Source organism: Gemmata sp. SH-PL17 (assembly GCF_001610855.1).
In the GTDB taxonomy this organism is placed as follows: domain Bacteria; phylum Planctomycetota; class Planctomycetia; order Gemmatales; family Gemmataceae; genus Gemmata; species Gemmata massiliana.
This window is the reverse complement of record NZ_CP011271.1, coordinates 5,411,523-5,526,865: the sequence shown is the minus strand read 5'-3', so window position 1 is coordinate 5,526,865 and position 115,343 is coordinate 5,411,523. Positions and strand designations below refer to the sequence as shown.

90 protein-coding genes, 2 tRNA genes, 1 rRNA gene and 1 pseudogene (2 of these 94 cut by a window edge) are annotated in these 115,343 nt (G+C 65.0%); 60 read left to right on the top strand and 34 right to left on the bottom strand.

From position 1 onward, the window contains the following. Together VT84_RS22665 and VT84_RS22660 are read right to left on the bottom strand one after the other, a co-directional pair. A protein-coding gene (locus VT84_RS22665; protein ID WP_082841080.1) for a tyrosine-type recombinase/integrase crosses the window boundary here: on the bottom strand, nucleotides 1-1,178 show its 5' portion. It extends 16 nt beyond the left edge of the window; 1,178 of the gene's 1,194 nt are visible here — the first part of the coding sequence; it begins with the start codon at nucleotides 1,176-1,178; its stop codon lies beyond the left edge, outside the window. Between the two features lie 118 nt (nucleotides 1,179-1,296). Then, nucleotides 1,297-1,369, bottom strand: a tRNA-Lys gene (locus VT84_RS22660). Between the two features lie 204 nt (nucleotides 1,370-1,573). On the opposite strand from VT84_RS22660, the gene pheT reads away from it, so the two are divergent. From pheT to VT84_RS22605, 11 genes are all read left to right on the top strand, one after another. Next, nucleotides 1,574-4,201, top strand: a complete 2,628-nt coding sequence (gene pheT / locus VT84_RS22655) for a phenylalanine--tRNA ligase subunit beta (RefSeq protein ID WP_157469724.1) — start codon at nucleotides 1,574-1,576, stop codon at nucleotides 4,199-4,201. A 362-nt stretch (nucleotides 4,202-4,563) separates the two neighbouring features. Continuing rightward, on the top strand, nucleotides 4,564-5,721 hold the full coding sequence (locus VT84_RS22650; protein WP_082841078.1) for a hypothetical protein: 1,158 nt from the start codon (nucleotides 4,564-4,566) through the stop codon (nucleotides 5,719-5,721). Nucleotides 5,722-6,118: 397 nt separating this feature from the next. Further along, entirely contained in the window at nucleotides 6,119-6,403 is a 285-nt protein-coding gene (locus VT84_RS22645; RefSeq protein ID WP_082843377.1) for a hypothetical protein, read from the top strand. Continuing rightward, nucleotides 6,400-6,627, top strand: a complete 228-nt coding sequence (locus VT84_RS22640; protein WP_052552385.1) for a hypothetical protein — start codon at nucleotides 6,400-6,402, stop codon at nucleotides 6,625-6,627. Before VT84_RS22645 ends, VT84_RS22640 begins: the two co-directional genes overlap by 4 nt. A gap of 43 nt (nucleotides 6,628-6,670) precedes the next feature. Further along, a complete protein-coding gene (gene mgtA, locus VT84_RS22635; protein ID WP_204249625.1) occupies nucleotides 6,671-9,307 on the top strand; it encodes a magnesium-translocating P-type ATPase in 2,637 nt (878 codons plus the stop codon). 911 nt (nucleotides 9,308-10,218) lie between these two features. Continuing rightward, on the top strand, nucleotides 10,219-10,344 hold the full coding sequence (locus VT84_RS42375) for a helix-turn-helix domain-containing protein (protein ID WP_082843375.1): 126 nt from the start codon (nucleotides 10,219-10,221) through the stop codon (nucleotides 10,342-10,344). A gap of 121 nt (nucleotides 10,345-10,465) precedes the next feature. After that, nucleotides 10,466-10,906, top strand: a complete 441-nt coding sequence (locus VT84_RS22625; protein WP_052552381.1) for a PQQ-binding-like beta-propeller repeat protein — start codon at nucleotides 10,466-10,468, stop codon at nucleotides 10,904-10,906. Then, nucleotides 10,907-11,116, top strand: a complete 210-nt coding sequence (locus VT84_RS22620) for a hypothetical protein (protein WP_052552380.1) — start codon at nucleotides 10,907-10,909, stop codon at nucleotides 11,114-11,116. A gap of 677 nt (nucleotides 11,117-11,793) precedes the next feature. Next, on the top strand, nucleotides 11,794-13,191 hold the full coding sequence (locus tag VT84_RS22615; RefSeq protein WP_082841077.1) for a neutral/alkaline non-lysosomal ceramidase N-terminal domain-containing protein: 1,398 nt from the start codon (nucleotides 11,794-11,796) through the stop codon (nucleotides 13,189-13,191). 224 nt (nucleotides 13,192-13,415) lie between these two features. Then, complete coding sequence (locus VT84_RS22610) at nucleotides 13,416-14,135, top strand: hypothetical protein (RefSeq protein ID WP_082841076.1); 720 nt, start codon at nucleotides 13,416-13,418, stop codon at nucleotides 14,133-14,135. 80 nt (nucleotides 14,136-14,215) lie between these two features. Next, complete coding sequence (locus VT84_RS22605) at nucleotides 14,216-14,398, top strand: hypothetical protein (protein WP_082841075.1); 183 nt, start codon at nucleotides 14,216-14,218, stop codon at nucleotides 14,396-14,398. A gap of 36 nt (nucleotides 14,399-14,434) precedes the next feature. Here the strand turns inward: VT84_RS22605 and VT84_RS38780 are convergent, their stop codons facing one another. The 4 genes from VT84_RS38780 to VT84_RS22590 all read right to left on the bottom strand — a co-directional run bounded on the left by VT84_RS38780 (nucleotide 14,435) and on the right by VT84_RS22590 (nucleotide 18,555). After that, nucleotides 14,435-14,599 (bottom strand): hypothetical protein, encoded by a 165-nt coding sequence (locus VT84_RS38780; protein ID WP_157469720.1) that lies wholly within the window; start codon nucleotides 14,597-14,599, stop codon nucleotides 14,435-14,437. A 95-nt stretch (nucleotides 14,600-14,694) separates the two neighbouring features. Continuing rightward, nucleotides 14,695-15,462: a WD40 repeat domain-containing protein gene (locus VT84_RS41730; RefSeq protein ID WP_255359575.1), complete on the bottom strand. Its 768-nt coding sequence runs from the start codon at nucleotides 15,460-15,462 to the stop codon at nucleotides 14,695-14,697. A gap of 382 nt (nucleotides 15,463-15,844) precedes the next feature. Beyond that, nucleotides 15,845-17,998: a WD40 repeat domain-containing serine/threonine protein kinase gene (locus VT84_RS22595; protein WP_082841073.1), complete on the bottom strand. Its 2,154-nt coding sequence runs from the start codon at nucleotides 17,996-17,998 to the stop codon at nucleotides 15,845-15,847. Beyond that, nucleotides 17,995-18,555 carry an RNA polymerase sigma factor gene (locus VT84_RS22590; protein ID WP_082841072.1) on the bottom strand — a complete coding sequence of 187 codons (561 nt, stop codon included), beginning with the start codon at nucleotides 18,553-18,555 and terminating at the stop codon, nucleotides 17,995-17,997. Before VT84_RS22590 ends, VT84_RS22595 begins: the two co-directional genes overlap by 4 nt. Nucleotides 18,556-18,788: 233 nt before the next feature. Here VT84_RS22590 and VT84_RS22585 point away from each other — a divergent pair, with 233 nt between their 5' ends. The 4 genes from VT84_RS22585 (at nucleotide 18,789) to VT84_RS22570 (ending at nucleotide 23,487) form a co-directional block, all read left to right on the top strand. Further along, nucleotides 18,789-20,321, top strand: a complete 1,533-nt coding sequence (locus VT84_RS22585; protein ID WP_082841071.1) for a hypothetical protein — start codon at nucleotides 18,789-18,791, stop codon at nucleotides 20,319-20,321. After that, nucleotides 20,227-21,837, top strand: coding sequence for a DUF1501 domain-containing protein (locus VT84_RS22580; protein WP_239465444.1), 1,611 nt, complete (start codon nucleotides 20,227-20,229; stop codon nucleotides 21,835-21,837). Before VT84_RS22585 ends, VT84_RS22580 begins: the two co-directional genes overlap by 95 nt. A 105-nt stretch (nucleotides 21,838-21,942) precedes the next feature. After that, nucleotides 21,943-22,572, top strand: coding sequence for a hypothetical protein (locus tag VT84_RS41075; protein ID WP_052552365.1), 630 nt, complete (start codon nucleotides 21,943-21,945; stop codon nucleotides 22,570-22,572). Nucleotides 22,573-22,632: 60 nt separating this feature from the next. Next, the gene (locus tag VT84_RS22570; protein WP_082841069.1) at nucleotides 22,633-23,487 is read left to right on the top strand and encodes a fumarylacetoacetate hydrolase family protein; all 855 of its coding nucleotides are present in this window, start codon (nucleotides 22,633-22,635) and stop codon (nucleotides 23,485-23,487) included. 9 nt (nucleotides 23,488-23,496) lie between these two features. Here VT84_RS22570 and VT84_RS22565 read toward each other — a convergent pair whose 3' ends face one another. Together VT84_RS22565 and VT84_RS22560 are read right to left on the bottom strand one after the other, a co-directional pair. Next, nucleotides 23,497-24,978 carry a glycerol-3-phosphate dehydrogenase/oxidase gene (locus VT84_RS22565; RefSeq protein ID WP_082841068.1) on the bottom strand — a complete coding sequence of 494 codons (1,482 nt, stop codon included), beginning with the start codon at nucleotides 24,976-24,978 and terminating at the stop codon, nucleotides 23,497-23,499. Between the two features lie 145 nt (nucleotides 24,979-25,123). Then, complete coding sequence (locus tag VT84_RS22560; RefSeq protein ID WP_052552359.1) at nucleotides 25,124-25,543, bottom strand: hypothetical protein; 420 nt, start codon at nucleotides 25,541-25,543, stop codon at nucleotides 25,124-25,126. 501 nt (nucleotides 25,544-26,044) lie between these two features. On the opposite strand from VT84_RS22560, the gene VT84_RS22555 reads away from it, so the two are divergent. Further along, a complete protein-coding gene (locus VT84_RS22555) occupies nucleotides 26,045-26,593 on the top strand; it encodes a DUF255 domain-containing protein (protein WP_052552356.1) in 549 nt (182 codons plus the stop codon). 87 nt (nucleotides 26,594-26,680) lie between these two features. Here the strand turns inward: VT84_RS22555 and ftsH are convergent, their stop codons facing one another. From ftsH to VT84_RS22520, 7 genes are all read right to left on the bottom strand, one after another. Next, nucleotides 26,681-28,741, bottom strand: a complete 2,061-nt coding sequence (gene ftsH, locus VT84_RS22550; protein ID WP_082841067.1) for an ATP-dependent zinc metalloprotease FtsH — start codon at nucleotides 28,739-28,741, stop codon at nucleotides 26,681-26,683. A gap of 263 nt (nucleotides 28,742-29,004) precedes the next feature. Beyond that, a complete protein-coding gene (locus VT84_RS22545) occupies nucleotides 29,005-32,283 on the bottom strand; it encodes a Tex-like N-terminal domain-containing protein (RefSeq protein ID WP_082841066.1) in 3,279 nt (1,092 codons plus the stop codon). A 215-nt stretch (nucleotides 32,284-32,498) separates the two neighbouring features. After that, nucleotides 32,499-33,251 (bottom strand): PIG-L deacetylase family protein, encoded by a 753-nt coding sequence (locus VT84_RS22540; protein ID WP_052552347.1) that lies wholly within the window; start codon nucleotides 33,249-33,251, stop codon nucleotides 32,499-32,501. Between the two features lie 140 nt (nucleotides 33,252-33,391). Then, the gene (locus VT84_RS22535; protein WP_082841065.1) at nucleotides 33,392-35,599 is read right to left on the bottom strand and encodes a hypothetical protein; all 2,208 of its coding nucleotides are present in this window, start codon (nucleotides 35,597-35,599) and stop codon (nucleotides 33,392-33,394) included. Between the two features lie 81 nt (nucleotides 35,600-35,680). After that, nucleotides 35,681-37,960 carry an ABC transporter permease gene (locus VT84_RS22530; protein WP_082841064.1) on the bottom strand — a complete coding sequence of 760 codons (2,280 nt, stop codon included), beginning with the start codon at nucleotides 37,958-37,960 and terminating at the stop codon, nucleotides 35,681-35,683. 157 nt (nucleotides 37,961-38,117) lie between these two features. Continuing rightward, nucleotides 38,118-39,137, bottom strand: coding sequence for an ABC transporter ATP-binding protein (locus VT84_RS22525; protein WP_239465443.1), 1,020 nt, complete (start codon nucleotides 39,135-39,137; stop codon nucleotides 38,118-38,120). Between the two features lie 265 nt (nucleotides 39,138-39,402). Continuing rightward, nucleotides 39,403-40,023 carry a TIGR02996 domain-containing protein gene (locus VT84_RS22520; RefSeq protein ID WP_162271810.1) on the bottom strand — a complete coding sequence of 207 codons (621 nt, stop codon included), beginning with the start codon at nucleotides 40,021-40,023 and terminating at the stop codon, nucleotides 39,403-39,405. Here VT84_RS22520 and VT84_RS22515 point away from each other — a divergent pair. The 7 genes from VT84_RS22515 to VT84_RS22485 all read left to right on the top strand — a co-directional run bounded on the left by VT84_RS22515 (nucleotide 40,022) and on the right by VT84_RS22485 (nucleotide 49,443). Then, a complete protein-coding gene (locus tag VT84_RS22515) occupies nucleotides 40,022-41,401 on the top strand; it encodes a hypothetical protein (RefSeq protein WP_082841062.1) in 1,380 nt (459 codons plus the stop codon). The genes VT84_RS22520 and VT84_RS22515 overlap by 2 nt on opposite strands. Before the next feature lie 55 nt (nucleotides 41,402-41,456). Then, nucleotides 41,457-42,572, top strand: a complete 1,116-nt coding sequence (locus VT84_RS22510; protein ID WP_082841061.1) for a mandelate racemase/muconate lactonizing enzyme family protein — start codon at nucleotides 41,457-41,459, stop codon at nucleotides 42,570-42,572. Between the two features lie 136 nt (nucleotides 42,573-42,708). Continuing rightward, nucleotides 42,709-44,130 (top strand): pyridoxal phosphate-dependent decarboxylase family protein, encoded by a 1,422-nt coding sequence (locus VT84_RS22505; protein ID WP_082841060.1) that lies wholly within the window; start codon nucleotides 42,709-42,711, stop codon nucleotides 44,128-44,130. A gap of 71 nt (nucleotides 44,131-44,201) precedes the next feature. Further along, on the top strand, nucleotides 44,202-44,918 hold the full coding sequence (locus VT84_RS22500) for an MIP/aquaporin family protein (RefSeq protein ID WP_082841059.1): 717 nt from the start codon (nucleotides 44,202-44,204) through the stop codon (nucleotides 44,916-44,918). Between the two features lie 84 nt (nucleotides 44,919-45,002). Next, nucleotides 45,003-46,373, top strand: coding sequence for a DUF1501 domain-containing protein (locus tag VT84_RS22495; protein WP_082841058.1), 1,371 nt, complete (start codon nucleotides 45,003-45,005; stop codon nucleotides 46,371-46,373). 113 nt (nucleotides 46,374-46,486) lie between these two features. Further along, nucleotides 46,487-48,094 carry a sialate O-acetylesterase gene (locus VT84_RS22490; protein ID WP_082841057.1) on the top strand — a complete coding sequence of 536 codons (1,608 nt, stop codon included), beginning with the start codon at nucleotides 46,487-46,489 and terminating at the stop codon, nucleotides 48,092-48,094. Between the two features lie 107 nt (nucleotides 48,095-48,201). Continuing rightward, entirely contained in the window at nucleotides 48,202-49,443 is a 1,242-nt protein-coding gene (locus VT84_RS22485; RefSeq protein ID WP_082841056.1) for an NAD(P)/FAD-dependent oxidoreductase, read from the top strand. 192 nt (nucleotides 49,444-49,635) lie between these two features. Here the strand turns inward: VT84_RS22485 and VT84_RS22480 are convergent, their stop codons facing one another. Together VT84_RS22480 and VT84_RS22475 are read right to left on the bottom strand one after the other, a co-directional pair. Next, nucleotides 49,636-51,885, bottom strand: a complete 2,250-nt coding sequence (locus VT84_RS22480; protein ID WP_082841055.1) for a glycoside hydrolase family 2 protein — start codon at nucleotides 51,883-51,885, stop codon at nucleotides 49,636-49,638. 43 nt (nucleotides 51,886-51,928) lie between these two features. Further along, nucleotides 51,929-52,804, bottom strand: coding sequence for a carbon-nitrogen hydrolase (locus tag VT84_RS22475; protein ID WP_157469716.1), 876 nt, complete (start codon nucleotides 52,802-52,804; stop codon nucleotides 51,929-51,931). Between the two features lie 121 nt (nucleotides 52,805-52,925). Between VT84_RS22475 and acs the strand changes: the two genes are divergently transcribed. From acs to tsaD, 6 genes are all read left to right on the top strand, one after another. Then, the gene (acs, locus tag VT84_RS22470; RefSeq protein WP_052552316.1) at nucleotides 52,926-54,875 is read left to right on the top strand and encodes an acetate--CoA ligase; all 1,950 of its coding nucleotides are present in this window, start codon (nucleotides 52,926-52,928) and stop codon (nucleotides 54,873-54,875) included. Nucleotides 54,876-55,168: 293 nt separating this feature from the next. Then, nucleotides 55,169-55,804, top strand: a complete 636-nt coding sequence (locus VT84_RS22465) for an ECF-type sigma factor (protein ID WP_315850287.1) — start codon at nucleotides 55,169-55,171, stop codon at nucleotides 55,802-55,804. Between the two features lie 37 nt (nucleotides 55,805-55,841). Then, nucleotides 55,842-58,004 (top strand): bifunctional serine/threonine-protein kinase/formylglycine-generating enzyme family protein, encoded by a 2,163-nt coding sequence (locus VT84_RS40220; RefSeq protein WP_204249623.1) that lies wholly within the window; start codon nucleotides 55,842-55,844, stop codon nucleotides 58,002-58,004. Between the two features lie 96 nt (nucleotides 58,005-58,100). Continuing rightward, the gene (locus tag VT84_RS22450; RefSeq protein WP_082841054.1) at nucleotides 58,101-58,607 is read left to right on the top strand and encodes a hypothetical protein; all 507 of its coding nucleotides are present in this window, start codon (nucleotides 58,101-58,103) and stop codon (nucleotides 58,605-58,607) included. Nucleotides 58,608-59,015: 408 nt separating this feature from the next. Beyond that, on the top strand, nucleotides 59,016-60,773 hold the full coding sequence (locus VT84_RS22445; protein WP_082841053.1) for a serine/threonine-protein kinase: 1,758 nt from the start codon (nucleotides 59,016-59,018) through the stop codon (nucleotides 60,771-60,773). Nucleotides 60,774-60,812: 39 nt separating this feature from the next. Continuing rightward, entirely contained in the window at nucleotides 60,813-61,826 is a 1,014-nt protein-coding gene (tsaD, locus tag VT84_RS22440; protein ID WP_082841052.1) for a tRNA (adenosine(37)-N6)-threonylcarbamoyltransferase complex transferase subunit TsaD, read from the top strand. A 114-nt stretch (nucleotides 61,827-61,940) separates the two neighbouring features. Here the strand turns inward: tsaD and VT84_RS22435 are convergent, their stop codons facing one another. Further along, nucleotides 61,941-63,410 (bottom strand): DUF1501 domain-containing protein, encoded by a 1,470-nt coding sequence (locus tag VT84_RS22435; protein ID WP_052552306.1) that lies wholly within the window; start codon nucleotides 63,408-63,410, stop codon nucleotides 61,941-61,943. Between the two features lie 550 nt (nucleotides 63,411-63,960). Here VT84_RS22435 and VT84_RS22430 point away from each other — a divergent pair. After that, complete coding sequence (locus tag VT84_RS22430; RefSeq protein WP_082841051.1) at nucleotides 63,961-65,412, top strand: Gfo/Idh/MocA family protein; 1,452 nt, start codon at nucleotides 63,961-63,963, stop codon at nucleotides 65,410-65,412. Between the two features lie 315 nt (nucleotides 65,413-65,727). Beyond that, entirely contained in the window at nucleotides 65,728-67,389 is a 1,662-nt protein-coding gene (locus VT84_RS22425; RefSeq protein ID WP_082841050.1) for an amidohydrolase, read from the top strand. Between the two features lie 150 nt (nucleotides 67,390-67,539). On the opposite strand, the gene VT84_RS22420 is transcribed toward VT84_RS22425, so the two are convergent. Further along, nucleotides 67,540-68,040, bottom strand: a complete 501-nt coding sequence (locus tag VT84_RS22420; RefSeq protein ID WP_052552300.1) for a hypothetical protein — start codon at nucleotides 68,038-68,040, stop codon at nucleotides 67,540-67,542. A 78-nt stretch (nucleotides 68,041-68,118) separates the two neighbouring features. After that, nucleotides 68,119-68,583: a TIGR03067 domain-containing protein gene (locus VT84_RS22415; RefSeq protein WP_162271809.1), complete on the bottom strand. Its 465-nt coding sequence runs from the start codon at nucleotides 68,581-68,583 to the stop codon at nucleotides 68,119-68,121. Nucleotides 68,584-69,000: 417 nt separating this feature from the next. Between VT84_RS22415 and VT84_RS22410 the strand changes: the two genes are divergently transcribed. The 6 genes from VT84_RS22410 (at nucleotide 69,001) to VT84_RS22385 (ending at nucleotide 78,838) form a co-directional block, all read left to right on the top strand. Continuing rightward, a complete protein-coding gene (locus VT84_RS22410; protein WP_157469714.1) occupies nucleotides 69,001-70,074 on the top strand; it encodes a hypothetical protein in 1,074 nt (357 codons plus the stop codon). A 45-nt stretch (nucleotides 70,075-70,119) separates the two neighbouring features. After that, nucleotides 70,120-70,722 (top strand): RNA polymerase sigma factor, encoded by a 603-nt coding sequence (locus VT84_RS22405; RefSeq protein WP_052552293.1) that lies wholly within the window; start codon nucleotides 70,120-70,122, stop codon nucleotides 70,720-70,722. Beyond that, a complete protein-coding gene (locus VT84_RS22400; protein ID WP_082841047.1) occupies nucleotides 70,719-73,838 on the top strand; it encodes a serine/threonine-protein kinase in 3,120 nt (1,039 codons plus the stop codon). The genes VT84_RS22405 and VT84_RS22400 overlap by 4 nt, the downstream gene beginning before the upstream one ends. Nucleotides 73,839-73,938: 100 nt before the next feature. Beyond that, nucleotides 73,939-74,370, top strand: coding sequence for a TIGR03067 domain-containing protein (locus VT84_RS22395; protein ID WP_052552288.1), 432 nt, complete (start codon nucleotides 73,939-73,941; stop codon nucleotides 74,368-74,370). A gap of 1,380 nt (nucleotides 74,371-75,750) precedes the next feature. Further along, nucleotides 75,751-77,249: ribosomal RNA gene (locus VT84_RS22390) — 16S ribosomal RNA — on the top strand. Between the two features lie 335 nt (nucleotides 77,250-77,584). Next, nucleotides 77,585-78,838, top strand: a complete 1,254-nt coding sequence (locus tag VT84_RS22385) for an anion transporter (protein WP_082841046.1) — start codon at nucleotides 77,585-77,587, stop codon at nucleotides 78,836-78,838. A gap of 796 nt (nucleotides 78,839-79,634) precedes the next feature. Here the strand turns inward: VT84_RS22385 and VT84_RS22375 are convergent. Further along, the gene (locus VT84_RS22375; protein WP_239465440.1) at nucleotides 79,635-79,916 is read right to left on the bottom strand and encodes a hypothetical protein; all 282 of its coding nucleotides are present in this window, start codon (nucleotides 79,914-79,916) and stop codon (nucleotides 79,635-79,637) included. Nucleotides 79,917-80,058: 142 nt separating this feature from the next. Next, nucleotides 80,059-80,433: a hypothetical protein gene (locus tag VT84_RS22370; protein ID WP_082841044.1), complete on the bottom strand. Its 375-nt coding sequence runs from the start codon at nucleotides 80,431-80,433 to the stop codon at nucleotides 80,059-80,061. A 141-nt stretch (nucleotides 80,434-80,574) separates the two neighbouring features. On the opposite strand from VT84_RS22370, the gene VT84_RS22365 reads away from it, so the two are divergent. Continuing rightward, nucleotides 80,575-80,648 (top strand) — tRNA-Val (locus VT84_RS22365). Between the two features lie 102 nt (nucleotides 80,649-80,750). Here the strand turns inward: VT84_RS22365 and VT84_RS22360 are convergent. Further along, nucleotides 80,751-81,410 (bottom strand): site-specific integrase, encoded by a 660-nt coding sequence (locus VT84_RS22360; RefSeq protein WP_082841043.1) that lies wholly within the window; start codon nucleotides 81,408-81,410, stop codon nucleotides 80,751-80,753. A gap of 37 nt (nucleotides 81,411-81,447) precedes the next feature. On the opposite strand from VT84_RS22360, the gene VT84_RS22355 reads away from it, so the two are divergent. Continuing rightward, nucleotides 81,448-81,669 (top strand): hypothetical protein, encoded by a 222-nt coding sequence (locus tag VT84_RS22355; RefSeq protein WP_052552191.1) that lies wholly within the window; start codon nucleotides 81,448-81,450, stop codon nucleotides 81,667-81,669. 65 nt (nucleotides 81,670-81,734) lie between these two features. Here VT84_RS22355 and VT84_RS22350 read toward each other — a convergent pair whose 3' ends face one another. Further along, entirely contained in the window at nucleotides 81,735-82,073 is a 339-nt protein-coding gene (locus VT84_RS22350; protein WP_082841042.1) for a hypothetical protein, read from the bottom strand. A gap of 184 nt (nucleotides 82,074-82,257) precedes the next feature. Between VT84_RS22350 and VT84_RS22345 the strand changes: the two genes are divergently transcribed. The 4 genes from VT84_RS22345 to VT84_RS22330 all read left to right on the top strand — a co-directional run bounded on the left by VT84_RS22345 (nucleotide 82,258) and on the right by VT84_RS22330 (nucleotide 89,298). Continuing rightward, nucleotides 82,258-83,115, top strand: coding sequence for a sugar phosphate nucleotidyltransferase (locus tag VT84_RS22345; RefSeq protein ID WP_052552187.1), 858 nt, complete (start codon nucleotides 82,258-82,260; stop codon nucleotides 83,113-83,115). Nucleotides 83,116-83,161: 46 nt separating this feature from the next. After that, a complete protein-coding gene (locus tag VT84_RS22340) occupies nucleotides 83,162-86,485 on the top strand; it encodes a UTP--glucose-1-phosphate uridylyltransferase (RefSeq protein WP_082841041.1) in 3,324 nt (1,107 codons plus the stop codon). Nucleotides 86,486-86,551: 66 nt separating this feature from the next. Continuing rightward, entirely contained in the window at nucleotides 86,552-87,397 is an 846-nt protein-coding gene (locus tag VT84_RS22335) for a metallophosphoesterase (protein WP_082841040.1), read from the top strand. 92 nt (nucleotides 87,398-87,489) lie between these two features. Then, nucleotides 87,490-89,298 carry an ABC-F family ATP-binding cassette domain-containing protein gene (locus VT84_RS22330; RefSeq protein ID WP_082841039.1) on the top strand — a complete coding sequence of 603 codons (1,809 nt, stop codon included), beginning with the start codon at nucleotides 87,490-87,492 and terminating at the stop codon, nucleotides 89,296-89,298. A 297-nt stretch (nucleotides 89,299-89,595) separates the two neighbouring features. Here VT84_RS22330 and VT84_RS22325 read toward each other — a convergent pair whose 3' ends face one another. Both VT84_RS22325 and VT84_RS22320 read right to left on the bottom strand, forming a co-directional pair. Next, complete coding sequence (locus VT84_RS22325; RefSeq protein ID WP_082841038.1) at nucleotides 89,596-90,540, bottom strand: PLP-dependent cysteine synthase family protein; 945 nt, start codon at nucleotides 90,538-90,540, stop codon at nucleotides 89,596-89,598. Between the two features lie 163 nt (nucleotides 90,541-90,703). Continuing rightward, nucleotides 90,704-91,672 carry a hypothetical protein gene (locus VT84_RS22320; RefSeq protein ID WP_162271808.1) on the bottom strand — a complete coding sequence of 323 codons (969 nt, stop codon included), beginning with the start codon at nucleotides 91,670-91,672 and terminating at the stop codon, nucleotides 90,704-90,706. A gap of 327 nt (nucleotides 91,673-91,999) precedes the next feature. Here VT84_RS22320 and VT84_RS22315 point away from each other — a divergent pair, with 327 nt between their 5' ends. Both VT84_RS22315 and VT84_RS22310 read left to right on the top strand, forming a co-directional pair. Continuing rightward, on the top strand, nucleotides 92,000-93,373 hold the full coding sequence (locus VT84_RS22315; RefSeq protein WP_052552175.1) for a DUF1501 domain-containing protein: 1,374 nt from the start codon (nucleotides 92,000-92,002) through the stop codon (nucleotides 93,371-93,373). A 152-nt stretch (nucleotides 93,374-93,525) separates the two neighbouring features. Continuing rightward, on the top strand, nucleotides 93,526-93,990 hold the full coding sequence (locus VT84_RS22310; protein ID WP_157469712.1) for a hypothetical protein: 465 nt from the start codon (nucleotides 93,526-93,528) through the stop codon (nucleotides 93,988-93,990). A 328-nt stretch (nucleotides 93,991-94,318) separates the two neighbouring features. On the opposite strand, the gene ychF is transcribed toward VT84_RS22310, so the two are convergent. The 3 genes from ychF to VT84_RS22295 form a co-directional block, all read right to left on the bottom strand. After that, nucleotides 94,319-95,422: a redox-regulated ATPase YchF gene (gene ychF / locus VT84_RS22305; protein WP_082841036.1), complete on the bottom strand. Its 1,104-nt coding sequence runs from the start codon at nucleotides 95,420-95,422 to the stop codon at nucleotides 94,319-94,321. Between the two features lie 142 nt (nucleotides 95,423-95,564). Further along, nucleotides 95,565-95,771 carry a hypothetical protein gene (locus VT84_RS22300; protein WP_052552171.1) on the bottom strand — a complete coding sequence of 69 codons (207 nt, stop codon included), beginning with the start codon at nucleotides 95,769-95,771 and terminating at the stop codon, nucleotides 95,565-95,567. 188 nt (nucleotides 95,772-95,959) lie between these two features. Then, nucleotides 95,960-96,934: a quinone oxidoreductase family protein gene (locus tag VT84_RS22295; RefSeq protein ID WP_052553788.1), complete on the bottom strand. Its 975-nt coding sequence runs from the start codon at nucleotides 96,932-96,934 to the stop codon at nucleotides 95,960-95,962. A 165-nt stretch (nucleotides 96,935-97,099) separates the two neighbouring features. Between VT84_RS22295 and VT84_RS22290 the strand changes: the two genes are divergently transcribed. From VT84_RS22290 to VT84_RS22280, 3 genes are all read left to right on the top strand, one after another. Continuing rightward, nucleotides 97,100-97,594 (top strand): pyridoxamine 5'-phosphate oxidase family protein, encoded by a 495-nt coding sequence (locus VT84_RS22290; protein WP_082841035.1) that lies wholly within the window; start codon nucleotides 97,100-97,102, stop codon nucleotides 97,592-97,594. Between the two features lie 65 nt (nucleotides 97,595-97,659). Next, nucleotides 97,660-97,899, top strand: a complete 240-nt coding sequence (locus VT84_RS22285; RefSeq protein WP_052552169.1) for a hypothetical protein — start codon at nucleotides 97,660-97,662, stop codon at nucleotides 97,897-97,899. Between the two features lie 210 nt (nucleotides 97,900-98,109). Beyond that, on the top strand, nucleotides 98,110-99,153 hold the full coding sequence (locus VT84_RS22280; protein ID WP_082841034.1) for a bile acid:sodium symporter family protein: 1,044 nt from the start codon (nucleotides 98,110-98,112) through the stop codon (nucleotides 99,151-99,153). Between the two features lie 125 nt (nucleotides 99,154-99,278). Here the strand turns inward: VT84_RS22280 and VT84_RS22275 are convergent, their stop codons facing one another. Together VT84_RS22275 and VT84_RS22270 are read right to left on the bottom strand one after the other, a co-directional pair. Continuing rightward, nucleotides 99,279-100,169 carry a hypothetical protein gene (locus tag VT84_RS22275; protein WP_052552165.1) on the bottom strand — a complete coding sequence of 297 codons (891 nt, stop codon included), beginning with the start codon at nucleotides 100,167-100,169 and terminating at the stop codon, nucleotides 99,279-99,281. Nucleotides 100,170-100,337: 168 nt separating this feature from the next. Then, a pseudogene (locus VT84_RS22270) lies at nucleotides 100,338-101,439 on the bottom strand (IS3 family transposase); the annotation flags it as partial. 102 nt (nucleotides 101,440-101,541) lie between these two features. On the opposite strand from VT84_RS22270, the gene VT84_RS22265 reads away from it, so the two are divergent. Genes VT84_RS22265 through VT84_RS22250 form a run of 4 tightly spaced genes read left to right on the top strand, consistent with a single transcriptional unit; the run spans nucleotide 101,542 to nucleotide 104,408 of the window. Then, a complete protein-coding gene (locus VT84_RS22265; protein ID WP_239465439.1) occupies nucleotides 101,542-101,817 on the top strand; it encodes a hypothetical protein in 276 nt (91 codons plus the stop codon). Further along, on the top strand, nucleotides 101,817-102,935 hold the full coding sequence (locus VT84_RS22260) for a Gfo/Idh/MocA family protein (protein ID WP_082841032.1): 1,119 nt from the start codon (nucleotides 101,817-101,819) through the stop codon (nucleotides 102,933-102,935). Before VT84_RS22265 ends, VT84_RS22260 begins: the two co-directional genes overlap by 1 nt. Next, entirely contained in the window at nucleotides 102,932-103,753 is an 822-nt protein-coding gene (locus VT84_RS22255) for a hypothetical protein (RefSeq protein WP_052552158.1), read from the top strand. The genes VT84_RS22260 and VT84_RS22255 overlap by 4 nt, the downstream gene beginning before the upstream one ends. A 49-nt stretch (nucleotides 103,754-103,802) precedes the next feature. Continuing rightward, nucleotides 103,803-104,408, top strand: coding sequence for a phosphoesterase (locus VT84_RS22250; RefSeq protein WP_204249622.1), 606 nt, complete (start codon nucleotides 103,803-103,805; stop codon nucleotides 104,406-104,408). 8 nt (nucleotides 104,409-104,416) lie between these two features. Here VT84_RS22250 and VT84_RS22245 read toward each other — a convergent pair whose 3' ends face one another. The 3 genes from VT84_RS22245 to VT84_RS22235 all read right to left on the bottom strand — a co-directional run bounded on the left by VT84_RS22245 (nucleotide 104,417) and on the right by VT84_RS22235 (nucleotide 107,307). Continuing rightward, complete coding sequence (locus VT84_RS22245) at nucleotides 104,417-105,085, bottom strand: hypothetical protein (protein WP_052552153.1); 669 nt, start codon at nucleotides 105,083-105,085, stop codon at nucleotides 104,417-104,419. Then, nucleotides 105,082-105,960 (bottom strand): UDP-N-acetylmuramate dehydrogenase, encoded by an 879-nt coding sequence (gene murB, locus VT84_RS22240; RefSeq protein ID WP_052552150.1) that lies wholly within the window; start codon nucleotides 105,958-105,960, stop codon nucleotides 105,082-105,084. The genes VT84_RS22245 and murB overlap by 4 nt, the downstream gene beginning before the upstream one ends. Nucleotides 105,961-106,068: 108 nt before the next feature. Beyond that, nucleotides 106,069-107,307 carry a PQQ-binding-like beta-propeller repeat protein gene (locus tag VT84_RS22235; RefSeq protein WP_082841030.1) on the bottom strand — a complete coding sequence of 413 codons (1,239 nt, stop codon included), beginning with the start codon at nucleotides 107,305-107,307 and terminating at the stop codon, nucleotides 106,069-106,071. 224 nt (nucleotides 107,308-107,531) lie between these two features. Here VT84_RS22235 and VT84_RS22230 point away from each other — a divergent pair, with 224 nt between their 5' ends. The 8 genes from VT84_RS22230 to VT84_RS22195 form a co-directional block, all read left to right on the top strand. Then, nucleotides 107,532-108,056, top strand: a complete 525-nt coding sequence (locus VT84_RS22230) for a HEAT repeat domain-containing protein (protein WP_082841029.1) — start codon at nucleotides 107,532-107,534, stop codon at nucleotides 108,054-108,056. Nucleotides 108,057-108,166: 110 nt separating this feature from the next. Then, the gene (locus VT84_RS22225; protein WP_082841028.1) at nucleotides 108,167-109,507 is read left to right on the top strand and encodes a hypothetical protein; all 1,341 of its coding nucleotides are present in this window, start codon (nucleotides 108,167-108,169) and stop codon (nucleotides 109,505-109,507) included. 155 nt (nucleotides 109,508-109,662) lie between these two features. After that, on the top strand, nucleotides 109,663-110,526 hold the full coding sequence (argB, locus tag VT84_RS22220) for an acetylglutamate kinase (protein WP_082841027.1): 864 nt from the start codon (nucleotides 109,663-109,665) through the stop codon (nucleotides 110,524-110,526). A gap of 77 nt (nucleotides 110,527-110,603) precedes the next feature. Continuing rightward, nucleotides 110,604-111,815, top strand: coding sequence for an aspartate aminotransferase family protein (locus tag VT84_RS22215; protein WP_052552136.1), 1,212 nt, complete (start codon nucleotides 110,604-110,606; stop codon nucleotides 111,813-111,815). A gap of 106 nt (nucleotides 111,816-111,921) precedes the next feature. Then, nucleotides 111,922-112,833, top strand: coding sequence for an ornithine carbamoyltransferase (gene argF / locus VT84_RS22210; protein ID WP_082841026.1), 912 nt, complete (start codon nucleotides 111,922-111,924; stop codon nucleotides 112,831-112,833). Between the two features lie 267 nt (nucleotides 112,834-113,100). Beyond that, nucleotides 113,101-113,766, top strand: coding sequence for a c-type cytochrome (locus VT84_RS38775; protein ID WP_157469710.1), 666 nt, complete (start codon nucleotides 113,101-113,103; stop codon nucleotides 113,764-113,766). Between the two features lie 89 nt (nucleotides 113,767-113,855). After that, nucleotides 113,856-114,374 carry a GrpB family protein gene (locus VT84_RS22200; protein WP_082841025.1) on the top strand — a complete coding sequence of 173 codons (519 nt, stop codon included), beginning with the start codon at nucleotides 113,856-113,858 and terminating at the stop codon, nucleotides 114,372-114,374. 152 nt (nucleotides 114,375-114,526) lie between these two features. Further along, on the top strand, nucleotides 114,527-115,343 hold the 5' end (the start) of the coding sequence (locus tag VT84_RS22195; protein ID WP_162271807.1) for an alkaline phosphatase family protein. 887 nt of this gene lie beyond the right edge of the window; only the first 817 of its 1,704 coding nucleotides appear in the window; its start codon is at nucleotides 114,527-114,529; its stop codon lies beyond the right edge, outside the window.

Here is a 115,343-nt window from a genome sequence, read left to right as displayed (position 1 = left end):
GCCACCTGTAGCGCTCGTGCCAGATCGCGCTCGGCGTAAACTTGCGTCACATTCGCGCTCGCGTGCCCGAGGAGCACCTGGGCCGCTTCGAGACCGAATCGCCGGCGGACATCGGTCGCGTAGGCGTGCCGGAGCTGGTTCGGGTGCCAGTGCGGAACCAAGGCCTTCAGGGCCGCCTTACGGACGGCCTGGCTGAATGAGTGGGCAGAGTACTGGGCCGCGGGTACGCGCAGCGGGGTGGGGTTCCGACGTGAGACTTGCGAGGGCGGCACTTTGGTTTTACGCCGGGTGCGAGACAGCGCGAATCGCTCTTCACGAGCCCGGGCGGGACTGAATACGGGCGCTGCGGGCTCGACCGGGCGCGCATCAAGGAAAGCGCGGAGAACAAGTTGGGCGCGCGGACCGAACGGAATGACGCGATCGAACCCGTGGTGCTCCGTCTTGTGAACCACGGGGCGATAGAGCCAAACGGCGTCGGACGCATCGACATCGGCCATGCGGAGCGCGCAGATCTCGCCGGGGCGGCACCCGGTGAGCCGCTGGAGCTCGATCATCGCGGAAATGTGCGCGTTGAGGAACCGGAGCGTCGCGGTGACGTGGTGCGCCGGAACCGGGGTGATAGGGTCCGTCTCACGGGCCTCGGTGCGGCCGCGCTGTAAGCCCTTCAGTGTGCGAAGCGCCTCGAAGACCGTGACGGGAACGAGTTCTTCGGCGACGGCCCATTTGAACGCGCGAACGATCCGCCCGATGCGCTGATTGACCACGTTGCGGGACAGGCCGGTTTTGACCATCTCGGCGCGAACGGTCGCGAGGGCGCGCGGGCCGAAGTCGGAAGCCGGGATGTGGCCGTAGAGCGCGTGGAGCGGGCGCGCGGCCCGCCGGAACTCGTTGTACTCCTCGGACGGTTTGCCGGTGCGGGTCACGTAGTGCTTCGCGGCGTGCGCGAAGAACGCGAGCATGACCTGATCGATCGTAGTTGGGGGAGTACGAGGCGATTTACCGCGGACGGGAACAGAAGGTGAATGGGACAGTTCCGCGATGATTCGCGCGAACTCGGCGCGACTTTCCGGGGAATTGAATTTGCCAAGGCTAACCCACCGACCGTTGACCCAGCACCGGGCGAGACCGGTTGCTTTGTGGTGCTTATATGTGGGGGTCGGGTTCTTGGGACGGGCCATGCGGAGCACTCCGTTGAGGAGTTTCCGGGAGGGGCTCCCAGAAACTCGGCTCTTCGGGCTGCTCCGTAGACCACCTACGGGTTGGCGTAAACGCCTCAGCCGATTGGACTTCTGTCAGTGCCCCCTCTCGGGCTCGAACCGAGGACCCGCTGATTAAGAGTCAGCTGCTCTACCAACTGAGCTAAAGGGGCTTAACGCTCATTATTCTGGGGAAACCAGGCCCGCACTTCAAGGGGGCCTCGTCGAAAACTTCACTTCTCAGACACACGATTCCTCCCTCGGGTTCGCCCCCGCTTTCGCACGCGCCCGCGAACCGCCGCGAACCACTGACGCCCCCGGACCCGTCTCCATACGATGTCCGCATTCGATTCTCAGTGAAACACAAGGCCCCCGCCATGCTCGTTCCGCTGTCCTGGCTCAAAGATTACGTCCCGCTCCCGGCCGATCCGGGCGCGCTCGTCGAGCGCCTGACGATCGCCGGACTGGAATCGTCGGGGGTCAAGGTCTTTGGGTTCCCCGTACAAGGGACGCTCCGCGTGAAGCCGGAGGACGCGGGGCTCGTGTGGGAGCGCGACAAACTCGTCGTCGCGCAGGTACTCGAAATCACCAAACATCCCAACGCCGACAGTCTCAAACTCGTCAAACTCGACCTGGGCACGGGCGCGCCGAAGACCGTCATCACCGGGGCCGAGAACATTGCTGTCGGCCAGAGCGGGATGAAGATCATCCTCGGGCTGTGCGGGTCGCAGTACTTCTTCACCGGTAAAGACGGCAAGAAGACCGTCATGACTCTGGTACCGAAGCGCTTGCGCGAAATCGACAACGACGCCATGTGCATGTCCGACTTCGAGTTGGGCATCGCCGAGGAGAGCGAAGGCATCATTATCCTCGACGACGCGGACGCGGCTCCGGGCACCCCGGCCCAGGACGTGCTCGGTGAGATCGTCGTCGAACTCGACATCCTCCCGAATATGGCCCGGTGCCTCTCGATGATCGGCATCGCGCGCGAGGTGGCCGCGCTCACCGGCGTGAGTGCCACGATCGCCGAACCAAAGGTCGAAACGGTCGCGGAGAGCATTGAGGGTAAGGTTCGCGTCGAGATCGCGGACCCGAAACTGTGCCCGCGCTACACCGCGACCGTCATCCGCAACGTGACGCTCGGGCCGGCCCCGCGCTGGATGCGCTCGCGCCTGCACTACGCGGGCATGCGCCCCATCAGCAACGCGGTCGACATCACCAACTACGTGATGCTCGAACACGGCCAGCCGCTACATGCCTTCGACTACGACGTGCTCGTAACGCGCGCCGGCGGTAAGGCCCCGACGATCATCGTGCGCCCCGCGAAGCCCGGTGAGGTGCTCAAGACGCTCGACGGCCAGGACCGTGAACTGTCGCCCGAGAACCTCGTGATCGCCGACACCGCCGGGCCGATCGCGCTGGCCGGCGTCATGGGCGGCGCGGAGACGGAAGTCGGCGCCGCGACCAAGACGATCCTGCTGGAGAGCGCGTGCTTCGACTTCGTCAGCGTGCGCAAGACCGCCCGCCAGTTCAACCTATTCAGCGAGGCGAGCACGCGGTTCAGCCGCGGCGTTCACCCCGAACAATCGCTCCTGGCCGCGGTCCGCGCCGCGCAACTGTTCCACGATCACGCCGAGGGGGAAGTTCTCACGGGCGTAGTCGACGAGTACCCCGCGCCGCTGCCCCCACAGGTGATCGACCTCGACCAGAACGAGATCCGGCGCCTTCTGGGGTTCGACATCCCGAGCGCCGAAGTCGTCCGCGTGCTGACCGCGCTCCAGTTCCAGGTTGAGCCGGACGGGGACGACGCCTGGACCGTTACGACCCCGCCCACGCGCCTCGATATCCAGGCCGGTGCCGCGGACCTCATTGAAGAACTGGCCCGCGTGTACGGGTACGACAACCTGAAGGAGCGCCTGCTCCCGCTCGAACTCCCGGAGCCGAAGGGCAACCCGGACCTGGAGGGCGAGGACCGCGTGCGCGACCTGCTTGCCGACCAGGGGCTGCAAGAAGCGATCACGTACTCGCTCAGCAGTTTGGAAGCCGAAGCGAAACTGGGGGCGGGGCAGAACCCCTCCCCAACCCCTCCCCTAAACGGAGAGGGGCTTAAAACCGCCGATGATTTTTCTCCCCCTTCCTTCCTAGGGAAGGGGGTTGGGGGGTTAGGTTCTGCTGATTTCGTCGCGCTACTGAACCCGCTCTCGCCGGAGCGCGGGGTGCTGCGGCGCACGCTGCTCCCGGGGCTGCTCGCGGTCGCGCAGAAGAACCTCGAAGCCGCCGACAGCGTCGCCATGTACGAACTCGGGTTCGCGTATCTGCCCGTACCCGGCGCGAGGCTCCCGCGCGAACCGCGGAAACTGGCCATCGTCTTGTGCGGCCGGCGCACCGGGGCCGCGTGGGACGACCCGCAGGGCGCGGTCCCGGCGCGCTACGACTTCTACGACCTCAAGGGCGTGGTAGAGGCCCTCACAAGCGACCTGCACCTGTCCAGCGTCACGTTCGCGGCGACCGGCACCGTGCCCTGGCTGCACCCGATGCGGGCCGCCGAGCTGCGCGTGAACGGCACCGCGGTGGGCGCGTTCGGCGAACTGCACCCGAAGGTCGCGGCGCAGTTCCTGCTCGGGGACCGGGCCGTGCAGGTGGCCGAATTGGACCTCGAAGCGGTACTCGCGGCGGTGCCCGCGCGCTACGGGTACAAGCCGTTCAGCACGTTCCCGCCCGCGAAGCGCGACGTGGCGGTCGTGGTGGCCGACGCGACCCCGGCCGAGGCGGTGCTGGCCGAGATCCGGGCCGCCGGGGGCGAGTTGCTCACCGACGCGGCCCTCTTCGACGTGTACCGCGGGACCGGGCTGCCGGACGGCACGAAGAGCCTGGCGTTCGCGCTGACGTACCAGGCCCCCGACCGCACGCTCGGCGAGAAGGAGATCGTGAAGGCCCACGAGAAGGTCGAGGGCCGGCTGCGCCATGTGCTCAAGGCCCAGATCCGAGGGAAGGATCTGGCGTAACGGCCGTTGTTCAGCAGATTTCACCGCGGAGGGCACGCGAGGGCACGGAGAAAGACCGGAGCAGAGATCGTTCCTGTTTCTCGTCTTCTCCGCGCCCTCGCGTGCCCTCCGCGGTGAACCTTTCTCCCTCCCGCGCGGCTAACATTTGCTCACATTTCCGGACCGGGCCGCCGCGCACTGCGATTTCTCCCGGGAAAAACGACATCCGTCGCTCCCAACGGCTAACATTCGTTGTTTGTGACCTCACGCCCATTCGTACCGGAGGCGCCCGTACTCTCGTGGGATTTTACGATATTGGTAGATGTGACATCAATATCAGTAGTGGAAATAAATATAATTTTCTAATAAAGTGTGGGCGCGTCATGGGAATGTACCCGATCGACGAACTGGCGGGATCCCTCGTTCGCCGGCTCTCACTACGGGAGCGCGCCCTCATAACCCGGCAACAGGCACTCGACGGATTGCTCGCGGCCGTCGTCTGGACGGTTCACGACCACCCGAACCAGCGCCCCAAAATCGTTGCGGCCTTGAGCACCCTCACGCCGACCGTCGCGGCCGAATTGATCGTGTGGTTGGCGCACAAGCGGGCCGCCGATGGAACTTGGCTTTGGCCCCCGACCGGCGGGCACGGCGACTCAGGAGGCTCCACAAAGTTCACGTCAGCCGGCCCAAATCAAGTAGCGGTGTACCAGACGGTGATTCGCTTGCTAAGGGGACGCGTCGCCGATCGCCCCGGTACAGACTTCGCCCCCGACCAGGAGCGCACGCGGACCGAGCGCCGCCGAGAACTCCTGGACGCCGTGCGCGAACACGCGCTACCTTTGGGACCGTTCGGCGATCTCGACGAGCGCAACCGCTTGGAGCGAGGGTGGCAAGACACGTTGACTGAAGAAGACTGTCTTGAGTTGCTCCGATGGCTACGGGGAACAGACCTGACTACCCGCGCGGACGTATGGGATCGGGGCGCGGTCGCAGAAATCCCGTACCATGTCGGCCGGGTCGGGCGCCGGTGCGGTGGGCCGCGGTTACTCTCTTTCCTGCTGGATCTTTTGGGCGACGCACTGTTGTATGAGCCTGCATTTGATGTGATCTTCGAGATCGAAGAATCTGTCGAGTACGAAAACCTGTTGGCAGGTGCAACCGTTGGATCGGTCCCGATTCACGTCGAACTCGCACGGATGGCGACACCGATTCAGGCCGAACGGCTCCGGCACGTGGCGTGTTCGCCCGGCCACTCTCACAATGCCCGTACCGCAATCCGGGACATCCTACGTAACATTGCGCTGATCCGTGGTGCCCCATCCCGGTTCGTCATGTTCTCCCCGGATTGGCGCACTGACACTGCGGTCGCGATCGCAAGGCGGGTGTCCGAGTCCCGCGACTTTTCTGCGCTGCCCGTTCTGGCCGATGCGTTACAAGACGCGGGCTGCGACAATAATGACGTGCTAAACCACTGTCGCGAACCGGGTGCCCATGTGTGCGGGTGCTGGGTCGTCGACCTGGTGTTGGACAAGGGGTGAGGGCTGCCGATGACCGAAGCCGAGTGGCTCGCGTGCGAGGAGCCCGGGAAGATGTTTGAGTTTCTTCGGGGGTAAGGTAACCGCCCGGAAATTGCGGCTCTTGTTGTGTAGTTCGGCGCGCCTCCTTCCGGCCGTACTCATGTCCGATGATCTGGTTGAGTCATTGAGTTGCGCCGAGAGGCACGCAGACGGACTAATTTCATTGGATCAATTGAACGCATTTCGTAATGGGCGCGCCGTCCCCCGTTCACGACGTAGGGCTCGGGAATACAGTAGCCTCGTGTTGTGTTCTCAGGGCATGTTGTGGGAGTCGTGCCAAAATTTCTGCGCCGAAATTGTTCGCGCGCGGATCACTGCGTTTGAGGCGTCAAATTGGGACAAGCGAAAAGAGGACCGGATGAGACTCCTGAGCGCGGAGCGCCCGATCGTTACGAACTTGATCCGCGACCTCTTCGGCAATCCGTTCCGCCCCGTGTCCTTCTCACCCGCATGGCGCACGTCCACTGTTCTCGCGCTCGCCTCCCAGATGTACGAGTTACGTGACTTCAGCGCGTTACCCATTCTGGCGGATGCGCTCCAGGACGCGGGCAGCGACAGTACGGGTGTGCTGGACCACTGCCGCGGCGCCGGGCCGCACGCGCGCGGGTGCCGGGTCGTGGACCTCGTGTTGGGCAAAGAATGAGGGCGCCGGTAACCGAAACCGAGTGGCTCACGGGCCGGTACCCGTGGCACGCGCTCGAGAACCTGAAAAACGAACCCGGGAAGCGCAAGCGGCGCCTGTTCGCGTGCGCGTGCTGCTACCGGCTCATGGACCTGTACCCGACCACCGAGGCGCGGGCCGCGGTGGTCGCGGCGGGGCAGTTTACAAACCTTGACCGGGTGCCTTCCGTAAGTCACCCGGGATGAGCGGCAGTGGTCGCCGACCGCCACACGAAACTGGGGTGAACCCGTGCCTTCGCTGCCGACGCCCGTTCTGCCCAAGCGACTCCCGCACGGCCCGCACCCGGCCGTCGCGGCCGACCACGTCTCGCCGCTGCTGGTCGAGGCATCCGCCGCCGACCCCGACGCGGCGCTCCAACAGTTCGGCACCTCGGCGGCGGGGCTGGCGGACGAGGAGGCCGAGCGGCGGTTGCGGGAGAACGGCCCGAACGTCGTGGCCCGTGACGAGCGCCACCCGCGCATCCGCCTGCTCCGCAAGGCACTCGTCAATCCGCTCGTCATCCTGCTGGTCGTGCTGTCCGCCTCGTCGTTCCTCACCGGCGACCCCCGCGCCGGGTGCGTCATCCTCCTGATGGTGCTCCTCGGGGTCGTGGTGCGGTTCGTCCAGGAGGCCCGCGCCGACTCCGCCGCGGCCAAGCTCCGGGCGATGATCAGCGTTCACGCCACCGTTCGCCGCGGCGGGCGGGCGCGCGAGGTGCCGGTCGCGGACCTGGTGCAGGGGGACGTGGTCGAACTCGCGGCCGGGGACATGATCCCGGCCGATGTGCGGCTCCTCGCGTGCAAAGACCTGTTCGTCACCCAGGGCGGCCTGACCGGGGAGTCGTTCCCGGTCGAGAAGTTCGCGGCCCGGGAGGACGCCGCCGGCCGGTCGCCGCTCGAACGGACGAACGTCTGCTACCTGGGCACCAGCGTCGAGAGCGGGGCCGCCACCGCCGTCGTCGTGGCCACCGGGCTGACGACCTTCCTCGGCGGTATCTCCACCACCCTCGTCGAGCCGCAACCGCCGACCAGCTTCGACCGCGGGGTGACCCGGTTCACGTGGCTGATGATCTACTTCATCTTCGTCATGGTCCCGACCGTCTTCCTCATCAACGGGCTGACGAAAGGGGACTGGGCCGGGGCGTTCTTCTTCGCGCTGGCGGTCGCGGTCGGAATGACCCCGGAGATGCTGCCGATGATCGTCGCCGTGTGCCTGTCCAAGGGCGCGATCGGGATGTCCCGTAAACGGGTGATCGTCAAGCGGCTGAACGCGATCCAGAACCTGGGGGCGATGGACGTCCTGTGTACGGACAAGACCGGCACCCTGACCCAGGACCGGATCGTCCTGGAGAAGCACTGCGACGTGACCCTGAAAGAGGACGACGAGGTGCTGCTCCTCGCGTACCTCAACAGCCACTTCCAGACCGGGCTGAAGAACCTGATGGACCGGGCGGTACTGTCGCACGCCGAGGTCCACGCGCACCCGTCGTTCGCGGACTACGCCAAGGTCGACGAGATCCCGTTCGACTTCTCCCGCCGCATGATGTCGGTCGTGGTCGAACGGCCCGGGGCCGGGCACCGGCTGATCTGCAAGGGCGCGCCGGAGGCGCTCTACGAGCGGTGCGCGAACTTCGAACTCGACGGCGAGATTCAGCCCGTCAACCCGATGTTCCGGGCGGACCTCAAAGAGGAGTTCGACCGGCTCAGTGCCGACGGGTTCCGCGTGCTCGCGGTCGCGTACCGCGACTTCGACGCCCGGCCGGCGTACTCGAAGGACGACGAACGGGACCTGACGCTCCGCGGGTACGTGGCGTTCCTCGACCCGCCCAAGGACACGGCCCGTGCCGCGATCGCCGCGCTCCGGGCGGGCGGTGTCGCGGTCAAGGTGCTGACCGGGGACAACGAACTCGTCAGCCGGAAGATCTGCCGAGACGTGGGCATCGCCACGGACGCGGTTCTGGTGGGCAATCAGGTCGAGGGGATGTCCGACGCGGAGTTGGCGGCGGCGGCGGGCCGGGCGACGCTGTTCGCTCGGCTGTCCCCGGCCCACAAGCAGCGGGTGATCCGGTGCCTACAAGGGGCCGGGCACGCCGTCGGGTTCCTGGGCGACGGGATCAACGACGCCCCGGCGCTGCGGGGCGCCGACGTGGGCATCTCGGTGGACACCGCGACCGACATCGCCAAGGAATCGGCGGACGTGATCCTGCTGGAGAAGGATCTGTTGGTGCTGGAAGAGGGGGTGCGGGAGGGGCGGAAGGTGTTCGCCAACATCCTGAAGTACGTCCGGATGGGAGCGAGCTCGAACTTCGGGAACATGTTCAGCGTCCTCGGCGCGAGCGCGTTCCTGCCGTTCGTGCCGATGCTCCCGATCCAGGTTCTGGCCAACAACCTGTTGTACGACTTCTCCCAGGTCGCGATCCCGACCGACGACGCGGACCCGGAGCAGGTGGCCAAACCGCGCCCGTGGTCGATCGGCCAGATCACCCGGTACATCCTGTTCATCGGCCCGTGCAGTTCGGCCTTCGACTACGTCACGTTCTTCATCATGCTCTACGGCTTCGGGTGCTGGGACCCGGCCAACGCGTCGGTGTTCCAGACCGCGTGGTTCGTCGAGTCGCTGCTGACGCAGACACTGATCATCCACGTCATCCGGACGAATCGCATCCCGTTCCTCCAGAGCCGGGCCAGTTGGCCGCTGATCGTGTCCACGATCGCGGTGATGCTCGTCGGGGCGTCCCTGCCGTTCTCCCCGGTCGGCCCTCTGCTCGGGTTCGCCCCGCTGCCGCTGCTGTACTGGCCGCTCCTCGCGCTGATCCTGTTCGGGTACGTCCTGCTCACGCAGGTGGTGAAGACGTGGCTGGTGCGGAAGAGCTGGGTAACCGGGTAGCGGGAGGAGGTTACTCGAGTCGAGATGGGTTCCCTTACACGCCGCCGTGCCGCCCGCTCAGCCCTCCTGATTTCGGTCCTCTCACCTGGGACTTACCACTATTACGGCGGCGCGCAAGGTGCGCGGGGCGGAAGCGCTGAAAATCTCAGCCAATCGTTGCCTGAACGCCCTCAATCAATGCGTACCTTGCGCCGCCGTAATATACCGTCCGCGCGAGCGGTATTCAAAAGTCACTGACCTCGCGCAATGGGTTCAACCCCGACGACGCGAGGGGCAACGGCGGGCGCTGCGAGAGTGAGACGCGCAACCGATGTGGACCGTGTAATCGGAGCGACGGGTCGGCAACATCCGAGGTCGCCGCCGGGACTGCTGTCGGGCACGCACCGCACAACTAGCATGTATAGAAGTGATATCCAGGGCGAGGTTTCTTGGCGACGGACCAACCACCTCTTCGGATAGACAACTTTTTGCAGTCGCTCGGGACGGGGCGCGCGAAGAAGTGATTGGCCGCGAAGCGGGCCGGACTGTAGCGACGGTGCACTACTCCGTCATCGGACCTGCACGTTCCCCGGGATCGATCCGTTCGCCCGCCCCGGGGCGCATTGATGGGGTCGTTCGCGTTGAACGAGAAGTCAGCGATCGGGCCGTTGTCGGATTGGTTGCCGAGTCGCAGGTTGTCGAATCGAACGCGGAACACGTCAATCGCGCCTGCTACGGCAGGCTGAACTCTATCCACGCACCCCACTTCGGGCCTGCCGATCCGCCACCGTTCGTATGCAGTACCCGATTTCGCAAGAAGTCGAACATTCGATTTTATAAACGAAATTTTGATTGAAATGGCAACTGACTTATTTGGCGTCGTGACACGCCGCCGACGGGCCAACTGACCGCCAGAAGGGTCAAGTCATCCGATTGGGGCACTCGCCGGCGACCGCGGCGCCCGCCTCGAATACCCCCGCACCCGTGCGGCCGAGTTACTGGGCATCAGCCGCCGGCAACTGTTCGACAAGGTTCGTGCTTACGGCCTCGACGGATGATCGTGGGCGCTTGTGCCGCACGCTCTCACCGTTTTCTCACTAGCATCTGCCGGTCCCCATCTCTAGCATCTCTATTCGATTCCGATCGTGCGTAGACGCACGAATCCCGCCACCGCACCTTATGAGCACCGGAAGCGAACTCCCGATCGCCCTGCGCGCCGCGTACCTGGCCCTCCACCGACAGTCGGAGGCGCAGTTCGCGGCCCACTCCGACTACGGCCTCGAATCCTTCCGCCCGACTGACGGCGCGGAGTTGTGGGAACACGCCTGGCCCCTCGGGGGCGGGAACCGTGCGACGCAGCCGCTGGTTCTGTCGGACACGGACGTGATAATTGGCACCGGGGTCGGTGGGGACCAGGGGGTGCGGCGGCTCCGGGTAATAAAGACGGGCGACGCCTGGGACGTCAAGACCGTGTGGAGCACGCGGGGCGCGCGGCCGTACTTCAATGACGGCGTGATCGTCGGCGGGCACTTCTACGGGTTCGACGACGGCCGGTTCTGTTGCGTCGACCTGGCGAACGGCAAGCAGGTGTGGAAGGACACGGCCTACGGTCACGGGTAGGTGTTCGCGCTGGCGAACCAGGCGCTGTTGCTGGTGCAGGCAGAAAGCGGGGCGGTGGCGCTGGTGGAGGCGAGCCCGGCCGACTTCAGCGAACTGGCGAAGGTGCCGGCCCTGACCGGAAAGACCTGGAACCATCCCGTTGTGGCTCACGGCTTCCTGTACGTCCGGAACGGCCAGGAGGCTGCGTGCTTCCGCCTACCGACGAAGTGAACTTCGTCTGGGGCACCGCCTCGGTCGGTGCCAGAAATGCAATTCGATCACAGACCGAAGCCTTCGGATCGAGCCCTCGATAGGGGCCGAAGGCTTCGGGTGAGTGCAACTTCACTACAGCAAGCAACCAAACGAAAAAGCCCCGCGACATCACGCCGCGGGGCTTGGGAGAGTGCGCATTCGAGACGAGATGTAATCGCTCCGCGTTCAGTCGGAACCGCCGAGATCGCCCCCGTGCGGGCAGCCATCGTCGGCCAGACGGTTCAGTTCGTCGCGGTCCAGTGCGCTGATGGCTGGCATGTCTCGACCCTCTTGGCTTTGACGGTGGAGGCGATGTGCGTACCTCAGCAGCGCGTGTGCCACAAACCCGTGCGGATTTTTGTGGCTCCGACTTGAGGCGCTTTCGGTGCGCAAACGGCGCTTTCTTTCACGCGATCCCTGAACCGGCACGCCTTCGATCACCATCGTGCGAGGCTGGGGTGGCGCGCGAATTTGGGCAGTGGGGATCGCGGCCGCAACTCTTACTCGGTGTGCGTAAGAACTACACGCCGTTGTAAGCGAGCGGGGCAAATCTTACGCGCCACGACTTCGAGGCTGCAGCCAATCACGCACTTTTCCTCGCGCGCATTTCTGGGATAATGCCGCGACCCCGCCCTGCATTCCCCCCGAGTTACCTGATGCGCCTCCTTCTCTCATTCGCACTCACACTCGCGCTCACCGTTCCGTCCCTCGCCGGCCCTCTGTCCGCGGGAGCCGCGGCGGTCGACGTCACCCCGCCCAACGGGTGCCCGCTGGCCGGGTACTACTCGCCCCGCGGGGCCGAGGGCACCCACGACCCGCTGTTCGCCAAGGCGCTCGTTTTCGAGAAGGGCGACACGGCCGTCGCGCTCGTGTCACTCGACCTGCTCCTGACCACGCGCGACATGGTCGAAGGCGCCCGCAAACTGATCGAGGAGCGGACCGGGATTCCCGGACAGAACGTGATGATCTCCGCGACCCACTCGCACACCGGTCCGGTGCTCTGGGACGAGGTTCCGCGCCACGACGCGCCCCCGGACGGCAAGAAGATCGTAAAAGCGTACCTCGCCGAGTTGCCCGGCAAGATCGCCGACGCGGTGAAAAAGGCGCACGCGGCGCGCGTACCCGTGCGCGTGTCGTTCGGGTGCGGCACCGAGCGCGGGCTCGCGTTCAATCGCCGGTTCCACATGACCGACGGCACCGTCGGGTGGAACCCGGGCAAGCTGAACCCCAGGATCGTGCGCCCCGCCGGGCCGACCGACCCGTCCGTTCCCGTGGTGCTGGTCGAGACCGACACGAAGCCCCCGAAGCCGGTCGCGGTGTACGTCAACTTCGCGATGCACCTGGACACGGTCGGCGGCACGCACTACTCGGCCGACTACCCGCACGCGCTGGCCAAGGCGCTCGGTACGGCGGTCGGGGACGACGTGGTCACGGTGTTCACCACCGGAACCTGCGGCGACGTGAACCACATCAACGTGGGTAATGACAAGGCCCAGAAGGGGCACGGTGAGGCGGCCCGCATCGGAACCCGGCTCGCGGCCGAGGTGCTGCGCACGTTCGACGCCCTGAAACCGACCGACGGCCCGCTGCGCGCGTCCCGGGCGACGGTCGAACTCGAGCTCCCGCCGGTGACCGCGGACCAGGTCATGGCCGCGAAGAAGGTTCTCGCGGACCTCGAGAAGGGGACCAAGCCGGTCCCGGGGTTCCTCGACCAAGTACAGGCGCTCAAGGCAATCGACGTGTCCGCGCGGCTCGGCAAGCCGTACCCGGTGGAGGTGCAGGTGATCGCGCTCGGGGACGACCTCGCGTGGGTCAGCCTGCCGGGAGAGATCTTCGTGGAGCTGGGCCTACAGATCAAGCGCGGGTCGCCGTTCCGCCAGACCATGATCGCGGAACTGGCCAACGGGAGCGTCGGGTACGTGCCGAACCGGGCCGCGTACCCGCAGGGGGCCTACGAAGTGATCAGCGCCCGGGTCGCCGAGGGCAGCGGCGAGAAGCTGGTCGGCGCGGCTCTCGAACAACTGCGCACGCAGTTCAAGGCCGGCAAGAAATAGCCTGCGCTGGGCTACCCATACCGTTAGTAACGCACCCGCCGGCGCGCGTTGAGACGCGCGCCGAGCCTCTCAACTCGTAGATCGCACCGAGTTCGCCCCAGCACTCGCGCACCTCATCTCCGAACGTCAAGCCTCATCGCGCGTCAACCGTTCAGCTAAGGGCTCAGTCTCAAGCCGGTTCACGAACGGTCCGGGACCGCGTCTGCCACCTCGTTCGGCCCGAGGTGCGCCGCCGAAAGGTCGAAGCGAACGTCTCCCGAAAGGTCATTAATCGCCGCGCCGGGTACGAAGCGCTCCGCACGCTCGCGGGACTGCGGTGGGGCGCGCGGAGCGCCCCGCGGGAAACGGAACCGATAACGACTGTTGAGCGCGCTCGTGTCGTCGCCACACTGCCATTTCTCGACACGCACCTGCGCGCGATGGTGGAGGTTCAGTTCCTGACGGAAACGCGGCCCGGTGCGGTTTGTCTCTTGCGGTTGTGCGAGGTGGATCGGGCCGGTGACGTGTGGGCGCACAGGCCGCGCCACCACAAGACCGCCCACCACGACCGCCCGCGCCCCGTTCTGATCGGGCCGAAGGCCCAAGCCGCACTGGTCGGATTCCAGCTCCGCACCGGCGCGCCCCCGATCGGTTTCGAGATCTCCGGCGACACCGCCCGGCTGGTAATGGCTGATGCGTACCAAGAAGCCGGCCGGGAGCGGGACGCCGCACTGCTCCGCGATCTGAAGCGGCCGGTGGAAACGGTCGCGGGATGCGTGGTCGATCCCGAAGCCACACTCTTCAGCCCCGCCGAAGCGCGCGGAGCGCTTCGGGGCAAGGCGGGCCAAGCGCAAAAGTACCGTTCAGCCGTCGCAGTAGGACCGGCGCAAGAACGATCCGTTGCGGGCGCCCGGGAACGAGTTCCGGCCCACCACATACGCCCATGCGGTTCAGCGGGCGGCTAAAAAGGCCGGGGCTCCGCACTGGCACCCGAACCAGCTCCGCCACATGGTGCCACCGCGCGCAGTGCACCGGGGCTTGCCGGGTGCGCGGCTACCTCGTGGAGCAGAGCCACGCGGTGTACGGCGGGCGACGAAAGCTAACGGGCACCGTGGGCCTGCGCCTCGGCGTGTCACCCGTCCGGGCGGTGATAGCCTACCAACGGGCCGCGAGCAAATTGCGGCAGATGTTCGGCTGCGCCGAGCCCGCAACAGGGGCCGAAGCGTGAGCGATCAAGAAGAGCGCCCGCCCGGCGCGCACCTGCTCAAATGCTGCGTGCCCGGGACACCGCGGAGCGGCTGCCCAAATCCGTGAACCGGAGCGCAGGCGTCATCGCCCGGGCACGCGCCAAACAGCATGTTGGTAGTGGGGTGGTGACGTGCGCCGCCAGAACCTGCACCGGATCGTGTGCCTCGGGTGGTAGAATCATGGCGGCCGTCCGTGGGCGAAGGCCGGGAGAGCTTCAGTAACCTCACGCTACTTCACCGCGGACGGTCCCGTAATCGGTATCAGTCGAATTTAATCTTATGGCCACCCGGGCGGCAGGCCGAGGTCGGCCAAGGCCGCAGTCAAATGGTCCAATCGCCACCGCCGTACCCCGCGCTCACCGCGCACCAGGACCGTCAGGAGCTGGCCGTCGGAACTCAGACGGGCTTGCTGTACCGCCCCACCGAACCAAAGCGTCAGCACCGGCTTCAACCCGGCGACCCACAGCTTAATGGTCCGGTCCGCGGACCCGGTGACGAGACACCCGCCCGGCCCGAACATTACCGTCGTTACTTCGTCCCTGTGGGCGCCGCGGAGCAGAGTAACGAGCCGCCCGCTCGCTTCGAGTAGGCACAATTCTCCCCGTTCTCCGCCAACGAGAACGCGCTTTTCGTCGGCGGAGAGCCTCAACGCTGTCACGGCCGAGTTGAACGGGGGGGGCACGGAATGGACCGGGCCGCTGGCTCGCAGAACGTACACCCGCCCGTCCCTGCGACCCGCGACCGATACCGTGTTCCCCGGGGCAACCGCCCGGAACACGACCCCGCCTGATCGATCGACCGGGGCGTTTTCCAGTGGGCACTCCTCGGTCCATTGCGGTGCGGTCCAAACGCGGATCCGGTGCCCGTCGGCCGCCCACAGCCGCCCGTCCGGTGCGAACCGCAGGTCGGCAATGCCTTCGCATTCGACCGCGGCCCCGTTGCTGAATTCTAATCGGTCGCCGTTCGTACCGGCCGCCCCGGCGCCGGCGCGGGCCGTGGTAAAGGCGAACCGGGTTCCGCTCGGTGTGGCCGCTGCGACCGGCATCCGCGCCCCGCGAAAGCCGACGTCGCGGTAACCCGTCCCCGTCGGAAGACGGCCCGGGAGGACGTCCCACGTGCTCAACTCTACGTTCCGCCACGCGTCGTCGCTCACCGCGACGAGGGCGCGAGAGTCCGGGCGAACGGCGACCGCCTGGGCCCACCGCCGGGGCCCGATGGCGACCGCCTCGCGTACCCGCCCTGTGACCTCGTAGAGGACCGTTCGGTGGTCCTCCGTAACCGCGAGGTGCCGACCATCGGGCGCGAACGCGAACCGCCCGCTCCCCCCGCCCACGGCCCGATCAACGAGCAGTTGCCCGCCGGACACGTCCCAGAGCTTGAGGCGCCGGGCGTGCTCCTCGGCTGTTGCCAGGAGCGCGCCGTCGGGGTTAAACCCGATGGACGTGATGGCGAGCCGCTCGTCCCGGGGCCGGTCCGGGGACCGCAGCGGCGAGGGTTTCGCCCCCGGGTCGGTCGCAATGAGATTGAGTGTGACATCGGGCAGGACCACCGCCGCGGCCAAGCGCCCGTCCCGGGTTGTGGCGAAGATCTCTTCCCCTTGTACCGCCGTTGGTTCGACGGCCCCCCGCGGGTCGATCCGGCACAGTTCCCGGCCCAATTGGTCCCGGACCTGCATAACAGGGAACGAGCCCCCCAGGACCGCGGACCCGCTCGGGACGATGTAATCCCGGCGCCCCCCCCAACGGCTGCCACCCGTTCCGCACGTTCCACGCCCGTGTCGAATCCCGGGTGGACGAGTACAGCGTTCCACCGTCGGCCGCGAAAGCGAGGGCCAGCACCCAGACGCGGCGCGGGTCGGTGTGGTCCCCGGTGTGAGCGGCCCAGGGGACCGGCTCGGGGGCGCGAGCGGTCAGATCCCAGCGGACCAGTTGTCCGCCCCGGGTGCCGGCGACGAGCCACCGACCGTCCGGACTGAAGGCGATCGACCGACAGCCGTCGGCGGTGCCCGCACGAGCGGACCAAGCCGGGTCAATGGGGAAAGCCAGTTCCCGAATCTGGTGCCCGGTGGCCGGATCGAGCAGCCGAACGTGCCCCTGGCGGGTTCCTTCTTCCCAGTGCCAGCCACACACGGCCAGCGCGGTGCCGTCCGGGGAGAACACCGGGGCGTACGCCGAGAAGCCCTCACCCGCCGTGCGGACCGGCCGCAGGTCGACGGCGGCCAGGGCCGCGGCGGCCTCGGACCGCAGGTCGGGCAGCGCGTCGTCCGGGGGCGCGACCGTCAATCCCCTCAGGTCGGTCAGGGACTCGGTGCCCCACCCGGAGTAGGGATCGTCGGCCCGGCGCTGGCGCACCCGCTCCAAGGTCGCGTAGAACGCGTGCTCGCGCCCCTTCCGCCCGGCGGCCTCGGCCTCGGCCTCCGCCATACGCCGGTTGGCGGCCTCGGTCGTCAGCCGGTTCGAGTAACCGACCACGAGGGCCGGGATCGCCGCCCACGCGACCGTGGCCAGGGCGATCGCGCCGGAGAGGAACTGGTGCCGTCGCACCCACCGGGCCGCGGCCCTCAGCGGGCCGATCGGCCGAGCCTGGGTCGCGCGCCCGGCCAGATAGTTGGACAGGTCGTCGTACAGGGCGGCGGCCGATGGGTACCGCCGGGCCGGATCCTTCTCCAGGCACTTGAGGCACACGGCGTCCAAATCCCGAGGGATCGTCGGGTTCAGATCCCGCGGCCGCGCGGGTGAATCGCGGAGCGCGCGGGCGAGAACCGCGTCGCCGGCCTCCGGCGGGAACGGCGGACCGCCGGTGAGCAACTCGTACAGTACGGCCCCGAGGGCATAGACATCGGTGCGGGCGGTCAGGGCGCGGCGGTCCCCGCGGGCCTGCTCCGGGGCCATGTACAACGGCGTCCCCGCGACCCAGAAGGTGCGGCTCAGCGCCGGGTCTTCTAGTACCGGTCGGGCGAGCCCGAAGTCGGCGACCGCCGGGGCAAAGGCCGCGAGGGATTCGGGCGAGGCGCCCGCAACCGGGGCGAGCAGGACGTTCGCCGGGGCCAGGTCGCAGTGCAGGACCCCGCGTTCGTGGGCGTGCTGGACGGCGGCGGCGAGCGCCGCGATCAGCCGGGCCGCGGGGCGCGTCCCGGTCGGCCCGGGGTGGGCGCGAAGCCACACCGCCAGCGACGGGCCGGGCACGTACCCGACGACCAAGTAGGGCAGACCGCCTTCTTCGTCGGCCTCCAACACCGGGACGACGCCCGGGTGCTCGAGGCGCGCGGCGGCCCGGGCCTCGCGGGCGAACCGTTCGCGCGCCGGCGGGTCGGCCAGGACCGCGGGCTGGGGCACCTTCACCACGACCGAGCGGCCCAGCGCCGGGTCGTCGGCGAGCAGGGCGATGCCGTGCGCCCCGGCGCCGAGTCGGGCCCGCAATCGGTACCGCCCGAAGGGCAGGGGCGGGTCCGCGAGCGATGGGTGCGTGGGGAGGGCCAAGATCGGGTCGAGACGGTCGAGGCCGCAGAGCAGGGCCGCTAACTCGGCCGCGTGCCGGGGCGAGAGGGGTGCGTTCGGAAGCGGTTCGTGGGGGCCGCTCATGTGCTCTCGCGCCCGCCTGTTCTAGCGACCATCTCCCGGAGGGCCGCGAGGGCCCGGGTGAACGATTTGCGGGCGGCCTCTTCCGTCCGACCGAGTCGCTGTCCGACAACCGCGAACGGGAGCTCCTCCTGGATCCGCAGGCGGACGGCCTCCCGAAGGTCGCCCGGAAGGCGGTCCACGAGGGCCGAGAGGTGGTGGGACTCGTCCGCGGGGTTCGGGGCGGGCGAAGCGCCGTGGGCGGTGCACCCCGCCGCGGCCGAGAGCGGACGTTTCAGGCGCGCGCTCCGCGCGGCGGTCCCGAGGTACCGGCGGCGGAACCCGGCCAATTCGTTGACCAGAATGGCCCGCAGCCACGCGCGCAACTCACCCACCGTCCGGCCGGTGAACTGGTGGCGCGCCTCGTGCGCGGCCGCGAGCGTGTTTTGCACCAGATCGCTCGCGCCCCCCTTGGGGCGGAGCCGGTCCGGTAACTCGGCGTTGGCAATGGACAGGAGGAATCGGCGGCAGACCTCGAGCATTTCTGCGAACCGATCCCCGACGGGTGCGTCGGGTGACACGAGCGGGCACCTCGGTCAGTAAACGTGTCCAGCCGGCACGGCGCGAGGCGGGAGAGCAGCAGTGCATCGCGCGGACCGCGGGGCCACAATTTTTTTGTCCGGTTCCGCGCTCGCGCCGCATCTGTGCGAGAGGCCGCGGATGCGGAACCGGTTCCGGCGGTCCGAGCCGCTGGAACGCGGCCCGTTCTTTCGGGCCTGCGCGCCCCGAGACACATTACAACCACACCAACGCCATGCCATTCCGGACGACTCAGCCCAAGCTCGGCCTCGAAGTCCTGGAGCCCCGCGAAGTCCCCGCGGTCCTCACGCTCTACGACGAGTACCTCGACCCCTTGTCCACCGCGCAGGCCGTCTCCTCGCCCGCTCCGGACGGGACCGGGCCGAGGTTCGAGCCGCAAAATGTCGTGACCAGCACCGTGCCCGGCACGGCGCTGACCCGGAACGCCGAGGCACGCATTGACCGTGACGTGCAGCCGAACGGAACGGTGAAGGTGTCCGCGCGCGCGAGCGTGAACCCCGACTACGGTAAGATTTTCGCCTTCAGTACGGCGGGCGTGACCCTGCGCCTCATCTACCGCATCGACCCGAGCGGGGGCGAGAATATCGGGGATCCGGTCAATATCGCCCTCGCACTGACGGGGACCACGACGTCCAAGAACACCGGCCCGGACGTCGGGGCCGCGTTCCTGAGCGGGTCGGCATCGGGCGATTTCGTCGGGGATTTTGTCAACCCCGGCACGACGGTCGATTCCACTTGGGTGCTCAAAGGGGAGACGATTGGCTCGTTCGTCACCCTGGTCATCGGGGCACGGGGCCAGGCCATTCAAAGCCAAGGGCAACCGACGATACTCGAGGCCGGGGCCACGCTCCGGGCCGATCTCACGATCCAACCGCTCGCGCGCGACGTGTCGCCCACGTCACTCGCGTGGGACGCGGTGAAGGGGGGCGTGAATCTGAGCTACACCAATAGCGAGGCCCTCCCCGCTCCGCCCGCGGGTCAGAGTTGGACGTACAACCTTTTCTGGGCCGACCGGACCGGGAAGAAGATTAGCGCGGGGCTTCTGGGGGCCGGGCTGGCGATGGACCGGGGGAAGGGGCCGCACTCCGAGTACGTCGTCTCGATCGGGGCGCCGCCACCAGACGCGACACAGTTGCTCTACGAGGTCAACTCCGGTGGCCTCGCGGGCGAAAATCGGTCCAACAACACTCGTTCGATCGCGTACACCCCGGCGATCAGTTCGTTCACCGCGAAATACGATGGGACCGGTAGTGCCGACACGGTCATCGGCCGGTTCTTCTCCGGCTCCGACCCCCAGCTCCGGTTCAATCCGATCGATCAGACCTACGCCGCCGTTCTCTCCGACTCCCTCGCCGCGCTCAAACCCCGGGTCACGGTGAGCATCGGCGGTCAGGTGTTCGTCGCCACCCGCCAAGCCGACGGCGCCACGTACCGGACCGAGCCCATCGACCCCGGACCGTTCGTCGGCGACAAGGTCATTGAGGTCGAGGCGACCATCGGCGGCGCGTCACAGGGCGAGACGTGGAAGGGGACGCTCGATACGGAACCGCTGCCGGAGTGGGTTTCCAAACTGGGCGAGGGCAAGGCCCCTCACCTGGGCGCGCTCCGCGAGCGGCGGGTTGGAGTACCAGATCGAGGGCCGACTTCTGGACGTGAGCACCCCGGCTCTGCTCGACATCCCGGACGGCGTGTGGCTGGGAGGGGCCGAGAACCTCAAGAGCAAGGTCGTCGCCAAACTGGGTGCTGAGTCCGCGGCCCACTCTCGCACCTTCGTGTCGGCAGTTTCCGCTTCACCTTTGGGGCACCTTGCGGCATACTCTATTCACAACCCACCGACCGCACTCGCAACCCTCCCACCGCGCGAGTTTTTGATGCTCTCACTCCCCGCGCCCCGTTCCACCCGTCTCTGTGACGGTCCGTCGCGCCGCGAAGCACTCACCATCGGCTCGCTCGGCGCCTTCGGCCTGACGCTCCCGAACCTGCTCCACGCCCGTGAAGGGGCGAGCCGTTCGCGCTCCGCGCCGCCCAAGAAGAGGAGCGTGATTCTGCTGTTCTTGGGTGGCGCGCCGCCACAACAGGAGACGTGGGATCCGAAACCGGATGCGCCCGCGGAGGCGCGTGGGGACATGGGCGTGATCCGCACCGCGACGCCCGGACTCATTGTCGGCGAGACAATGGTGAAGACGAGCCGCCTCACGGAGAAGATCGCGGTTCTGCGGGCGTGTCAGACCAACGACAACGCCCACAGTGCCAGTGGCTACTACATGACCACCGGCTACCCGCACCAGCCGATGCAGGTGGAAAACGCCAAGCCGGGCGCCCCCAACGACTGGCCGAGTATCGGGGGCGTGGTGCGGAAGCTGCTGCAACCGCACTGTACGCTCCCCGCGGCCGTCACGCTCCCGGAACAGAGCGCGAACGACGGCAACCTCACGTGGCCCGGTCAGGACGGCGGGTTCCTCGGGCGCGGGGCCGACCCGTGGCTCATCACCTGCGCGCCCGAGCTGGGGACGTTTGAAGTGCCGGGGCTGTCGCTTCCTCCCGAAGTGCCGAGCACGCGCTTCGACCAGCGTAAGGGATTACTCGAAGCTCTGGGACAGGCTGTCGCTCATCGGCACACGGCACCGGACGGGGCCGGCGCCCACACGCAACGCGCCTTCGAGATGATTTCGTCCCCCGCGGCGCGCAAGGCGTTCGACCTCGACGCCGAGAGCGTGAAGACCCGCGACCGTTACGGGCGCTCCCGGTTCGGGCAATCGTGCCTGCTCGCGCGCCGAATGGTCGAGTCCGGGATACCGCTGATCCGCGTGAACTGGACGCGGGTCGCGAACGCGCCGAACAACGGGCACTGGGACACGCACACCAACAACTCCGAGGGCGTGCGCAAATTGATGCCGGTGCTCGACACTGCGTACAGTGCCCTACTCGAAGACCTGTCGGACCGCGGGATGCTCGAAGACACGCTCGTGGTGTGGGTGGCCGAGTTCGGGCGCACGCCGAAAATCAACGGGGCAGGGGGGCGCGACCACTGGGGACCGTGCTTCTCGGTCGCGCTCGCTGGGGGCGGGGTGCGCGGCGGGACTGTGTATGGCTCCAGCGACAAGCTAGCGGCCTACCCGAAGGACGGGCGCGTGCTGCCGCAAGATCTGCACGCCACGATCTACCATTCATTGGGCATCCCGCTTGATACCGAGATTCAGGACGGTCTCGGGCGCCCGCTCGCGATCTGCCGCGGTGAACCGGTGAAGCCGATTCTGGGGTGACGGATGGACGAACAGACCTGGTTGACGGTAAGTCGTCCCCTCCGCCTACTTTGGGTTCTGGCCCGCCTCAATCGACGTTTACAGCGCCCGACCGACGCTCGTAAATTGCGCTTCTTCGCTTTCAGTTGTTGTCGGTTCGCGTGGCCGGCAGTCACCGATGAGCGCAGCCGGCGCGTGATCGAAATTGCGGAACTCCACGCGGTCAATTTGGCGACACTGACCCAATTTAACGATGCGATCTCGGACGCTTACGCGGCCCGGTGTGAAGCACAAATGGCGCGCGAGAACCTGTTTGCGGCGTCTGCGCCTCACATCGACCACGTCCGTGCGACGAGTATATCCGCGGTCATTGCGACTCACGTCGCCTGGAGCGCGGCCGCGAACGGTTTCTACAACGGGATGCTTGCCCAGACGCGGGACGCATTGGCCTTCCGGATGAAGCTCGATGCGGGAGGAACTCAAATCCTCGCGGGCGAAATGTGCCACACACTCCGCGACATCTTTGGGAACCCGTTTCGACCCGTGAGGTTCTCGCCCGAGTGGCGCACGAATACAGCGCTGGCCCTCGCCGAGCGGATGTACGCGGCGCGCGACTTTGGCACGCTGCCGGTTCTCGCCGACGCCCTTCAAGACGCGGGCTGTGATAACGAAATGATCCTGAATCACTGCCGCGATCCCCTTGCGCTCCACGTGCGCGGGTGCTGGGTCGTCGATCTCGTGCTGGGTAAAGAGTGAACCGGGCGCGATTCCGCTCATACAACGATAGCACGAATCCTCTTCCGTTGGAGTTCGGTCATGCAATTCGGTAAGGTGCGGCGCGCGGGCCAGGAGACGGTTGTGGTGGTCGAGCACGGGCTGGCGCGCCCGCTCGATATGGGGCGCAACCCCGCGATCAAGACACTCGCGGACCTGCTCAACACCCCGGACCCGGTCAAGACCGCCAGCGAACTGCTCGACTCGCTGGCCACCGCCGACCGGCTCGAAGGCACAACGTTCCGCGCACCAATCGACCAACAGGAAGTGTGGGCCGCCGGCGTCACCTACAAGCGGAGCAAGATCGCCCGCGAAGAGGAATCGGTGGGCGCGGCACAGTTCTATGACAAGGTCTACTCCGCCCCGCGCCCCGAACTGTTCCTCAAAGCGACCCCGGCGCGGGTCGTTCACCCGGGGCAACCGGTACGTATTCGCAGCGACGCGACCTGGAGCGTCCCCGAGCCGGAACTCGCGCTGGTCATTTCGCCCGCGGGGAAGATCGTCGGGTACACGGTCGGTAACGACATGAGCTCGCGCGACATCGAGGGCGAGAACCCGCTGTACCTGCCGCAAGCGAAAATTTACAAGGGCTCGTGCTCGATCGGGCCGCTCATCACGCCCGTCGGCCACATGCCGGAACTCCCCGTGGTGGAAATCCGACTGCGCATTATGCGGGCGAAGAAGGTCGCGTTCGAGGGGACGACGACGCTCGCACAAATGGCCCGCACCGTCGAGAGCCTCGCGGAGTGGCTGTTCAAGGAGAACGAGTTCCCGAACGGTGCCATTCTGCTCACCGGCACCGGGATCGTTCCGCCCGACGAGTTCACGCTCCAGTCGGGCGACGACGTGAACATCACCATCAGTGGCATCGGCACGCTGCAAAACCCGGTCGCGTGAGGAGTGGTATCACGGACCTGTTGAGGCACCGGTCGCGAGCGGGAACTCGGTCACGTCCCGCAAGCGATCGATTTCGGCCACCCGGCGCGTCGCATCCCAGCCGAGGCTGTCGCCCATCCAGCCAGTGACCTGCGTAACGAGGGCGGTGCGGTCGGGGTGGTAGTAGAGCCAGGACGTGCGCCGGACCAACACGTCGTCCAGGTGAACCGCCCACTCGTTTTGGCAACAGTCTCGAACGGCGCCCGGATCGACCGGCGGCGGGAGCACGCCGCTGTGCTCCGGGCGAGCAAGCGGCACTTTGGCCGTGAGCGAGCGCGGCAACCGCATACCCAGGAACCGGCCCACTTGATCGACTGTCTGCTCGCCCATGAGCCGGTACGTGGTCAATTTTCCCCCAACCACATCGAACCACCCCGGCTCGGCCATTCGGATCGCGTGCCCGCGCGACGTGTCTGATGGGGCACCGGGTCGGGACTTGGCCGGGGCCACGAGCGGGCGCACACCGGCCCAGGTCGCGATCACGTCCCCGGGAGTGATGCGGGCTTCGGGGAACGCGCCGTTCACAACTCGAAGTACGTATTCGATGTCAACTGCTTCGGTGCGAACCGCGCCCGGGTCTTCGGAGTAGTCCGTGTCCGTGGTTCCCAGGATGACGCGCTCGCCCCACGGAATTACAAACAGGATGCGGTCCCCCTCGGGGAGCACGACCGCATCGCTCACCGGGAGCCGCGTGCGGTCGACGACGAGGTGGATGCCCTTGGTGAGCCGGAGCCGGACTTCACTGTGAGGCAGCCCGGGTGCCCAGGCACCGGTCGCGTTGACGATTGTGCGTGCTTGCACATCGGCGCGCGCCCCGTTCAAGCGATCTTGAACCACGCACCGCCATGTGCCGTCAATCAACTCGCCGGACACGTAGGTCGTGTAATTCATCACGCTCGCTCCCGCCCCTACCGCGGATCGTAGGGTGTCGAGGACGAGGCGGGAATCGTTCGTGAGGGCATCGAAGTACCGCACCGCGCCGTTCAGCTCAGCGGCGCGAAGCCCGGGAATTTGCTCGCGCACTGCTTCTGGTCCGAGCGTTGATGAGCGCCCGAGGTTGTGTCCGCCGCACAGCAGGTCGTAAATGCGGACCCCGAGGGACAACTTCCAACGCGACCAACCGGATCCGCGCCACGCCGGGAACACGAACGGTAGAGGCGAGCACAAGTGCGGGGCCAGGCGGCTCAGGAGCATTTTCTCGGTGCTCGCCTCGCGCACGAGGCCGATGCGCCCTTGAGCCAAATACCGAAGCCCACCGTGTAACAGGCGCGACGACCGGCTGCTGGTGCCCGAGGCGAAGTCGGCTTGTTCGACCAGCAGCGTTTTTAGTCCGCGTGCCGCCGCATCCCGGGCGACGCCCGCTCCGACGATTCCGCCCCCGATCACGAGCACGTCTAACCGACCGTCGCCGAGAGCTTTGAGCCGGTCGCTCGTGGGAGCCTCGTTTGGCATTACAGTCTCTCGAACGGGTAGCGAAATGCGAGCGTTTGGGAGCTGTGGAGAAATGTAGGGCCGGGTTCTGTTCGCGAAATTCGGAACGTACCGGCCCATACGGGCGATTGGCTGATCGAGCTGAGAGAAGCGGGTGTGAACGGCACTAACGCGGCTTCGGACCGGTCGCGTCGTCTTGCGGCGGGAGCGCCAGACCCTTGGTCATCAGCTTGGCGTTCACCTTACTGCTCCGCGGCGGGAGCGCCGGACCCGTCGGTTCGACGCGCTTCTCTTGCTTCTCGCGCACGAAGCGCTTCCGCTTCTTCTTGACCTCTGGGACCACCGGTTTGGGCGGCGCGGGCAGTTCCTTCACGGCCGGGGGCGGGACGACCTCGGCGGGCTTGTTGAGTGGCGTGATGCCCTTGCCCTTGGCCTTTGCCATCGCGTTTTTCAGTACTTCCGCTTTCGAGAGCTCCTTTTTCGGCGGTTCGGACTTGGGTGCTTCCTTCTTCACCGCTTCGGGCTTCGGTGCTTCCTTCTTGGGTTCCTCGGGTTTGGGGGCTTCTTTCTTGGACTTCTTTCCCATTGAGTGACTCCAGCGAGAGAGGGGATGAATCATGTTTTGTAGCGGATAACGGTTCGCGGGACGATGCCTTTTGTGATCCCGAAATGGGATGTTTTTGTGGCCCCGGATCGGATCGCGGTTTGGTGACGGAATGCGGGCCGGCGCCCAGAAAAAAGAAGAAGCCGGCGACCGAAGTCGCCGGCTTTCGTTGATAGGTTGGGTGAAGTGCGGTCAGGTGTGTGGGGTGGGCCGGGGGGAAGTTCGGCCCGACTCGTGTTCGTCGCACGATGTAAAGCAGCCGACGTGCCAAACAAAACGTGCAAGAACCGGGACGTTACAAATACCTGGAATTTCAGGGCGATCGAGCATTTCAAGAGGCGTTGCGGGCGCTCCCCGATTGTAAGGCTTACTCTCAGCGCGGCTCGCGGGTGGGTACTTTCTTGCCGGGGAGTGGGTCGTTGTGTTCCGAACGCGGGGCGGTGATAATCGGTCCGCCGCTGCCCCCATTTTGAGGAGCGCTTCATGATTCGCGTGTTGCTCGTTTCGGTGTTCGCTCTGGTTCCCAGCGCGGTTCGGGCCGAAGACCCCAAACCGAAGGGGCCGCCCGCGGCCGACGTGCTGGCCGAGGCACTGGCCGCTGCGAAGAAGGACGGCAAAGCCGTGTTCCTGGCGTTCGGCTCGCCGACGTGCGGGTGGTGCAAGTACCTGGACAAGTTCAACGCCCGCCCCGCGGTCGCGAAGGCGCTGGCCCCGCACGTGGTGTTCGTGAAAGTGGACGTGGTGGACAACCCGGGTGGGGAGAAATTGTACGAGAAGTACGCGCCCGAACCGGGCGGCGTGCCGGTGTGGGTCTTCCTGTCGGCCGAGGGCAAGGTGCTGTCCGATTCGTTCGCGGAAGAGAAGGGGAAGAAGCAGAACGTCGGGTTCCCCTACGAGCCGAGTGAAGTGGCCCACTACGAGAAGGCGCTGCGGGCCGCGCTGCCGAAACTGACCGACGCCGAGGTCGTGGACCTGATCAAAGAGTTGAAGGACGCGGGACCGAAGAAGGAAAAGAAGGACGACAAGAAGTAGTAGATGCTTCACCAGTCCGTAAAGACGCGCGGTTCGCCAGGAAATTTCCTGGCGAACCGCGCGTCTTTACGGACTGGTGAAGTTACTTTACGCACCCCCGAACGCCAGCCCCGGTTTGGGCGGGGCTTCGGGCTTCGGAGCGGGTTCGGGCTGCGGAACGGGGGCCGGGGGCACCGCCTTGGGCGCTTCCGGGCGCAGTTCCGCGAGCGGCACCCCGGACATCAGCTTCTCGACCTCCGTGCGGTCGATCTCTTCGTGCATCAGGAGCGCGTCCGCGATCACGTCGAGCTTGTCGCGGTGGGTGCGCACGAGATCCTGTGCCCGGGCCTCGGCGTCGATCAGGATGCGCTGGATCTCTTCGTCGATGAGCCGCGCCGTGCCCTCGCTGTACGCCCGCGACTCCACGATCTCCTTGCCCAGGAAGACGTGCTCCTCGCCCTGCTGGTGGTACACCGGGCCGACGCGGTCGCTCATCCCGAACTGCGTCACCATCACGCGCGCGATCCGGGTCGCCTGCTTCAGGTCGCCGACCGCCCCGGAGAGCGGCTCGCCGAGCACGAGCTTGTCGGCCGCGCGCCCGCCCATCGTCATCACGAGCATCGCGTTCAGCTCGCTCTGCGAGTGGTCCACGCGCTCCTCGTCTTGCTGGAACAGGGTAACGCCCCCCGTCCGGCCGCGCGGGATGATCGACACGCGGTCGAGGGCGTGCATCGCCGACGGCATGAGGAACGCGCAGAGCGCGTGCCCGGCCTCGTGGTACGCGGTCCGGCGCTTCTCGTCGTGCGAGAACGGTTCCTCGCGCTGGCTCCCGAGCCGCACCCGGTCGGCCGCGCGGTCGAAGTCCACCTGCTCGATCTTGTTCCGGCCCGAGCGCACGGCCAAAAGCGCGGCCTCGTTGCACAGGTTCTTCAGTTCCGCGCCGCTCATCCCGACCATCCCGCGCGCCACGCGCTCCAGGTCCACGAGGTCCGAGAGCGGCTTGTTGCGCGTGTGGACCTTCAGGATTTCCAACCGGCCCTTCCACGTCGGGCGGTCCACGGTGATGTGCCGGTCGAAGCGCCCCGGGCGGAGCAGGGCGGCGTCGAGCACGTCCGGGCGGTTGGTCGCGGCCATCACGATGACCGTTTCCGTCGGCTGGAACCCGTCCATTTCGGACAAGATCTGGTTGAGCGTTTGTTCCCGCTCGTCGGACCCGCCGCCGTACCCGGCGCCGCGCATCCGGCCCACGGCGTCGATTTCGTCGATGAAGATCACGCACGGCGAGTGCTCCTTCGCGGTGCGGAACATGTCCCGCACGCGGCTCGCCCCGACCCCCACGAACATCTGAATGAACTCGCTGCCGCTGATGGCGAAGAACGGCACGTTCGCTTCACCGGCCACGGCCTTCGCGAGCAGCGTCTTGCCGGTTCCGGGCGGGCCGACGAGCAGCGCGCCCTTGGGCACCGTCGCCCCGATGCGGGTGAACTTGCCCGGGTCTTTCAGGTACTCCACCATCTCGGTCAGCTCGCGCTTCGCCGACTCCATACCCGCCACGTCGTCGAACGTGACGCGCCCCTTGCCCTTCTCGTACCGCTTCGCAGGGCTGCGGATGTAGTTGTTGATGAACCCGCCGCCCATCGGGTCGCGGAGCTTCGGCAGGAAGAACACGACGAACACGGTGATGATGCCGCACACGATCAGCAACTGCAGGAGGAGCGGCCCGAGCCACGGGGTCGGCTCCTCGCGCCGGTTGATGACGACCGGCACCGGCTGGCTCTCGGCCGGCGCCTTCTTGATGACCTCTTGGTCCGCCTTTTCGATGTCCGCGGTGAGCGTGCGCTGGTCGTTGCTGTGCGGGAGCAGCACCGCGAACCGGCCGGTCTTGCCCAGTTCGAGCTTTTTGGCGAGTTCGGAGTTCGGGTCGCGGACCTCGCCCTCGGCCCGGTCGGTACCGACCAGGGTGACGGACTTCAGTTGGCCCGCGTTCATCAGCTCGCGGAACCGGGAGTAATCGATCTCGCGGTAGTTGTTCTTGAACGCGAGGAACGCGAACGCGATGACCCCGAGCACGATGAGCGCGATCCACCCGCCGGGGAGCAGCGGGTTGGTCCGCTTGGGCGCGGGCTGTTGCGAACCGTTGGGGGGCGGGCTGTCTTGTTGCTCGGCCATTTCTATGTCCTCGGTCGCGGGGTGCGTGGCCCGCGCGGGGCGGCGATACTGTTACGAGCGTTCCGCACCAACGAAACGAGTGCGGGGTGTGAAGATATTGTACGGGCGATCGGCCGCGGGAAGGGAACTCGAAACGAGAGAACGTGTTTTGCGGTTTAATTCAGCGAGGGGAGGAACAATTCGGCTACCAACTTCCCCCGCGGTACCGCCCGAAGAAGCAAATGTCCTCTTCGATGATACCACGGGGGAACACGAGTCAGCAATTAGCTCTGGCCTTCGGTCTTGGGCTCTTCGGGCTTCGGCTCCTCGGCCTTCGCTTCGGGCTTCGGCTCTTCGACCTTCGGGGCCTCCGGTTCGACGGGTTTGAAGAACGCGAGCAGTTCGCCGAAGGTGTTCAGCGCGGCTTTGCCGGCCTTCTTTTCGGGCGTCAGGTTCGGCAGCGGCTTCGGCTTGCTCGGCTTCTTGGGCGGCAGCGGTTGAACCGGTTCCGCGGGTTGCGCGCTCGCGGGCGGGTTCGTGTTCGCCGGGGCCGGACCGCGGTTGAACCGACCGCCGCCTTGCCCCTGCCCCTGGCGCGGTTGGAAGCCGCCGCGTTGCGGGTAGCCGCCCCGGTTCCCACCGCGATCGTCGCGCGCCGGCTGCGGCGGGCGCTCGCGCTGTTCTTGCGGGGCGGGGCGGGCGCTCTGTTGGGGCCGTTCCGCGCGCTGCTCGCGGGGCGCGTGACCGCCGCGGGCCGGGCCGCGCTCTTGCGGGCGCCGTTCCTGGCCCGGCGGGATCATCGACAGCGAGATCTTCTTCTCGCCGGCCTTCACGTCCATCACCCACACCGTGACGACGTCGCCGACCGAAACCACATCGTAGGGGCTCTTGATGTAGCGGTTCGCCATCTGGCTGATGTGAACCAGGCCGCTCTCCTTCAGCCCGATGTCCACGAACGCCCCGAACGGCACCACGTTCAGCACGGTACCCTTCAGCTCCATGCCCTGCGTGATGTCTTCGAGGCGCAGCACGCCCGTCTTGAAGATCGGCGGGGGCAGATCCTCACGCGGGTCGCGCCCGGGGCGCGCGAGCGAGGCGAAGATGTCGTCGAGCGTCGGTTCGCCGACGTTCAGCTTACCCGCGATCTCGGCCAGGTTCGCGCCGTTGAGTTTGGCGCGGAGCTCCTCGACCTTGGCCTTGTCGCGCAGGTCCGCGGGCGTAAGCCCGAAGTCCGAGAGCACCTGCCGCGCGAGCGGGTAGCTTTCCGGGTGAATCCACGTGCTGTCGAGCGGATCCGGGCCGTCGGGCAGTTTGAGGAACCCGGCGGCCTGGGTGAACCGCTTTTCGCCCAGCCCGGGCACCTGGAGGAGCTGTTCGCGGTTGGCGAACGCGCCCTGCTTCTCGCGGTAGGTGACGATCTCGCGCGCCACCAACTGGTTCAGCCCGGACACGTGGCGCAGGAGCGGCACGCTCGCGGTGTTCAGATCCACACCGACCTGGTTCACGCTCGACTCGATCACGCCCTCGAGCGATTCCTTCAGGAACTTCGGCTTCACGTCGTGCTGGTACAGCCCGACCCCGATGTGCTGCGGGTCGATCTTCACCAGCTCCGCGAGCGGATCCTGGAGCCGGCGCCCGATGCTGATGGTGCCGCGCGTGGTCGCGTCCAGGTCGGGGAACTCTTCCCGGGCCACCGGGCTGGCCGAGTAGTCGCTCGCGCCCGCCTCGATGACGATGACGTAGGCGAGGTCTTCCGGCGCGTCGGGCAGCCCTTCGAGCGAGATCGGCGGCGGGGGCGGGACCGCGGGTGCGGCCGGGGCCACGGGAACCGACGCGGTCTCGGGGGCACCGGTCGTCAGCGTTTCACTCGGGGCCGGCGCTGCTTCGGGGTGTGTGGTGGTCGTTTCCGCCGGAACGAGCGCGGCCGGTGCTTCGGTCGAGAGCGTCACCGCCTCGGTCGGCACCACGGGCGCGCCGGAGTCGAGCGAGATCGCCGCGGGCACGGCCGTCACGACCGGCGCGAGCACCGGCTCTTGCGGCGTCGGCGCTACGACCGGCGCTTCCGGAGCGAGTGTGGACGCTTGCGGCGCGTCTGGTACGGGGTTCAGGCGCCGGTCCGCGAGGTCGGAGATCAGGTCCGCGACGAGCTGTTCTGTGTCGCGGCACCCGGTCCCGTTCCCGATCGCGACGACGGAGAGCTGGTACTTGCGGACGAGCTGCTCCATCTTCCGCTTGGCGTCGGTCGCGTTCTTCTTCTGGCCGTGCGGGTAGATCACCGCGTCTTCGAGCAGTTTGCCGGTCTCGTCCAGCACCGCGAGTTTGCACCCGGTGCGGATGCCGGGGTCCACCGCGAGCACCTTGCGGCCGCGCAGCGGCGGCTGGAGCAGCAGGCTCCGGAGGTTCTTCGCGAACACCATGACCGCGTGCTCCTGGGCGCGGTCGGTGAGTTCGCGGCGGATTTCGCGCTCGAGGCTCGGCTTGAGCAGGCGCTCGAGCGCGTCCTTGGCGACTTCGAGCATCAGCCCCCGGTGCGGGTGGTCCGCGAGCCCGAGGTGGTAGGTCGTGATCTCCAGGCCCATCGCCGGGTCGGTGTCGATGCGGACCTTCAGGACGCCGGCCTTCTCACCGCGGTTGATCGCGAGCACGCGGTGCGGCGGGATGTCCTTGACCGGTTCGCGGAAGTCGAAGTACGGCTCGTACTCCTTGCCCTTGCTCTCGGGGACGCTCTCGCCCCGGATCGAGACGAGGACGCCGGTGTCCCAGGAGAACGCCCGCAGCGGCCCGCGCACCTCGGCGAAGTCCGCGACCATGTCGGCGAGGATGTTCCGGACGCCGGCCATCACGTCGTCGGTGTTCAGCAGCCACTTGTCCGGGTCGACCAGCCCCTGAACGACCTCGTCCAGTTTGTCGACGGCCGGGTCGCGGTTGAAGATCGCCTCGGCGAGCGGCCCCAGGCCCTTTTCACGGGCCTCGGTCGCGAGCGACTTCTTCTTGGGCTTGAACGGCAGGTACAGGTCTTCGAGGCGCTTGGGGGCCTCGGCCGCGAGAATGGCCTGGGTGAGGGCGTCGTTCAGTTTCCCCTGGAACGCGATACTCTTGAGGATCGTGCGCTTGCGGTCGGTGAGCGCCCGCAGGTTCGTGACGCGGTCCTGGATGCGCCGGATGACGTCCTCGTTCAGCCCGCCGGTGCGCTCCTTGCGGTAGCGCGTGATGAACGGGACCGTGTTCTCGTCGTCGAGCAGTTGAACGACGGCCTCGACCTGCGCCTTGCGGATCTGCAGATCCTGCGCGATGCGCGAGAGGTCGTGCGGCTGCGGCGCCGGCGGCACGTCCGGCACCGGCTGAGCGGGCAGGGCCGGCTCGCGGTGCGCGGGCGGCGGGGCCGCTTCCGCGGGTGCCGCGCCCTCGGCCGTCGGCTCCGCGGGCGCAGTGCTCTCGACCGGCGGGGCGGTGGAGCTTTCGGCCGGCGCGACCGGTTCTTCGGTCGGCTGCGTCGGTGCTGCGTCGGTGGCGGGGGCGGAAGAGTCGGCGGGCACGTTGGTCGTCGGGTCGGACGGGGTCATGTTGCGAGCGTCCTGGGGACAGCGGGGCGGCTCCGGCAGCCGGAGTCGAGACGGTCCAGTGGCCGAGTGGGTTCGCGCGACCGGCCGGGCGCGCCTGAAGAGGCGTTCAGATGGTCATGATTACGGGCCGGTTCGGGGCGCGTCAAGGAACGAATCGCCACGAAAAACCGCGATAACGTGAAGACCGCGCCCGGTGTCACCCGCTCCGGTGAGCGTCAGACGGTTCCGAGCAGCTCCGCGAGGACGTTCGTCCGGGGGTAACTGTGCCCGAGGTGCTGGCGGAAGCCCTCGGCGAAGGCGACGCCCGCGTGCGCGCCCTGGGCCGCGCCCCACTCGCGCATCGAGTCCACCAGGTTGTCGACCCCGTGGTGCGCCCGGAGCCAGGCGCGCTGGCTCTCGTGGCACTCCAGCATCCGCGCCTTGTCCCCGATCACCGCGCTGATGTCGATGCGGAACCCCGGGACGATCGGGCGCCCGAAGGCGTCGCTCCCCTCGAGCGGGTCGCAGTAGTACAGGTGCGGGATGTGCGCGATCGGCGGGTGCAAGTGCCGCCCGTGCAGGAAGTTCGGGATCGGGGCCGCGAACGTCGCGGCGCGCACGATCTTGCTCGTCTGCTCGTGGTCGAGGTGGTAGTCGTCCGGGCTGTGCGTGAGCACCACTTGCGCCGCGACCGCGTTAATGAGGCGCGTCACTTTTTCGAGCGCGCTCTCGGTGTAGATCACGCGCAGGTCGCGCTCTTCGAGGCAGTGGTAGGTCGCACCAATGGCCTCGGCCGCGGCCCGCCCCTCCGCGCGCCGGATGCGGGCGATCTCCTCCGGGCCGTGCTCCGCGGACCCGCAGTCGCCGGGGGTCATCGTCGCGACGTGGATCGTCCAGCCGTGTTCCTTCTTCAATCGAGCGAGCGTACCGGCGCAGAGGAACTCGGCATCATCGGGGTGGGCGAGAACGGCGAGAGCGGTGCGGTTCATTGATTGTCAGTGTGGGCGCAAGTTAGAAGGAGCAACGAGGAGGCTGTTGTACGAACCGCGGGCCGCGGGGTGCCCCCGCGGCCCGGTTGGTGCTGCTTTTGGACCCGTCAGCGGGCGCGTTTAGGGCGATCGGTCCGCGCCTACTGGCCCGGGGGCGGCCCACCCGGGGGGCTCGGGCGACCCATCGGCGGCCCGCCGGGACCGCCCGGGCCGGGGGCCGGGGCCTGCTGTTGCGGCTTCCGCGACACCCCCTGCTTCGACCGCACGGATTCTTTCATCGTCTCGGACACCCAGGCGATCCGGTCGGGCGCGAGCGAGCCGACGAACGGCGAGGAGAAGTCCGCGTCGGCGACGTTTTCAACGACGTACCACTTGATCTCCTCGCGGTTCGCCGTGGTCCACAGGGGGTCGGCGACCGCCACTTGTCCCGGCGCGAGGGCCTCGGTCTGGAACGGGAGCGTCAGGAACGGGACCACGGCCTGGGCCGCGTGGACCTGTTCGTTGGCCCGCTTGCGCACCCGCTCGTCGTCCTGAACCAGAAGGCGCAGGTACGCCAAATCGTACTCGGCCGTTTCCTCTTCGGTCCGGTCGGACCGCTCCGGCCGGAGGAAGTCCTTGTTCTCAGTAAGAACTTGCTTCCACAACCCCAACCCCTCTTTGTAGAGCCGGATGGCGAGCGGCGGGTTGCTGATCTTCCGGGCCTGTTCCGCCTTCCAGAGCGTCTTCCGGGCCCTGACGGTCAGCGACTTCGCTTCGGCCTGGGCGGACGCGAGGAAGTACGGGAAGTTCGTGACGCTCCGGTTCGAGCCGTAATACTCGAGCGCGACCTTGGCGAGGTACCGTTCGCGGAGAACCGGGTCCGTGAGTTGTTCCGGGGTCGGGTCGTTGGGGAGGGAGCCCGGGTCGCCGCGCCGGTTCTCCAGGGTTTCGCGGCGCCCCTGAGCGAACACGAGGCCGTAATCCCGTCCGTGACGGTCCCACATTTCGGCGGCCTTGCGCCACTCCTCGAGCGACCAGGCGCGGCCCGTGCCGACGACCACGCCCCGCGGTTGGGTCGGGCGGTCGGGGTTGTCCGGGAACCACCACTTCGACGGCTGGTCGCTCGGGTCGTCGATCTGCCACCCCTCCTCGTCGAACCACCCTTCCTTTTGCTCCATTTCCGCCTGGTAGCTCTGGGCGCGGGGGGCCCCCTGGCGGAAGATGACCATCATCGGGAGGCGCGGAACCCGGTGCTTCGCCGGGTCGTGGTCGAAGGTGCCGGGGGCCGGCGTGGGGCCGGGGACCGGGAGCCCCTGCGCGTCCTTCAGCGGCGGCGGGAGCAACAGGAGCGAGTAGCTGAACCAGGCCCGGGCCGCCTTGAACCCGGTGAAGTACCCCAGCCCGGGGGCGCGGTCGTCGGCGGTGCCGGACGTCGGGTTCGCCTCGTCCGGGCCCTCGTTGAACTGCGGGGGCAGGGCCGGGAACTGGTTCTCGGTTTCCGCCAGGTCGTCGGTCAGTTCCTTCAGGTAGTTGGGGCGGTACCGGGAGGGCACCTCCCAGTTGGTCTTCAGGAAGTCGACCACTTCCTTGGGCGTGCCGCGGCGCAGCTTCTCCTTCGCGCGCTTGTCCGTGTACCGCAGGTCCTCTCCGCGGAGGCGCCGGACGAGGTGGGGGTGCTTTTCACAGAACTCTTGGAACTTCGCGTAGTTGATCCGCCCGGTTTCCGGGTCCTCGAACTGTTTGGGGTTCCGCTGGCTCGGCGGGATGCAGCTCAGGTCGAACAGGCACCGCAGCGTCTCCACCTGGTCGGACACGCCGAACTTGTTCTGGTAGTAGAACGCGATCTGGTACCGGATGTCCGGGGACCGCTTGTTGTGGCGCTCGCCCTCCGCGAGCAACTGGATGCCGCGGACGATGTAGAAGTACATGTCGCCGCTGCCGTGCATCTCGACCGACACGTTGTACGCGATGTTCCAGCTCTGGAAGATCCACGGCGTGATGAAGTTCGGTTGCAACTTGGTCACCATCATGACCCGCTGCTCGAACTCGTGGAAGTCGTTGCGCTTCTGTTTGTCGATGGCCGAGAGCCACAGCGCGGAAACCGCGAGCCCGCGGCTGCCCGTGAGGGTGAGCCGCAGCGCGCTGCCCGTGATCTCGGCCTCGCCCTCCTGCGGGTCCAGTTCCCACACGTCCAGGTTCCGCGCTTGGGCCTGGATGGTGTGGCCCGCGGCCCACCGGAACGGCCCGCTCGACCCGCTCAACGGGACCGGGATCGCGCCCCGCCAGATCATGCTGAGCGTGAACAGCACGAGGATCGCGCCGAGGTAGGTCGTCTTGCGGACGATCGCGGCCCGTTGCAGGGGGTTCATAGTCGTGTTCGGTGCTCGGTGTTCGGTGTTCGGAACCCAGGTCCGCGCCCGGCCCGTGTGAGTGCCGGGCGCGGCGCGCCCTTACGCGGCAACTTCTCGGGACTTCATGAGGTAGTACGCCACGATCACCCAGGGGATCAGGTACCCGAAGGTGACCAGCACGTTCACCACGAGGTACTCGGTGTTGATGTTGAACCCCTCGGAGACGAAGTGCCCCCAACTGAACGAGTCGATGTCCGGGATCACGTTCTGGATCCGCCGGTAGACCCACGCGGCGAACTTGTCGCCGAGCAGGAGCGTGCGGGTGTAGGCCGTGTCGGACGCGGGGGTCGTGGACTGCTCCGCCTTCACGATCTGCGACATGCTCTGGAACGGGCCGCCGATGTTCCGCCCGGTGGCCAGGTCGCTCAGGTGGTCCGTGAAGAACCCGGTGATGTAGATGAGCGCGGTCCCCAGGAACGCGAGGATGCCGCTCAGGTACGTGCTCAGGGCGGTCGCGATCCCGATCACGATGCACAGCCGGCACCACAGCCCGACCGTGCCCTTGAAGAAGTTGACCGCGTAGGGCATCTCGTTCCGGAGCAGGTACAGGTCCGGCTCGGCCATGCCCAGGAGTTGTCCCTCGCTCTCGCACTTCACCTGGATCGTGAGGCGCGGGAGCGGCTCGCCCTTCTCGTCCTTGCCGGGCGGGGCCTTCGCGCCGTTCGCGTTGCGGAACAGCCCGGCGGGCACCTCGATCCCCATGACGGCGTAGTCGAAGACCGGCTTGCCCTTGTACTCGAAGAACCCGAACTCCTCGGCGAGTTCGTTCACCTTGGCCCACGCCGGGTCGCCGGGCTGGGCGCGGTCGACCTGGAACCCCTGGCGCCGGTACTCCTCGGCGCGGGCCAGGTACTGGTCCCGGCGGGCCGTGTCCACCCACTGCCACTCGGCCCCCTCGTCCTTGGTCGGCTGGCGCAGCGGGGCGTTCTGCGTGACGAGCGTGAAGTTGACCATCACGCCCTTGTCCTGCTCGCCCTTGGTCATGCGGAACACGTCGAACGTGAACTCGACGGGCACCTTGTCCCCTTCGGGGCGCTCCATTTCGGCCGGCACGCTCGCGAACTTCCAGATGGCCCGCTGCGGGGACTTCTCGTGCCCGGCGATGTACCGGCGGTAGTCGAACTCGCGGCCCACGTTGGTGCCCTCGAAGTCCTTTTTCTCCTGCCGGTCCTCGGCCCGGAGGCTCTTGAACTCGAGCTTCCCGCGGTGCGGCACGCGGGCCTTGTACGTCTCCTCGCGGGCCTTCTCCGAGATCGACGTGTTGGTGATGAGCACCACGCTCACCCCGGTCAGCGCCAGGAGCGCGAGCGTCATGAGGGCCGTGTACCCGATGAACCGGCCCAGCACGATCTCGATGCGCTCCACCGGCTTCGACACGACGGTGAAGATGTTCAGGTTCTTGATGTCGTTGGGGATGCCGAACGCCGCGAGCAGCGCGGCCGGGAACAGGACCAGGACGCTCATGAAGACCGTGATGAGCGCGGTCGTGGTGCGCAGCTCGTCCGCCGGCTTGATCGGCATGAACCACTGGGCCGGGAACAGGAACGGGAGCAGGACGATGAGGAACACCCAGAGCAACTGGCTCCGGACGGCTTCCTTGAAACTGAGCTTCGCGATGGCCCACACCGGGCCCTCGGCCTCGAACAGCATGAGCAGCGCGAGGGCCGCGAGGAACACCCCGGCGCCCACGGCGAGGAGCCACGTCCAGATGGCCGTGAGGCGCGGGACCCCGACGGCGAACAGGACCGCCCCGATTACCGCGTAGGTGCCCAGCGCGCCGATCAGGGCGATGACGCGGTTCCGGGTGAGCAACTCGCCCGAATAGGCCTTGAGGGCGCCCCAGAACCGGACCGCGCCCGAGGCGTTGAACGACACGTTGCGCCGGAGCGTCTTGAAGAGATCCCGGGCGAACGGTTCGCCCAACCCGAGCAGCGCGAACAGCCCCGCGATCATCATGACCATCGGTTGCAGTTCCCGGTGCACTACCGGGGGCTCGGCCCGGACCGCCTCGCCCGTGGTCGGGACCGGGACCACGGGCTGGGCCCCGCGGTTCAGGACCATGAGCACGAGCAGGACCACGTAACAGACGAGGCTGATAGCGCCCGTCACCAGCATCCACTTGGACACCGGCACGCGGAGCCGCTCGGACTCGGACTTGTCCGTGGGCGTGCTCAGGGCGTAGATGAGGTACACGACCAAGCCGATGGCCGCGAACCCGCCCGCGTCCTGGAGCCACGCCTGGAGCAGCCCCGTCACCTGTGCGTACCCGTAGGGGTCGCCCCGGTCCAGTTGCAGAATCCCGAACAGCGCCGACGACATCGGGGGAGCCCTTGAGAACCCTGTGGGGGCCAGCGACTGCGCCGCTGGCGAGTACCGGTGGCCCTCATGACTCATGAAGGGGCCAAAAAGCTCGTGAAACAACGGGCGCGCGGTCCGGCGACCGCTCACGGATACGTTTCCGACCCCGACTCGGGGCTCAGCGCTTTTTCTTGTTCTTCTTGCCCTGATTTTGTTGCTGCTGTTGCGCGGGCGGCGGAGAAGCCGGGGCCGCCGCGGGTGCGGTCGCGGCCGGCGCCGCACTCGGGGCCGCCGCGCTACGGGTCGCCTCTTCGGGCGGCAGGTAGCGCCGACCCGGGCGGGCGCGCGATTCTTCGATGACCCGCAAGAACAGTTCTTCCAGGGTGCTGGACGGGTGCCCGACCGTTTCGATCGAGCCGCCGTGCTTCTTGAACACGGCTTCCAGGTCCGCTTTCAGTTCCGGCGACTCTTTGACCCCGCTAGCACGAACCTCGAGCCGCACCGCGTCCTCGACGAGCGTGGACACTTTGCCGAGCGTTTGGAGGTCGCCGTTGTACAGAATGGCGATGCGCCCGCACACGTCCTGCACGTCTTCGAGCCGGTGCGAACACATCAGGACGGTTTTGCCCCGGGCCTTCAGGTCGAGGATGAGGTCCTTCATCCACCGCGTACCGAGCGGGTCGAGGCCGGACGTCGGCTCGTCGAGGATCACGAGTTCCGGGTCGTTGATGAGCGCCTGGGCCAGTCCGATGCGCTGCCGCATGCCCTTCGAGTATTCCTTCAGGATGCGCTTCTTGTCGGCGCCCAGCCCGACGCGCTCGATGAGTTCGGCCGCCCGGCGCTTGCGGGTGTCCGGGTCGATGTTGAAGAGCCGGCCGTAGAAGTCGAGGGTCTCTTCGGCGTTGAGGAACCGGTACAGATAGGACTCTTCCGGCAGGTAGCCGATGCGCTCGTTCTTTTCGACCTTGGCGGCCGGTTCGCCGAACACGAAGGCGTCGCCGCTCGTGGGGAACAGGAGCCCGAGGAGCAGTTTGATGGTAGTGGTTTTGCCGGACCCGTTGGGCCCGAGGAGGCCGAAGATTTCGCCCTTGTGGATTTTGAGGTCGAGGGCATTGAGCGCGGTCTTTTTCTTGCGACCCCAGAAGTCGCGGTATACTTTCGTCAGGCTGCGGGTCTCGACGACGACGTCTTCGGCCATTAGGCGGTCTCCGGGGGCCGGCCAATTAAAGGGCGGCGCGATCCGATAACGGGGTGCCAAGTGTGTTACGTACCGGCCCGCAGACCGGTTCGCGGATATGCTAGGAACCCGCAGACCGGCGGCGAGCGCCTTCCGAGGCGTTCCCGGCCCAATACCGCGATCGGAACCCGGAGCGACCCCGATTCGCTGATTTGTGCGTCTGAAGAAGGTCTTTCGCGCTCGGCAGGAACGAGAGCCGGGCGCCCGAACGCGCTGCCGGGACCGGTTACCAGAATTTCCACCACGGTCTGCGCGGCGCGGGTTCGGGCTCCGGGGTTCTAATCATGATCCCCATTCTGATCAGGACGGGTTCCTCTTGTGCCCCGGGCGCCAGGTCGCCGGGGTAGCGCGGTACGTCGAGTTGGATCGCGACGCAGTGCTCCAAGCGGGCGTGCTCTTGCGCTTCGGGTAGAGTGTGGCAAAAGTACACGTTCTTCCGGCAGGAACTGCAGTACCGGACCGCCGGGGTGTCGACGGGTTTCAGCTTCTCCCACTGTTTGGGGCACCTGAATAGGAACAAGTTTTCGCAGTTTTCGATTTCCGGTCGGTCGAAGACCGCGACCCAATTCGGATCGAGTTCGGCTCGGAGCTCCCGGAGCCGCGCTTCCACGGTGTACCACTCGAACTGCGCGTTGCGGAGCTGCCCGCGGCGCACCTCCAGCCGGAGAAATTCGGCGTGGAGCGGGTTGTCGTGTTCGTCGAGCCAGTCGGCGTAAACGAGCCACGCGGTCAGGTCGGACGGGTTCGCGAGGATGGTGCGAAGAAACGATTTGTCCTCGATCGTGAACACGCGCGGAACTCCGAGTACACTCGTGTCCGCACACCAGCATACCACGAGGCCCGCCATGAACCCAACTCGACGCGACGCAATGGGCGCAGCCATTGCCTTAACGGTCGGTTCCCCGTTCGCACCGGTTCGGGCAGCCGAACCCAAACTCACGCTCGCGACTTTCGACGCGGAAGTGACCATCCCGATTGGTCACCCGTGTATGGGCGGTGGCATTGCGCCGGCCAAGGAAATCGTCGATCCACTGCTCGCACACGGGTTCGTGCTGAGTGGGGCGGGGAAACCGGTCGTGTTCGTGGCGCTCGATTGGTGCGAGATCCGGAACGGGGCTTACGACCTTTTTCGTGAGGCGATCGCCTTGGCCGTGGACACCGACCCGGTCCGCGTGATGCTCTGCGCGCTGCACCAGCACGACGCACCGATTATGGACCTTGAAGCCCAGGAATTGCTCGAAAAACACAAGGCCAAAGGTGCGATTTGTGATCTCGCGTTTCTGACGAAGGCCGGGGCGCGCGTTGCGAGCGCGGCCAAAGTATGTCTGAAGAACGCGCGCCCCGTCACGCACATCGGGACGGGCGAGGCGAAGGTGGAGAAGGTCGCGTCGAACCGGCGCTACCTCGATGAGAGTGGGAAAGTCCAGTATAACCGCATGTCCGCGAGCCGCGACCCGAAAGTGCGCGCGGGCGAAGAGGGGACCATTGACCCGTTGCTGAAGACGCTCAGCTTCTGGAACGGCGATACACCGCTGTGTGGGCTTTCGGCCTACGCGACGCACCCGATGAGCTATTACGGGAAGGGCGGGGTGACCGCGGACTTCGTCGGAATGGCTCGTAAGAGGCGCCAAGCCGATACCCCGGGCGTGTTCCAGATGTACGCGAGCGGGTGCGGCGGGAACGTGACCGCGGGCAAGTACAACGACGGCGACCCGGCCAACCGCGAAGTGCTCGGCGACCGTATTCATTCTGCAATGGCTGCCGCGTGGAAGGCGACGAAGAAGACCGCGGTGAAAGAAGTGACTTTCCGCTCAACGCCGATCTCTCTGGAGGCACGCACATCCGAGGGGTTCTCGGAAAAGGCACTCATGAAGCGTCTGACTGACGACCCGAAACCGTTCGGGCAGTGCCTCGCCGCGCTCGGGCTGAGTTGGAAGAAACGCTGTGACGCGGGCAAACCAATTGACCTGCCCGTACTCGACTTCGGCAGTGCTGCGCTCGCGCTGTTGCCGGCGGAGAGCTACGTCGAGTTCCAGCTCGCTGCACAGAAAGCTCGGCCCGGTGATTTCGTGTTGGTCGCGGGGTACGGCGAGTGCGGCCCGGGGTACATCCCGATCGAACGCGCCTGGAAGGAAAATGACAGCAACTTGGGTGACTGGTGCTGGGTGAACCCGGGGAGCGAGAAGCGAATGAACGAGGCAATTGCAAAGGCCCTGAAGAAGTGAGTATTCGCGGCAGTTCCAGAACTCATCCTCGAATCACCCGACACGAGAGCACTTCATGAAGATTGTTCGCATTGAAGCGATTCCGGTCTGCGTTCCACTGAAAAAGGGCATGACCGCGAAGACCGCACACGGGGAACACGTTACGTCGCCCTACGTAATCGTGAAGGTTCACACCGACGCGGGGATCGTGGGGCTTGGTGAAGCGACCATTTCCGGTCTGTGGTCCGGCGAGACGCAGCGCGGGACGGTCGCGGTGATCGAGGAGTACATCGCGCCGCAATTCGTCGGCACCGACCCGCGTGACATCACGGCCGCGCGCCGGGCGATGGACTTCATCATCAAACTGAACCCGTTCACGAAGTCCGCGGTGGAAATGGCGCTGTGGGACATCGCGGGCAAGTCCGCGAACGTCCCGGTGTACCAACTCTTAGGGGGAAAGGTCCGCGACCGGGTGCGCATCAAACTCGTCGTGTGGGCGCGCGACGTCCCCGGTTCGCGTGCGATGGCCGAGCAGCACCTTGCGCTCGGCGTGTCGTGCGTGAAGGTGAAGACCGGACTCGATCCGGAAACCGACATCGCCCGCGTGCGGGCCGTGCGCGAAGTGACCCCGCGCCACATTCCGGTCACAATCGATTCCAATTGTGGCTGGACGATTCAGCAGGCGAAATACTGCCTTCGTGCGCTCGCGGACCTGGACCTCCTGCTCGCGGAGCAGCCCATTCCCGCGGGCGATCCGGCCGCTCTCGCGGAACTCCGTCGCGACACGACCACGCCCATCATGGCGGACGAGAGCGTTTTCACGCTCCAAGATGCGTGGCTACTGAGTGTTCACCGGGCCGCCGATATTTTCAGCGTGTACCCGGGCAAGCACGGCGGGATCGCGGGCACGGCCGAAATCATTGCGGTCGCGAAGGCGGCCGGGCTTCGCTGCACGATCGGGAGCAATTTGGAACTCGGGATCGGCACCGCGGCGATGCTGCACGTCGCTGCCGCGTTTCCGGAAGTGGACTGCGACACGTTCCCGGCCGACACCATCGGCCCGTTCTACCACGACGGCGAGATCGTCACGCGCCCGCTCGACCTCGGCCCGCCATACGCGAAGGTTCCGGACGGTCCCGGACTGGGCGTGGAACTCGATGAAACTGCCCTTGCACGGTTCCGCGTGAACTGATGGGCTTCATTGCGGTGTGTTGAAGGTGGGCATTTTTTGCTCGCGGTACGGGCCGGAACTGTACCACGCGCAGAAAATATGCGCTTCCCGCACCGCAAGATGGGAAGAATGCCCTTCGCTGTTCACTGAGGTATCGATGACTCCCGATGAGTTTCGCGAATACGGTCACCGTTTAATTGACTTCATTGCGGACTACCGCGCTACGATTGCGACCCGCCCGGTGCGGGCGACCACCGAGCCGGGGGCAATCCGTGCCCAACTGCCGACCGAACCGCCCACTGCCGCCGAACCGTTCGACGCGGTGCTCGCCGATCTCAACACGATCCTCCTTCCCGGACTCACGCACTGGCAGCACCCGCGGTTCTTCGGCTACTTCCCCTCGAACGCGGAACTGGCGAGCGTGCTGGGCGACTTCCTCAGTACGGGGTTGGGGCAGCTCGGTTTGAACTGGCAATCCAGCCCCGCACTTACCGAACTGGAAGAACTGGCGTGCGACTGGATGCGCCAGATGGTCGGCCTTTCGACCGCGTGGTCGGGGGTGATTCAGGACACCGCGTCTACTTCGACCCTACTCGCGCTGCTCTGCGCGCGCGAGCGTGCGAGTCACTTTTCGCTCGTGCGCGGGGGATTGCAGGGCGAACCGAAGCCGTTGGTAGTCTACGTTTCAACGCAGAGCCACAGTTCCGTGGAGAAAGCCGCCCTGCTCGCGGGGTTCGGGCGCGACAACGTCCGCGCCGTTCCCGTCGATGATGCGTTTGCGATGCGCCCCGATGCACTCGACGCGGCGGTCCGCGCGGACCTCGACGCGGGGAAGGTGCCGTGTGCGGTGGTCGCTACGACGGGCACTACGGCGTCGACCGCGCTCGACCCGGTGGGGGCGATCACGGAAATTGCCGCGCGACACCGGATCTGGGTTCACGTCGACGCGGCAATGGCCGGCTCCGCGATGATTCTCCCCGAGTGTCGAGGGATGTGGGCCGGGATCGAAGGGGCAGATTCGCTCGTGTTGAACCCGCACAAGTGGCTCGGCGCGGTGTTCGATTGCTCGCTGTTCTACGTTCGCGACACCGAGCACCTCATTCGAGTAATGTCCACGAGCCCGAGCTACCTGCGCACGCAGGCAGATGGCAAGGCACCGAACTACCGCGATTGGGGAATCGCACTCGGGCGTCGGTTTCGCGCACTCAAACTGTGGTGCCTCATTCGCGCCGAGGGGGTGTCCGGGTTACAGGCGCGGCTCCGGCGCGACATCGCGAACGCCGCGTGGCTCGCGGGAGAAGTGTCGCGCACCCCGAGCTGGCGCGTGGTGGCCCCGGTGCCGCTTCAAACAGTGTGTTTGGTTCACGAACCGCCGGGACTTTCCGGTGAAGCGCTCGACGCCCACACGCGCGACTGGGCGGAGCGCGTGAACGCTTCGGGAGCGGCGTACCTCACGCCCGCGGTCCTCGCGGGGCGCTGGATCGTCCGCGTGTCGGTGGGCTCGATCACGACCGAGCGCGCGGACGTGGAAGCGGCCTGGAGCGCGATGCGAGCTGCGGCCGAAAGAGGAAATTCTTAACCCCTGCGCGTGGCACACGGGCGCGTGCGCGGGTACGCTTCGGGACTCGTAAATCTCTCCCGGGGTGCCTCGTGAACGACGTGCTTGGTGAGTTCGTTGGTACGGCGGTTCTGATTCTGCTCGGCAACGGGGTCGTTGCGGGCGCTCTGCTGAACAAGTCGAAGGCCCAGAACGCCGGGTGGATGGCTATCACCGCGGGTTGGGCCTTCGCGGTGATGGCCGGCGTGTACACCGCGAAGGCAATCGGGGCGCCGGGCTACATCAACCCGGTCGGGCCACTGGCGGCGGTTCTCACCGCTGGTCTCCAAGTTGACAAGGCTCTGATGTTCGCCGCCTCCGAAGTCGCGGGGGCGTTCGTGGGGGCGACACTCGTCTGGCTGCACTACTTCCCGCACTGGGCCGAAACGCCCGACCCCGAACTGAAGCGCGCGTGTTACTGCACCGCGCCCGCGATTCGCCACTTTCCCGCAAACGTTTTCGGCGAAGCACTCGCGACATTCGTGTTGGTCTTCGTCGGCACGGCCGTTGTGGAAAAGGGCATCAACGGCGCGCTGGCGGCCCCGCTCGGCGGCGCGCTCGTGTGGGGAATCGGCCTCAGCCTCGGCGCCACGACCGGGTACGCGATCAACCCGGCCCGCGACCTCGGTCCGCGCCTTGCGCACGCGGTTCTGCCCATTGCGGGGAAGGGTGGGTCCGATTGGGGTTACGCCTGGGTGCCGATCGTCGGACCGTTCGTTGGGGCTGCGGCCGGGGCACTGGCGGCGGCGAAGTTAGTGGTGAGCGCGTAGCAGAATCCGCGCTCGGGTCGGCGGGTGGTTGTGGTATGCTCAAAAGTCCTGCCTCACAATCCGCCGAATTCGTGGGTACCCGCCATGAAATTCAGCCCCCACACGCCTCCCAATCGCCGCCAACTCCTCCAACTCGGCGGAATCAGCGTTCTCGGATTGGGGTTACCGGAACTCTTGCGCGCGTCACCGGGAGGCGGCGGTCCGCGTCGCGGAAAACCGAAGTCGTGCATCTTCATCGTGCAGTACGGCGGGTGCAGCCAGATCGATAGCTTCGACATGAAGCCGGACGCGCCCGCGGAGATTCGTGGGGCCTTCAAACCGATCGCGACCGTCGTTCCGGGCGTGCGGATCTGCGAACACCTCCCGCGCTTGGCGCGGCTCGCCGATCGGTACTGCCTCGTGCGGTCGATGACCCACGGCGACCCCAATCACGACGGCGGAATGCACGTCTGTATGACGGGCCATTCGCGCCCCGCCGAGAGCACCCCGTATTACGGTTCGGTCGTCGCGAAACTGTGCCCGCCGACCAGAAACGTCCCGCCTTACGTGTGGTTGCAGAACATAGCCGGCGACGTGCAACCGCGTTACCTCACGGGCGGCTTCCTCGGAGCGGCTTACGCTCCGTTGCGCGTCGGCACCGATCTCGATAACCCGTCCGCGCCGGGCTTCAAGGTGAAGTCGTTCGACTCACCCGCCGACGTCCCGACACCCCGGCTGCTCGATCGGCAGAAGCTCCTCGCACGTGTCGAATCCAATCAGACCGCGTGTGGGGCGGACGCCGCGAACATGGGGAAGTACCGCGAGAAGGCGGTCGATCTGCTCACCGGTCCCGAAGCGCGTGTGGCGTTCGATCTCGACCGGGAATCCGCACGCATGCGGGACCGTTACGGGCGTCACCCGCTCGGGCAGAACTTACTCCTGGCACGCAGACTCATCGAAGCAGGCACGCGGCTCGTCAGCGTGACCGCGTGGACCGGGCTTCCGCCGGGCGAGGCGTTTCGCAACGTGCAAACGTGGGACATGCACGGTACGGGGCCGGGCCTCGGCAGCATCTTTGGCTCCACTGCGTTCGGGCTGAGTTGGGCACTTCCGCGTGTGGACGAAGCCGTGTCCGCACTGCTCGGCGATCTGGAAGACCGTGGGCTATTGGAAACGACGCTCGTGGTGCTGGTGGGTGAGTTCGGCCGCACGCCGCGTGTGAGTGGCGAGGGACGCGACCACTGGCCGGCGTGCTACTCGGCGCTGCTCGCGGGCGCGGGAGTTCGCGGTGGAGCGGTGTACGGTGCGTCCGACAGGATCGCCGCGTATGTGAAAGACAACCCGGTGAGCCCCGAAGATTTCGGCGCGACGCTGTTCCACGCGCTCGACGTGGCTCCGGAAACGAAGCTCGGGTCCGACGGGTTCACGCGGGCCGTGAGCGCCGGGAAGCCGGTCCTTGATCTGTTCGGGTCGTAACATTCTCGCGCCGCGCAAACTCGTAAGTGCTCCGTTGCCTTTCGCCGGGCCGCAGTTTACTTTGTCTTCCGCCTACCATTCGCGTTCCCACTTATACACTTGGAGCCCTCTCCATGCGTCCGTTCAAGGCCGTACTGCTCGCCGTATCGGTGAGCGTGCTGGCGCTGGGTACCGCCCGCGCCGATGTGAAACCGCACCCGATCTTTTCCGACAACGTGGTGCTCCAACAGGGCACGGATATCGTCGTTTGGGGTAAGGCCGACGCGGGCGAGTCGGTTACCGTGTCGCTGGCGCGAAAGACCGCGAACGAGGCGAGCGCGACCACCACGAAAGTGACCGCGGACAAGGACGGTAAATGGGCCGTCAAGATTCCGGCGCAGAAGGCCGGCACCGGCTACGCCCTCACCGTAAAGGGCAACAACGAAGTCGCGTTCAAGAACGTCGCGGTGGGCGAGGTGTGGGTCTGCTCCGGCCAGTCCAACATGGAATGGTCCGTGAACATCAGCGAAGACCCGGCCAAGGTGAAAGAGGGCGCGACGAACCCGGACCTGCGCCTGTTCACCGTCAAGAAGCGGACCGCGCCGCGCCCGATCACCAATCAGGACGACCTCGGACACCTCACGAAGTGGGACGTGAGTTCGGCGGACACGATCGGCGGGTTCTCCGCGGTCGCATACCACTTCGGCCAGAAGCTCCAGAAGGAACTCGGTGTTCCCGTCGGGCTGATCCACTCGTCGTGGGGCGGCACCCCGGCCGAAGCGTGGACGAGCCTCGAAGCGCTCGACGCTGAACCGAGCTTGAAGTATTACGCCGATCGCGCCCGGTCCATCGTCAAGACCTACGACGAGTACGACCAGAAGAAGGCACTTGAGGTTTACGAAAAGGCACTGGCGGTGTGGAAAGAAGCCGCGGACAAGGCCAAGGCCGAAGGCAAGCCGGTCCCGAAGGAGCCGGCCAAGCCCGGCGAGAAACCGGTCGATCTGGGGCCGCATACACCCGGCACACTGTACAACGCGATGATCTTCCCGATCCTGAACTTCAAGACGAAGGGCGCGATCTGGTACCAGGGCGAATCGAACGCTGGTCGGGCTTACGAGTACCGCACGCTGTTCCCGACGATGATTAAGGACTGGCGCGCGCGGTACAACTGCGACCTGCCGTTCATGCTCGTTCAACTCGCCCCATTTCGCGGTGATGCGAACAGACCCGACTACGCCGAACTGCGAGATTCCCAACTGTACGCGGCCAAGACTCTGCCGAAAACCGGGATCGCGGTGATCACCGACATTGGCAACGAAACCGACATCCACCCGAAGCCGAAGGGACCGGTCGGTGAGCGCCTCGCGCTCGCGGCGCTGGGCATCGAGTACGGCAAGAAGATCGAGTACTACGGCCCGATGCTCAAGGAAGCGAAGTTCGCGAGCAACACCGCGACGCTGACGTTCACGCACGTGGGCGGCGGGCTGGTCGCGAAGGACGGCGACCTCGTGGGCTTCACGGTCGCGGGCAAGGACGGGAAGTTCCACCCGGCGAAGGCAACCATCAAGGACGACACCGTCGTTCTCACCAGCGAAGCGGTTGCCGAACCGGTCGCTGTGCGCTACGGGTGGGTAAATTTCGCCAAACCGACCCTGAACCTGTTTAACAAAGAGGGGCTGCCGGCCTCGCCGTTCCGCACGGACGACGCGCCGTACACCACGCAGCCCAAGCCGAAACAGTGAGTCCGGGCGAACGGCCGGCGCGCGCCGGTTAGTGAGAGGTGGGCACCAGTGCCCCTCGCGCTCGATCGGTCGGCCCGTGCCGGCCGTTCGCCTTTTAGGGAGATCGCATGACGAAGCGCGTCGTGGTTGTGGGCGGGGGAGTGGTGGGTGCGTGTTCCGCATACCACCTGGCGAAGACCGGGCACGCGGTCACGATCGTGGATCGCCAGCGGTTCGGGTCCGGGTGCTCGCACGCCAACTGCGGGTACGTGTGCCCCAGTCACGTTCTGCCGTTCGCCGCGCCCGGGGCGATCACGTCCACTCTCAAGACTCTCTTTCAGCGGAACTCGCCCCTTAAGGTTCGCCCGGGCGTGGCGCTCGCGAACCTCGGCTGGTTCCTCGGCTTCGCCCGGAAGTGCAACACGCGCGACATGATGGCCGCGGGGCGCGCGATTCAGGCGCTGCTCAATTCGTCGCGTGCGCTGTTCGACGAACTCATCGCGGCCGAGCGCATCGAGTGCGAGTGGGAGTCGAAGGGGCTGCTGTTCGTCTTCCAGACGCCGAAACACTTCGAGCACTACGCGCACACCGACGAGCTGTTGCGCCGCGAGTTCTCGATGCCCGCGCGCCGGTTCGATTCGACCGAACTCGCAGCACTCGAACCGGCCCTTAAGCCTGGCATGGCGGGTGGTTACCTGTACGAATCCGATGCGCACCTGCGGCCCGACCGCCTGATGAGCGAACTCAAGCGCGTGCTGTTGGCGCTGGGAGTGGAGATCCGCGAAAACTGCGCGATGACCGGCCTCGCGACGGCGAACGGCGTCGCGACCGCGCTCAAAACTTCGACCGGGGACGTTCCCGGCGACCAGTTCGTGATCGCGACGGGCGCGTGGACCCCTCAACTCAACGCGGCGCTCGGGTGCCGGGTGCCGATCCAGCCCGGTAAGGGGTACTCGCTGACGATGCCGCGCCCGGCACTGTGCCCGACGCACCCGCTCATATTCGAGGAACACCGCGTCGCGGTCACGCCGTTCGCGAGCGGGTACCGGCTCGGCTCGACGATGGAGTTCTCCGGGTACGACGATTCGCTGAACCGGTCGCGGCTGGCACTGCTCACGGATGCCGCGAAGCTGTACCTGCGAGACCCGCTCGCAGAGCCGGTGCAAGAGGAGTGGTGGGGCTGGCGCCCCATGACGTCCGACGGGCTGCCCGTCATCGATCGCGCGCCCGTCGCGAGCAACGTGATGATCGCGGCCGGGCACAACATGCTCGGGCTCTCAATGGCCCCCGCAACCGGGAAACTCGTCAGCGAACTGGTGGGCGGCGGTAAGCCGCACATCGACCCGACGCCGTACCGGTTGAATCGCTGAGTTGCGGTGTTGGGTGCTGGTGTTATCTGATTGTGGCCCGGGCCTCTGGCCTGGGGAGGCGTTTCCCAGGCCAGAGGCCCGGGCCACCGAACCAAATTAGTGATTGAGCGAACCCCGCTCGCCAGGGCGGTGGGTGCATTTGCTACGTGCAAGACCCACCGCCCTGGTGGGCGGGGTTCGCCCGCCGCTCGCCTACTTCAACTCCTGTAAACCCGCGTCGATGTACTGACCGCCGCGGGTCTGCTTGCAGTGGATGGCAATCACGTTCGCGCCCTTCTTGAGTGCCTTCCGACCTTCTGCGGTCAGGAAGAACTCCGTGTAGCCCGACGTCCAGTCGGTCACTTTGAGCGCGAGAACGCCGTTGATGTACACCTCTGCGTCTTCGTCGTGGTGCATCCGGAGCACGACATCGCCCGTCGGGGCCTCCGCTAGCTCGAAGCCGCGCCGGACCCAGATGTCGGCGGTCTTCCACTCGGTGCGCACGACCGCGCCCGGCGTGCCCTGCGTCCCGAACCCGCCGTCGGCCTCGGTCCACTTTGCGGCGTCGAAGTCGGACTTCTCCCAACCGGCCGCGGGCTTGGTGGTCGTGAAGCGCCACTTCTGGGCGACTGTTTCGGACGTCGGGACGAGTTCGCGGTACTCGGGCGCCGGGCCGAACAGCGCCTTGTGCCACTTCGCGGTCTCGGCCACGTCGAACTTGATGACCTCGCGGTCGTAGGTCATTAGCCCGTTCACTTCCACTTCCACGTCCGTCGTCTGGGTGTACACGGCCGCGCTCAGCCCCTTGCCGACGAGCGGGTGCAGCCGGCGCACGAGCAACCGGTAGTTCTCACGCAGCTCTTCAGTGGTTTTGAAGGTGCGGTAGCCCCAGTTATCCGTGTCCTTCCACAAGTGCCCCTTGAGGGGCAGGCCCAGTCCGCCGAACTCGCCGAGCACACTCACGCGGTCCGGCATCGTGGGGAACATCCCCGGGCCGGGGTAGATGTGCGCGTCCTTCATGTCACCGAACCCGCGGTCCACCCACCCGCTCGGACCGTTCACGAGGCGCGTGCGGTCGTAGTCCTTCACCCACTTGAGGACGTCGTTGGTGTCGTGCTGTCCCCAACCCTCGTTGAACGGCACCCACACCACGATGCACGGGAAGAACTTCAGGTGGTCCATCATCGCTTTCAGTTCCACGCGGAACTGCTTCTTTTCTGGGTCGGTGAACTTGGCGTCTTCTTTGGCGTCCGGCGGAATGAGTTGCCCGCGCGACGGGACGCCCCCGCTGGGCATGTCCTGCCACACCAGCATCCCGAGCTTGTCGCAGTGGTAGTAGTAGCGCGACGGCTCCACCTTGATGTGCTTGCGGAGCATGTTGAAGCCGATTTTCTTCAGCACTTCGATGTCGTACTTCATCGCCGCGTCGGACGGCGGGGTGAGCAACCCGTCCGGCCACCACCCCTGGTCGAGCGGCCCGACCTGGAACATCGGTTTGTTGTTCAGCATCAGGCGCATCACGCCCTTGTCGTCTTTTGCGGTCGAGATTTTCCGCATCGCGAAGTAGGTCGAAACGGTGTCCGATGAAGCGCTGTCCCGGTCCGGCGAAGTAAGGTTAATTTGAACGTCGTAAAGGTGTGGAGAGTCGGGGGTCCAGAGCTTCGGGTTCTCCAACTTGCAGCGAATGGACTGGCCGGGTTTGCCGCTGAAGTTTCCGTCTTTGAGCCCAATCAGAACGGCATTGGCGTTGCCGACGACATCGACGATGAATTCGACTTCGCCTTTATCCACATCCGGGGTCACGCGGATCGATTTGACGTAGGTGTCACTTGCCACCGGTTCGAGCCACACCGTTTGCCAGATCCCGGTGACGGGCGTGTACCAGATCCCTTCCGGCTTCGCCTGTTGCTTGCCGCGCGGTTGCGCGCCGGAATCGGTCGGATCCCACACGCGCACGACGAGTTCGCCCTTTCCGTCCTTCAGTGCGTCGGTGATGTCCACCGAGAACGGGTCGTTCCCGCCCTTGTGGGTGACGAGTTCCGTGCCGTTGACGAAAACCGTCGATTCCCAGTCGACGGCGTCGAAGTGCAGCAGCACGCGCTGCCCCTTCCAGCCGGCGGGAGCTTCGACCGTGCGGTGGTACCACAGGTTCTGGTCCTTGCTGACGCTCTTGCCGACCCCCGACAGCGCTGACTCGGCGCAGAACGGCACCAGGATCTGCCCGTCCCACTTCTCGGGCTTGGGCGCGTCCTTCTTGGTGATCGCGTAGTCCCACAACCCGTTGAGGTTCAGCCAGTTCTTTCGCACCATTTGCGGGCGCGGGTACTCCTGCCACGCGCTATCGGGTTTCACTTCCTTGCCCCACTTGGTCATGAGCGGGGTTGGGGCCGGTTTCCAGTCGGCCCCGAGTGCGCCGCCGGTAACGGCGCACAGAACGAAACAGGAGAGGAGACGAGCGTGCATCGTGTGAGAACTCCGAAAGGTGAACGGGCGCAAGAGAGGTGACTTAATCGGCGACGCGCTTGGTAATGCTCCCGTAAGCATCAATGCGCCGGTCGCGGAAGAACGGCCAGTTCCGGCGCACGTCTTCCATGAGTTTGCGGTCGCACTTCACGACCAGGATTTCTTCCTTGTTCGTGCTGCCCTTCTTCAGAATGCGGCCGAACGGGTCGCTCACGAACGACCCGCCCCAGAACTCCAACCCCTCGCCGACGATGACCTCGTGCCCCACGCGGTTCACCGCACATACGTAAGTACCGTTGGCGATCGCGTGGCCGCGCATGCTCGTTTCCCATGCGGAATGCTGCGCTTCGCCGAATTCTGCCTTTTCGCGCGGGTGCCAGCCGATCGCAGTGGGGTAGAAGATCACTTCCGCGCCCTGGAGGGCCGTGAGCCGGGCCGCTTCGGGGTACCACTGGTCCCAGCACACCAACGTGCCGACCTTCGCTGCCGCGGTGGGGAACACCTTGAACCCGAGGTCGCCCGGCGTGAAGTAGAACTTTTCGAGGAACAGTGGGTCGTCCGGGATGTGCATCTTCCGGTACAACCCGAGCAGGTTCCCGGTCGCGTCGTGGACGGTGGCGGTGTTATGGTACACCCCCGGCATCCGCTTCTCGAACAGTGATCCGACCACCACGACCTTGTTTTTCTTCGCCGCCGCGCCGAGTCGGTCCTCGCTCGGCCCCGGGATCGGTTCCGCCAGATCAAAGAGCGCGATGTCTTCCTTCTGGCAGAAGTAGTATCCGGTGAACAGTTCCGGCAGGCACACCACTTGCGCGCCCTGTTTCGCGGCCTCGGCGATCGCGGCCTCGGCTTTCGCCAGGTTCGATTCGCGGTCTGGCGCGATTTTCATCTGTACCGCGGCGATTGTGAAATGGTCCATAAGTCCGGCGCCCATAGTCCTTGGTACTTCACCCGCAGCTTGTTATACCGATGCCAACGGCCCCGCAAGTACCGTTGAGCACCGGTCCCGGCCGACTTACCCTCCCCGCATGGATCCGACCATGAGCGATAAAAACATCACCAGCGTGCTGAAGGAAACGCGGCAGTTTCCTCCGTCCGCCGAGTTCGTCGCACGCACCACCGTGAACGCGACCGAGCGCGACCGGCTCGCGGAGTGGGCCGAACGCGACCCGGACGGGTTCTGGGCCGAGCAAGCCAATTCCCTTCACTGGACCAAGCCGTGGGACACGGTGCTCGATTGGAGCAACGTTCCGCACGCGAAGTGGTTCGTCGGCGGGCAGCTCAACGCGAGCGACAACTGCCTCGACCGGCACGTTGCGGCCGGGCGCGGGAACAAGGCCGCGCTCGTGTGGGAGGGGGAACCCGGCGATTCCCGCACGCTGACGTACCAGCAACTCCTGCGCGAAGTGTGCAAATTCGCGAACGCACTGAAATCGTTGGGCGTGGAGAAGGGCGACCGCGTCACGATCTACATGCCGATGATCCCCGAAGCGGCGGTCGCGATGCTCGCCTGCGCCCGGATCGGCGCGATGCACTCGGTCGTCTTCGGCGGGTTCTCCGCGGATGCGGTCGCGGACCGCAACAACGACGCGAAGTCGAAGCTCGTGATTACCGCCGATGGCGGCTGGCGCCGCGGAAAAGTGGTGCCGCTGAAGGCGAACGTGGACGCGGCCCTCGAAAAGTCGCCGTCGGTCGAGAAGTGCGTGGTGTTCAATCGCTGTAACACCGCGGTCGAGATGAAGGCCGGGCGCGACGTGTGGTGGCACGACCTGGTGGCCGGCGCGAGCGCCGAGTGCCCGGCCGAACCGCTGGACAGCGAGCACCCGCTGTTCATCCTCTACACCTCCGGCAGCACCGGGAAGCCGAAGGGCGTGCTCCACACGACCGGCGGGTACCTACTGGGCGCGTCGCTCACGCACAAGTGGGTCTTCGACATCAAGGACGACGACGTTTACTGGTGCACGGCGGACGTGGGGTGGATCACCGGGCACAGCTACATCGTGTACGGTCCGCTGTGCAACGGCAGCACGGTCGTGATGTACGAGGGCGCCCCGAACCAGCCGCGCGAGGACCGGTTCTGGGAGATCATCGCGAAGTACCGGGTGACGATCTTCTACACGGCCCCGACCGCGATCCGCGCGTTCATCAAGTGGGGCGACCAGCACCCGAAGGGGCACGACCTGTCGTCGCTCCGGTTGCTCGGCAGCGTGGGCGAGCCGATCAACCCGGAAGCGTGGATGTGGTACCACAACGTGATCGGCGGCGGGCGGTGCCCGATCGTGGACACGTGGTGGCAGACGGAAACCGGCGCGATCATGATTTCGCCGCTCCCCGGCGCGATCCCGACCAAGCCCGGCAGCGCGACGAAACCGCTCCCGGGCATCGCCGCCGAAGTCGTTGACAAGCAGGGGCACCCGGTACCCGCGAACGCGGGCGGGTTCCTCGTGGTGAAGCGCCCGTGGCCGAGCATGATGCGCACCATCTACGGGGACGACGAGCGCTACAAGTCCACGTACTGGAGCCATTACCCCAACATTTATTTCACCGCGGACGGCGCGCGCCGTGACGAGGACGGCTACATCTGGGTGATGGGCCGCGTGGACGACGTGCTGAACGTGAGCGGGCACCGGCTCAGCACGATGGAGGTCGAGAGCGCGCTGGTTCACCACCCAAAAGTGGCCGAGGCCGCGGTGGTCGGGAAGCCGGACGACCTGAAGGGCGAAGGGATCGTGTGCTTCGTCACGCTAAAGCAGGGCGTGGCCCCGACCGACGAGCTGAAGGCCGAACTGAAGGCCCACGTGGTCCACAACATCGGCGCGCTGGCCCGCCCGGACGACGTCCGGTTCACGGACTCCCTGCCGAAGACGCGGAGCGGCAAAATCATGCGCCGGTTCCTGCGTGACATCGCCGCTGGTCGGCAATCTACCGGCGACGCGACCACGCTCGAAGACCTTAACGTGCTCGCGAAACTGCGCGAGGACGACGAGTAACAGCGTCGTCCGATCCCGTTCGCACTGGCCCGTGCGATAACGTGCGGGCCAGTGCGAACGGGATCGGACGATTACGGGGCGCTAACAAATCGATTCAAAGCGTGTCTATTCGCTGCCGGCTCACGTCAATTTCCTCGAACTCGTTCGTGTCCTCACATCCGGACCCGGATAGAATTTCCCTACTTTTGTCGCTGTTTTCTACAGCCGCTCCTATGGGAGCGGAGCGTTTCGTGTTTGTCGCGCATTAGCCTGCAAGACTGGCCTCAGAAACCGAGTATTCCGCACGATCTGGTATGAGATCACCCGCGCCCGATAAAGAAATGGCCAAGGACACGCACATTATCAGCGCGACGGATTGGGGCGACCCGCGCGCTGCGGCGCAGTTGTTACCCCTGGTTTATGACGAACTGCGACGGCTCGCCGTCGCCCGGTTAGCCGCTGAGCCGCCCGGCCAAACGCTTCAGCCGACGGCTCTCGTTCATGAAGCGTACCTCCGGCTCGTCGCTGCTGGGCACGACCAGTGGGACCACCGCGGACACTTCTTCGCCGCTGCTGCCGAGTCCATGCGGCGCATTCTCATCGACGGCGCCCGAAAAAAGGCCGCTGCCCGGCACGGCGGGGCGATGCAGCGTCAGGCGCTTGACCCGGAAGCGGCCCTTGTGCCCGAACCGCGCGAGGATTTGCTCGCCCTGGATGAGGCCCTGAGCCGACTGGAAGCGGTGGACCCGCTCAAAGCCAATCTCGTGAAGCTCCGCTATTTTGCAGGGCTCAGCCTCGCCGAAGCCGCGTCTGCACTCGACCTGTCGGAACGCACGGCCGGGCGGCACTGGGCCTACGCTCGGGCTTGGCTCCGCCGCGCTGTTGAGGGGGCGCACGAAAAAGTGGAACCGACGGTGGCCGAGACCGGGCCGGGATCTCGCATTGATTAACGTCCCGGAGCGCCGGCACCTTGGAAGGGTTCCCGACATGACGGAAGAAGAGGTCTTCCTGGCGGCCCTCGATTTGGCCGACCCGGGCGCGCGCGGCGAGTACCTGGAGCGCACGTGTCGCGGGGACGCGGCGTTCCGCCAACAGGTGGAAGAGCTGCTGGCCGCGCACTTCAAAGAGGGTGCGTTCCTGGACGAGCCGATCGGCGCGCAAATGGGGGACGGGCGCCTCCCGGTGGACGCGGATTCGCTCGTGACCCGGGTCGCCAATCGGGGCGGCGGTACCGACAAGAACCCGGCTGCCGAAGAGCCCTGCGACCTGAGTTTCTTGCTTCCCCCCACACGGACCGATTCACTCGGCCGGATCGGGCACTACGAGGTGCTCCAGATCCTCGGCAGGGGCGGGTTCGGGATCGTCTTCCGGGCGTTCGACGATGTGCTCCACCGCGTGGTCGCGCTCAAGGTGCTCGCCCCGGCGCTCGCCGCCACTTCACCGGCCCGCAAGCGGTTCTTGCGCGAGGCCCGGTCGTTCGCGCAGGTTCGCCACGAGAACGTCGTTCAGATCTACGCCATTGAGGAGCGCCCGTTACCGTACCTCGTGATGGAGTACATCCCGGGCGAGACGCTCCAACAGCGCCTGGACCGGACCGGACCCCTTGAAGAATCGGAGATCGTGCGCTTCGGCCGGCAAATGGCCGAGGGGCTGGCCGCGGCCCACGCCACCGGGCTTATTCACCGGGACGTGACGCCCGGCAACGTGCTCATCGAAGCCGGCCCTCAAGAGCGGGCGAAGATCACCGACTTCGGGCTGGCGCGCGCGGCCGACGACGCGAGCATCTCGCAGAGCGGGGTCGTTGCCGGTACCCCGTTGTACATGGCCCCGGAACAGGCGCGGGGCGAGCCCCTCGACCACCGGGCCGACCTGTTCAGCCTCGGGAGCGTGTTGTACACCCTGGCCACGGGCCGCCCGCCGTTCCGCGCCGCGGCCACGTTCGCGGTCCTGAAGCGGGTGATCGAGGACGCCCCGCGGCCGGTCCGGGACGTGGTCCCCGAAGCCCCCCAGTGGCTCGCGGACGTGATCGCCAAGTTGCACGCGAAGAACCCGGACGACCGGTTCCAGTCGGCCGGAGAAGTGGCCGCAGCCCTCGCCGATGGCGCACCATCCGAGGGCGCGCGGCCCCGCCGGAGTCGGTCCGCGCTCGGGCGCTCCGGCCGGCGGAAATGGGTTGTGGTCGCGGCCCTCTTGCTCTCCGTTTTCGCACTGGCTCTCGCCGAGAGCACCGGCCTGACGCACTGGCTGCAGCGCCCGCGCGCCGCGTCCGACTCGGTGAAGAACGGCGCGGAGGGCGACGGCCCGCCGAACCCGAATCCGCCCGAGTTCACCAACACGCTGGGGATGAAGTTCAAGCGCATTCCGTTGGGCCGGTTCCGGATGGGGTCGCCCGCGGAAGAAGTGGACCGGTGCCTCAACGAGTTCGCGGAGGGGAGCACCAAGTTCCAGGCGCTGCGCAAGAAGCACGAAGGGAAGTTCGAGGAGGAGCGCCTGCCGGCCGAAGCACCGGCGCACGAAGTCGCGATCGCGCGGTCGTTTTACATGGGCGCCACGGAGGTCACGGCCGGGCAGTTCCGCCGGTTCGTAGAGGAGAAAGGGTACAGCGCGGGCGACGAGGGTTGGAAGGTTCCCGGTTTGGACGAGCCCGACAATTGCCCGGTGACATACGTGTCCTGGTACAACGCCGTGGATTTCTGCACGTGGCTGAGCGCGAAGGAGGGAAAGACGTACCGTTTGCCCACGGAAGCCGAGTGGGAGTATTGTTGCCGGGCCGGGAAATCGGGGGCGCGGTACTGCTTCGGTGACGACGACGACCAGTTGGAGCACTACGCCTGGTACGACAAGAACAGTACGCGCGGTGAGGGCACCTTGAACCGGACGAACCGCGTGGCGCGGCTGAAGTCGAACGCATGGGGCCTCTACGACATGCACGGCAACGCCTGGGAGTGGTGCCAGGACAGCTACGATCCGAATTACTACAAGAACAGCCCGATGAACGATCCGTCGGGCGGCGCGGGCGCCAGCCGTGTGCTCCGCGGCGGATCGTGGTACTGGGCGCCCGAGTTCTGCCGCTCCGCGTTCCGGCACTACGTGCCCCCCGACCTCCGCTACTACGACGTGGGTTTCCGCGTGGTGCTCGTCCCCAAATAACGGGGCGGCGCCGTCCCTTGGTACGCACACGTGCTCGCTGGTTGCCCCGGCCGCGAGCGGGTATCATCGTGCGAATACCATCGCGAGGGCCGGCGCATGTCGAACACGATGTACCCGCTTCTGCTTCTGCTCTTCCTCATCGTCTGCGTACCGCTTGCACAGGCGGACGAACCGAAACCCAAACCGATTACGATCGCCACCCCGAAGGGGTGGACCGAACTCAAGCTGAAAGACGGTGACGAGTCACTTAATGTGGCCGCCCGATTCGAGGTCGGTGACAAAGACAATACGGTCCGGTCTGTCGTGCTTCGGGGCAGTGGGAGCCTGAAAGACAATGTCAACCGCTGGCGCGGCCAGCTTAAACTCGAACCGCTCGACGCGGAGGGTGTCAAGAAGGCCGTCCGTCCGGTCAAAGTGGGTGGGAGTGCGGGGCACCGGTTCGATGCTACGGGAACCGACGAGTCGGCCCAGCGGATCGTGGCCGTCGTGGTCGAGCGCGACGAGGGGACGTGGTTCTTCCGCATGAGTGGCCCGGTCGACGCGGTCGAAAAACAGCTCAAAGCGTTCGATGAATTACTCGCGTCGGCGCGGTTCGCGAAGTAGGGTAGGCTGCGAGCAGATTTTTCAAGCACGGCACGAAATCAGAGAAGCGGAATTGGGCCAGGCCAGCCCAGAATGGCCTCGCGCGACCATTTCTCGCGAATCACTGCAATTTCACGCGCCCGGCTCAGGTAGGTATCGTGCTGGTGGCACACCGGCGCCAGCTCTTAACGTCGTAATCTCGGCGTACAACGCAACCGGGTTTGGTAACAGATCGGCTTCAACGCGAGTGACGGAATGACTCTGCGCGCCCGAAGTGGTGCTAGGGTGTAGTGTCCCGCGCCCCGATACGGTCGCGCCTTTTGATTATTTTCTGTGCTCGCGGAAAGCAGCCACAGAAGCAAGCACCCGCAAACCGAACAGTACAGGCTCGGGCGCCGAGTTCCTCCCAAAAGTGTTTTTCGAGCCGCCATGCCGGACCTTTCGGACCTCACCGCTGATCGCCCGGTCGCCGCGGACACGCCCGGCGCTACGATCGTGCGCGAAGCACCGAGCACCCACCAGGAGACGCTCGTGCGTCCGAGCGAATCCGGCCCCCAAACCGGGATCACGCTCCCGCGTGCGACCTCGACCGGGTCCGCGGGCTTCGTGGAAGAGACGCGCCAACTGCTCTACAAGCGCCTGCTCGTTACGCACGGGGCGATCGGGATCGCGACGGGGCTGATTACGCTTTTCGGCGTCACCGGGATTGCGGTGATGCCTTCCGAGGGCGGTTTAGGGCGGTGGGCCATCGGTCTCCCGCTCCTCGCGTTCGGACAGAGCATCGCCGGGTTGGTGTTCCTGTTGCGGAACCCGGACGCGGCCCTTTCTGCTCTACGAACGGTCGAAGTGAGCCAGTTCGCAATGATCGGTTTGACCGGCGGGACCGCTCGGTTCGCCGTGTTGAACGCGACGCCCGCCGAATCGGTGGACCCGCGGTACCCGGACATCGTTTACCGCTTCGACGCCGTAATGACGAACTACCCGATCGTGTTCGCCGTTATCTTTTACGGCGTGCTGATCCCGAACACTAGGCGGCGCAGCCTGATTGGTACCGGGCTCCTCATTCTCGTCCCGATCGTTGCGACTGCTCTGGCTGTTGCGCTGAACCCCGCGGTGCGCCCCGCCCTACCGCGGTTGCTCCCCGCGACCGCGGTCCCGCTGTTTATGGCCGGGGTGATCGCGGTGTTCTGTGCGACGCGGTCGAGCGCCCTGCAAAGGCAGGTGTTCGACGCGGTCCGTGAGGCGAAGCAACTGGGCGCGTACACGCTCCGCAAGAAGCTGGGCGCGGGCGGGATGGGCGACGTGTGGCTCGCGGAGCACCGGCTCCTCAAGCGCCCGTGCGCGATGAAGTTCGTGCGCGCCGAACTCGCGACCGAAGCCGCGACCGCGGCCCGGTTCGAGCGCGAGGTGCGGGCCGTGACGACGCTGACGCACTTCAACACGGTCCGCATTTACGACTACGGGCGCAGCGACGACGGCAGCTTCTACTATGTGATGGAGTACCTCGAAGGGCCGACCCTTGACCGGCTGGTCAAGGACCGCGGGCCGCTGGCGCCGGGACGGGCCGTGTACCTGTTGCGCCAGTTGTGCGGCGCGCTGACCGAGGCGCACGCGAACGGGATGGTTCACCGCGACCTGAAGCCGAGCAACATCCTCGTGGCCACGCTCGGGGGGCAGCGCGACGTCGCCAAGCTCCTCGATTTCGGGCTCGTTCAGGACCACGGATCGGAAGCGGACGTGAAAATCACGCGGGCCGGTACGGTACTCGGTACGCCGTCGTACATGTGCCCCGAACAGGCCGCGGGTGAGAGCGTGGACCCGCGCGGCGACATTTACAGCCTCGGGGCCGTCGCGTTCTTCGTTCTGGTCGGTCACCCGCCCTTTGAAGGTACGAGCGTAGGGAAGTTGCTCGCCGCCCACCTGACTCAACCCGCGCCAAACTTGTCGACGGTACGGAGCGACATACCGACCGATCTCGCGGCGATCGTGGCGAAGTGTCTGGCGAAAGACCCGGCCGACCGGTTCCAGAGCGCTCGGGAGTTGGAAGCCGCACTCGCGGCTTGTGCCTGTAGCGCGGACTGGAACGCGGCCCGGGCCACCGAGTGGTGGGAGCCGGGCACGCTGATCGAAACCCCTCCGCCCGCGGTTACAACCGAACAGACGCAAACGCTGGTTCGTGGGGCGTAGTGCCGGGCGCCATCGGGCGCGCCCGCTACTATGAACCCCATGACACACTTTCTGGCTCTGGAAACGTCCTGCGACGAAACGGCCGCGGCGGTGTTCACGGACGAACTACAGGTTCTGTCGAGCGTGGTCGCGTCGCAAACGGACCTGCACGCCCGGTTCGGCGGGGTGGTTCCCGAAATCGCGTCCCGCGCGCACCTCCGGAACCTGCTTCCCGTTGTGAACGAAGCACTCGTGCAAGCGAACGTCTCGCTCAAAGACATCGGCTGCGTGGCGGTCCACAATACGCCCGGATTGGTCGGCGCGCTGCTCGTGGGTGTGAGCGCGGCGAAGGCGTTCGCGTTCGGTCTGGGGGTTCCTCTCATCGCAGTAAACCACGTCGCGAGTCACATCTTCGCGTGCCGGCTCGCGGCCAACCGCGACATCTTCCCCTGTTTGGGGCTGGTCGTGAGTGGGGGGCACACGGCACTGTTTCGCTGCGATACGGCGTTGTCACTCGAACTGTTAGGCGGCACACGCGACGACGCGGCGGGCGAGGCGTTCGACAAGGTCGCGGCGATTCTGGGTTTGGGCTTCCCGGGCGGGCCAGCGGTCGAGCGCGAGGCCGCGACCGGTAACCCGAAAGCCCACCACTTCCCTCGCGCGTTCATCGACGACGGGCGGTTAGAGTTCAGCTTCAGCGGGCTGAAGACGGCGGTGCTCTATGCGTGCCACGGACAGGACGTGAAGAGGTCCACGCCCCCCGGACCGGGCCAAAAGCGTGCGGATCTCGCCGCGAGTTTTCAGGCCGCAGTGGTCGATGTTCTCACGATGAAGTGCAAGCAAGCTCTGCGCAAAACCGGCCTAACGCGACTCGCGGTGGGCGGCGGGGTGAGCGCGAACAAGCCGCTCCGGGCTGCGTTAGAAGCGATGTGTGCCAAGGAGGGGGCGGAACTGGTCATTCCGCCGCTCAACCTTTGCACGGACAACGCGGCAATGGCCGCGCTCGCTGTGGAGAAATGGAAGCGAAAGGAGTTCGCCCCCGCGGACCTGGACGCCGACCCGAACTGGCTGTGATGCGGTGATGGGAGTGCTCGCACATCCCGTGGTGAAGTGTTCGGAGACTTGTGAATCAGAACTGACCCGCGCCCCACTGGGCGCGGGTTTCTTTTGTTACTGCCGAGGGTATGGTTAGCTCAACAGGCCGCTGACGACCTCGCCCTTCACCAGTTCGCGCGGCTGGTTCAGGTGGTTGTACACGATCGTGTCCGGCTTGATGCCGACCGAGTGGTAGATCGTCGCGAGCAGTTCCGTCGGGTGAATCGCGCCTTCGACCGGGGCGCTGGCGGTCTTGTCGCTCTTCCCGTGAACGTACCCGCGCTTGACACCCGCGCCGGCGATGACGCCGGTGTAGCAGTACGGCCAGTGGTCGCGGCCGTCGTCGTTGTTCTGGTTGCCCGAGGTGCTGACCCCGCGCTGCGGGCTGCGGCCGAACTCGCCCACGCACACCACGAGCGTTTCCTTCAGCAGCCCGCGCTCGTCGAGGTCGGTAATCAGCGTCGAGAGCCCGCTATCGAGCATCGGGGCCGCCTGTGTCTTCATTCGCGTGGACAGGCCCGTGTGGACGTCCCACGAGTGGTTGTCGCTGTTCGCGACCTTCGGCCACACGACCTCGACGAACCGGGTGCCGGCCTCGACGAGCCGGCGGGCCAGGAGCAGGCTCTGGCCGAACGTGTTCTTGCCGTACTTCTCCCGGAGTTCGGCCTTCTCTTCGGTCAACTCGAACGCCTTCTTCGCGCGTCCGCTCACGACCAGCCCGAGTGCCTTGCCGTAGTATTCGTCGAGGTCGTGCTTCGCGACCGCCGCTTCTACTTCCGGCATACCCTTGCTGATGGTCTCGCGGAGCGTGGCTCGGCGCTCCATCCGGACCGGCGTGAGTTCCTCGCGGAGCTTCAGGTCGTCGGTGCGGATGCGGTCCATCTTCGCCATGTCCATGTCGTCGCCGGGCGGGTAGAGAAGGTACGGGTCGTACCCCTTACCCAGGAACCCCGCGCTGCCGCCCTTGCCCACGACGTTCGACTCTTGCAGGGGCCGCGGCATCATTACGAAGGGCAGCATCGGCACGGTCGGCGGCTTCATCTTGATGATGTTGGAGCCGAGCGTGGGGAAGTCCTTCGGGCTGGGCGGTTCCAGCTGCCCGGACGCGCTCACCTTGTCGGTGGTGTAGCCCGTGTGCATCTGGTAAATGGCCGCGGTGTGGTTGAACAGACCGTAGGGCGTGTAGCTCACCGCGCGCATCAGTGTGGTCTTGTCGAGCACGGTCGCGATCTTCGGCAGCAGCTCCGTGACGTGCGTGCCGGTCAGCTTCGTCTGCTGGTGCTTGAAGACGCTCTTCACCTTGTCCGGAACGTTGTCCTTCGGATCCCACAAGTCGAGGTGACTCGGCCCGCCCTGCAAGTAGATGAAGATGACACTCTTCGCTTTGCCGAAGCCCGGGCCGTTTCCGGCGTCGCCCTTGGTGTTGTTCGCGCTGGCCTTTTGGAGCGAGAAGAGGTCGCCGAGAGTAAGCCCGAGAACCCCGGACCCGCCCACGCGGAGTAAATCGCGGCGCGTCACGCCATCACAATCGCTCTTCGCCGCTGAACCGGGAATGACCAGCATGTGAAACTCCGGGGGGAGTTGGGAGGAGGGCCGGACCGTTCGGTAGGTGTCAGAAGTTTACCCGAAACGGGAATCGCTCGCAAACGGTTTTTGTGGGCTGGCAAAGAGTGAAAATGAACCGCAGATAACGCGGATCACGCCGATCAGAGCAAGAAGGCGAATTGGCCACAAAAAGGCACGAAGGGTTTTAGCCCCGTAGGGGCGGCAGAGCGTAGCCCAGGGTTGCGCGTTGCTCCACCCTGGGCTACGCTCTGCCACGATGCCACGATGAGAGCACTGCCGCGATGCGCGCGCTGCCTCAACATCGGGTTCGTGGGAGCCCGCCAGGGGTTGCGCTCGCGTGGCTCTCTTCACCCCTGGCTACTCGTCTACCCCCCTACGGGGCTAAAGCCAAACTTGCGCTTTGCTTTCTGTTTTCTTTTGTGCCCTTTGTGCCTTTTTGTGGCCAATCCGTGCCTCTCAACCTGTGAAGATCGCGTTTGCTCCGGGCGCGAGCGGCGGGTATGGTTCATCGTACCCGCCCCTCCCACCACGCTGCCGGAGCCAATCCATGACTCGCGTTTCGCGCCGAAGGTTCCTTCAAACGTCGCTCGCCACGGCCGCTACCATCACCATCGCCGGGACGAAATCGTCCGCCCGCGTGATGGGAGCAAACGACCGCATCCGGATCGCGGTCGCGGGCCTGAACGGGCGCGGCGAGTCGCACGTCGGTGCTTATCTTGGCATGAAGAACGTCGAGATTGCGTACCTCGTGGACCCGGACAAGCGCACTTACCAGAAGCGCCTGGACCAAATTGCCCGCAAGGAGCGCCCCGCCGCGCCGTGCCTTCAGGACGTTCGCAAAGCCCTGGAAGACAAAGACCTCAACGCCGTTTCCATTGCCACGCCGAATCACTGGCACGCGCTGATGACCATCTGGGCGTGCGAAGCGGGCAAGGACGTCTACGTCGAGAAACCGTGTTCGCACAACATCCACGAGGGCCGGATCGCGGTCGAAATGGCCCGCAAGCACAAGCGGGTCGTCCAGCACGGTACTCAGAACCGCAGTTCGCAGGGATGGGCCGACCTCGCGGCGCTTGCCAAGTCCGGGAAACTCGGCAAGCTGCTCGTGTCGCGCGGGCTGTGTTACAAGGACGGTGGGACCGGGGGGAGCACCCGCGGCGACATCGGCACCAAGCCCACAAAGGCCCCGCCCGCGGACCTCGATTTCAACATCTGGCTCGGGCCGGCGCAGGAGCAACTGTACCACGAGAACCTCGTCCACTACCGCTGGCACTGGTTCTGGGCGTTCGGCAACGGCGACGCGGGGAACCAGGGCGTTCACGAGATGGACAAGGCCCGCTGGCTCATTCCCGGCGCGACGTGGCCGAAGTCGGTCGTCAGCTTCGGCGGGCGCTACGCGAACAACGACCAGGCCGAAACGCCCAACGCACTCGTGAGCGTATTCGATTATGGCGAAACGCAACTGATCTTCGAGACGCGCGGGCTGAAGTCGCCGGCGTTCCGGGGGCAGACGGTTGGGAACATTCTGCACTTCGAGGAGGGCGTCGTCGCGGGCACCAAGTTCTACCCGAAGGGGAAGGACGAGGGGCAGCCGATCCCGAAGGTGGCGTCGGACGTGAAACTCGGCGGGAACCACTTCACGAACTTCATCGACTGCGTTCGCAGCCGCGACACCGCGAAGCTCCACGCGGACATCGAAGTGGGGCACGTCTCCGCCGGCCTGTGCCACCTGGGGAACATCAGCTACCGCCTGGGTAAAGCATCGAGCTACGACCCGAAGCTCGGCAAGATTGTGGGTAACGAGTCCGGCACAGACGCGCTGGAACGCATGGCCGAGCACCTCAAGGACAGCGGTATCAAGTTCGACGGCAAGAACTTCTTTGCCGGCCGCAAACTCGATTTCGACGCGAAGACCGAAACGTTCCCCAAGGACTCGGAAGCCAACGCGCTCCTGACGCGAAAGTACCGCGCGCCGTTCACCGTGCCGGACAAGGTGTAGGCGAAGTCGGGGAGAAAAGCCGAAAAGAAGAGCCGCGGATCACGCAGATAACGCGGATCAGACACGAAAGAGATCAGAAGGCCGGATTTAAGCCCCGATAGGGGCGCAGGCGAGCGCAACCCCTGGCGGGCTCCTGCAAACCCCGGTGTTCTGAGACGGCGCGCTCCCGACGACAACCCCGCCCAGGGTTGCGCGTTGCTCCACCCTGGGCTACTCGCCTACGCCCCTATCGGGGCTTAAATTCCGTTCCCGTCTTTTGTTTTGATCCGCGTTATCTGCGTGATCCGCGGCTCTTTTGCTTCTTGAGTACCCTCAATGCTCACCCTTCTGCTCCTGCTCACACCCGCGGCAGAGCCACCAATTGCAGCGGACCTCATCGTTCACAACGGCAACGTGTGGACCGGCGACGCCAAGCAGCCGGAGGTGCAAGCGGTTGCGGTGTGGCGCGATCGCATCGTGAAAGTGGGTACGGACGCCGAAGTGAAGGCACTTGCGGGCGCGAGTACGACGCTCATTGACCTAAAGGGCGGGCGACTCGTTCCCGGGTTCTACGACAGTCACTTGCACTTTTTGTCCGGTGGGCAATCGCTCTCTCAGGTCGATCTCAAGGACGCGAAGGACGAAGAGGAGTTCGGTAAGCGGCTGACGGCGTTCGACAAAAACACCCCGCGTGAGCGCTGGATCGTGGGCGGACAGTGGGACCACGATCGCACGTTCAAAGGCGTGTTGCCAACTGCTGCAACCGTCGACAAGTTCGTGAAGGACCGTCCCGTCTTCATCAGCCGGTACGACGGGCACATGGGACTCGCGAACTCTGCTGCTCTCAAACTCGCTGGAATCACGGCCGACACCAAAGACCCGCCCGGTGGAGTGATCTACCGCCTCGCGGATGGGAAGACGCCCTCGGGTATTCTCAAAGACAACGCGATGGCACTCGTGGACCGGCTCATTCCGGACCCCGGCGATGCGGAGATCCTCGAAGCCGTGCTCACAGCGCAGAAGGCCGCGGCCGAAGTGGGCGTGACAAGCGTTCAAGACCTCGACGGTAGCGCGCCCGAAACGCGGCGCAAGCTCTTTCGCATTTACCAGCGGCTTGCACGCGAGGGGAAACTCACGTGCCGCATCGATTTGCGGTGGCCGATCGCACTTTATAAGGAACTCGCGAACACCGGCGCGACCGCCGACTTCGGCAACGATTTCGTGCGCATCGGCGGCGTAAAGGGGTTCATGGACGGGTCGCTCGGGAGTAGCACCGCGAAGATGTTTGCGCCGTATGAAACGGACGCGAAGGTCACCGGTGTCTACGTTACCGAACCGGACACGATGCGGAGTTACATCCGGGGCGCGGATGCGGCGGGCATGAACGTGTGCGTTCATGCGATCGGGGATCAGGCTAACGCGGTGCTACTCGACCTGTTCGCTGACGTGGCGAAGCAAAACGGCGCGAAGGATCGCCGGTTCCGCATCGAGCACGCACAGCACCTCCGTTCGGAAGACTACAAGCGCTTCAAAGACCTGAGCGTGATAGCCTCGATGCAGCCGTATCACGTGATCGACGACGGGCGCTGGGCCGAGGGGCGCATCGGCGCGAAGCGGTGTGCCAGTTCGTATGCCTACCGCTCGCTGCTCGGTTCGGGAGCGAAACTGGCGTTCGGTTCGGACTGGCCGGTGGCGCCGATCGATCCGCTGCCCGGTATCGACGCGGCGGTGAACCGGCGCACGATCGACGGCAAGCACCCGAACGGGTGGTATCCGGAACAGCGGATCACCGTCGCTGAGGCGGTTGAAGCGTACACGCTCGGGAGCGCGTTCGCGGGGTTTCAGGAGAAGGATCGCGGGAGCATCTGGGTCGGCAAGTTGGCCGACTTTGTTCTCCTCTCTCGCGATATCTTCGCACCCGCCGAGAAGGACAAGATCGCCGATACGAAGGTTCTGCTCACGGTCGTTGGCGGAAAAGTGGTCTTCGAGCGGAAGTGAAGTTGAGTGGGGCTGGTTCGTGGTTTGGTGGCACAGGCCTCTGGCCTGTGGAGGCGTTCCAGAGGCCTGTGCCACGAGCAATAAACACGAAGAGCACAGGCTTTCTGCCTGTGCTCAAGAGCGTGCTAACGCAGCCAATCTAGAGAAGGTTTAGTCTTTCTTCGTCAGCTCGAACTCGAAGGCGCCTTCGAGTGTGGTCCCGTCTTCGTTCGCCGGGTACTTCCAGGTGCCCTTGATCTTCTTGTCCTTGACCGTTCCCGTGTACGGGATCTTGGTAATCGCCTCGGTGTTCTCGACGTCCTTCGAGCCGATCGACTCGAACTCGATCTTGTAGCCCTTGTCCTTGTTGCTCTTGTCCACGAGGGCGATCGTTCCGCGGACGAGGTACGTGACCTTCAGTTCGTCGGTCTTCTCGGCGAGATCGGCCTCGAATTTTTCGCCGTCGCGCTTGGTGATTGTGAGTTCGCAATCGAACTCGGGTGGCCCGCCACCCGTTCCCTTGAACTCGCCCTTTTGCGTGAGCTTGCCCTTCCACACGGTGCCGGTCAGTGCCGGGTCGCCGTCTTTGGCCGGCGCCGCCTGCACCAGTACGCCGGCGGTCGGTACCAATACCAGTGCGACCGCGGCAAACATCTTCAGCACGGGGTTCATCGCGTACCTCCTGGGTCTGTGCGAACCGGAGGTATTTTCCCGCGAGGCAGCGGACGCTGCCAGCCCAAACTTACTTCCTCACTTCACCTGGCGCGCCCACGTTTCGAGGAAGTGCCCGCTGTTGGCCGGGGACTCGAATTTCGTGGGCTTCGGCTTGTCCGTCGTGCAGTAGCACATTTTCAGTTGGTTCCCGGCCAGTTCGTAGATGCCGTGGCTCTTTTTGCCCTTCAGCGGGCCTTCGGCGAACTCGAACGTGATCGATTTCGGCGTCGTGCTCGGGTCGAACTGAATGCTCGCGAGAGCGAGCCGGAAGATGATCGGCTTGCCGTCTTTATCGAGCTTCGAGTCCTTGAAATACAGGTGGTACTGGTCCTTATCGAACACGACGGTGACCTGCTTCATGATGTCCGTGGGCATCATGGCTTTGCCTTCGTAATCGCACTGGAGCGGCTTCCAGTAGCCCTGCACCTTGTCTTGATCGCTCGACGGAGCTGCCGCGGGTGGGTCGGCCCACGCGACCGCTCCAAAAGCTAATGCGCTCATCAACGCCCCCACGCGAATCATTCGCATGCCCTCTGCGGGTACTCAGACTGGCTTGGGCAGGGGATATGACTTCGCGCGTGGACTGCGTCAACCTCAATTGAGGCGCTCGCAGGGCCGTTCCTTGTTTCATGTTGTGGATTTAGTGCAGTTGGGTAATCGGGGCGCGTTGCCTCTTGGTCCCGGAGTTGCGCATGCCCCCTCGCACGCTGTACGCCGCGCTCGCCGCGCTCCCCGATCCGCGCAGCCGACACGGTCGTATCCACCCCTTGCCCGCCGTTCTGGGGCTCGTCGCGTGGGTCCTGCTCATGGGGCGCAAGAGCCTCTCCGGGATCGAGGTCGCCAAAAAAGGGGGCGCCGATCCGCACCTGCCCTTGTGGGCAAGCCAAAGAGAACCGCGGGGCCAAGTTCCGCCAGTTCGTGACGACCGTGGGTGTTCTGAGCCTGAAGCGGCGGTACTGGCAATGCCGCTGCGGGGCGGAAGAGTTCTATGCGGCCGATGCCCTGATCGGCCTGAACCACCGGTTCAGCCGAGTCGTCCCGAAGCAGTGCTGCCGACCGGCGGCGGACATGTCGTTCGACAAGAGCAGCGAGCACCTGCGCCAGATGCTGGGTGCGCGCGTCGCCCCCGAAACCTTGCGCGCGTTGGTGGCGTTGCACGGGCGGGCGATGGTGGCGTTCCAGCCGGAAGATGGCGTCACCGCCGGGACGTTCCGCCGAGCCGAGGGTGAGGTGGAGTTGGCGATCGACGCGGGCAAGGTGAACACCCGCGAGAAGGGCTGGACGGACCTGAAGATCGCCGTGATCTCGAAGCGGGAGACCGGCGCGCCGGCGATACCCCCCCAGTGGCAGGACGACCGGTTGCCGGAGGCGAGTGCCGTCGTGTCGTTCGCGATGATCGCCGCGAGCAAGGTGTTCCGCAGGAGTTGGGGGCCGTCCCTGCGGCACCTGGGCGCGACCGCGTTCGCGGCGGTGCAGGCGCGGGGCGACGGTGCGAGTTGGATCTGGAAGAGTGTCGAGCGGGTGTTACCGGGTTGCACCCAGACGTTGGACATTTACCGCGCCAGCGAGCGATTGAGCGGTTGTGCTCAGGCGATCTTCGGTGAGGGCACGCCGGAGGCAACGACGGCATTCGAGCGGGGGCGAGAATTGCTGCTGAAGGACGGTTGTCGGGTGTGTGCGCGTGGGTGGCCGAACTGTTGGCCGTCGAGAAACCGGAGGAACGGGCGGGTCGTCAGAAGGCGGCGGAGAAATTGTTGGGCTACTTCTCCAGGCATATGCCGCGGTTGGGCTACCGCACGGTACCAGTGGCGCTTCCATTCCGTCGAGAACTCAATCGCCCCGATCCTGTCGACTCCTGTAATAACGCTCCCGCCCACCGTAGGTGTTGTAACCCCGGTAACCGGCACGGTCATCAAGACGTGGCGAAGCCCGGTGTCTCCTCGTGCTACCGGCCGCGCCGCTGAGTTGATGGGCCGCGCCGGGTTTTCGTGAGGATTGCCCCTGCCGGGCCACCCGCTTACACTGCCCTCACCCCATATGACGGACAGCGAAGGCTCTCAACTGCGGACGCGCGCCAGCCTACTTTTCAGGCTGCAACACACCCCGGACGATCCGGCGGCGTGGGACCAATTCGTGGCACGCTACGGGCCACAGATATCCGCCTGGTGCCGGCACTGGGGCCTGCAAGAAGCCGACGCCGCCGACGTGACCCAAAACGTCCTCCTACAGCTCACCCAAAAACTGCGCGACTTCCAGTACGACCCGTCTAGGCGGTTCCGCGCCTGGCTCAAGACACTGGCGCGGCACGCCTGGAGCGACTTCTACCGCGTCGGCGCCCGTGCCGGGGCCGGCGGGTCGGCGGCGCTCAACGTGCTGGACCAGGTCGCGGCCCGCGACGACCTGGATCAGCGGCTCCTGGCGGCCTTCGATCACGAACTACTGGAGCGGGCATACGAACAGGTTCGTGCGCGGGTCGAGGGGCGCACCTGGCAGGCGTTCGTGCTGACCGCTGTCGAGGGGCTGAAGGGGACCGAAGCCGCGAACCGGCTCGGGATGAACGTCGGCGCGGTGTTCGTCGCCAAGAGTAAGGTTCAGGCCATGCTCCAGGAGTTCGTCCGCGCGTCCGAGGAAGAGCTATGACCGGCTGTTTGGGGGAGCAGGGGCTTCGCGACTTCCTGACCGGCCGACTGGACCCGCCGTCGTTGGCAGCGGCGACCGACCACATCGACGTTTGTTCGACCTGTCAGGCACAACTCGACGCGCTGACCGATCGCCCGTCGCTGGTCCTCAAAGATGCGCCCGCCGAAAGCTGGGCGGCCGGGCCTGTGGACGCCACGGGTACCGTACTGGCCGACCGGTACCGCCTGCGCGAAATCGTTGGCGAGGGCGGTATGGGCACGGTCTGGGCGGCCGATCAGACCGCTCCGTTGCGCCGGGCCGTGGCCGTCAAGGTGATTCGGGCCGGGCTCAACGGCCGGTCGGTTTTGCACCGCTTCGAGATGGAGCGGCAGGCGCTGGCCCGGATGGACCACCCGAACATTGCCCGCGTCTTCGACGGGGGTGAAACCGGCGACGGCCGCCCGTTCTTCGTCATGGAACTGGTCGCCGGTCGGCCGCTCACCGACTACTGCGAGGGCACGCGCCTGGACGTGCGCGGGCGCCTGGAGCTGTTCGCAGCGGTCTGCCGGGCGGTTCAACACGCGCACCAGAAGGGCGTCGTTCACCGTGACCTGAAGCCGTCGAACGTCCTGGTCGCTGTGATCGATGGCAAACCGGTGCCAAAAGTCATCGACTTCGGCATCGCGAAGGCCGTGGGGGACGAGGCTCTCGGCGAATCGCACGCCACGCAGAACGGTGTCGTGGTCGGCACACTGGACTACATGTCGCCGGAACAAGCCGCCGGTCCGGGCGCCGACATCGACACGCGATCCGACATCTATTCCCTGGGCGCGGTCCTTTACGAACTGCTCACCGGTTCGCGGCCGCTCGATCTCCAGCGGGCGGGTCTGGGCGAAATCCTGCGCATGATCCAGGAGAGGGAGCCGACGAAACCCTCCGCGCGAGTGGCTGCCGCCCCGCCGCGAACCAAGCAACGGCGGTTGGTCGCGCAACTGCGGGGCGACCTGGACCGGGTGGTGATGAAGTGCCTGGAGAAGCCGCGCGACCGGCGGTACGAGTCGGCCAGCGCCCTGGCCCGCGATGTCGAGCGGTTCCTCGCCGGCGAACCGGTGGAGGCGCAGCCGCCTTCGGCCGCGTACCGCCTCCGCAAGTTCCTCCTGCGCAACAAGGGGCCGGCGGTGGCGGCGGGCCTGGTTCTGTTCGCGCTACTGGCCGGCTTGGGCGCGGCGAAGTGGCAGGCGATCGAGGCCGACCGCGCGCGCGGGGTCGCCGAAACCAACGAGCAGAGGGCCAACGACGCCGCCGAGAAAGAGCACGCCGCTCGACTTGACGAGGAACGGGAGCGGACCTTCGCCGAAGCGATCAACCGGTTCGTGCGCGACGACTTCCTGGCACTCACCAGCGTCGAGGGGCAAGACCTTCTCGGTGGCGACCGGGACGGGCTGAGCAAGGACACCACCCTGCGCGACCTGTTGGACCGGGCCGCGGCGAAGTTGCGGGCGCGGAAGGATCTGGCCCCGCGGACCGAGGCCGAGTTGTGCTGGATCGTGGGCATGAACTACCGCAGCGTCGGGGCGCCCAAAAAGGGTATCGAGTTCTTGCAGCGCGCCGTCCAACTCCGGACCACGCTCCTCGGCCGGGACCACGCCCACACCCTTACCGCCATGAGTGGCCTCGGCCAGGCGTACTTCTGGGCCGATCGACCCGACCTCGCTCTGCCACTCGACGAGGAAACGCTCCGGCTCCGCACCGCAACACTCGGCCCGGAGCACCCCGACACGCTCGTCAGCACGGCGAACCTGGCCGCGGACTACGCGGCGGTGGAGCGGTTCGACCGCGCCGTGCCAATGTTTGAAACGACGCTCGCGCTCATGAAAACCCACCTCGGCCCCGACGAGTCCCGCACGCTGACCTGCATGACCAATCTCGCCAAAACGTACCTCGACGTCGGCAAGATCGACCGCGCCCTGCCGATGTATGAAGAAACCCTCCGCCTCATGAGCGCCAAGCTCGGCGCCGAGCACCTACACACGCTCACCTGCGCGAACAACCTCGCGACGGTGTACAAGGACGCGGGCCGGCTCAAAGCGGCAATACCACTATCGGAGGATACACTCAAGCGCCGCAAAGCTAAGCTCGGCGCCGAGCACCCCGACACGCTCAGCAGCACGATCAACCTCGCCGGGGCTTACCACGCGGCCGGGAACCTCGACGCGGCGCTCCCGCTCTTCGAGACGGCGCTCGCCGTGCTGAAGTCCAAGCACGACGCCGATCACCCCTTGATGCAGACGTGTAAGTACAACCTCGCCTCCGCCTACCGCGACGCCGGGAAGCTGTCTTTGGCGCTCCCGCTCTTTGAAGAGGCGTACGCGCTGCGGAAAGCCCGGTACGGCCCGACGCACTCCGTAACGCTCCTCGGGCTGCACAACCTCGCTCGTGCGTACTGGCTGGGGCGGCAGTTCGACAAGTCGGTTCCGCTGTTCGAGGAGGCTCTGAAGCTGAAGGCGGCGAAGTTCGGGCGCGACCACGCCGACGCGCTCAACACCGCGGCCAACCTCGCCGTGAACTACCGGGACGCGGGCCGGCTGGCGGACGCGATCGTGCTCATGGAAGAAGCTCACCGGGCCTCGAAGTCGGCCCCCGAACTGCGCTGGATCGGCCCGCACCTGCTGGGCGCCTACGCGAAAGCGGGGGAAGGCGCCAAGTTCACCAGCCTGCTCCAAGAGCAACTGTCCGAGGTTCGCGCCACCCTGCCCCCGGACAGCCCACAACTGGCCGGCCGGCTCGCCCAGTTCGGTCTGGTTCTTCTGGAGCGCAAGCAGTGGGCCGAAGCCGAGCCGCTGCTCCGCGAGGCCCTGGCGGTCCGCGCAAAAAAGGAGCCCAACGACTGGCGGACGTTCGCCACGCGATCGATGCTCGGTGGCGCGCTCCTGGGGCAGAAGAAGTTCGCCGACGCCGAACCGCTTTTGCTCGCCGGGTACGAGGGCATGAAGCAGCGGGAGCGGTCCGTGCCACCGGAGGCACGGGCGCGGCTCACCGAGGGCGCGGCGCGGCTCGTCGAACTTTGCGAGGCCACGAACCGGCCCGACGACGCGGCGAAGTGGCGCAAGGAACTGGAAGAGCGCCGAAAACCGTAGTGTCGGCTAGGTCAAAAAACGCCAAGACCCGTTTCGGGCACTCGCGTACCATCCCGGGCACGTGGGCGCAAGTAGCGCTCAGTGCTTTGAGGGCGTGACAATGAAGTGGGCGACCAGCGCAGTGGTTTTGGCAATGTGTGCGGCTGGGTACGGAGCTGACCCGACACCCGAAACAGAACTGAAGGCGCTTAAAGGTTCGTGGGTAGCGGAGTCGGAGGAACTGAACGGCGTGGTGACTCCGAAAGAGAAGCTGGATCGGACGCTGGTGGTGGAGGGGGACAAGGCGACCAACACGTTCAAGCGAGGAGCGGCAACGCACACGTCAGAAGTGAAGCTCGTGCTCGACCCGTCGAAGGCACCAAAACTGATGGACATGCTCGGTAAAGATTTCGAGCGGAAGGCAATCTACAAATTGGAAGACGGGAAGTTGTGGGTCTGCGTACAACACGATCCGAAAAAGGGGCGCCCGACTGGCTTCAAAACAACCGCCGGTTCCGGGTACGGCGTGGCGGTCTACGTCAAGAAGAAATGACCCTCTCGGGCGCGATCACCCTCATGCGATCTTGCCCTTACTTTTGCACTGAAATCCGTCTTTGGGCGTCGCCTCTTGCACGAGGCCGGTTACCCGCCACCGAAAAACGCCTTCCAACCAACACGCAACGCACCCCACCAGCCCTTCGCATATGGTGGGTTGGCCGGATCAATTCCCCCGGCTCCCGCGCAAGTAAAGCAGGGCGTCTCTACGCTCGGTGAACCGGGAAGATTGCGAGCGCCTTGGCACGTCGGGCAACGGAACGGCATCCAACCACGGGGGCCGGGCTGGTAGGGGTAAAACTTCTTCCCGAAGCAGAGCTTGCACTCGGGGTTCCCCTGACAGTGACACCGGATAGACGCTGCCATTTGAGGTTCCTCCTACCTGCTTGGATTGCGGAACGCTTCCGAAGATGCGGCAAGAAGTTCTTAAGCAGGGCACATGCCAAAACACAAATGTCGATACAAGTTGCGAATTTGTATGAAGTTGAAGTAATTTATCAGGTCGAATAGTGGACGCGAAATTTCGTCATTTACGATATTGCGTCAAATCAGGTGCGAAATTTCGTGAGCCGCAAGTCATGTTTCTGAGAACTGAAGAAGCTTTGATCCTCTGAGACTTCGCTCTGGCGTTTCCCGATCCGCGTCTCGATGTATTTGCTGTCTCTGTGTTTGGAAACTGTGAAAGTTGCCACCGCACAAGTCGGCAAGTGGGCGCTAAGGCTGGAATAAGCGTATTAAGTAGCAACCACGCAGTAGGAACGGTAAATCCCGAGCAGTATTTCGTTGAGACGCGGCTTCGGTGAGTGCTAGAAGCTTGTGTCGGTCTTTTTTCGATGGTTGATGGTTCTCACGGAAAGTATGGGCACGTAATCAATCGCCGGGCGGGAGTTGGTTGCTCCCCAACCCTTGGTCAGAACCGCCCAGAACGATTGTCCGCTGTGGCGTAAGTCGCTCTGGTTCTGGCTAGACTCATCTCGCAACCACCGGAAACCCTTGGAAAAGCAGGGTTCTGGGACGCTTTCCCAATTTTTTTTGCCGCCCGGTTGACACCCCTCGGGCTCGCTCTTATCATTCCGTTACCACTGCACCGCGGTGGTGAACGCGACGCGAAGACGAGATGAAAGTCGCAAGACTGGAACGAGTCACGCGAAGCAACGAACGATCTTTGACAAGTCGGTAGCGATAGCTGAGAGGTGCGGGTTGTTGTCGTTGAATCGGCATCGACCCGGATCTCTGACCAAGTAAGGAGCCAATTGCTGGCCCGCAAGGGTTGGTGATTGGTGCCAGACCGGTCAAAGTCTTTTGAGTTGATGACCGAACAACGGCAAGTGTTGAACTCAACAAGAACCGCGGCGCGAGAGTGCCGTGGTGTAATAAAAACTTGAAGGGTTTGATTCTGGCTCAGAACGAACGTTGGCGGCGTGGATTAGGCATGCAAGTCGGGGGAATCCCGCAAGGGGGAACCGGCGTAAGGGGCAGTAAGGCATGGGTAACCTACCTTTGGGTTCGGGATAGCCATCAGAGATGGTGGGTAATACCGGATGACGTCGTGAGACCAAAGATTTATCGCCCTCAGAGGGGCCCATGTGATATTAGCTAGTTGGTAAGGTAACGGCTTACCAAGGCGAAGATGTCTAGCGGGTGTGAGAGCACGACCCGCGCCACTCGCACTGAGACACTGGCGAGACACCTACGGGTGGCTGCAGTCGAGGATCTTCGGCAATGGGCGCAAGCCTGACCGAGCGACGCCGCGTGAGCGATGAAGGCCTTCGGGTTGTAAAGCTCTTTAGTGGGGGAGAAAAGCCGCAAGGTGTGATCTATCCCAAAAATAAGCACGGGCTAAGTTCGTGCCAGCAGCCGCGGTAAGACGAACCGTGCGAACGTTGTTCGGAATCACTGGGCTTAAAGGGCGCGTAGGCGGGCTGTCAAGTCTGGGGTGAAATCCCGCGGCTCAACCGTGGAACTGCCTCAGATACTGACGGCCTCGAGGGAGGTAGGGGCATGCGGAACTGTAGGTGGAGCGGTGAAATGCGTTGATATCTACAGGAACTCCGGTGGCGAAGGCGGCGTGCTGGACCTCTTCTGACGCTGAGGCGCGAAAGCTAGGGGAGCAAACGGGATTAGATACCCCGGTAGTCCTAGCCCTAAACGATGGGTACTAGATAGTAGGCTAGATATGAGCTTACTGTCGAAGTTAAAATGCTAAGTACCCCGCCTGGGGAGTATGGTCGCAAGGCTGAAACTCAAAGAAATTGACGGGGGCTCACACAAGCGGTGGAGCATGTGGCTTAATTCGAGGCTACGCGAAGAACCTTATCCTGGACTTGACATGTGCGAAAGCGCTCGGTAGTAGGAGCCGGAAACGGTAACGAACCTCGCAAGAGGGAGCCGAGTACAGGTGCTGCATGGCTGTCGTCAGCTCGTGTCGTGAGATGTCGGGTTAAGTCCCATAACGAGCGAAACCCTTACCTTTAGTTGCCACCCGCAAGGAGCACTCTAGAGGGACTGCCGGTGTTAAACCGGAGGAAGGCGGGGATGACGTCAAGTCCTCATGGCCTTTATGTCCAGGGCTGCACACGTGCTACAATGGTGCACACAAAGTGAAGCGACTGCGCGAGCAGGAGCCAATCACAAAAATTGCACCCCAGTTCAGATCGTAGGCTGCAACTCGCCTACGTGAAGCCGGAATCGCTAGTAATCGCGGGTCAGCAACACCGCGGTGAATGTGTTCCTGAGCCTTGTACACACCGCCCGTCAAGCCACGAAAGGGAGGGACGGCCGAAGTCCGCTTTGCCGCGGCCGACGCCGGACTTTCTGATTGGGACTAAGTCGTAACAAGGTAACCGTAGGGGAACCTGCGGTTGGATCACCTCCTTTCTAAGGATGTTAACAAGTACCGGATCGCACGCCTTGAGCAGCGTGGCGAATCCCATATCACCCGCACCGACCAGCTATCACTACCGACTTGCCGAGATATACTAATCCCCCCTGAGTCGAAAGACTCAGGGGGGATTTTTTACGTACTTACTGCACATCCGTGCATAACACGGCATCCATCGCACATCTCGATTCCTCGTTTCTTTCACATCGAGCAAGTTGATAACTATCTTCGCGATCGTTTAGCGGTCGTTGAGGAGATCGAGTTTGCGCTCGGTTCGCTGGTCGCTGTACCGACGTCGCGACATCAACTGCTTTCTGTGCTCGGAGGCTTTGTGTCAGGAACGACATTTGGGCTGACGCTGTTCTGGTTCGGGCTGACCTACCTGGGATTGGCCCTGGGCCGGTTGCCGGGGCTACGTACCGACCGGGCCGGGGTATCGCTGGTCGGTGCCGCCGGTGTTCTCGCGTGCGGTCTGCTGTCGTTCGAGGACGCGGTCCGGGCGGTCGATTTCGCGACGATCGCGCTGCTCCTGGGGATGATGGTGGTCGTCGCGTTCCTGCGGAGGGCCGGTTTCTTCGCCCGGCTCGCTGGACTCGCGCTGGGGCGCGTGAAGTCGCCGAGTGGGTTGCTCGCGGTCACGATGCTCCTGTCCGGTACCCTCTCGGCAATCCTCGTCAATGATGTAGTGTGCCTGGCGCTAACGCCCCTGGTGTTGCACCTCACGCGGCACCTGGGACTGGACCCGCGCCCGCACTTGGTGGGTCTCGCGGTGGCGAGTAACCTCGGCTCGGCAGCGACCCTCACCGGGAACCCGCAGAACATGATTATCGGGGGGCTGTCGGGCATCTCGTACCTGCGGTTCGCCGCCAAACTCGCTCCTCCGGCCCTCATTGGTCTGGCGATTGGCTACGTCGTCACGCTGGTCGCCTATCGAAAGGTTCTCAGGAAAGCTGCGTCACTAGAAACGAAGCCGAACGGAAATGGTGACCGCGTGCCCAACGGGAAACGTCACACCGCGCTGCTCGCGAAGAGTTTGCTCGTCACGATCGCGGCGGTCGGGCTGTTCTTCGCCGGGCTACCGATGGCCGTTGTCGCGCTCGGGGCCGCGGCCGTGTTGCTCCTCGATCGCGTGAACCCCGCGAAGGTGTACGCACACATCGACTGGAGCCTGCTCCTCATGTTCGCGGGACTGTTCGTTGTGGTGCGGGCCTTCGAGGTCCACGTGCTCGCGGTGAGCGGGGTCGACGAATGGGCGGGCCGGGCCGATCCGGTGTGGGCGCTTTCCGGGCTTTCGGCGGTCCTGTCGAACGTGGTCTCGAACGTCCCGGCCGTACTCCTGTTCAAGCCGGTCGTAGGGGCCATGCCGGACGCGGTGCGCGAGACCGCGTGGCTAGCCCTGGCTCTATCAAGCACGTTCGCGGGGAACCTGACGATCCTCGGCTCGGTGGCGAACCTGATTGTGGTCGAACAGGCGCGGAAGGAGGGCGTTACAATCGGGTTCTGGGACTACTGTCGGGTCGGTACCCCGGTCACGCTGATTACATTTGTGGTCGGGGCCGCGTGGCTTGCGTTTGTGCCGTATTAAGTGAGCTGTGGGGCTGTTAATTTGACTGCCACTTCAACCGAGTAATCGGGTGGCGTCCTATATGCGCTGTACGGCGGGGAATGCGAGCCACTCGGCGAGCGACCACACGTGATCGGTGAGCCCGGCGGCATCGCCGGGGGTCGTTTTCGGTACCGGCAATCATCGCCTTTGACGCGCAGGGTGCGAGCGGGCCAGCATAAGTTGTAGCTGAAGTAACGGAACACGGTCGCGGTACGATGCACGTCCCAGTCCTTCGAGAACGCATAGCCCTTGCGTGCCTTGCGGCGGCACCGGTTCCGAGCCGTTCCGTTATGCCGCTCGACAAAGCACGTGTTCACCGCGTGGCTGACCGTCGACCCCACCAGTGCCGCCGCCACCGCCACGGCGGTTTCGAATACCACGCGGGTGCTCATGGCCACCACCCGGTTGTTCTCTCGCTCCTTGCGCACGGTCGCAGACGTGCCCCCGGCGGCACCACCGTGTGTTCTTTGCGCGGGCGCCCGGGGGCGCCCAGTCCGCGGTGACGTCACCTGCTGACCGTATGTGCCCCAGACCACCGAGGTGCACACCGGGTGCTAGTCCGAGGTTCTCGGTCACATCACACGCCCGCCGGTGGACGTCACCCACCAGCGCATGCGTCGCGCCCGCGGTTCGCTTGCCGACCACCGAACTCACGACCAACTGGGTCTCGGGGTCCAGGGCCACGTGGTCCCAGCCGTTCCCACACGTGCCGCCATCCGGATCGCAGTTCTTCTGCTTCTTGGCGACGAATCCCCACTTCTCGTCGAACTGCACTTCACGGGGCGTCGGGGGAAAATGCAACGAGCTCGTCGCGTAAATCGTGGGCGTGTTCGCCGGCCCGTCGGATGTACCAGGTGACCGTGTTCGTGTAGGCCCCGACGAGTCGCGCGGTCTTGCGGGTTCCGACCCCTTCGGCCACATGAGCCAGAACCGCGACCACCTTCTGGGCCGGGAGCCGGGCGTCGAACAGGGACGTGCCCGTGCGCTCGGAGAACCGGGCCGTGCACGTGGGGCACCGGAGCACGCGGGTCTTGTTCGGTCCGTAACGGGGCGGCACCGTTAGGTTCCTGTGATGTTTGCCCTGGTTGGGACAATCGGAGTTGAGGCAATTGAACCGGCTCAGGTCGTCCATGACTGTTCCAACCAGTGAGGGGAGATGCCAACCCAACGACCTAATCCCTTACCGGACCGGACCTCCATCAGTGCGCACAAGACTGAGCAGGCACCACCATCTCGGACGTTTCTTTGTAATTCTGCCACGAGCGGCGGGTCTGCTCGCCCGAATCAACGAGCACCTGCTTCGCGTTCAGGAAGTCGTTGCAGAGCGTTTTGACGGTGTCCCCCTCGACGCTCTCCCACGGCTTGCGGCCCGAGTGAAGCGCGTCCCGCTCCGCGAGGCACTTCTTGAAGGCGCCGTCGGGATCGTCCCACGAACCGAAGTAGTGCATCTTGCCACGAATCTTCTTCGCCAACACCCCGGCGGCATGGGGGAAGAGCGGAAAATCCGGGTACGACTTGTTCGGTTTCGGAGGCTTGTCGTCGGATGGTGCGGGTGTAGAATCCTTTTTAGACACGTCGACACTCTGCTCCGGGGCGTGGGTGTGTTGGTAGCCGTTTGCGACAACAAACGACTAAGGCTCCAGAGGTTGACGGATGTAAAGGACGCCTTCTCAACCGTCCTGAACCGCAACGAAAACTTGGAAATCTCAGTAAATGCGCGTTTAGCTCAGTTGGCTAGAGTACCACATTGACATTGTGGGGGTCACTGGTTCAAGTCCAGTAACGCGCACTCAACACAAGGGCCGCAATCCAAATGGGTTGCGGCCCTTGTCGCTTTCTGACACTCACCAAATCAAGCCCCAACTGTAGCCAATCGAAAAAAAGTGGGCTTTTAGGCCATTATCTGGGCCAGCCCTTCCACCAACTTCGCGTCGTCGTTGGGCATCGTGCGGGCGTACACTCGAAGCGTCATCGTTGGGTTGGCGTGTCCAAGCTGTTGGCTCACAGCCTTGAGCGAGTGGCCCGTGGACAATAGCAAACTCGCCACCGAATGCCGTAGGTCGTGGAACCGGACCTTCTCCGGGATTAGTTTTACCCCGCCCTCGCTGTTCGCCGCGGTCTCTGTGAGATTGATTCCTTCAGCGGTGGCTTGGAGCGCCTTGTTCGCCTTCGCCACGACGCCCCGGAACGCCCGCATGACGTTCTTCTTGCACAAATAGCCACCGTCGCGGGTGCAAAATACCGGCTTGTCCAAGGCTTTGAGTCTTACCGCCTTCAACTTGGTCAGCGTCTCCACAACGAAACCGGGCACGGTCAGCGTCCGCCGGGAAGCGGCCGTCTCGGGTTCCTTCGTGATGAATCCGCCCTTCGTTTGAGCGAGGCTACGGCGGACGGTCGGCGTGCCGTTCTTCAGGTCCACGTCGTCCCAAGTGAGTGCGAGCAGTTCCCCTTGTCGGCGCCCGGTGCCGAGCGCCACCACGAGCGGACCGACAGGAGCACCGACCGGCGCTTCCCGCACAACCTTCGCCTGTGTGTCGTTCAAGCAGAGCATTTCCCGCTTAATTGCCAACCTAGCGAAACATCCGTGCGTGGTAGTAGAGGACTTCCCCGATTACGTCCCCGAGTTGAACCCGGATGAGGGCGTCTGGGGGTGGACGAAGTATGGTCGATTGGCGAACCCGGCGGCCAACGACAAACAGGAACTCTGGGATCATGTGGTCGATGAACTGATCGCGGCGAGGCACCGACCGGACCTGCTGAGAGCGTTCATCCAAGAGACCCGACTGCCGGGGCTTACGCTCGCCGCCTGAGTGGGAATAATCCCCATGCTGGAACCGGTAAGCGCGGTACCGAACGAGCCAATCTGGAAAGTGATTTAGTTTGGCACCGACTTGCGGAACCATTCGTCCGCGGCGCGGGCCTCGGTAGGTGAGATCTCGCCGTTACCGTCGGTATCAATTCGCTTGAACTGTTCGTCGGTCCCCAGGAACTCGGCTCGGGTCAGTTTCCCGTCGGCGTCCCGGTCCATATTTCGGAACCAGTCAGTAAGAGTTCGATCGGCTTCCGCCGTCATGACGCGCGGGATGCGCTCCAGTTCGCGACTGGCGTGCGCGTCCCCGCGTCGTGCTTTGGCGATCCCGGTAACGATCAGGACCGCGACGAATAGTCCCATCAGACCGAACACAATCACGTTAATCGGCCGCAAGTCTCCCATCGGGTGCCCTCGCGCATCGAATTAGTTCATCTACGCGACGCGGGAGCAAACGGTTCGAGCAGTTCCCTTACCGCAAGCGGCGCAACCTGTTTCCGATCGCATGTCGCGCGGCCCTTTCTTTCTCAGTTCCCGGTGCCTATTCCTACCCGTCGCGGGCGTTTCTTCATTCGATGAGTGCGGTACGATGAAAATCACCAAGGCGGTTATTACCACCGCCGGGCGCGGGCAGCGCGGGCTACCCGCTCAATCGCTGGTCGACCGGGACGGCGTCGAGAAAAAGGCCCTGGAAATCATCCTCGACGAAGTCGTGGGTGCCGGGGCCGAGGCCGTCTGCCTGGTGATCGCACCCGGTGACGAACCGACGTACCGCGCCGCGGCCGGGGCGCACGCGCCGCTCCTTACGTTCGTCACACAACCTGAACCGTTGGGGTACGGCCACGCGGTGCTGCTCGCGCGCCAGTTCACCGCCGGGCAACCGTTCCTTCACCTCGTCAGTGACCACCTGTACGTCGCCCGCGGCGCGACGCGGTCCGCGCGGCAAGTGGCGGACCTGGCGCGAGCAGAAGGGTGCGCGGTATCCGCGGTGCAGCCCACGCGCGAGAGCGTGCTGCGGTTCTACGGGACCGTGGGCGGGCGCCGGGTACCGCAGCGCCCGGACCTCTACGAGATCCAGCACGTTCTTGAAAAGCCCACCCCCAGCGAAGCCGAACAGGTACTCTCTGTGCCCGGAGTGCGAGCCGGTTTCTACCTGTGCTTTTTCGGCATTCACGTGTTCACGCCGCTGGTCATGGAGATCCTCGCTGAACAAGCGGCTCTGGACCGTGGCGGGCGGCCGCTTGATCTGTCGTCGACATTGGCCGAACTCGCCCGCCGCGAGCGCTATCTCGCACTCGAAGTAGCAGGCCAGCGCCACAACATCGGGCTGAAGTATGGACTACTGACGGCACAACTCGCGCTGGCCCTCGACGGCGTGGACCGCGAGAAGATCCTGGCTCAAATCGTCGACTTGCTCGCGCAGCGGAACAGCGCCCACTCTGAATGATGAGGCGCCTGAAGACTTGGGCGACCACTCTCTTGCACGGACCAGTATGCTCCTCGACATCATCACGTCCTCCGATCCTGTCGTGCGCAACACGCCGCTGGCGGTCGCGTGTCGCAAACTGAGCTACCGCGAACTGCTCGCGGAGCGCGACGCGCTCGACCGGTTCCGGCGCGCCAGCGCGAACCTCTACGATCGCGTGCGCGCGCTGTTCTTCCTCTACGCGATCGACCGGTTCCACCTGCCCGCGCGCCCGGAACTCCCGACCAGCGGGCGCATCCCCTACGCCGGCGTCGAGCGCCTGTTGGCCCGACGCTTCGATGAGGCCGTGCGCCTGTTCCGCGCGGAAGAACAGGCTAGCGGGCCGAGTGACCCCGTTTGTAGCGCGCTGGCCGTGGCGCACCACGCGCTCGCGTTCCAAACGCTGGCAGATCAGGTGCGCGCCAGCGTCCGCGGGGCGGCAGGGAACCGTTGGATGTTCCGCACCGGTTCCGCGGACGAGCACCCGCTGCGTGTGCGCCCCGAATTGCGCACGCGGGCGACCCCGGGCGGTGCGTTCCCCGTGTTGCGCGAGCGGACGCCCGTGCGAATGGACCTCTCGCACTCGTGCTGGAGCGACATCTTTTTCCTCGGAATGGACTACCCCGAAGGCGCGCGCGTGCTGAACGTGTCGATCGACCTCGGGGTGAACGGGCGCGACGCGCACCCGCGCCCGCCCATCGAGGTGTACTTCCGCGTGATCGACGAGCCGGTCCTGCGCCTCGTCAGCGTCGATCTGGATGCCGCCGCTGACGTGAAATCGCTCGCCGAGGTGTTCGACTTCGCGCGCGACTACTTGGGGCTGCTGAAGGCCGCGGTGATCGCGTCGGGTTTGATTCCGCCCGGGCTGGAAGGTGTGCGTCAGGAGTTGAAACAGGTACTCGAAGCGCTGGTCGGGCCGGGGCTGGGCATCGAACTCGTGAGCGTCGTGAACGACATCCCGAAGGGGTCGCGGCTCGCGGTGTCGACGAACCTGCTCGCCGCACTGATTGCGGTGTGCATGCGCGCGACCGGGCAAGCGAAGGCACTGACCGGCGGGCTGACCGAGTCCGAGCGCCGGCTCGTCGCGGCTCGCGCGATTCTGGGCGAGTGGATCGGCGGGTCCGGTGGTGGGTGGCAGGATTCGGGCGGTGTTTGGCCCGGTATTAAGCTCATTGAAGGCACTTTTTCGGCCGAGGGCGATCCGGAGTTCGGTGTCAGTCGCGGGCGGCTGCTTCCGCGCCACACGGTTCTCGGTCCGGATCGCGTGTCGCCCGAAGCGCGCCAGCACCTCGAAGACAGTCTGGTACTCGTTCACGGCGGGATGGCCCAAAACGTCGGTCCGGTTCTGGAGATGGTCACCGAGAAGTACCTGTTGCGCGAAGAGCGCGAGTGGGCCGCGCGCCAGGAGGCGCTCGGGATCTTCGACGAGATCGCGGGGCACCTGCAAAGTGGCGACGTGAAACAGCTCGGTGGCGCCACGACGCGGAACTTCGCGGGGCCGATCCAAACGGTCATACCGGCCGCGACGAACGCCTTCACGGAGGCGCTGATCGCGTCCGCGCGGGCGCAGTTTGGGGCGGATTTCTGGGGCTTCTGGATGCTCGGGGGGATGTCCGGCGGCGGGATGGGGTTTATGGTCGCGCCGAACCGCAAGCGCGAAGCACAAACCTATCTGCGTGCCGAAATGAGCCGCTTGCGGAACGCGCTGCGAACGAGCCTGCCGTTCGCGATGGAGCCGGTCGTTTACGATTTCGCGATCAATCCGAACGGCACCACCGCCGATCTACTACCGCTCGATGAGGCCCTGTTGCCGCGCGGGTACTACGCGCTCCTGGTGCCGCGCTGGTTGCGCGAAGACCCGCGTTCCGTGCCCGCGTCCCGGCGCGTGGAACTCGACCGCGTGGGGCAGGCCGCCCGCCGGAACCCGGACCTGTCCGGGCTGGTGGAATCACTCTTTGACCGCATGTTGCCCAGCGCGCCGAATTCGCCCACCAGGAGCGGGAACATCGCCGAGCTGCTCGCCGCGAACGGCTTCGACCGCGAGCAGCACGAGCGCATCCGGACCGACCTGCGCCGCGGACTGATCGGCCTCGCGCTGAACCGGCTCCCGGCTTCGACCGTGGTGGAGGACGTGCGGGCGGGCGACGTGGTCGATGCGCGTGCGGGCTTGAGTGCGGCACATGAGGCACGCGGACGTGCGGCACTGGCGGCAGGCGAGGTCGCGGTGGTGACGCTGGCGGCCGGCGCGGGTAGCCGGTGGACCCAGGGCGCGGGCGTAGTGAAGGCGCTGCACCCGTTCGCGCGGCTCGGCGGGCACCACCGCACGTTCCTCGAAATCCACCTCGCGAAGAGTCAGCGCATCTCGAACACGTTCGGCGCGGCCGTACCGCACGTCTTCACTACGGGCTACCTCACGCACGAGCCGATCGTCGCTCACCTGGAAGCGAATCGATCTTACGGCTATCAGGGACCGGTGCGACTCTCACGCGGGTTGTCGGTGGGGTTGCGGCTCGTTCCGATGGAGCGCGACTTGCGGTTTGCGTGGGAAGAAACTGCACATCAGGTACTCGACGAGCGCAAACAGCGCGTGCGCGAAAGCGCCCACGCCGCGTTGATCGGTTGGGCGCGCGGGGCGGGGGAGGGGGCGGACTATACCGATAACGAACCGCTCCAGTGCCTGCACCCGGTCGGCCACTGGTACGAGGTGCCCAATTTACTGCGCAATGGTGTGCTGCGCGACTTACTCGCCGAGCGCCCGCAACTGAAAACGCTGCTCGTTCACAACGTGGACACGCTCGGTGCCGACCTCGATCCCGCGATCCTGGGGCTGCACCTCGAATCGGGTCGGCAGCTCACGTTCGAGGCGATCGGTCGGCGGCTCGAAGATCGAGGGGGCGGGCTGGCGCGCGTGAACGGCCGGGTGCGGATTCTCGAAGGGCTGGCGATGCCCCGCGAAGAAGAAGAGTTCATGCTCACCTACTACAACTCGCTGACGACCTGGGTGGACATCGACGGCCTCCTGAACTTCTTCGGCCTTACGCGGAATGATCTGAGCGATACCGCGCGAGTGGGGGCTGCCGTGAACCAGATGGCGACGCGGCTGCCGACCTACGTGACACTGAAGGACGTGAAGAAACGCTGGGGGCACGGGCACGAGGACGTGTACCCGGTGTGCCAGTTCGAGAAACTGTGGGGCGATATGACCGCGGTGGACGGTGTGGACTGCGGGTTCGTAGCGGTCCCGCGGGTGCGCGGGCAGCAGCTCAAAGACCCGGCGCAACTCGACGGCTGGCTCCGCGACGGTTCGGCCGACGCCGTGTCGCAGTTGTGCGCGTTCTCAGCACGTGGGTAGGATGAGCCGTCTTCTGGCGGCACAAATCGAGCGGTCGTTCTTGGTCCGAATTGCGATGGAGCGCCCATGAAGGTTCGATTGACGCGCCGCCGGTTCGCATTAGGACTCGGCGCCGCGGCGCTGGGCGTCGGAGTATGGACCTGGCGCATCGAGCCGCATTTGGTCACGGTCGTGCGGCGCGAGATGCCGGTCCGTAACTTGCCACCGGAGCTGGACGGCAAGACGCTGGCGCAGGTGAGCGATCTTCACGTGTGCCCGCGAGTCGATTCGGACTACCTCTCCGCGTGCTTACGGGAACTGTCCGCCCTTCAGCCCGATCTGGTGGCTGTTACGGGCGATTTCATGAGTCAGGCAAGCCCGGAACGCATTGAGGAAGTCGCGCGCGTCTTCGAGTCACTCGCCGCACCGCCGCTGGGCACGTTCGCGGTGCTGGGGAACCACGATTACGGCGAGCGCTGGTCCGATTCGCGGATCGCGGACCAGCTCGTGCGCCGACTGACGGACGCGGGCGTCACCGTGTTGCGGAACGCGAGCCAAGTCGTCGCGGGGCTTCGCATCGTTGGTGTGGACGACAAATGGGGGCCGAACTTTCGCCCCGCGGCCGTGCTCCCAACGTTGACCGCCGACGAACCGGCCGTGGTGTTGTGCCACAACCCCGATGCCGTGGATTCCCCCGTGGATTGGGGCCGGTACCGGGGTTGGATTCTCTCCGGGCACACGCACGGCGGGCAGTGCAAACCGCCGTTTCTGGCTCCACCGCTACTTCCCGTGTCGAACCAGCGCTATACGTCGGGGGCGTTCGACCTCGGGGACGGGCGCTCGCTGTACATCAACCGCGGGTTGGGGCACCTGCTCCGGGTGCGGTTCAACGTGCGCCCCGAAATCACCATCTTCCGACTCGTGAAGGCGTGAGGCACGTTCCGGGGGCACAACTTCGTTGCGTGGGGCGGTCGCGAACCGTAAGAAAACTGGATTGTTCGCGCCCCGACCTCCCGGAACGAATCATGTCGTTGCTGCTGTCCGCGCAAGAATTGAGTAAGAGCTACGGCCCGCGACCGCTGTTCGAGGGGCTTTCGGTCGAACTCCGCGCGGGCGAGCGCGTCGGGCTGATCGGTCCCAACGGAGCGGGGAAATCGACGCTCTTGAAGATCCTCGCCGGGATCGAAGTTCCCGATAGTGGAACGCGAACCGCGCGCCGGGGTGTGCGCGTCGGGTACCTCACGCAGGACGACATCTTTGAACCGGGGCAGAGCGCGCACGACGTTCTGATGGCGGCCCTTGTGGGCGAGAACCTTGAGGACCACGAGCGCGAAACGCGCACCGCGATCACGCTCACTCAGGTCGGGTTCGAGGACTTCGACGTGCGCGCCGATACGCTCTCGGGCGGGTGGCGCAAGCGCCTCTCGATCGCGCGCGAACTGGTGCGCGAACCCGACCTGCTCCTCATGGACGAACCGACGAACCACCTCGACCTGCCCGGCGTGGTGTGGCTCGAGCGCCTCCTGCGTGCGGCACCGTTCGCGTACCTCGTGGCCACCCACGATCGCGCGTTCCTCCGGGCCGTGTCCGATGAGATTCTGGAAGTGAGCCGCGTGTACCCCGGGGGCGCGTTCCGGGTCGCGGGCGCGTTCGACGACTTTGCCGACAAGCGCGATGCGTTCCTTGAAGCGCAGGCGCGGCAGCGCGATGCGGTTGCCAACCAGGTCCGGCGCGAAACCGAGTGGCTCGGGCGTAAGGAATCCGCCCAGCGGAAGAAGTCGCGCTCGCGCATCGGTGAAGCTGCTGCGCGCCGCGACGAACTCGCCGAACTGAACTACCGCACCGCAGCGGCGGGAACGGCGGCGATCGACTTCGCCGGAACCGGTCGGCAGACGAAGAAACTTCTCACGGCGACCGGCATCGGCAAGGCTCTCGGCGGGCGCCCGCTCTTTAGTGGACTGGACCTGATCGTCAGCCCGGGCACGCGGCTCGGACTCCTGGGGCCGAACGGGAGCGGCAAAAGTACGCTGCTGAAGGCGCTCGCGGGCGAAATCGAATCGGACCAGGGAATGGTGACGCGCGCGGACGGGTTGCGCGTGGTGATGTTCGAGCAGGGGCGCTCGACGCTCGATCTTTCCGTGCCACTTCGCACCGCTCTCAGCCCGAACAGCGACATGGTGACGTTCAACGGGCGACAACTCCACGTCGGCGGGTGGGCGCAACGGTTCCTGTTTCGCCCGGACCAACTCGATGTCGAAATGAGCGCGCTCTCCGGGGGCGAACGGGCGCGGGTGCGGATCGCTCAACTCATGCTGAAGCCCGCGGACCTGCTCCTGCTCGACGAACCGACGAACGACCTCGACATCCCGTCGCTCGAAGCCCTGGAAGACAGTCTCGAAGAGTTCCCCGGGGCGGTGATCCTCGTAACTCACGACCGCGACCTCATGGATCGGCTGTGTACCGAAGTGATCGGCCTCGACGGGCTGGGCGGGTCCGCGAAGTACGGTAGCGTCGGTCAGTGGCTGACGTCCTTTGAGCGCGCGACCGAAGCGGCGAAGCCGGCGCCCGTCGCGCCGGTGAAGAAGGCGCCCGCACCGCCGGCCGCGAAGCCGAAGAAACTGAGCTTCAAGGAGCAGCAGGAGTGGGACGGGATCGAGGCCGCGATTGTCACCGCGGAGGAAGCGGTCGCGGCGCGCGAACAAGAGGTCGCGAACGCGGGCAGTAACCACGTCGCACTCACCGCGGCGTGCAAGGCGCTCGAAGAGGCACAAGCTGTGGTGGAGAAACTCTTCACGCGGTGGCAGGAACTCGAGGCCAAGCGCGGGGGGAGTTAGGGCCGCGCGGTAAAGAATTTCGCGATTGGCACACCGAGTGCATAAACATTGGTGGGCGGGATAACTAACGTGGATTGAATGGGCGACGATCCACGGCGGTTTATCCCGCCCACTTTCTTTTTCCGGCCCCATTTTGGCTAACTATTGGTCGTTCTGTACATTTCCTGGCCGTTTTTGCGTTCTTTGCGTCTCGTTTTGCTCGGTTAGGCTCGTCTAACATCGCCTCGACACTTCTTTATTGCGCAGCTCAGCTCCCATATCAGGAAGCTCGCTTCTCAACTGTCCGATTTTGCTACATCACTCGTGTGCGCGAAACCACGCAGCCGAGAAGTAACGATCCCACGAATCCGCCAGGACCGCTACCACCGGCCCCGATACGTCCCCGCGTGCCGCGACCCGAAGTGCGGCTACAACAGCCGTTCCCGAAGACCCACCGACGAGCAATCCTTCCTCGGAAATCAAGCGTTTTGTCATCGCGAATGACTCCTCATCGCTGACTCGTTCGGCCCCGTCTATGACGCTAAGGTCGAGTATCGCGGGCGCTTCACTGCCGCCGATCCCTTCAACTTTGTAACTCGCGTCGTGGTCCGGATGATGAGGATCAACAAGGTGAGCCAAACGCGACCCGATAGGATCGGCTAAGACGATTTTCGCGCCCGGTGCGTGAGTTTTGAGATGCCGCCCGACTCCGGTAATAGTTCCTCCCGTTCCGACGCCGCACACGAACGCACCGAGCTGCGCACCCAACTGCGCAACGATCTCTGGTCCGGTGGTCTGTTCGTGGATGCGTGTGTTCGCCGGATTGCCAAACTGGTCAGTTAGGAACCAGCCCCGTTCGGTCGCCAGACTCTCAGCCACGCGCCGAAAGTTTCGCGGATCGGTGGGCGGCGCGTTCGCGGTGATGATTACTTCCGCGCCCAGAGCCGCGAGCGCGGCACGCTTATCGACCGACATCTTCTCCGGCATCACGCACGCGAGTTTGTACCCGCGGTGCGCTGCCACCAGTGCCAACCCGACGCCCGTGTTGCCCGCGGTCGCTTCGACTAGTGTCATCCCCGGACGGAGCACCCCGCGGCGCTCGGCGTCGGTGACCAGTGCGAGCGCAAGGCGGTCCTTCACGCTGCCGCCGGGGTTGAGGAACTCCGCCTTGCCGTAAACGGGAACCGGTAGTCCGCGTGCGACCCGATCGAGCCGCACGAGCGGCGTGTTGCCAATTCGGTCGAGAATGCTGGTGGCGATCATGGTGACCCGTCGTGTTACGCACCGTCTCCGCGCGTATTTGTACGTCAACCGACCCCTGCGTGGCGCTCGGCGCGGCGATTAGCCTTGGGGCTACATTGGCTTTGTTGCGCGAGGGCACGGGCCGATCGACTGCCGGAGTGCTGGGACTCGACCCGGGAAGTGATTACCGAGGTCGCTTCTTGAGTCGTAGACTTTTTCGCGCTGCGTGCGCAGCTTCGCGAAGATCCCGCTCCAGAATCGCGTGGCGAACGACGCGCTCGGCGACCTCGGGATTGACTTCAAAGTGGCGGAGTAGTTCCCGTTCCACGCCCGATGCGAGAACGAGTTCAGCTTCGGGATTCCCCAGGTTCGTTCGTGCGGCACTGATAAAGATGGGGGCTTCCAACCGCACCGAGACAATAGCCGTTAACCCGGCGCGTGCATCATCACCTTTCACGGGCCGTTCCCCGATCATTCGTGTACGGATGAAGTGATTGATTGCTTTTGTCACGCCCGTGCGCGTCCCATGAACGTGAGTCCCACCCGTCGGTAGGTAGTAGTCGTTCGCAAAAGACGTGCAAATCTCATCTTCCTCGCACCACTGCAGGCCGGCTTCGTAATCGATACCGGTCTGCTCCCCGCGAATCACGATTACGTCCGGGTGAATCGGCGTGCGGGTGGTGTTCAGCAACTGCACGTAGGCTCGGATGCCATCGGCGAACTCGAACTCGTCGTGCGCACCGCCTGATTCGTCGGTGAACGAGATGCGCACGCCGCTATGCAGGAATGCGTGCTGCCGGAGCATGTCGCGGATCATTTCGCTATCGAATTGCAACTCGCCGAAGATGAGCGGGTCGGGGCGGAAGCGGATCGTTAGTCCGCGGTCGTTGGGTGGCCCGCCACTTTGTAACACCGCGTGTGTGACGCCGCGCCGGAACGTGTGTTGGTAGACGCTTCCGTCGGTCCGCACGCGGACGTTCAGTTCCGCGGAGAGGGCGTTCGCAGTCAGGTACGCTCCCCGATACCGCCCGTCCGTGTCGGGACCGTGTCCGTGCCACTGAGTGAATACGGATTCGAGTGAAGGTTCCTCGAAGACCGGGTCTCTGTCGTCGACGATTGCGACGGAATTATCTGCGTGAAGGGTGACACTCAACGTGCGCCCACTCGCTCGCATCATCTCGTGGAGTGAGTCCGTAACCAGACTGAAAAGGAGTTCATGCAACCCGCGTGAATTGGTGCTGCCTATGTACATTCCGGGGTGCTGACGGACCAATTCGACGTCGGTGAGAAGGCGGAGGTTTTCTATCGTGTATTCCGCAGAGCCTCGTCCCGGGCACATTATGAAGCTTCCATGAGGAGGTGCGACAGTGCTTTACGCTGATTCTGCTGGACACAGAACGGGAATTCGGCGAAAAATATTGTACCTGCCTGTTTAGTCGGCTCCCACCACTATTGCCCTGCGTTGCCGAAGGTGCTGCCTATGCTTTCTCTCTTTGGCGAGCCGCACGCACGCGGCGGATTTTGTGACGGCCTCAACCGGCGCGACTTCCTTACGGCCGGTGGCACGCTGTTCGGCGGGTGCCTCGCGCTGCCGCACCTGCTCGCGGCCGAAGCCAAAACCGGCATCACGACCTCGCACAAGTCGGTCATCAACATCTACCTGCCCGGCGGCCCGCCGCACCTGGACATGTGGGATCTGAAGCCGGACGCGCCGGTCGAGGTTCGCGGCGAGTTCAACCCGATCCAGACGAAGGTGACCGGCATCCAGATCTGCGAACTGTTCCCGCGCATCGCGCAGATGATGGACAAGTTCACGATCATCCGCTCGCTCGTGGGCAGCTCCGGCGACCACGACGCCTACCAGTGTATGACCGGGCGCCCGCGGACCCCGGCGAACCAGGGGCACTGGCCGTCGTTCGGGTCGTGGGTGTCGAAGTCGCAGGGACCGGCCGATCCCGCGGTGCCAGCGAACGTGTCGCTCATGTATCCGTGCGGCGAGAAGCGCTGGGGGTACCACGGCGACGGCGGGTTCCTCGGGGTCCAGCACGCGCCGTTCCACCTCGTCGGCGGGCGCGAGACCGGCATGAAGTCGGACAACCTCACGCTCAAGGGCGTGAGCCTCGACCGGCTCAACGACCGTGTGGGTCTGTTGAAGGGGTTCGACGACCTCGACCGCAAGATCGACGCGAAGGGCACGATGGACGGGATGGACTCGTTCAACCGGCAGGCGCTCGACATCCTCACGTCGTCGAAGCTGAAGGACGCGGTGGACCTCTCGAAAGAGAACCCCAAGGTGCTGGAGCGCTACGGCGTGGACGACCCCGCGTTCGAGCGCGACGGCGCCCCGCGCATGGTGCGGAACTTCTGCGTGGCCCGGCGCCTCGTGGAGGCCGGCGCCCGCGTGGTGACGATGAACTTCACGCGCTGGGACTGGCACGGTGGGGACGGCAAGAACTTCGTTCAGGCGCGCAAGGACTTCCCGCTCCTCGACCGCGCCGTGACCGCGCTGATCGAAGACCTGTACGACCGCGGAATGGACAAGGACGTTTCGGTGATCGTGTGGGGCGAGTTCGGCCGCACGCCGAAGCTCAACAACATGGCGAGCCGCGACCACTGGCCGCAACTCAGTTGCGCGCTGCTCGCCGGTGGCGGGATGAAGATGGGGCAGGTGATCGGTTCGTCGAACCGGCTCGCGGAGCGCGCCGCGTCGCGCCCGGTGACGCACCAGGAGATCTTCGCGACGCTCTACAAGAACCTGGGCCTGGACCCCAACGCGGTGCGCGAGTACGACGCGAACGGCCGCCCGCACTTCCCCATCGACGCCGACGCGCAGCCGATCCGCGAACTGGCGTGATGTCTGTTTCTGCGGTGTGGTGTCCCGCCCCAGCCCAGGCGGGACACTCTCGTTTAATCCGGAAGCGGCGCACCCGCGGTCCCAGGAGGGCCGGCCCTCGATTTGCTCAACCATCTCACAGCCCATCGCCCCGTTCGTGCAAGAGGTTCATCATGTCAGTCCACAGAACCTTCTTCGCCCTTGCGACTCTCGCCCTTCTCGCGCCCGTTGCGAGTGCCCAGCCCGGTCGCGTCGGAGCACCGCCACCCGCGCCGCTGTTTTTACCTCCTCCAGTCGTTCAACCGCAGGGCCTCGGTAGCATGAGCAGTCCGATTACCCCGCGGCCACTCGGGTACCACGTCGCGCCTTACGGCGGATTGGGCTACGGGCCGCTCGGTGATCGGACCGGCTACCCGGGGACGATCTACAACACGTACCGCGGGTCGTACCTCACGGTGCCGACCGTTCCGCAACTCAGGCTGGAAACGCCGAGCAACATGCCCATCAAACCGGGTAAGCTCCCGGCGCTCGACGTGTTGTTCCCGAGCGCTCCACCGATGGCAGAACCGGCTACTCCGCGCATGCCGGAGCCGGTTCCGCCCGGACCCGTCGTTCCGGTCGGTGAGAAGGGTAAATGAGCTTTCGCGAATAGAAGCGGAGCGGGCCGCGCGATCACAATCGCGCGGTCCATTTTTCTAGGTCGGCGAGCCCGACTGGTGGAGTTCGTTTTCGAGCACTTCCAGATACGCTTCAGGCACCGGCTGAAGCGCGGGCGCCCGACCCGTCGCCGGGTGAACGCTAACGCACAACACCGCCGCCTGGGTCGTGCCCGGCTGCCCTCCGCCAGAACACTTCCTGGTGCCCGACGGCCGATCATTGATTGTCGGGACGACGCCTCACAAGTGGGAGGTTGGGGTCGGTCGCCACCGGTTCGCACCGACCGTTCGCCCTTACCATTGGCCGAAATCACGGTCCGAAGCGGAAGTGCAGCACATCGCCATCTTGCACCACGTATTCCTTGCCTTCGAGCCGGAACCGGCCGGCTTTCTTGGCCCCGGCTTCACCGTCGTACTGGGTGTAGTCCGTGTAGCTCACGGTTTCAGCGCGGATGAAGCCCGCCTCGAAGTCGCTGTGAATCACGCCGGCGGCTTGCGGTGCCAGGGTACCGGACTGGATCGTCCACGCCCGTGTTTCCTTCGGCCCCACGGTGAAGTACGTAATCAGGTCGAGCAGTTGGTAACCCGCCTTCACGACCTTCGCCAACCCGGTTTCGGCCAACCCCAACGACGACAAGAACTCCTTCTTTTCTTCCTCGCTCGGCAGGATCGAGATTTCGGCCTCGATCTTCGCGGACACCACGACGCAGGAGGCGTTGCGGGCCGCTGCCATCGCCTCCACCTTCGCGGAGAGCGAGTTCCCGGTTGCGGCGAACTGTTCCTCGACGTTGCACACGAACATGACCGGCTTCGAGGTGAGCAGTTGCAGCCCGTCGAGCAGCTTGCGCTCGGCCTTGTCGCGGGGGTTCACCGCGGTCGCGGGCTTGCCGTCTTGCAGCACCTTGATGGCCCGTTCCATCATCGCGATCTGCTCGGCCGCGGTCTTGTCCCCGCCCTTCGCTTTCTTCTGGGCCGCGGGGAGGCGCTTCTCCAGACTATCCAGGTCCGCGAGCATCAGTTCGGTTTCGATCACTTCCGCGTCGCGGAGCGGGTCCACGGACCCCTCCACGTGAACGATGTCCGAATCCTCGAAGCACCGCAGCACGTAGAGGATCGCGTCGACGGTGCGGATGTGCGACAGGAACTCGTTGCCCTTGCCTTCGCCCTTGCTCGCGCCGCGAACGAGGCCCGCGATGTCCACGAACTCCAACTGTGTTGGGATCTGCTTGGCCGACGACGCGATCTTCGCGAGCAGCGGGAGCCGCTCGTCGGGCACCGCGACCCGGCCGACGTTCGGCTCGATGGTGCAGAACGGGTAGTTCGCGGCTTCGGCCTGCATGGTCGAAAGCAGCGCGTTGAACAGGGTCGATTTTCCGACGTTCGGCAGCCCGACGATCCCGCACTCGAAACCCATCTTGGTGATTCCCGCGGTAGTGACGAAACAGAAGCGAAACACTCTGTTTATCGCCAACCGGCCCGCGGGGGAAGTTTCGTTCCCGCTCAGGGGGGCGGGAATTCTAACCAGGTGAAGAATTTGAGTGAAATGATCGACCAACTCACGCCGGGAGCGGGACCGATCGCGTGAGGGGTTTGAGCGCGATTCCGTCTTTGCGGAGCGACATCGCACGTGCCATGACCGCCCAGCACGGCACGTTCCCGTTCACGAGCGCTTTGAACTTCGCCGCGGCTTCATCCAAGCTTCGCGCATCGTTCCACACGGTGATGAACTGGTCCTGCGGAACCTGCCAAACTCGATCACCCATTGTCGCATCCTCCCCGCGGTTCACGATGCCGGTTCACCGAGGGACCGACAACGGCCGGGCGGAAGGTCGTGCCCGGAAACCGACCTGCGGACCGGTACGCGCGGAACAAACTCTCCCACTTACCGCGCGACCGAGCGGAGTACGAAATTGGTGTCGGGGAAGCCGACTCTTGCTCATTGCCACGAAATTCAGGGCGTCATTACGATCGAGCCGACGGTTCGGCGCCCCTCCAGATCGCGGTGAACCTGCTCGGCCCGTTCCAGCGGGTACGTGTGTCGCACTTCCACCTTCACCTTGCCCGTGCGGATCGCCTCGAACACGTCTCGCGCGGTCGCTTCCAGGTCCGCGCGGGTCGCGGTGTACGTCGCCAGCGTCGGCCGGGCCAGGTACAGCGAACCCTTTTGCGAGAGAACGCCGATATCGAACGGCGTCACTTTGCCGGATGAGTTCCCGAAGCTCACCATCAGCCCGAGCGGGCGCAGGCAGTCGAGTGAGTTCATGAACGTGTCCTTCCCGATCGAGTCGTACACCACCGGTACGCCGACTCCGCCGGTGATTTCGCGCACGCGCTTTGCGACGTCCTCGCGGGTGGAGATTACGACGTGGTCGCACCCGTGCGCCCGAGCGATCGCGGCCTTCTCGTCCGACCCGACGGTGCCGATGACCGTTGCTCCGAGCGCTTTCAGCCACTGACACGCGAACAACCCGACCCCACCCGCGGCGGCGTGGAACAGCACCGTCTCGCCCGGCTTGACGGTGTAGGTTCGGCGAATCAGGTACTGCGCGGTCATGCCCTTTAACATCACCGCGGCGGCCGTCTGATCGGTCGCACCTTCCGGGACCGGCACGAGAATGTGTGCCGGGATCAGTCGCACTTGGGAGTACGAACCCGGCGGCCCGCCCGCATAGGCCACACGATCACCGGGCTTCACGACGGTGACGTCCGGACCGACTGCTTCAACGATCCCGGCGCCCTCGCTTCCCAGTCCGCTCGGGAGCGGAATCGGGTACAGCCCGGAGCGGTGGTACGTGTCGATGAAGTTCACCCCGACGGCGGTGTGTCGGATGCGGGCTTGCCCCGGACCGGGTTCGCCGATCTCAACGGCTTCCCAGCGCAGTACCTCGGGTCCGCCCGTCTGCTGGATACGAATTGCCTTCGGCATGTGGTTGTCCCGATTCGGATCGTTGGGCGACACGGTCAGAATACGCCCCGTTTACTTCGCGGCTCCGGTGCATTTGCGCTGCTGTGTGGCCCGCCTGATGGCGTGAAATTTGCGAACCGTGTCATTGCCCGGTCTTAATGCACCCCGCTCCATGAGAGTGCTCCAATGGCAACGTCACCCGACAATAAACTGCACGAGCTACTCGAAGAATTCGGCACCGCGATGCTGGCCACGCGCACCCCTGAAGGGCAACTCCGCGCGAGGCCGATGGGACTTGCGGAAGTCGAACAGGACGGCACGCTCTGGTTCCTGACGAGCAAAAGTTCGGCGAAGGTGGACGAACTCGCGCGGGACGGTCACGCGGCCGTGACGATGCAATCCAAAACGAAGTTTGTGTCCGTGAGTGGTACGGCGACTCCCGTCGAGGACCGCGCACGGGTCGCGCGCCTCTGGAAGATCGAGTGGAAAGCTTGGTTCCCGGGCGGGAAGGACGATCCGGACTTGGTGCTCCTGCGGTTCAACGCTGACACGGGCGAGTATTGGGACAACAGCGGCACGAGCGGGATCAAGTACCTCATCGAAGCGGGCAAAGCGCTGCTAACCGGTACGCGGCCCGAGGTCGGGGACGATCCCAAGGTTCACGCCAAGGTCACTTTGTAGACGGCGATTGGCACAACGCTTGCGACAGGATTTCTGCCCAACACCTCTCACTCGGAGAGAACGCCATGAGCAAGAAGAGTCACAGCCCGGGACCGGTCCCACCCGGTAACAAGTCGCATATGGGAACCACGTTCCAGCCCGATCAGGACGAACAGGGGCAGCTCGGCGACCAACAGGGCACGGGGTTTCAGGAAGAAGATCCGAAGCGCAGACTGGGTGATTTCACGGGAACGGGCGAGCACGCGCGACAACAGCCCGGTCCGCTAAACAACGGTGGGCGGAGGCACGGTGAGGACGCGGGGTGAACTGATTGCCCACTGCGAACGGATCACTTCAGCAATTTCGATGCAGCCGCGAACACCATTCGCGGCTGTGATCGTTTTGGGAGGAACGGGTGCCGCGTTTGGGAAGCCGCGTGATCCGCCGAGCATTTGATCCGTGTCGCGCACCGCATGGCTCCAGAAGACTAAACTGAACCGAGCAGTCCAAGTGCCCGCTCCGTGGAGTCACCCAGAGTGCAGATCCGTCGAATTCGTTCCGTACTTCGTCAGCGCCTCGATTGGTTTTTGGTCGGGATGGGCGCAGCGGTTGGTCTGGCGTGGTTGTTTCCCGAACCGGGCGCGGACGGTGGGTGGATGCACCCGGACCTCCTGACCAAGGCAGGGGTCGCGCTCGTGTTTTTCCTTCACGGCGTGGCCCTGCCGTTCGCCGCGCTCAAGGCCGGAACGCTCCGCTGGCCCCTGCACCTGACGGTGCAGAGCTGCACCTACCTCCTGTTTCCCCTCCTCGGGATCGCGATGTTGGCGATAATTGGGGACCGTCTGCAAACAGGTCTGAGGCTCGGGATCTTCTATTTGTGTGCGTTGCCGTCCACCGTTTCGTCATCGGTGGCACTGACGGCCGCGGCGCGCGGCAACGTCCCGGCCGCGGTGTTCAACGCGACGCTCTCGGCATTGCTGGGAGTGCTTCTGACTCCCCTGTGGATCTCGGGATACCTCGGAGCCAGCGGTGCTTCGCTCCCGGTGGGTGAAGTCGTGCTCGACCTGGTTCAGTGGCTGGTTGTCCCACTCGCAGCGGGGCAAATCGCCCGACCGTGGTTGGGCGCGTGGAGCGGGCGACACAAGCCGCTCGTTCACGCGATCGATCGCGGAACCGTCCTGTTGCTGGTGTACACGTCGTTCTGTGAATCGGTACAGCGGGGCGTGTGGACCGGTCACGGTTGGGGCGCGCTGATCGGAACCGGGATCGGGTGCGCGGTTCTACTGGCAGTGGCGCTCGGGGTAACGTCGGCCGTGTGTCGGGCGCTGCGATTCAGCGAAGAGGACCGGATCGCGGCCGTGTTCTGCGGGTCGAAGAAGACGCTGGCCTCGGGTGTGCCGATGGCGGCGCTGATCTTCGGATCGAACCCCGATGTGGGGCTGATTCTACTGCCGATTATGATTTACCACCCGCTGCAACTGATCGTGTGCGGCGTACTCGCCGGCCGGTGGGCACGGCGCGCAGCGCCCACCGAATCGGCGCCATCGGCTTTGGTAGCGGGGAAGGGTATCTCGAAGTGATGGGACTCGCAGTTCCCGATCGCGTGCCTTTCGGGACACCGGAGCCGATTACCAGAGATCGGCTCGCGGTTTAGTTCCACACGTGACCGAAGCCCCACCAGTCTGCGGGGCTTCGATGGCACAAACTACTTCTTCGCCGCGCGCGTTTTTTCCGTTCCCTTGGAGGAAGCCGTAATCGTGAGGGAGCCGTTGTTGGGCAGTTCGGCGGAAACATCGATGGTTACGTCGATCTTACTGTCCTCGAACTCGATGGTCCCATCAATGCAGGCATCGATGGTGGCCTTGATGACCAGTTTGCTGCCCTCTTTGGTTTTGATGAACTGCTCCTCACCGAGTTCGAGTTCCGTGACGAGCGCGGTGACCGTGATTTCGAGGACACCGAACTGCGCGCCGTCTTTCTTGTAGACCTTCAGGAGTTTGCCGCTCACCGTCGACTTCTTCACGTCGACCTTCATTTTGTCTTCGCCGAGCGACTTAAAAATCTGCTCGCTCTTCTCCGGCGGCACTTTCCAGCCCCCGCCGACTTTGACGGCGTCTTTGGGCAAGAAGTCTTCGTTCTGCGGGTCGCCGTCCTTCTTGTTGAAACTCTTGTAGAGCTCCGGGGCGTCCTCCTTGCTTAGCTCCTTGCCGTCGACGCTGAGCGCGTACTTGTCGCCCTTCTTTTCAATGAGCACGGTCTTCCCGGAGTACACGGCCTTGGTCGTACCGTTTTTGTCGGTCTTCTCGGCGACGGTGTACTTCCGCGTCAGCTTCGTGGGCCGCCTGTCGCCCTCTTTCTTTTCTAGGATCTCCTCGGTGTACACCTCTTTATTGCCGTTCGGGAGTTCCTCTTTTTTGTTCGCGCCCCCGAAATCCACATCGACGTTGGTCTTGCCTTCTTCTTTCTTCTCGTTCTCGGTCTTGTCACCCTTTTTGCTCTTGTAGAGCTTGAGCGTGTAGGTCTCGTCCGCGGCGAGTGCGGACCCGCCCGCCAACAGACCGACTGCGAAGCAACACGTCAGGAGCGCGCGAAACATGAGGAGAACCCTTTCGGATGTGGGTACTGATCGAACACCCGGTCATGGTACGGTGACACGGGGAAGGCCGGCAAATCGGAACTGGGAATCGGGTGCAGTATGTAGTGGACCCCATTGTCGAGACCAAAACCCGGCGATTCTTAGCTGCGCTCTCGCCGGCTCTTTTGACCTTCCCGCCCGGTACACTTCGACCGGGGTCTTGTACCCGAGCGACTGATGGAGCCGGGCCTCGTTGTAGAAGGCGAAGTACGCCCGCAGCCCCCGCTCCAACTCGGGCACCGACTCGTACCCCCGCAGGAACACGTCCTCGTACTTCACACTCCGCCACAGGCGCTCGACGAACACGTTGTCCAAGCACCGCTCCCGACGTCCATGCTCACCCGCACCCCGGCCGCCTCGACCCGCTCGACCCACGCCCCGGCCGTGAACTGCACCCCCTGGTCGGTGTTGAACACCTCCGGCGTCCCGGCCGCCAACGCCTCGTCCAGCATGTCCCGGCAGAACGCCCCGTCGAGCGTGTTCGACAGCCGCCACGCCACCACGTACCGGCTGAACCCGTCGATCGTCGCCGCCAGGTACATGAACCCGGAGGTCAGTGGTAGGTATGTGATGTCGGCCGACCACACCTGCCCGACCCGGTCGATTGGCACGTCCCGGAGCAGGTACGGGTACACCTTGTGCCCACGCCCGGCCGACAGCTTCGGCTTCGGGTGGATGGCCTCCAGCCTCATCACCCGCAGCCGCCGCTGCACCCGTTGCGGTTCACCTCATGGCCGCCCCGGACGAGCCACCGGGTGATCCGCCGGCTCCCGTAGAACGGGCGCGCCGTGTACTGCTGGTCGATCAGCCGCATCAGCTTGAGGTTCTCGACCGACGCCCCGGTCGGCTCCCGGTAGTAGGTCGCCCGCCCCAGCCCGATCAACTGGCACTGCCGGCGGACGCTCAGTTCGGCGTGCCCCTCGTCGATCATGGCCCGCTTGACGTCAGCCGAGGGCGGCAGATTTTTTTTCACCCAGTCGAGCTCGACTTTGAGTCGCCCGATCTGCTCGTAGAGTTCGGCGGTCTTGTCGTCCGGCGGTCCGGTGGTCTTGGTCCCGGCGGCGAACACGGCCTCGGCCCCGGTCAGGAGCTTCTTCTTCCAGTCGTGGATCAGGGTCGGGTGGACGCCGAACTGGGCGGCCACCTCGTTGACCGTCTTGTCACCCTTGAGAGCGGCCAGGGCGACCTGGGCCTTGAACCCCGCCGAGTGGCTCTTCCGCTTGCCCGCCATCGGTTCCCCTTTCCTGGGCCTCCGGTTAAGCTACACCGGAGGCCCAGGAAAGGGGTCCACTATAACACTCATCGATGATCTGGCAAAATATGGGCGGCGGCATTGGAAAAGATCAAGACGCAGCAAGCCACACTGTTGCGTGAAATCTTGGGTAACCCTTTCCGCCCCATCGTCGTTAACCCTTCTTGGCTCACCTCCAATGTGGTTGCGCTCGCTACAGGCATCTACGCTGGAAAAGCCTTTGATCGGATGCCGATCCTTGCCGACGCTCTTCAAGACGCCGGTTGCGACAACGAAGACATCATGAACCACTGCCGACAACCGGGCGAACACGTCCGAGACTGCTGGGTGGTGGATCTGCTGCTGGGGAAGATGTGATGCCGACCTCTCCCGATCCCGCATTCGGTCTGAACTACAGGCCTGCACTTCCTCAACGCCTCGGCTGGCGGATCGGGTGTCTCGGGGCCGGGTTCATCATGCGGGATTGCCACTTGCTTGCGTACCGCAATGCTGGGTTCAACCCCGTCGCCATTGCTTCGCGGAACGAGACGACTGCGAAAGAAGTCGCCGCACAGTACAACATCCCCACTGTTCAGAGCATTGAGGCGCTGCTTGCAAATCCCGAGGTCGAAATCCTCGACGTGGCAGTCCCACCAGCCGCCCAACCCGATCTGATTCGCCGTGCGGTAGAAACTGGAAAGGGGCGGCTCCGGGGCATCCTCGCTCAGAAGCCGCTCGCCCTGTCGGTCGGCGTGGCAAAGGAACTCGTGAATCTGTGCGCCGATGCGGGTATCACGCTGGCAGTTAACCAGAACATGCGGTACGACCAGAGCGTGAGAGTGGCGAAAGACATCCTCAATCGTGGATGGTTGGGTGAGGTTGTCTTGGCGACGATTGAAATGCGGGCAATCCCTCACTGGATGCCGTGGGCGGAGAAGCTAGAAAGTCTGACAACTAAAATTATGTCCGTGCATCACTTAGATACCTTCCGGTACTGGCTCGGCACACCGGAGCGGGTGCTCGCGTCCACCCGGCCAGATCCGCGCACCAAATTCCCGCACCGGGACGGCATTAATCTTTACATTCTGGAGTACGAGTCGGGCGCGCGGGCTGCGTCGTGGGACGACGTGTGGACCGGGCCGAGCAAGGAAGGCGCGGCCGGTGACATCGGGATCAAGTGGCGCATTGAAGGAACGGATGGGTTGATGCAAGGCACAATTGGTTGGCCCAAGTACCCGGCCCGCGAGCCGAGTTCGCTGGAATACAGCACGCGACAACAGCCCAACACTTGGGTGCGTCCGAAGTGGGACGACGTGTGGTTCCCGGACGCCTTCGTGGGCACGATGGCACAGCTCCTCGTCGCTGTCGAGAATGGCACCGAGCCGGAGATTAGCGGGCGCGATAACTTGGAAACGGTCGCGCTGTGTGAGTCCGTTTTCACTGCCGCGACCGAGCACCGCGTGGTCCGCGTGTCCGACGTATTGGGGTCCGCATGACCCCCGATCTTCGCATTCAGCAAGCAATTGTTTTGGGCACGCGCGGCGTTCGAGTCGTTGCGCAGACCGATGAGTTCGATACCGCAGAGGCCGAGCGGATCGCGGTCTTGTTCGGCACGCGCCCAAATGGGGTCACGTGCCCGCGCGCCGATTTCGCCTGCCCCTTCGGGAAGAAACACGTTGCGGTGGCGCGCGTTGAAGACCGGCCCGACGGCGCGCTCGGGTTTCGCTTCCTTGTGCTGTCGCGCGAGCTCTACAAACATTTGGGCGATCCATTTGCGATCGCCGAGCGCTACCACCCGGACTGGAACGCGGTCGGTAAACTCGCCGATCTCGCGTGGCCGATGGAAGTGCTGCCGGAACGCACGCTCGAACAACTCGATGCGATCCTGAAGGTCGGCGATTCGTCGCTCTTGCTCGGGAGCGCTCAGGCGCTCGTAGACGGTAACCGCGTGCTGCTGAAACGTGACGAGCCGGCGCAGTTTATTCGCGACTTGTGGCAACTGCTCCCGGACCGCACGCGGTGCGACCTGTGGCCGGCGACGTTCGCGTTCTCTGACGAACTCGGGTTCCATGCTGCGGTAGGGCCGACACTGCCAACACGTCGCGACGGCGTGCAGGTTCTGACGGAAGACGCGATCCGCGATTACCCGCAAAGCAGCTACGAACTGGGGCTGCAAGTCGCGATCGAGTCCGGTGATCGGGCCGCGTTGCGGAAGTTGCTCGCCCGGCGCACGTCGGACGACACGATTCGTCTGGGGTTGTACATCCTCGCTTTTGCGCTTCTTGCCGCGGTACTGCTGAAGTTCGTGTTCTGAGCGGCGTTGTGTCGTTGTTCGGTGACCACTGACATGGATGGAGGCGGTCGTGCCGCTCGACGAAAAGGTGCTCGTGATCCCGACGGAGCGGTTCCGCGCTGCGTGCTACTTTCACGGGCTTCGCGCCGCAGATAGTGCGTTTCGTGCGGCGATTCTCGACCCGGCCGTGTTCCAGTTTCGCCCACGTTACGAGGTCGAAACCGATCCGTCGTTCAAGCAACTTATCCCGTACATCGTGCTGAAGTGCGGTGACCACCTGTTTCACTACCGGCGCGGCGCGGCTGGCACAGAGAAGCGCCTGGAAGCACTGCGATCGATCGGAATAGGTGGCCATATCAGCGAAGCAGATGCCGCGGGCGGGGACGATCCCTACCAGACGGGCATGATGCGCGAGTTAACCGAAGAAGTGGAACTCGGCTGCGGTTTCCACGAGCGGTGTGTGGGGTTCATTAACGACGACCGCACTCCGGTGGGTAGCGTTCACCTGGGAGTGGTTCACATCTTCGAGTTGGTATCTCGCACCGCTCACTCACGCGAAGACGCTCTAGCGGATTCGGGGTTCGCCCCGTTAGCGGAACTACTCCGCGACGTAGAGCAGTTCGAGACGTGGTCGCAATTCGCGCTGGAAGAATTGGGGCGCCCAACGCGGGCGTGATAATCCTCCTACTTCGCTACCATCAACTTCTGACCATTGCGCTGGATGAGTTGCCAGCCTTGCGGGGTACGTTCGATCGTTTGTGGCTTGTACTCTGCCGCGACCGCAGCCGCACGCACTACGACGTCCCCGGGCCAGAACTGCCCGGCGACCGCGTTCGTTGGCAGCGCGGGGGCCTTGAGAAGCTCGGGTAAGCCATCCGTCGGGGCAGAAATCGGGAGTATCACGCCCTTTGCATCGACCACGCGCTTGCCGCCAGATTGAAGTACCGCCAGTGCCGGTTTGCGGAACGTGAGTGCCACGGTCACCACATCGGGGGCTTCAATTGTCACCGCGTCGACACTCGCGACCCACGGGTGCGCGGTGAACGCGGTGGACAACTTCTTCTTCAAATCGGGATCGAGAATCTGGAACGTCGGCTCGATTTGGGTACTGTATCGCACTTCGGTTAGAAATGTCTCGCGCGACGTGTTCGGCGGCGGCTCACATTGAATGTCAGCAAACCGCACCGCGTACCGGTCGCGCGGGCCGATGTTTCGGCGGGCTTCATCACCCAACCGCGACAGACCGAATAGCAATGCGCCCGCGACACCGAGCGTGAGCACGACCGCGACAATGGGCCGCGTCGTGCGTGGGGCTTTGGGCGGCGGGGCGGGCGCTTTCTTGGCTCGCTTCACCAGACGTGTAACTCCCGTTCGAGCGCCACACCGGTGCGGTCCTTCACTTTTGATCGAACGAGTTCGACCAGTTGCAGAATGTCCCGGGCGGTAGTGCCGGGGTGCGCGACCGCGTAGTTCGAGTTTCGCTCACTCAGTTCCGCGCCGCCCGCCCGCGCCTTCGTCATTTGGGCACGGTCGATGAGGGTTGCAGCGGTGTGACCCGCCGGATTGCGGAACAGCCGAACGGATGCCTGGAAACTCAGCGGCTCGGCCGCTTTTCGTTGAATCCACGCCTTCTGCATTCGCTTCATAACCTGAGCCGGTTCTTCGGGTTCCAGCTCGAACTCGACGGAGAGGATCACCGGCTCATCCAGGTCGCTGTGGTGCTCACTGAACGTGAGTTCGTCGCGCCCGCGGACCTGCACTTTGCCGGCCTCGGTCAGCACGGTTACATTTCGCACGGTTTGGCTGATTTCGCCGTTACGATCACCGACGTTGCACCGCACGCTCCCGCCGACGGTTCCGCGAATACCGACGAGCGTTTCCAACCCGCCGAGTCCGTGCTTCACGGTGAACGCGATGAGGTCGAACAGTTGCCCGCCTCCGCCCGCGGTGATGCGCTTCCCGTCGCGCTGGAGGAACGTGAACGCCTCCGCGGTGAGGCGGATCACCGCGCCCGGAACGGGATCGTCCTGGATCAGCAGGTTGAACCCGCCGCCGAGCATTCGGACCGGAACGCGGTCGCGCTGGCACGCGGACAGGACCGCGTTGAGTTCGTCCAGCGAGCGCGGTTGGATGAGGAACTCGGCCGGGCCGCCGATTTTCAGGTGCGTGAACGGGGCGAGCGGCTGGTTCCGCTGGGTGATTTCTGGGAACTGGTCGGCAAGGGACATTTCGCGGCCTCCTTACCGTTACTGTATCGCCCCGCCCTTTGCTCGCGTAGGCGCTGTCACCAACGCGAACATTTCATCACCAGAAACCGCGAGACACGCATTTCGGCACTATTTCTTCGCGCCGATGCACCACAGGTGTTTGGTTCCGCGAATGAAGATGTCGCCGTCCGAGAACGCGGGGGAGGCGAACACGCCTTCGCCGAGTGGGTTCTTCGCCAGCAGCTCGAACTCTTCACTCGCTTTCAGCACGAACGTGGTGCCTTCGCTGGACGTGAGGTAAATGCGCCCGTCGGCTGCGATCGCCGAAGCGTGGTGCTTCTTCCCGCTCAGGCGCTCTTTCCAGAGCTGTTTGCCCGTCTTCACGTCCCAGCAACTTGCGACTCCAGCGTCGTCCACGAGGAACAATTTGCCGTCGTGGGCGACGGGGGAGGGGACGTACCCGCCTTCGCCCTTTTTCGACCACAGGATGTGCGTCTTGGTGACGTTCCCGGTGCCGTCCGGCTTGATCGCCATGACCCAGTGTTGCGGGAAACCCGCGGTGAGGAGCAGCACGCCGTCGTGCAGGACCATGCTGGAAACGAACTGCTCGGTCGGGCCGTCAATGATCCAGTTCTGTTTCCCGGTGTCCGGAGAATAGCTCGTGACGCACTTGCTCCCGGTCAGCACGAGTTGGGGCTTGTCCGCGGCTTCCACCACAACGGGCGGACAATACGAACGCAGCTTGTTCGGTCGGTCCGCGCGCCACTTTTCCTCACCCGTTCTCTTATCGAGGGCGACAATGTATGCGTTTTTGTCCTTCGGCGCGTCCTGGTCGCCGTTCACGATCACCAGATCCTTGTACAGCACCGGCGGGCTACAGAAGCCGTGAACGGAGTGGAACTCGCCCGGAGTCCTTTCCCACAACAGTTTGCCGTCGAAGTCGTAGCAGTAGACACGTAGGTGCGGCTTGTCGAAGAACGTGATGTAGACGCGCTCGCCGTCGGTCGCGGGGGTGGAACTGGCCCAACTGTTCTCGCTGTGTTTGAACTCCAAACTCGAAACCGCGGCGGTTCTGGTCCAGAGCAGTTTGCCGGTGGCACGGTCCACGCAGTACAGCACGCGCGTTTTGTCGGCTTCCACGCACCCCGCGACGAACACCTTTCCTCGACTCACGACCGGGGACGAGTGCCCCGTGCCGGGGAGTTCGAGCTTCCACTTCACGTTCTCTTTAGCGTCCCAGGTGAGTGGAAAACCCTGATCCTTTACCGTTCCGTCCGCACGCGGGCCGCGCCAGCCGGGCCAATCCTCGGCCGAAACGAAGCTTGGAACGAGTAGCAATCCGAGGGCAGCGAGTAGTCGCGGGTGCATTGAGGCGGTTCTCCGGGCACGATCGGATGTGTTGATTGTGGTGGGCGGACTCGGTGGGCCGTTTCGACGAATTCGGGAGCGATTTCACCATAAGGAACCAGCTCGGGGAACGAAAATCCGGGTTCCCGCGTCGAACCGGTAGCCGAATCCCGTTGTAGTGTTGCTGTAATTGCCCCAAACGAGGTTGCGCTTCTCAAACAACCGAGTCCTCACGGGAGATAATCATGGGTTCCGCTCGGTTCGTAAAGGCGATGTGTGCGGTGGCGCTGTTCAACGGCGCGTTCTACCTGTGCATCAAGGAAGAGGCGCTCGCGGGCGAGAAGGACGACCTCGCGAAGAAGTACACGGAGCAACTTCGGAAGAGCAAGGACGTGAAGGCGCGCGTTACGGCTCTCCAGGAACTCGGGACGCTCGCGCAGATCAAGAAGTCGCTGGCAACGGACGCGCTCCCCGACATTTACAAGGCGGCCGAAGACAAAGACCCGGCGGTTCGGGCCGCTGCCGCCGAAGCGATTGGTAAGGCGGACGAGCCTTACGACAAGGCCGGCGACATCCTCGTGAAGCTGCTGAAGGGGGACAAAGCCGAGGCCGTGAAGATTGCGGCTGCGAAGGGACTGTCTTCAATGGGTACGTCAGCGAAAGAGGCGTTGCCCGTGGTTCGCGATATTGTCAAATCGACGGACAAGAAGAGTCCACTCAATACTGCCGCGAAGGACGCGCTCAAATCGATCAGCGGCACCCGGAAGTAAGGCATCCGCAATCGGCAGGCATCAAACCCGGAGCCAGTGCTCCGGGTTCTTTGTTTTAATCACTACCAAATGGCGGGTACACTCGTGCGGTAACACCGCAGAGGATACCCATGCTGTCGATCGACCGTCGCTCGTTTTTGGCCGCGTCCGCGCTTGCTGCGTCGGGGGGCTGGCCGGCTTCTCGCGTTTCCGGGGCCGATTCGTTACGCACCAAGCCGCCGAAGCGCGCGCGACCGGCCGCGAAGAAGGTCGCGGTCGTTTGCTCCATCTATCACTACCTCTCGCACGCTTACCACATCGCCGGGCGCTACCTCGACGGGTACATGAAGGGCGACGAGCACCACTTCCCGGAATTCGGGATCGCGTCCGCGTATGTCGATCAGGTGAAGGCGAACGACCTGAGCCGCGAACTCGCGAAGGAGCACAGTTTCCGTCTCTCGGAGAGCATCGACGACGCGCTCACGCTCGGAACCGGTAAACTCGCGGTCGACGGCGTGTTGCTTATCTGCGAACACGGCGACTACAAGTACAACGACCGCGGACAGAAGCTCTACCCGCGGTACGAGTTCTTCAAGAAGATCACGGCCGTGTTCGAGAAGACCGGGAAGAGCGTTCCCGTCTTCTGCGACAAGCACCTCAGCTACGACCGCACAAAGGCCGCGGAGATGGTCGCGACCGCGAAGAAGATGCGCTTCCCGCTCATGGCCGGCTCGTCCCTCCCGGTCACGTGGCGCCGACCGGAACTGGAGTTCAAGTGCGGCACCAAGATCACCGAAGCCCTGATCGCGTCGCGCGGCGAACTGGAGATCTACGGCATCCACGCGCTCGAAGCGCTACAGTGCATGGTCGAGCGCCGGTTCTCGGGGGGCGATCCGAAACCCGCGAACCAGGGCGTGAAGGCGGTGACGTGCTTACAAGGCGACGCGGTGTGGAAGGCCGGAGACGACGGGTTGTGGTCGTGGGAACTGCTCGAGCACGCGCTCGGGCACAGTACGTCGCGCAACGCCGGGGACGTGCGCGCGAATTGTCGGCGGTTCCCGCGCCCCGCGACGTGGGGGAACTTCGTCAAAGGCCCGATCGCGTTCCTCGTCGAATATGCGGACGGGTTGAAGGCGACCGTGCTCCAACTGGACGGTCATGTCGCGGACGAAACGTTCGCGGCCCGCGTGGAGGGCGAAAAGAAGCCGTCGTCGTGCCTGTTCTGGCTGCCTCCTCCTCCGGGAGCCGCCTTCCTCGAAGCCCTCGCGGGGCACACGGAAACGCTCTTCGCAACGGGCAAACCGCCGTACCCGGTGGAGCGCACGCAACTTACGGGAGGCATCCTCGATTACGCGATCGAGTCGCGCGCGACGGACTCGAAGCGCCTCGAAACACCGGACCTCGACATCCGCTACGACCCGCCCGCGGATAGTGGGTTTATGCGGGGCGACTACGCGAAACCGGTGAAATGAGAACGCGCGTGAGTGGCTTCCGGCTCGGTGGTTTTCTCGGTTCGCGCAACATTCACGGAGAATCTTAGTCCGGCCGTTGACGCTGTTCGCGCTGCGGCATACGATGGATTTTTCGATTTCTATCAAGCTATTGCTCGAATCTGGGACCGTTTCGGATGTCCGAGCCGAGCCTTACCGCCGAAGTATTTGCCGCTGCCGTTGAGCGATTGACCGCGCACCGCGGTCGACCAATCGTGGTGAAACTCGGCGGTAGCGCGATGGAAGATCCCGCCGCGACCGACGCCTGTCTGCGTTCCGTCGTCACGCTGTTTCGGTTCGGTGTCGAGGTGGTGCTCGTCCACGGCGGCGGGAAACCGATCGACCGCGCAATGGCCGAAGCCGGTCTCACGCCGCGGAAGGTTGCCGGGCGCCGGTACACGGACGATGACACGCTCAAAATTGTCGTCCGCGTGCTACAGGAGATCGGTCACGATTTGGCCGATCGACTGACGAAATGGGGGTGCCCGGCCACGGTCACTCCCGATGCCCTGCTCGGTGAACGACTCGTGCTACCGGGGGCCGATGGCAAGCCCACCGATCTCGGCCGGGTCGGAGCGCCGGCTACCCTCGCGCACTCTCCGGTCGGGCGCGCGGGAACCCCTTACGATTACGTTCAGGTCATTCCCTCGATCGCACGTGATACTGAAGGGCAATGGCTGAACGTGAACGCCGATACCGCGGCGTCCTTTGTGGCCGGCGCGCTGAAGGCCGACAAAGCGGTCTTCCTGACCGACACGCCGGGCGTCTTGCGCGACCGTGCGAATCCCCAATCGCTCATTTCCCAACTCACCGAGAGTGAGTGCCGCGCCCTCATCGCTTCCGGCGTGATTGATGGCGGCATGGTGCCGAAGGTCGAAGCGTGCTTTGAGGCGCTCGACGCCGGTGCGAAATCCGCTCTCATTCTCGACGGCAGGGTGCCCTACTCCCTGCTGAACGTGTTCCTCCACGACACGTTTACCGGCACCGTTATCACGCGGTAAGCCGAACCTCCTCTTTGTGTTCTCTGTCCCACTGTACTCGGATCCGACCCATAATCCCTATTTCTCAACGCCGACCAATGACAACCGAATTGCTTTCCAGCGAACAGACCATCGCCCTGGCGAAAAAACACCTGACCGGGAACTACACCCGATACCCGGTGTGCCTGGTGCGGGGGAGCAATTCCTGGGTGTGGGACGCGGAGGGCAACAGGTACCTGGACTTCTTCCCGGGGTGGGGCTGCGGCATCCTCGGGCACTGCCCGCCGCGCGTGGTTCAGGCCGTTCAGGAACAGGTCGCGACGCTCATCCACGTGCCGAACACGTGGTACACCGAGCCGCAAGCGCTGCTCGGCCAGGCGCTCGCCGAGCGCACCGACTTCAACGGTGTGTCGTTCTTCTGCAACAGCGGAACCGAGGCGAACGAAGCCGCGATCAAGCTCGCGCGCCTCAACGGGAAGCCCAAGGGCAAGTACAAGATCGTGACCCTCACGGGCAGTTTCCACGGCCGCACGATGGGGGCGCTCACCGCGACCGCGCAGCCGAAGTACCACGCCGGCGTCGAGCCGATGCTGCCCGGCTTCAATTACGCCCAGTACGGGGATCTGGAGAGCGTCGCGAAGGCCGTCGACGGCGAAACCTGCGCGATCATGCTCGAACCGATCCAGGGCGAGGGCGGCGTGAACGTTCCGCCCGCGGGGTTCCTCGAAGGGCTGCGTGAACTGTGCGACAAGCACGGTTTGCTCCTCATCTTCGATGAAGTGCAAACCGGGATGGGGCGCACGGGTAAGTGGTTCGGGTACCAGAACTGGAACGTCCGCCCGGACATCATTACGCTGGCCAAGGCGCTCGCAGGGGGCGTCGCGATGGGCGCGCTCGTTGCGACGCCGGAGGTTGCGGAGAAGCTCAAACCCGGCACGCACGCGGCCACGTTCGGCGGTAACCCGCTCGCGGCCCGCGCGGCGCTCGCCACCATCGAGACGATCGAGCAAGAGGGACTGCTGGAGCGCGGCGTGCAACTCGGGGCGCGGTTCCAACAGCGGTTCCTCGAACTGAAGGAAAAGTGCCCGCTGATTACCGACGTCCGCGTGAAGGGGACGATGATCGGCGTGGAACTGAGCGTCGAAGGCGCGCCGGTGGTTCAGGGGTGCTTGGAGAAGGGGCTGCTCATCAACTGCACGCACCAGACCGTGCTGCGGTTGCTCCCGGCGCTGACCCTGTCGGACGAGCAACTCGAAGACGGCTGCGACATCATTTCGGAGGTGCTGCTGAACCTCCGCCAATCGTCGTAAGGTCGAGCGCGGAAGTCGAAGACCCACTTCATTTATGGGTCTTCGACTTTGCGACATTCGACACTGTAGCTTAACGACCGCCTCTACGATCACGACGCATCGAACAATGAAACACTTTCTGAACCTCATCGACCTGACGACGGACGAGCTGAGCCACCTGCTCACTGAAGCCGCGCGGCTCAAGGACGCGCAATCGCGCCGCATCCCGTCGCACAGCCTGAGCGGGCGTGTGGTGGGGCTGGTGTTCGAGAAACCGTCGCTGCGCACGCGGGTGAGTTTCGAGAGTGGCGTCGCGCAACTCGGCGGGACGAGCCTGTACCTGCCCGGCAACGAGGTCGGGCTGGGCTGGCGCGAGAGCCTCGCGGACTTCTCCCGCACCATTTCCAACTACGTCGACGCCCTGGTGCTCCGGGTGTACCGCCACGAGACGCTCGACGGGATCGCGGGCACCGGCAGCATCCCCATTATCAACGGCCTGTCGGACTGGTCGCACCCGTGTCAGGGGCTGGCCGACATCCTGACCGTGCGCGAACTGTTCGGCACTGAAACCGGGCGCACGATCGTGTTCGTGGGCGACGGGAACAATGTGGCCCGCTCGCTCGCGGTGGGGTGCGGCCGGCTCGGTATGCGGTTCGTGCTCGCGTGCCCCATCGGGTACGGCTTCGACGACCGGTTCAAGGCCCAATACACCGCGCAGGTATCTCCCGATTTCCCCCGTGAAGTCAACGACCCGATCGCGGCCGTGAAGGGCGCGGACGTGATCTACACCGACGTGTGGACGAGCATGGGCCAGGAAGCCGAGCGCGAGGAGCGCCTGCGCCGGTTCGCATCGTTCCAGGTGAACGGCGAACTGCTCGCGAAAGCCCCGTCGCACTGTAAGGTGCTTCACTGTCTCCCGGCGCACCGCGGCGAGGAGATCACCGACGAGGTGATGGACGGCGCCGCGTGCGCCGCGTTCCAGCAGGCTGGTAACCGGTTGCACGCTCAGAAGGCCGTGCTGGAATGGCTGCTGAAGTGAAATCGGCGTTCGTGTGAATGCACTCGTCGATACCTCGGCCCGCGCTGTGGGCCGAGGCGGTAGTACCGAATCTCATTTCCAATCAAATCTTTTCAATCACACCGCGGAAGTCTCGAACGAGACGCTTGTCTCGTTTAATGCGCCGTGGTCTAATTTGCCGGTATCGTTCGGGTCGGGCCGAATCACATCCCCGCACCCGAGCGCTCCGCCGCGATCTATCCCATCCGGGCGGCGGGCGGCTTCATTCATCTCGGAAAGGACACGGTAATGACTCGCGGAGGTGTTCTGAGGGCGTGGCCCGCGCCGCTCTGCTTGAGCGTGGCGCTCGGACTCGCGGTCGTGGGGTGTCAGAAGAAGGTCGAAGACACGGGTTCGGGCGGTGCGCCACCCGTGAACTCGCGCAACAATCGGCCCGGTGGCTTCCCCGGAATGGGCGGCCCACCGGGGGGCATGTCTCCAGCGGACGTGCTCGCTAAATTGCCCGGCGGGGACGAGTTCGCTGCCGGTAAGAAAGTGTACGCGGACAACAAGTGCGTTAACTGCCACAAGCTCGGTGATACCGGTATGGCGATGGGGCCGCCTCCGGGAATGGGCGGACCTCCGGGGATGGGTGGCCCTCCTGGGGCACCTCCCGGCGCCCCTCCGGGTGGTCCCGGTGGTCCCCCTGGTGCTGCGGGTGGTCCTCCCGGCGGACCGGGTGGACCTCCGGGAATGGGCGGCCCTCCTGGGATGGGTGGGCCACCTGGACGAATGGCGGGACCGGACCTCACCAAGACCGGGGCCGAACCCGGACACACGACTCAGTGGCTCAGCGAGCACATTCGCAATCCGAAGTCGCACTCACCAATGTCTTCAATGCCCGCGTCCGGGCCGGACAAAATCAGTGACGCGGACCTGAAGGTGCTGGTCGAGTACCTCGCCAGTCGCAAGTAGTTTGAACCTGTTTCGGGACGAGTGTCGGGCGGTCGTTGAGTTGTGACTTGGCGGCCGCCCGACTCGTTTCACGGCATTGTGAGGGGCACATGCGGAGCCGGTATTCGTTCGCAGACTACTCCCCCGAATGGCCGGCGGCGTTCGAGGACGCGGCGAAGCAACTCCGGCTCTTGCTCGATGGGGAGTTGGTCGCCGTTCACCACATCGGCAGCACGTCCGTACCCGGTTTGGCCGCCAAGCCGATCATTGATTTGATGCCCGTGGTTCGTGTGATTGAGTCCGTCGATTCTTTGGTGCCCGCATTCCGGGACGCGGGGTACCGGGATTGGGGCGAGTACGGTTTACCGGGGCGCCGGTACTTCACCCGGGACCGCGACGGGCTCCGAACGCACAACGTTCACGTCTATCAGTTCGATAACCCCGAAGTGGAACGCCACTTGGCGTTCTGCGCGTACTTGCGGCACGACGATTCGGCACGGCAAGAGTACGAGGCGCAGAAGCGCGCGGCCTACGTACTGCACCCGGTCGACATCGACGCATACAACGATGCGAAGAATGCCTGGATCAAGCGCACCGAACAACTGGCCCTGGATTGGTATCGCAGGTAATCGCGCGATCCGATTGCGCCTCGTGCGGGCATTCCCCACAATCTCTTCGCATCCTGTTTGCGACAGATCGTTTGGAGCAGTCTCGCATCTACCGAGCGGGGAGGGGATATTCATAAAATGTGAATACCTGCCTGCTCTCGGAGACCCTTCCCGTGCGATTGCTCTGTCTTCTCGCTGCCATCCTGCTCGCCGCTTTGCTCCTCGCCCCGGATACCGTGGCCGAAGAGTCCACGCACCCGCGGCTCGTGGTTCTGGTCTATTTCGACCAGTTCCGCGGCGACTACCTGGCGCGCTGGAAAGACGAGTTCGGGGAGGGCGGGTTCAAGCGCATCACAACGGACGGCGCGTGGTTCCAGAACTGCCACTACCCCTACGCCTACACCGTCACCGCAGCGGGGCATTCGTCAGTCGCCACCGGGTGTGTGCCGTCTGTTCACGGCGTCATCGGCAACGACTGGTACGACCGCGGAGTCGGGAAGACCGTTAACTGTGTCGGGTCCGACCGGCACGAACAGGTTCCGGGGCGGACGGCCGAAGGCACGGACAGCGACGAGAAGAAGGGCGCAAAGGGTGGAGTGTCGCCGGAACGCTTGTTGAAGCCGACAATCGCCGACGCCATCAAACTGGGCACGGACGGGAAGGGGAAAGTCGTTGCGCTGTCACTCAAGAACCGTGGCGCGGCACTTCCGGGCGGACGAGCGCCCGACGTGTGCTACTGGATGGATGGTGGTACCGGTCAGTTCGTTACCTCCACGTATTACCGCGAAGCGGTTCACCCGTGGGTCGCGGCGTTCAACAAGTCCAAGCCCGCCGAGCGCTGGCGCGGCAAGACGTGGGACCGGTTCCGCACGGACATCGACTACGCCAAACTGAGCGGCCCGGACGACATTGCGGGTGAGAGCAAAGGAGCTTCCGGTCAGGGGCGCGTGTTCCCGCACCCGTTCGAGCCAACCGATCCAAAGGCGAAGC

What these genes read in the sequence shown, in the direction of transcription:
- pheT (WP_157469724.1), top strand. Translation starts at nt 1,574, where the DNA reads ATGCTCGTTCCGCTGTCCTGGCTCAAAGATTACGTCCCGCTCCCGGCC.
- VT84_RS22650 (WP_082841078.1), top strand. Translation starts at nt 4,564, where the DNA reads ATGGGAATGTACCCGATCGACGAACTGGCGGGATCCCTCGTTCGCCGG.
- VT84_RS22645 (WP_082843377.1), top strand. Translation starts at nt 6,119, where the DNA reads ATGAGACTCCTGAGCGCGGAGCGCCCGATCGTTACGAACTTGATCCGC.
- VT84_RS22640 (WP_052552385.1), top strand. Translation starts at nt 6,400, where the DNA reads ATGAGGGCGCCGGTAACCGAAACCGAGTGGCTCACGGGCCGGTACCCG.
- VT84_RS22625 (WP_052552381.1), top strand. Translation starts at nt 10,466, where the DNA reads ATGAGCACCGGAAGCGAACTCCCGATCGCCCTGCGCGCCGCGTACCTG.
- VT84_RS22615 (WP_082841077.1), top strand. Translation starts at nt 11,794, where the DNA reads ATGCGCCTCCTTCTCTCATTCGCACTCACACTCGCGCTCACCGTTCCG.
- VT84_RS38780 (WP_157469720.1), bottom strand. Translation starts at nt 14,599, where the DNA reads ATGATTCTACCACCCGAGGCACACGATCCGGTGCAGGTTCTGGCGGCG.
- VT84_RS41730 (WP_255359575.1), bottom strand. Translation starts at nt 15,462, where the DNA reads ATGCCGGTCGCAGCGGCCACACCGAGCGGAACCCGGTTCGCCTTTACC.
- VT84_RS22595 (WP_082841073.1), bottom strand. Translation starts at nt 17,998, where the DNA reads ATGAGCGGCCCCCACGAACCGCTTCCGAACGCACCCCTCTCGCCCCGG.
- VT84_RS22585 (WP_082841071.1), top strand. Translation starts at nt 18,789, where the DNA reads ATGCCATTCCGGACGACTCAGCCCAAGCTCGGCCTCGAAGTCCTGGAG.
- VT84_RS22570 (WP_082841069.1), top strand. Translation starts at nt 22,633, where the DNA reads ATGCAATTCGGTAAGGTGCGGCGCGCGGGCCAGGAGACGGTTGTGGTG.
- VT84_RS22565 (WP_082841068.1), bottom strand. Translation starts at nt 24,978, where the DNA reads ATGCCAAACGAGGCTCCCACGAGCGACCGGCTCAAAGCTCTCGGCGAC.
- VT84_RS22560 (WP_052552359.1), bottom strand. Translation starts at nt 25,543, where the DNA reads ATGGGAAAGAAGTCCAAGAAAGAAGCCCCCAAACCCGAGGAACCCAAG.
- VT84_RS22555 (WP_052552356.1), top strand. Translation starts at nt 26,045, where the DNA reads ATGATTCGCGTGTTGCTCGTTTCGGTGTTCGCTCTGGTTCCCAGCGCG.
- ftsH (WP_082841067.1), bottom strand. Translation starts at nt 28,741, where the DNA reads ATGGCCGAGCAACAAGACAGCCCGCCCCCCAACGGTTCGCAACAGCCC.
- VT84_RS22545 (WP_082841066.1), bottom strand. Translation starts at nt 32,283, where the DNA reads ATGACCCCGTCCGACCCGACGACCAACGTGCCCGCCGACTCTTCCGCC.
- VT84_RS22540 (WP_052552347.1), bottom strand. Translation starts at nt 33,251, where the DNA reads ATGAACCGCACCGCTCTCGCCGTTCTCGCCCACCCCGATGATGCCGAG.
- VT84_RS22535 (WP_082841065.1), bottom strand. Translation starts at nt 35,599, where the DNA reads ATGAACCCCCTGCAACGGGCCGCGATCGTCCGCAAGACGACCTACCTC.
- VT84_RS22530 (WP_082841064.1), bottom strand. Translation starts at nt 37,960, where the DNA reads ATGTCGTCGGCGCTGTTCGGGATTCTGCAACTGGACCGGGGCGACCCC.
- VT84_RS22525 (WP_239465443.1), bottom strand. Translation starts at nt 39,137, where the DNA reads ATGGCCGAAGACGTCGTCGTCGAGACCCGCAGCCTGACGAAAGTATAC.
- VT84_RS22515 (WP_082841062.1), top strand. Translation starts at nt 40,022, where the DNA reads ATGAACCCAACTCGACGCGACGCAATGGGCGCAGCCATTGCCTTAACG.
- VT84_RS22520 (WP_162271810.1), bottom strand. Translation starts at nt 40,023, where the DNA reads ATGGCGGGCCTCGTGGTATGCTGGTGTGCGGACACGAGTGTACTCGGA.
- VT84_RS22510 (WP_082841061.1), top strand. Translation starts at nt 41,457, where the DNA reads ATGAAGATTGTTCGCATTGAAGCGATTCCGGTCTGCGTTCCACTGAAA.
- VT84_RS22505 (WP_082841060.1), top strand. Translation starts at nt 42,709, where the DNA reads ATGACTCCCGATGAGTTTCGCGAATACGGTCACCGTTTAATTGACTTC.
- VT84_RS22495 (WP_082841058.1), top strand. Translation starts at nt 45,003, where the DNA reads ATGAAATTCAGCCCCCACACGCCTCCCAATCGCCGCCAACTCCTCCAA.
- VT84_RS22490 (WP_082841057.1), top strand. Translation starts at nt 46,487, where the DNA reads ATGCGTCCGTTCAAGGCCGTACTGCTCGCCGTATCGGTGAGCGTGCTG.
- VT84_RS22485 (WP_082841056.1), top strand. Translation starts at nt 48,202, where the DNA reads ATGACGAAGCGCGTCGTGGTTGTGGGCGGGGGAGTGGTGGGTGCGTGT.
- VT84_RS22480 (WP_082841055.1), bottom strand. Translation starts at nt 51,885, where the DNA reads ATGCACGCTCGTCTCCTCTCCTGTTTCGTTCTGTGCGCCGTTACCGGC.
- VT84_RS22475 (WP_157469716.1), bottom strand. Translation starts at nt 52,804, where the DNA reads ATGGACCATTTCACAATCGCCGCGGTACAGATGAAAATCGCGCCAGAC.
- acs (WP_052552316.1), top strand. Translation starts at nt 52,926, where the DNA reads ATGAGCGATAAAAACATCACCAGCGTGCTGAAGGAAACGCGGCAGTTT.
- VT84_RS22465 (WP_315850287.1), top strand. Translation starts at nt 55,169, where the DNA reads ATGAGATCACCCGCGCCCGATAAAGAAATGGCCAAGGACACGCACATT.
- VT84_RS40220 (WP_204249623.1), top strand. Translation starts at nt 55,842, where the DNA reads ATGACGGAAGAAGAGGTCTTCCTGGCGGCCCTCGATTTGGCCGACCCG.
- VT84_RS22450 (WP_082841054.1), top strand. Translation starts at nt 58,101, where the DNA reads ATGTCGAACACGATGTACCCGCTTCTGCTTCTGCTCTTCCTCATCGTC.
- VT84_RS22445 (WP_082841053.1), top strand. Translation starts at nt 59,016, where the DNA reads ATGCCGGACCTTTCGGACCTCACCGCTGATCGCCCGGTCGCCGCGGAC.
- tsaD (WP_082841052.1), top strand. Translation starts at nt 60,813, where the DNA reads ATGACACACTTTCTGGCTCTGGAAACGTCCTGCGACGAAACGGCCGCG.
- VT84_RS22435 (WP_052552306.1), bottom strand. Translation starts at nt 63,410, where the DNA reads ATGCTGGTCATTCCCGGTTCAGCGGCGAAGAGCGATTGTGATGGCGTG.
- VT84_RS22430 (WP_082841051.1), top strand. Translation starts at nt 63,961, where the DNA reads ATGACTCGCGTTTCGCGCCGAAGGTTCCTTCAAACGTCGCTCGCCACG.
- VT84_RS22425 (WP_082841050.1), top strand. Translation starts at nt 65,728, where the DNA reads ATGCTCACCCTTCTGCTCCTGCTCACACCCGCGGCAGAGCCACCAATT.
- VT84_RS22420 (WP_052552300.1), bottom strand. Translation starts at nt 68,040, where the DNA reads ATGAACCCCGTGCTGAAGATGTTTGCCGCGGTCGCACTGGTATTGGTA.
- VT84_RS22415 (WP_162271809.1), bottom strand. Translation starts at nt 68,583, where the DNA reads ATGAGCGCATTAGCTTTTGGAGCGGTCGCGTGGGCCGACCCACCCGCG.
- VT84_RS22405 (WP_052552293.1), top strand. Translation starts at nt 70,120, where the DNA reads ATGACGGACAGCGAAGGCTCTCAACTGCGGACGCGCGCCAGCCTACTT.
- VT84_RS22400 (WP_082841047.1), top strand. Translation starts at nt 70,719, where the DNA reads ATGACCGGCTGTTTGGGGGAGCAGGGGCTTCGCGACTTCCTGACCGGC.
- VT84_RS22395 (WP_052552288.1), top strand. Translation starts at nt 73,939, where the DNA reads ATGAAGTGGGCGACCAGCGCAGTGGTTTTGGCAATGTGTGCGGCTGGG.
- VT84_RS22360 (WP_082841043.1), bottom strand. Translation starts at nt 81,410, where the DNA reads ATGCTCTGCTTGAACGACACACAGGCGAAGGTTGTGCGGGAAGCGCCG.
- VT84_RS22350 (WP_082841042.1), bottom strand. Translation starts at nt 82,073, where the DNA reads ATGGGAGACTTGCGGCCGATTAACGTGATTGTGTTCGGTCTGATGGGA.
- VT84_RS22345 (WP_052552187.1), top strand. Translation starts at nt 82,258, where the DNA reads ATGAAAATCACCAAGGCGGTTATTACCACCGCCGGGCGCGGGCAGCGC.
- VT84_RS22340 (WP_082841041.1), top strand. Translation starts at nt 83,162, where the DNA reads ATGCTCCTCGACATCATCACGTCCTCCGATCCTGTCGTGCGCAACACG.
- VT84_RS22335 (WP_082841040.1), top strand. Translation starts at nt 86,552, where the DNA reads ATGAAGGTTCGATTGACGCGCCGCCGGTTCGCATTAGGACTCGGCGCC.
- VT84_RS22330 (WP_082841039.1), top strand. Translation starts at nt 87,490, where the DNA reads ATGTCGTTGCTGCTGTCCGCGCAAGAATTGAGTAAGAGCTACGGCCCG.
- VT84_RS22325 (WP_082841038.1), bottom strand. Translation starts at nt 90,540, where the DNA reads ATGATCGCCACCAGCATTCTCGACCGAATTGGCAACACGCCGCTCGTG.
- VT84_RS22315 (WP_052552175.1), top strand. Translation starts at nt 92,000, where the DNA reads ATGCTTTCTCTCTTTGGCGAGCCGCACGCACGCGGCGGATTTTGTGAC.
- VT84_RS22310 (WP_157469712.1), top strand. Translation starts at nt 93,526, where the DNA reads ATGTCAGTCCACAGAACCTTCTTCGCCCTTGCGACTCTCGCCCTTCTC.
- ychF (WP_082841036.1), bottom strand. Translation starts at nt 95,422, where the DNA reads ATGGGTTTCGAGTGCGGGATCGTCGGGCTGCCGAACGTCGGAAAATCG.
- VT84_RS22300 (WP_052552171.1), bottom strand. Translation starts at nt 95,771, where the DNA reads ATGGGTGATCGAGTTTGGCAGGTTCCGCAGGACCAGTTCATCACCGTG.
- VT84_RS22295 (WP_052553788.1), bottom strand. Translation starts at nt 96,934, where the DNA reads ATGCCGAAGGCAATTCGTATCCAGCAGACGGGCGGACCCGAGGTACTG.
- VT84_RS22290 (WP_082841035.1), top strand. Translation starts at nt 97,100, where the DNA reads ATGGCAACGTCACCCGACAATAAACTGCACGAGCTACTCGAAGAATTC.
- VT84_RS22285 (WP_052552169.1), top strand. Translation starts at nt 97,660, where the DNA reads ATGAGCAAGAAGAGTCACAGCCCGGGACCGGTCCCACCCGGTAACAAG.
- VT84_RS22275 (WP_052552165.1), bottom strand. Translation starts at nt 100,169, where the DNA reads ATGTTTCGCGCGCTCCTGACGTGTTGCTTCGCAGTCGGTCTGTTGGCG.
- VT84_RS22260 (WP_082841032.1), top strand. Translation starts at nt 101,817, where the DNA reads ATGCCGACCTCTCCCGATCCCGCATTCGGTCTGAACTACAGGCCTGCA.
- VT84_RS22255 (WP_052552158.1), top strand. Translation starts at nt 102,932, where the DNA reads ATGACCCCCGATCTTCGCATTCAGCAAGCAATTGTTTTGGGCACGCGC.
- murB (WP_052552150.1), bottom strand. Translation starts at nt 105,960, where the DNA reads ATGTCCCTTGCCGACCAGTTCCCAGAAATCACCCAGCGGAACCAGCCG.
- VT84_RS22235 (WP_082841030.1), bottom strand. Translation starts at nt 107,307, where the DNA reads ATGCACCCGCGACTACTCGCTGCCCTCGGATTGCTACTCGTTCCAAGC.
- VT84_RS22230 (WP_082841029.1), top strand. Translation starts at nt 107,532, where the DNA reads ATGGGTTCCGCTCGGTTCGTAAAGGCGATGTGTGCGGTGGCGCTGTTC.
- VT84_RS22225 (WP_082841028.1), top strand. Translation starts at nt 108,167, where the DNA reads ATGCTGTCGATCGACCGTCGCTCGTTTTTGGCCGCGTCCGCGCTTGCT.
- argB (WP_082841027.1), top strand. Translation starts at nt 109,663, where the DNA reads ATGTCCGAGCCGAGCCTTACCGCCGAAGTATTTGCCGCTGCCGTTGAG.
- VT84_RS22215 (WP_052552136.1), top strand. Translation starts at nt 110,604, where the DNA reads ATGACAACCGAATTGCTTTCCAGCGAACAGACCATCGCCCTGGCGAAA.
- argF (WP_082841026.1), top strand. Translation starts at nt 111,922, where the DNA reads ATGAAACACTTTCTGAACCTCATCGACCTGACGACGGACGAGCTGAGC.
- VT84_RS38775 (WP_157469710.1), top strand. Translation starts at nt 113,101, where the DNA reads ATGACTCGCGGAGGTGTTCTGAGGGCGTGGCCCGCGCCGCTCTGCTTG.
- VT84_RS22200 (WP_082841025.1), top strand. Translation starts at nt 113,856, where the DNA reads ATGCGGAGCCGGTATTCGTTCGCAGACTACTCCCCCGAATGGCCGGCG.